This window comes from Algoriphagus terrigena DSM 22685 (genome assembly GCF_000429445.1).
Taxonomy (GTDB): domain Bacteria; phylum Bacteroidota; class Bacteroidia; order Cytophagales; family Cyclobacteriaceae; genus Algoriphagus; species Algoriphagus terrigena.
Genome location: NZ_AUBW01000014.1, coordinates 57,672 through 146,982 on the forward strand (window position 1 = coordinate 57,672; position 89,311 = coordinate 146,982).

An 89,311-nucleotide genomic window follows, 5' to 3' on the forward strand; every position below is an offset into this window, starting at 1 on the left:
AAGCGTTGTCATTGGGCTGGACAGAGATGATCCGCTCCCGCTTGCCGTTGATGTCCACGAGCGACACACCGGGAAGCTGCTCGATCCGTTTTTTCAGGACATTTTCCGCGAGCAGGCTAATCTCAATCGGATCGATTCCCTCTTTTGGGATGACCTGCACCCGGGCAACGGGAACGTCAGACGTATTGATCCGTATCACTTCAGGACGGGGCAAATCCTTCGGCAGCGAATTGGTCAGGCGGTCAATCTTCTCATTGACATCGATGTAGGCCAGCTCCATCCGGGTGCCGTAGTCAAAGGTCAACCGCACGGTTCCGATCTCGGAACCCGCCTTACTTTCCATCTCTTCCAGTCCGCTGAGCGTGATCAGTCCCTCGCGAATTTGCTGCAGGACGTTTTGCTCGATGGATTCAGGAGAAGCATTGGGATAGGTGACCTTGACCACGATCTGCGGCACATCGATGGGCGGTAAAAGTGAAATTGGCAACAGCCGAAAGACAATCACCGAAAACACCATCAAAGCCAAAAAAGACATAGTCACCGCGATCGGCCGCTCAAGCAAAAATCGGATCATGGCTTATTCTTTAACGAGTTGGACAGGTGCCTGATGTGCGAGCTGAAGATTATTGGTGGTGATGACCGTACTGTTTTCGGCAATTCCTTCGAGGATTTCGATTTCTTGTCCATTGTCTTTGCCCACTTCCACGTAGTTCCATTTGGATTCTTTTCCATTTTCGATGGTGAAGACCACCGCTCTGCCGGAGCGATACACGACAGCATCTTTTGGGACGACCAAGCTGTGGCTCTGAGGAGCACGGATGATCGCCCGGGCGTTCATGCCGGGAAGGAGATTTTTGACAGAATTCAGTGTGATGGAAACTTGCACCAAGCCATTTTCATCGACTTGGGGATTTATGGCCGAGACACGACCTTCTATTGCGTTTTGGGAATCAGAGATCGGATATACTTCCGCACGTTGATTGGCAGAAATCAGCGGAATGTCAGACTCCAACACATTTACCCGAAGCAAGAGTCTATCAATGGAGAGGATTTCAGCAAATTCTTCATTTTTTGAAACATAACTGCCTTCTTTGAATTTGACGTTTGCGATCTTACCGGAGACGGGCGCACGGACTTCGCATCGGGAAAGATTGAGCTGGGCTTCCTTGAGTTCTACTTCCGCGAGCGAAAGACCGCTGTTGATCAGGATTCGGCTTTGGACTTTTTGGACTACAGCTGAATCGTTAGATTCCAAGCTAAGATAGAATTGATTCTTAAGCACTTCCGACTCCGCTTGGGCTTTGCTTACAGCAATCTTTGCCTTTTCCAGCGCAAACTCAGCCTCCCGCCTATCCAACGTTGCGATGATTTGTCCTTTTTCAACATATTGCCCTTCGAAGACAAGAACTTTTTCGAGATAACCTTCCCGCTCCACAAGGGCTTTTACTTGGCTTTGTGCTTCGAGTTTCCCGATTGCATTAATCAGGTAATCAAAGCTTTTGCGCTTAGCTGTGGCTGCGCGGACTTCGGTGGCTGCCACTTCATTTCGGAAGGATTCGGAGGGTATTTCCTGAGAAACTTCCTCGGCTTTAGTACAGGATAAGAACAAAAGGGCTAGAACGCCCAGTCGAACGATAGAAAAAACAGTCATTTGTTTATGATTTCATAGAGGAACTAAGATATGAGAAAAAATCAGAGTGCTCAATTTGAAACCTAAAAAATAAATGAGTATGCCGCAAACCACTGAGACCCTAACATTTAAAGTTGCTTCTCTTAACCTCCCTGAATGTTATTGTGAATATCCAAAATGACAACAGCAACCAAAAGTTATAACTGACAGGCTGCGACATTTGCATTAGCAAGAGCTGAACTTGGTGTAAATTAGGTCAAAACACACTGTTTTGACCATGAATATCATCCTTTTCAATAATCGGTATGCAGAAAATAACATCCTGAATAGAATTCATCAAAGATCTAAGAATTCAACAGGGTATGAGTTGCAAGAAGTGCGTTTAGCGAAAACATTACTGGCTTAAAAAAAAGCGCTTAGTCAATGGATATATTACCGCTACCAAAAAAAGGGGTTAGATCAACCGAACGCCGAAGACAACGGAGAACGAATAGCTATGAGCTGATTTACACGTCTACAGTTTAAAGTTAGTTGGCAAAATAGCAGACGGATTTTTTATTGCTGCCATCTGACAAAAAATTTAAGTATCGTTTTCGGCTTTTGGAATAGTACAAAATGAGAAACGCGGATTCCCGGTTTGGAATTTCTCCGCCTATTTTTTGAAGTTGCTGTTACCGCAGACAGCGATCAGCGTGCCCTTTTGTCAGCGCTGCAAACTGGAGTTAATTATCGGTCAGCGTCAAAATCGAGGTAAAGTTTGAGGATGATACGGTGTGGCTTGACGTCCATGCTATGGCTTCCATTTATGGTGTTCAGCGGCCGGATATCTTGAAACACATCAACCGCATCTATAAGTCAAAAGAATTGAAATTAGAATCAACCTTCTCAAAAATGGAACAGGTTGCCGGAGACGATAAAAAACGGAACCAATATAAACTTGACATTATCATATCAGCAGGTTATCGAGTGAAATTATCAAAAGCGACTCTTTTTCATCAATGACAACAAAGTTCCACTAATAGATTAAGAAGTTTTTTCGATTTGCGCTTTGATTAAATCGAGTTCTTTTTTAACGATGCTTATACATTGTGTTGCCTCATCATGTTCACTGTCATATTTTACAAGCTTATTCAATAGGGTTAACTGTTGATTATAGAGTTGACTGTAAGATTGCCACCGAGCTAATTCTGTATCCGGTATATTTAGCATAAGAGGCAGATCGAAACATGGCCCCGCCCTAAGCGAAAACTTCTTTGCATCTACCAAAGGCAATGAAAAAATACGTTCGGAGATTTGCTTTAACCCATTCACTCCGCCCCGCCCCGCCATTTCCCTATGTATAAGTCCCAAAATATTTTTCTGCGCTTCTTTAACGTATTGTTCGCTCATATGCTGCATCTGAAGCGAGTGACTCAACAGGGATAGAGTAAGCTGATATTTAATGTTGTGTATTTCTGCCCACAATACTGCCCGCGGTTCAGTGATTCGATTTTTCGCTCCCTGTTTTAGAGAAGGATTGGCATCTACGTTAACCGCCAGACTTTCTGTACTGCCTAAGTCGAGGGAATCGAATTCTCTGTATATGGAAATGAAGCGTTCAAAATGCGAATCTTTTTGATTGCTTGTCCCCTCGCCTTGTTCCGCTATTTTTTTAAGAATATCTATGGCGAGTGCTCTAGTCGAGGGCTCTTCACAAATGAAATCTGGAGAAAAACTCCAATACGAACTAATGCCACCTTTGTTGGCGAAGTCAAAATGAGATTCAGGGAGTTTATTGCCGTCGCTAAAAATATGGATTATATCTTCATACAGCAGACCGATATTGTTGATCTGGTTGCTATAAAGAGTGATGCCAGCAAATTTTAATATTTCTTTTTGTTCCTCGTCTAAACGATCGGACGGCAGTTCGGCAATGACAAAGCGCGCTATGGATTGCTTATCAAATTTTCTAAGCTCAAACGGAAAAGGATACAGGTCAGATCGGTAAGGGTAATCTTCTCGCTCGAAATTTAATGGGCCTCCGATAAGTTTAAGTATGGTTTGCACCGCAAGGAGGTGCCCCATTTCTTCAACCGCAATCTTCAGCACGGTGCCTTTCCATCTGCTTACCATGTCGTATTCTGCAGACCCGAACCTCGGATTTATGGAATAACCAGAGAAAAGGTATTGGATCATGAGCGAATGTTCTACTTCGGCGGCGGTATGCAAAAGAAAAACAGTCCAGTCCCACCAACTCGTGTTTGCCGGTTTTGGAATATAAAGTCCTTCATCGTCTTTTTTGCGTTGCAAAACTGTTACCTGACCGCCTGGGTTTCGAATCGCAAGATGTTGCCAGGATTTTAGGAAATTGGCTTCCTGCAACTTTAATATGAATCTGCAGCTCGCTTTTGTAACACGGAAAAGTAAACTCCCCTCATCAAGTTTAACTAACGGGAATTCATTTTGTTTGTACTTGCGCGATATTGCATTCGCTGCGCGGATGCCCGAACAAATTCCGCGTTCCATCATCCATACGGGATAATAAAATCCTGTCCAGTCTCCAGCGAAGTAAAGACCGTCTATTCCAGATCTTTCTGTTGGACGGTGTGCGTTCAACCTTGGAGCGTAGCGTGTAAACAATTGTTTGTGGCGATTGATGCGATATTGTAAAACCCTTTCCCGTTTATAGTTGGAATTAATAATGGCTAAGTCGTTAAGGGCCCTTTGCAATATTTCACTATCTGTTTTCTCCAAATCTGAAAACACGCGGTATGCCTGCACCTCTACCACATGACCTTCGCGATCGTATCGGTCTGAGAAGCTGTTGAGGTTGAAATAATTGTCTATAAAATCGAATTCCGGAGTGAGGGCGCTGTCTATGGTGGGTTCATAATTTTTGCCCTCAAACCAAATACGCACAACAATTACCGGCGTAGTGTCGAGTGGTGTGAGGTTGCGGTTAATGGAATGAGTCGCAGGAAGGGTATTGCTCATAATATTTTTCGCGTTAACTACGTCGGTTGCCAAGATGACCTCGTCGAAGGAAATGGTTTTGCTGACCTGCGGCGATTTAATAGTTAAAAAATCTTCATTTTTAACTACCAAAAGTTGCTGAAGGGGCTGGGGAGGAGGTCCGGAATGGACATTGCCGTCAGGGTGATATTTACCGCCATGGCACGGACATTCAAATAGCATTTGACTGTTGTTCCAAAATACAGAGCACCCGTTATGTGAGCAGGTACTGTCAAAGGCAATGTAGTTTTCCCCTTTTCGACCGATTAAAATATTGAATCCACTAAGTTTATGAAATGTTCCCTCCACTATTTCGGGTGTCTGTATGCGTGCGATTAACTGAGCTTCTTCAGACTTAAGTGTGCTAGATTTTACTACACACCCTGTGATACATGCATTTTCGTGCCCGACCTCAAGGCGTTCTACTTCGCAAGAAGTAATGAATACCACGCCATATTGATTGGTGAGTATGTTTCTCATTGGGTTAAAGATCATTTCATTGGGAGTGCCTTTTAGCCATCGGGTACATACTGAAAGTTGATCGCGGATGACATAGAAATGCAGTCCACTTAGTCCGCATCCTGCCGACACGCGCGACGGGACGGTGAAGTCAAAAGAGAGAATGAATGGCGTTAGCATTAGACTTTGAACCGCTGGACTCACCTTGCATTCGTCCATCAATTCCTGAAATGAGAGTTTGTCGTATTTTTCGTAATCCGTCTTCTGGTCGAATCCAAACAGTACGATACCGAAACGAATCATACTAAAGACATCGCCTATTTTTAGAAATGGCGCTGTTACCATTTGCAGGATCATGAACAAAGGACTGGGAAGTTTCCATTTAAGAACATTCAGGTTATACTTTTTTCCTGACGGGGTTACCATCGTTGTTCCTTCTACCTTTTTGAAAAGCTGAGTTTCATCTAGGCCACAATCTTTAATAATGGCGGTGAAGTTTATATAATTATTCCACCAACCGTGAACACCATGTTCTTGTGAAAATCCGTTTTCGTTGTGGCTGGTAACCTTTCCACCAATCATCGAGGATTTTTCAAAAACAGTTACCTTGAAACCAGCTTTAGCCAATGCGTACGCTGCGGCCATACCGGCCGGTCCACTTCCAACTACTGCGACTCGCTTCACGTTGATGATGCGTTTAATGTAACGAGTGAGACATGGTCTATTTTTCGCATACGTGAAAGGAAGTTAAAGATAGGTTTAGTTTGTTGTATTGAAAACGAATCGTGATAGAGTAAAAGATTCATGTCTCATTTTAGGCCACGTCGCAAAATGTAACTTGTCTATTTTCAGGAGCTGTTTACCAATATAAGTGTTTTATTGTTTCTTAGATATTTGGTTCTATCGTTATTTAATGGAATGACTATCATGGAGCAAAAAGATGTTTACGGAGAATCTTTTCATAAAAATACTATAATTTTAGTAAGATTAGATAGTAGAGTCGCTCGATACAGATTTTAAGGATGACTAGTTTTTTATCCAGATTGTCTGTCTACTGATTTTGAAGTGGCTCAAGTGCTCCGTCAGCACTTGGCCCAGATGGAAAAATACCCCCATCAACCGTTGGCAACTTCACACGCTTTCTGCGCTCAAACACTACCGTACCGCATACTTGGGTGGACATGTCGATGCCCGTACGGAATGAGGTATAGTCAGGATCGGCTATAACAGTTGTCGGAACAGGCACTGCCCGAAGCGCCGGAACAAAAACCGGGAAGACTGGATGGCCAAACGAGAGACAGAACCCTACCAGTACCCTACTTCCATTTAGTGTTCACAGTGGCCGATACGCTGAATCAGTTGGCGATGCATCAGCCCAAGGCAGTTTATGACAGCCTATTTGAGGTGGCATGGAAAACAGTGGATTGCTTCGCTTGAGATCGCCGTCAACTTGGAACCAAAACCGGGATGATCGCCATTCTCCACACTTGGGAACAAACCCTGAGCCTTCATCCCCATCTGAACTACACCGTGCCCGGAGGCGGACTGACTAAGCACTAAAAGGAAATATTGTCAAAATCGAGGGAAGTTATCTGTTTCCGGTCAGGCCGATGAGCAAAGATGTGAAAGCTCCTCGACTCAATCCCGCTATGAACTCCACCTGTTTTCCCGAAAGAATCGGGGCAGGCTATGCAACAGTGGTTTCATTGTCAGTGCTTCGCACGAAACGAATACCTAGTTGTTATAATCCGTCTCCTTATTTGTGACTTTGTAACAGCGTATTTAAATCTTTACGAATCCTGATAAGCTCTTTCATTATTTCAGTATTTGTAATCTCTCCCGAGACAACTGCTTCATGCATGCCTTGACTCTCTACCTTTTTGTTTTTTAAATCTGTTCGATTTGCCTGTCCTACTCCACCGACAGCACCTGTCTCAACTTGAACGTATTCGTCAGATGCGGCTTCTGTTCGTTCGAGATCAGTTGAGTAAATCCGTATGATCTCAAGAATCAACGCAGGTTCTTTAGACAGATCGATATTTTGTCCGTACCTCTTTTTGATAGAATCTATCACATGTTGTTCCATTTCGCTCATTGCTATGAATTATGTTGTTGTTAAAAATAGTTATAGTCGCATGGGTAGTTGTCTAAGCCACGTTACCAAAGTAATTTTGCTACCTGCTTCAAGGGTTGACCCACAATGAATTGTCTTGTGGTTTGGGCTTCCGTCTTCAAATAAGTTGTCCCAAATCAGGAGACGCCCTGCTACAGCATTCACATGCCGATCCAATGCTCGAAAATAAGTTGAACCACCGCCTGTGGGGGTGGTCAAATAAATCAAAAATGTAAATTTTCTTTCACCTGCATAATGACTTGTCCAATAACCCGAATCCAAATGATGATCGAGTTTTCCACCAATAGGGTACCTTGTTCCTTGCCAATATTCTAAATGAGATACATTAAATGGGATTATTTGCTGTAAGCGACACTCAATATCTCTAATAAATAAATCTAATTCATCTGTGAACCATTCTTGATTCGCTGTTTCACTCACACGTCTATTACTTTTAAAAGCTTGTTCTTCACCTTTTGTCCCACGGTTTATTAAATGGCTATGTCTCCAATGTGAAAATTCAAGTTCTCTTAAAACAAAATCACATTCTTCTACGGTTAGGAAGTTGTCAAAAATATTAATGAGATTAATTTGAGGAAATACTTTCGTCATAAAAAAATCAGTTTTCTTTTGAAATCAACGTTGTTCATCCATTGCCATTTATTCCGATGAAACACATATATACCACCTTTTAATGGAATTTTCAATTTTAATTCCGGATTAGCGGTTTTTTTTAAGTCAAAATAAATATATATTGAGTCCCTTTTAGTTTCGGTATATTTCTTTTCATTTCTTGATTCTTATCGTACTTGAATTCTATTTTCCAATTCCACATTCCTTTTCCTCATAGTCAAAAGTAAACAGTCTGAGGCTATATATTTTGTTGCTAAGGGAAATAGTGAATGGTCACTAGAATATCAACGCTAGGGCTTTTATTAGGCTCGTCAGCTTTTTTAGTTTTTTATGTGATCAGAACTTCCTTCTAACCATAGGTTTCTCCGGATAAGAAAAAATCGGTTTCAGGATTTCAAAAAACTTATTCTTTGACTTTTCTTCTGGATGTTTTTTTTCATGTATCATCCGTCCCTTAAGACCACGGACGCAGGAGAAAGCTTCAGGTCCGAGTATTTTCTCGAGAATCTTGTTAGTAATCAGATCTTCCAGGAGTGAGCGTATCGGTGGTCGTTTGTCTCTTTGTCGGGGTAGTCTTTCCATCGGAAGCTGACACTGCCTTCATTGCAAGAGCCAATCCGACTGTTGCTGATGGCACCCGGTGAGTATATCGGTCCAAATAGTCGGGGATGGCAAAGTCCATATGGAAGCACCGGAGGGGCAGCAGCCTTGCTTTGAGATTTCCTTCTGCCCATGGCGGCAGTGCTGCAGGCGAGTACGGCCGCAAAGGCCTTTTGCTGGCAGGCCGAAAATGCAGATCGGAAGCGAATTCCCTTCCGCATCTCAAGGTTGGTTACCGGTTTCCATCACGTTGGCAATTCTGCAAGGATCTTTTTATTTTTTCCAAAGAAAAAAAACTACGGACTATCAATTGTTAATAGCGAATCATTATGAAAATATTTTTTAACATGCCAGCCAGAGGTTATAAAAGAGGAGCCTAAAGCTCCCCTTCATCAGCGAAGGAATAGTATCCCTCCCGGCCCAGGATAATGTGGTCCAAGACCGGAAGATCCAACGCCCTTCCAACTTCCACCAACCGTCTGGTGAGTCGTTTGTCGGGGTCGGAAGGCAGAAGATTTCCCGACGGATGATTATGACTGAGCACGATCGAGGAGGCATTGGCTTTCAATGCTGCAGCAAACACCACTTTGGCATCGACAAAGGTCCCGTCGGTCCCTCCAGTACTGATCGTCGAAATCCCCAGCACCCGGTTCCCCCTGCTGAGCAGCATCACCTGAAACTGCTCGATATACTCCAGGGAATCCTGATTCCAGAAGCGAAAAAAAACTTCATACACCTGTCTGGAACAGTCCACTTTGGGCCGTTGGCTGGGTTTAACAGTTGGGCGGTAGGCCAGCGTGATCTCCGCAACGGTATTCAGATCGATTGACTCAATTAAAGCTTCCATAATTTTTTTCGTTTTGTGGAACATGAATTATGGAATCCTCCCAGTCCTGATCCGACCAAGGCCAAGAGGAAAAGGAATAAACCAGCAGGGTTTTGCGGGCGGGCTTTATGCCGGAAGCTCTTGGCCGCACCGAGGATACAGGGCTACCTTGTTCCGGAATTCAGGGACACCCCTCTCCTGATTTCTGCAGATCGAAAAGCCTTTGCCCAAAACCCGACACAAAAAACAATAACACCTTAGGGTTTGTGGGCAGTGGCTTTGACTGACCCGCTTTACAGTCAATCTTCTTTTCCGAAGGAGGAACGGATGAGGGAAAGGGGGTTAGGGGATCTAAAAATCCTGATTAGTTACAATCAACCCAAAGCTGTGTAGGAGCGATTTTTCGTCGCTATTTCAAATCTCATCATTTTTAAAAAAAAAAGAAACCCGGCTAATGGCCGGGTATAGAATCTGATCCATAGTCCTGAAAAGGACAAGCTAAGCATTGATACGCTTTTGCTGTCTTTTAGCCGAGTTTTCTCCCAGCTCCTCGTTGGAATTCAATCTTTTGTCTATCGTTTCAATCTTCAGGGCTTTGCCGTGTTCGTCGAAAACAGATACGGATTTAAACTTTGGATTTGCAGCCAGAAAGTATTTTTCACCTTGTCCCTCCAATCCGAGTTGATGAAGATTTCCCTTTTTAAGACTGTAAAGCAACGTTTCCTTGTTTTCCGGTGCTTGCCTACCGACAATCGCAAATTTATCTAGGCTTTCCTCCAGGTTAAATCCATAATTCTGGTGATACTGGGTGACTGGATGTTGCCCTTTGTCGTCCCTGTTTCCCAAGTCCAATTGCAACCATGCGTTATAACGCTGCCCCTCTTTGTTGAAGAGGCTTTTGAACACCGCCCTACCCTCCAAGAGATTATATGCCTCTTTGGCAGAGATTCCCTGATTTTGATAAAAGCGTTGCGATACTTCACCCCCATCCGTATTGGCCAACTTCGCATCGAAGCCGTTGTAATAATACCTGCCTTCGGACGAACGCTGGAAATGCAGTTTGTATTCTAACTGTTGGCTCCCTACCTCTTTCAACACCTCCAGGCTGAATTCATCTTTTTTTGCCTTGACGGACTTTTCCAAATCTTTGTTTAGGGATTCTCCAAAGCCGGAATACTTCAGTCTTTCCTGCAGTTGTTCAATATTTTCTTTGATAGTCATAGTAGTTTAGTTAAGGGTTGAGATTGCAATTGACCGGGGACGGAGAAACTTCTTTCCGGAAACCGACAGGTCAGGATTTCTGTCTCCGTTCTTTTCAATTAACCGAATATGAAATTCCTTCGATTCAGACAGCGTAAACCGTGGAAGTGCGACTACTTGAATTAGCGCTGACTTCCCCGACACTCCATCCATTTCAGGCAGAGCGAGCGGAATCACGGGCACATTTCTGATCGTCGTCCGCTTCAGCACTTTTTTGTCACGTATAGTGAAGTCCCAACTCCGGGGGACGTAATCCATTTGGCTTGAATTTTCGATTTTAATCGGAAGAAAAAGAACTCCCCCTTTCTCATAGACCTCTCCGATCCCTATTCTGACGCCGCCCCGCTTTTTTCCCCAATTGGCCTTTTGTAGCGTTCTTTCGGACAGTTCATCCAATATCATTTCCATCTCATGCCTGTTAAGACTGACGCCCTCCAACTGAGCCTTTGCCGATTCGTAGTCCCGCTGTAGCCCCATGTCAATCGGCCGTGGGTCTGGATCGGGACTGTAGCTCACCTCAAAGGGATACAGTTGTTCGTCCGCGGTAACCACATACAGGTTGGTCGGGACAAAATCCCGTTTGCCTGCTTTCAGCCTGAGCAGATTGGGTGCCGCCGGGTCTTTCTGCGCCAATATCGAAGCGCTGCCAAGGTCGGCGCTTACCACTTCAAAGGGAAAGACCAATACCGTTGTCTTGTCCCAGCCTATCGAAATAGAATAGGCAGGCATCCTGGGCTCGGGTATAAGCTGGGCATGGGATAGCTGTGACAGCACGATGGCTATCAGAGTTAAAGCAATTCGCATGTTATCTGGTTGTTTTGTAAAGTGTTGAAAAGATTGCTGATACCGGATCAACCGGTTAAAAATCTGACAGATCCTTCAGCAAAAGCGGATGTCCAGCCTTAACGGTCACTCTGACCAGTCTGGATTTTTTGGAGACCAGCCCCTTCACCGTTTCCATGCCCGTCATGGTTGCCTGAGCCTCCCAGGAGTCGGACATTGCCATCGGGTTGAGTGACCGTACCCCGTCTCCGATGCCCTGCTTGGCAGCATCCCGGGCTATCGCCCCAGGGATCTTGATTCCAGGAAGCCCATCCTGTCCGACTGCCGAAAGCCTGACAGGAACGATCAAGTTTCCAAGGCGGATTGTTTCAACATGAATTTCCAGTCGTTCTCCGTTCAGGGTACAGCGCCCGCTTACCGGAGTACCTTCGGAAAATTCCATACCCCGGACATACACTGGCTGCGCGAGCTCCAGTTCAACAGAAGCGCCGGTGACGATTTCCTGATCGACGGTCACCCGGGCCTCGATTGCAGGACGGATACCGGACAGCGAAACCCGCTTGTTGTCTTCGAGGGAATAAAATCCATTTCTCTCCGCAGCCTCCTCCGAAACGCCCCACCCGGAATCCACATCCGGATCAAAGGGATCCAGACGTACTGCCATAGGCTCCACCTCTCTTTTTTCCGGATTACGGGCCAGCCTTTCCTCCACCCGTTCAGGATGCTGGAGGTCAAGCATCTTATCCAGCATCGCATCGATCTTTTCCATTTCAGGGTCCATCTCCCCTGCTGCTGGAACCATTTTGGATTCCAGCCGCCGTAAATCCGGTTCGAATGACTCCGGTCTGCCACCTCCAAGTTCCGGCAACGGCTCCGAAATATCCAATTCCGTCGGCTCCTCGGGCTCTTTTGCCAAAAACTGGATTTCCTCCAGCTTCTTCATCAGGGCAAGCTCTGTTTCCTCCAGACCAAAATCCGTGAACATCCTCTCTTCGGTGGCCATCTTATGCGAATCCGGATTTGGTTGAAACTCCCAGTCCTGCTCCATGAAGTCCGGCTCCCGTTGCAGACGGGCTTTCTCCTCGGCACGCTCATAAGACTGCATCTTGTCCAGTTGTTCACTTTCCGGGCTTACTTCAGGAAGGCGAAGGTTTAGGCCCTGTTCAGACGGAGCCTTTGTCGGGCTAGAAGCCTTTCCTCCTCCGAGCGCCCAGAATGCCAAGCATAAGAACGGAAGGGTTAACAGGGGAAGTACCATCAGGTATTTTCTCTCCTTTTTCTCTTTTTCAGTGAGTTTTTTCATGAGTTTATATTGGTTTTTTAATTGCTATATGGAAATGCCCCACATAACCATCCCCTTTTTGTGAGAAAGGTTTTTAGGGCATTTCGTCCAAGGACTATTGAAGGGTTGTAGGAATAAGGAATCATAGTAAACCGAAGTAGGCTCGGGATCGAATGGACCTAGGAAAAGTGCCGGCCCAAGACCTTCAACCAGAAGGGAAGCGGACCATAGTCCTGCGAGAACCAACAAGGCGACCACGACGAAGCGTTGTGAATTGAGAGGTAGGCGACCAAATCCTTCAGCAATACGTTCCAGCTCTCCTTTCAGTAAAGAAGATCCCGGAAACCGGCTCCCTGTTTTGATCCCGGCTATTCTCATCGTTGTTCTGTTTTCAGGGTTTCATTGGAGACGATCTCCCAGTTTTCGATCAGCAGACCATGGGGATTGCGGTCCGTTCTTTCGATGACTCTGAGATTCCCTTTACTGTACAGTCTCCGGTAGGTAACCGATGATGGGCGGACAATGGTCTGCTTACCCCAATACCAGAATTGAAAAGGAACCAAATCTGTCGAAACCTGGACGCTGTCCATCTGTATACTTTGGCTGATGTTGGCAGCAACCAAGCCCGAATAGTAGCCCTGTTCCCGAAGGTTGTCATACACTGTTTTTGCCGACGCATCGGCCAGGTAGAGGCTTTGGACCATCTGATCCCTGATCTGGTTTTCATCCGGACTCAGGGTAAAAAAGTAATGGTGGAACATCTTCACATGGTCCCGGGCCTCTACCGGTATGTTCTCCCTCCGGTCGGAAGCGAAAGCCTCCAGCGCCTTGCCTTCGGCCAGGATATAGATCTTTTTTTGGGATTCCGTAACTGCACGGATTGCGCTATAGCCCATATAGGAAGCGAAGGCAAGCGAAGTGAGGATGGTCACAAACGCCAGCGATCTCACGTGGCGAAATGCCGTATCGAGGTTTTTAAGGTTTTGGAACATCTGTGTCAGGATTTGATCATACGTGTCATCGCCGTGGCACCTGTACCGGCTGCCTGGGTCGTTTTTGTGAGCAGGCTGTCCCTCCCTCCGGGCTGCACGATAAATCCCGCCACATTCGGGACGGTAGCATACCCGATGATAGCAATCACCATAAAGACCATGTAACCAAGGGAACTTGTGAAGTTACCGTCCAAGACCAGCATATTCAGCTGGATCTTGGCGATTATGGCCCCGAAGATATTGGCCACCGGCAGCCACAGGGAAACGTTGATGTACCGGGCAAACCAGGCGGGGAGCGTGTGCTGAAACCCGTCGAAAACAGACAGGCCAAATACAATTGGCCCCAGGATGGAAAGTACCACCAACTGGAAAGTCCGAATGGTATTGATACAGAGGGCGGCGGAAAAAAACAGGATCTGGAGCAATCCGGAGACCAGCTGGTTAAAGATGGCTTTCAGATTGAATTCAAAAAGCTCGTTCCTCATCCGCTCCAAAATTCCCCTGTCTTCCTCGGTTTCCGGAAATTCTTCCGTTCCCCCCTCCTGACCGTAGTGTAGATAGGGCTCGGCCTCCCGGGTTTTCAGTTGTTCGATATGCAGGGCAACGGCCCGGTTGCTGTCTTCCACCATCTCCGAGGTGGCCCATATGATGGGGGACATCAGGCCGTTGATCAGGGCCAAGACTTGGGGAAAAGCCAGTATCGCCAGGCCGATTGCAAAAGGCCTCAACAGGGGGTACAGATCCACGGGTTCGGATCTTGCGATATGCCCCCATACACGCATACCGATATACCAGATGGCCGCAAAGCCCGCCAGACCCCGCCCCACCGCGATCAGCCGGTCCGCAAGTGGGATCATCTCTCCGTAAATCCTGGACAGGACCAGGTGCAGTTCCTCCACTTCACCGGAGATGGTTTGGGCATTGGCATCGCCTGCCACCCAGAGCACCACAAGCGCTACCAGAAGAATCTTTTTGTTGTTTCCCCTCATGGAATTATGGGTAAAGCGTTGATATCCTCGTCTGTTCTTTGATCCGCTCTTGTCTCCGGGCGATCAGTACATCGATGTCCCGGTTAAGATTCCCGAGAAAACCCAGCAGTCCCTGCATCTCCCCATACAGTCGGTCGATCGCTTCCAGTCTTTCAAAGTCACCCATGCGCAGGCTACCGGCAGAGAGGATGAGTGCAAGTTCTTCCAGGTTCCGAAGTGACAACCGGTAAATCCTCGTATAGCGGGCTCGCTGTTGAGCAATTTCATCCCCGGAGAATTCCCCGGAGAACTGAAGCCGACGTAGACCTGAATGATAGTCACTGACCAAGCGCTCCTGAAGTCGGATGAGTCCAGCCAACCGGTGATACTTTCGGACTTCCGGACTGACCTCCAGCAGTCCATCAAGAAAAGCCTCATGTAAACGAAAGTTGCCTTCCGTGATGTCTTTGACAGCCGAATATCCCTTTTCCAACACGGTATATCCCCGTTGCATGTCCTTTAGGATCTGCCGTAGCTGGTTGAGCTTTTCAAAGTTCAATACCAACTGGGCCGCCTCCTGGGACTGGGCCGGGGACAGAGAGGGATAGAACCACATCACCGACAAGGCGGCGCACAGGAGTAGTTTTATGCTAGTAGTCCCCATACAACTCCTTTATGATCAACTGATCCGTTTTACTTCCTATACGCATTGGGCCCAGGGCACGGAGCCGGTGGTTTACCGCATGCAGCCCTGTATACAGCGTAGCCATTTCATTTTCCAGTTTATCCAGAAGCCGGAGACTTTCCCCCTCAGACAAGTCCAAACCACCAAGATTGAGCAGACTTTCCAGTTCAGCGACCAACAACCCCAAACGCTTTCTGACCAGACCTTGCAATTCCCTGACTGCCTGCTGCTCGGCGGGGCGTAACTGCCCCGCATCCGCCCAAAGCAAATCCATGCCCTTCAATTCTTGTTCTATCCGGTTCCTCCACCGATAGATCCTTTCGACCGGGGCGGCGTGCTTTATCGGCGAACTTGCCCTTTTTCTGGATTCCAGGTATTCGCTATGCAACCCAAACTCACCATTCCTGATCTGGCCTACCATGCCCAAACCGCGTTCCGCTGTTTCATAGCCTTCCACCACCAATGCACGAAAGTATTTCAGGGACTGGATCTCCAAGAGTTTGTATTCGGTCTGAAGCTTCTTCTGCCGCGTCCATTCCTGCCAGGTCTGCGCCTGGCTTTGTGCGTTTCCCCAGATCAAAAAGACGAGGCAAATTTCTATCCTAATCCAACCCATAGTTTCGTTTGAAGTGTGTCAGGGAGTTGGACTCCCTGGAATGAAGCAACAGAAAGTTTCCCCTGTTTTGGGAGCGGAGCGCTGCCAGGTTATCCCGGATGCGCCCTTCGGCCAGATGCAGCATCCTCAACCGGTCTGCATCGTTCATCTGAAACCGGAAAGAAGTCAGTACCGAATTCAGATGGCCGAGATTGCGCAGGGATTCCTCCAACAGGTACAGGTAGGCTTTTGCCATGGCCTGCTTTTCATCCGTTCCCAGCAAGGGCGAACGGCTCAGCACCCCCCAGGCCTCTTGGTATTCCCGGACCAACTGGCTTTGAATCGCTGCAATGCCACTAACCCGCCGGTATCCTGAAATCATGCTTTTCACTTTCCACAATTCCCCAAACAGGTCCTCATACTGTTTCCGCTGTTTTTCGCTCCACCCGGCAATCGCTTCCAACCGCTCCTCACTGAGTTTGATCTCGAGGATCTTTTGCACATGCTGAAGCCGGATGGTTTGATTCTGAAGACGCTGAACCTTCAGATCGATGGCCTGGATTGCCTTTTTAACCCCGGCTTTGATCACCTCCATGATGGCCGCAATCGGTACGGCCTCCACCGTTCCGGACATCGTTCCCAGTCCGATAAACAGGGGAACAAACAGGATCAGAATTTTCTTTTTCATTTGTTTCAAGAGTTAGTGCTTTGTACTTCGGCCAAGAGCCGGATCGCTTTTCTTCTGTCCCCAAATCGTCGGGTATATGCTTCCACCCTGATTTTTTCCTGCTCCTCCGTGGTATAGGTCAAATATTCCTCCCGGCTTACTTCCACCCGGTAGACCTTTCGGTAGATACTGATGTAGACCTCCTTAAAACTTTTCCCCGCGCCGGGTGTCTTATTCATGCTCAGGATGATTGCCTTTTCCCGGTCCGAAAGCCCCAAGAGTTCCTGGATCTCTGAAAATTTGTTCTGGTATTTGCTCTGGTCCATCAGGATCTTGACATCCGCATTGTTGATGATGGCATTCTTGACCACGGGACTGGAGACAATGTCTTCCACCTCCTGCGTCACCACGATGGCTTCCCCATAAAACTTTCTGACCGTCTTGAACAGGTATCTGAGATACTCCGCCATCCCTTCCCTGGCAATTGCTTTCCAGGCTTCCTCGATCAGGATTATCTTCCTGATCCCCTTCAGCTTTCTCATCTTTGAGATAAAAATCTCCATCACCATCAGCGTGACCACCGGAAACAAGATCGGATGGTCCTTGATGTTGTCCAGTTCAAATACGATAAACCGGCGCTGCAGCAAATCCAGCTTTTCCCTGGCATTCAGCAGGTAATCGAACTCTCCTCCCCTGTGATAGGGACGGAGCACGTACATGAAATTCTCCAGGTCAAAATCCTTTTCCTTTACCCCCTCATTGAGCAGTTGCGCCCTGAACTCCGAATCCAAAAACCCATAGAATGAGTCAAAACAGGGGAAAATCCCGGCATGGTCTTCCAGATGGTTGAAATACCCCTTCAGTGCATTGGAAAGCGCCACATATTCGGAGCGTCTGTAGCTTTCATCCTCCTTCTTCCACAGTGCGAGCAACAGGGTCTTGAGGCTTTCGCTTTTCTCCGTGTCAGGCTGTTTGCGGTCTTCTATAAAGAAAGGGTTGAAGCAGAGCGGGTTGCCTTCTTCATAGGTGAAATAATAGCCCTTGACCAACTCGCACAGCCCTCTGTAGGAATGTCCCACGTCAACCAGCACGATATGACTGCCCTGTTCATAATAGGAACGCACCAGATGGTTTGTGAAAAAGGATTTCCCCGAACCCGAGGGGCCCAGGATAAATTTGTTCCGGTTGGTGATCAGCCCCTGCTTCATCGGCTCGTCCGAGATATCCACATGGACCGGATAGCCGGTGATCCGGTCACCCAGCCTGATGCCTATGGGACTGCGGGAAGTCCGGTAGTTGGACTCCAGATTAAACAGGCAGGTTGCCTGTCCGACAAAGGTGTCGAAGGTTTCATTGACCGGAAACGCGGCCTGATTTCCGGGAAGTCCGGCCCAGAACAACTGGGGGGCCCCAACCGTCTCCAGCTTGGGAACCACATTCATCTTTGCCAGAGCACCTGCCGCTAGATTACGGAGTACCGACAACTCCTCCCTCTTGTCAGTCCAGACCATCAGGTTAAAATGGGCTTTGACCGGCTTTCTGCCCGTTGCGATCGATTCATCGAGAAACTCGCCCGTCGCATCCCTTGCCATGGCATTTTCCCTGCTATAGTTCGCCAGGGATTCCAGTCTCAGCCGTTTGGATTCCAAGTCCCTGAGTTTCCTGGCTGGGTCTTCGACAAAGAGATACTGGTTATACAGATGGGAACAGGGAAGCAGGGAACAGACAGGCGTGGCAAACCCAATCGGAAATTCCGTCCCGTCGGTTTCGAAGGCCTGATAATTGGAATAGGGGCTGATTGTTGAAGGCAGGACATCCGCAGTCCCCATGGAAAAGAGCAACATGTGTTTGTCCCCAATCTTCCAGTCCGGCTTAAAGCAGATATCCTGCAGGGTTCCGGTGTCCCCCATAAACAGGTATTCCTCCAGGATGCCTGGGCATTGATCCGAACCCACAATGGCCGAGTCGCACAAGGGCTCCATAACAATGCCCGCGTCCCCAAGGATCTGTCTGAACTGCCCGACAAAATCCTGAAAACCGGCTGTAAAGCCCGGTTCGGGGATTTCCGCAGGGAGCAGTGATTTTCGCAGGAGATTGGAGCAGGCGGAGTCCGCGAGTTTACTTCCCCCGGGTCTTTGGGTGAGAAACAGACGGCAGCGATGATCCAGATGGGGCCGACCGTCAAAGTAACGTTCGCTCGTTCTGGAGTGGAAGGAAAGATCTTTACCTTCAAACTCTCCTCTGTACATCCGGTTGACAAACCAATCCTGTTTGTGCAACACCGTTTGCCCCGGAAGAATGTCCACCGCTTTGTTCCATGCCTGGTGCATCGCCTCCATCCCGGCAGGGCTGAGCGAAAAGATCTCCGGCAATGCGACTTCAAAGGCGGCGGTGACGTCCCCTTGCCGGGAGATAATCAGATTCTGCTCCACCTTATATAAGGGGAATAGTCGGTCGAGTTCCATTAACGTTCCTTTTTAGATTTTAATCAGCCGGGTAAAGACCGTTCTATCCCTTAGGGTAAGACTTGCAGGAATTTGTCGCCGGGCCATCTGCTTCATCAGACCGTGTTCTCCAAACCGGGCGTTCAAGCTGAATACTATCCAGCACAACAGAGTCCCGAGCGACACGGCGATCCCCAGGCAAAGGAGCATTGAAACTCCCAACGCATAGGCAAACCCAAAGACCACCAGGGTCATGCACAGTCCTGCTGCCAGGTAGGCGATATACTGGGACTTCAGCCCCTTGAATTCGATGGGTTTGTTGACCCCTTTGTTGATCTTATACCGGATCATGCAGTACGCTTTTTTTAAATCCCGAAAAAGCTCTGCAGGACGGTGGCCACGACCACCAGAAAGACGCAGGAGCCAAACCAGGCCGCTGCCACCTTTCCCGTGTCGGGCTCGCCGTTGTTCCATTTGTTGAACACCTTTACCGCACCGACCAGTCCTACAATCGCCCCGATGGCGTACATCAGATTGGTTCCCGACTGGAAATAGCTCCGGACCTGTTGTGTTGCCTGGTTGATCCCGGCATTTCCGTCCTGTGCAGCCGCCATCCCGGAAGCAAACAGAAACAGCATGAACAGGTGCCCTTTTAGTTTTTTCTTCATAAATCAGTTAGTTAATGGTATCAATTCAGTCTATGCCCAGCTGCCCACGGATCTGATTTTCATCGATCCGCAGATTTTTTGCCTGTGCTACCGAGCTCAGATGTATCGCCAGAATTCCGAGCAGATCTCCCTGCCCAATCCTGTCACCCGGAATCCGGGTTGCCAGCAGCCCCAGAAATTCTTCCTCATCTGCCGCGTACCAGAAAGACCCGGTATCCACTTCCTGCAGCAGTTGTCGGAAACCTAAAACAGCCACACCATACTGTGCAAATCCGGATGGAGCCCTGCTTTTCTCAAGCACAGGATTTTGATTCCCGGTACGTCCAAAAAAAGTCTTTAGGTCTGCACTGTAGTACCGGATTGCTACCCAGCCATAATAGAGAAAAAGCGTCGTCACCAAGATTTCCAGAAAGTCTGTCCAGGAATAATTGTCCAGCATAGTTTTGTTTTTTGTTGCGACAAACCTGGGCAGGAAACGGGACGATTGTTCACACCGGAACCCGAAGGGGGGACAAAAAAACAGCTAGTCCTCCCCCTTTCCGTTGAAATCCGTGTTGTCCATCCACTTCTCCAGCTTTTCCTTCAGGCGGTCCAAAAAGGTAGTCCGGCTGTTTTTCCTGATCCTGATCTCCTGAAACGTCCGGTAAAACTGCGTCAGGTCAACCTGAAACACACGTTCCAGATGCCCGGCGATATCACGTATGGATGCGTTTCCATGATTGATCGCCCCTGCTGCTTTCAGGGCATAAGCAAGTTCCACTAAAGCGGCTTTGGGTGCTGTCCATTTAACGGGATGTCCGGAATTTTCCCCGCGTTTCTTCAAGCTCCTGATCTCCTTTTCCAGAAATCCCCGGAGCGCGTCAAAGGCCCGGAACCTGGCGAACACCTTTCCCGCCGGTGTCGAATTAGAATCCGCGATAGGCAGGAGCCCGGGCATCGGCAGCCTCTCCCTACTCTCCCCAGACTCACTTTTGGTAAAGAGCTGAATGTCAAAATCCGAGCGATCCAGCAAAAAGTACTCTAACAGGAACCGATACTTTTGGCGGTAAAGACTGGAAGGAATATACTGGGTACGCAAAAACTCCAGGGCATCCTTCTGCCTTTCCGGAAGGGATGAAAGGATGTAGTAAACTTCGCCGTAGTAGATCAACTCGGCCTCAAACCCGGGCCTGACCCGTTTAAAAAAACCAATCTCCTCCTGGACAGATTCGAAGGCATCCGGAGCGCTTATTTGGGAACAGAAACTCCCTGCAAGCAGGTAGGCCTGTTCAGCCACATAAAGCCGGTTGGAAGAAGAGGAAGCCACCGCAGCGATCTCCTCCTTCATCTGCATGAAAAGCCCGTTGTAAAATTCTCTGTCGTTCATCGTCTGACAATTTTATGGGACCGTAATCCCGGTTGAAACTGCGTCCTGCCCCAAAATGACCAACTCGAAGCAGGTAAAAAAGACACCTTCCAAAACTAGGAAGGCTGCATCCTAACCAAAACAAAATGAAGCCCACAGATTCCGAAACGGCTAACAATCTGTTTGAAACGGCACAAAGGCCGTATGAAAAATGCACCAAAGTCCCGCCGTACAAAGAATTGAAAAGATGAAAATTCCAGAACTTTTATAACTTATAATTTATCAGTCCCTTTTTCAAAAGGCTTGGGAATTTTTAAAACCCGACGTCCGGATAAACAGAAGTGGTTTTGGTTAATAAAAGGTCACAGATCCAGTACAGCGATCAGTTTTTTCGCGCCATCCTTTGCGCAGGATCCGCTTTTTTGGTGGCCATGTACGGCAACAGTGCCCATTATTTGGACACGGTCTCGACGCAGTCTTTTCCCGTCAAGTTTCTGGTCGCTTTGTTTATAACGGCCTTCTTTTTGGAATTTGTCCACTGGGTCACCGTCAAACTGGACCGGAGATTTGACTGGAAAGAAAAACCCTTTGGCAGACCGGTCCTCCAGTTCCTTTTTGGCGTCATGCTTCCGGGTCTGACGGACTACCTCTTTCTTTCGTTGTACAGATGGTATTTTGGACTCAGCAATGCCCATCCGGATGTCATCTCCCAGAGTAGCGCTTCCTTCATGATCATGCCGATCTTCCTGTTCAATCTCTACTATCTGGTGTACTATAAGATGTTGAAAAACAGGGAAGACAAAAAAACTCCCAAGGTATCAAAGAAGACCCTTTTAGCAAACCAGGGAAACAGGACGATTCCCATCGCTCTGGACGAGATCAGGTATATCTACCATCAGGACCGGATAAACTATCTGGTTACATCAGGCGCAAAGGAATATGTTCTCAATGAAAGCCTGGATGAGTTGGAAAGCATCCTTTCCAAAAAGGATTTTTTTCGCCTAAACAGGAAAACCATCATCCATTACCTGGCCTGTTCGCACTTTCAGCCGCACGGCCATGGAAAACTATTGATCCAGCTGGAACCGAAATTCAGGGAAGAAACGGTAGTCAGCCAGGTCAGAGCCCCAAAATTCAGGGAATGGATTAACCGATGATCAAAACCGCCTCCACTCCATTGTAAGTTATACCAAAATCGGTGTCGTTTCTACCAAGATTTGCCATCGCAGCGAACTTCTGGCTAGGATTGAACAAACGAACATCCGAAATGCCATGGAGTTTATCTATCGAATCCCGCTGTTCCAGTTTGACCATGAGAACCCTGAAGAGTTGGAGCAAAACCGACCGGAAATCCTGGAGGCAATCTCACTGTCGTCACCGGAGTTTAGTCAGGAACTGGCCAAAAAGCCATTTGCCGAACTGGAGCACAAACTGAAGATCAAGCTACGAAAGTACCTTCTTCGGGGAAGGTTCCGCCCCACTCCCTTCGGCAGGTTTGCAGGAGTGGGAATTGGAAAGTGGGGAGCAAACTTAAAACTCGAAACCCCTTTCCGGATCACAGATTTGCCATCCAGTGAACAATCCAATACCAAGTCTACCCTACCTGGACCTTATGAAGGTCTTTATCGGCTTCTGCCGGGGATTTCCAAAAAACACGGATACTACCACGCCACCGTGTGGGATGGTGAAACCGACAGATGGGTCGACTGCAAGGTTCAAGAAAACAGTCTGTTGGATGAACTCTTGGAAATTCCTCAGCCTTTCGATTTTCAGCAGTTTGCCGGCCTGTTGGACATTCAGGAACCTGGACCCAGCCTTGAAATGGCCAAACACACCTGGAATGACATCCTTGCAACCGGCCTCTTGACACCAGAATGGCTGCCAAGAATTCCCGCCGGAACAGATTCAGTCCTCTCCAATCCATTGGAACTTCCCAAAACGGCGGAATCCATACTCACACAATTCACCGAAACCGCAGGCCATCTTTTCGCTCCCGAAGGAAGCAACTATGTTCAGGCGTTTATCGACTGGTTTGCCGGAAGCTATGATGACCGGTTCGTCGTACTTGAAGATCTCCTGAAAGAACGTGAATTTGTTTCCGGCCACTTTCTTGACCGACCGACAAAATCGATGGACCGGGAAGATGTCCTTGCCGCTCTGCTCTGCGAAAAAGGCGGTGAGAAAGCCATCGACCTGAGCAGATCCTTTCCCAAAGCCCCGCTTCAGGAAAATATCTACGACCTGCAGCTGTTATACCGGCTTGACGCAAACCGAAACCCTGTCATCGAAAACATGGTATGCAACAGGCCATTCGTGTACCTGGGAAGATTCACCCGTGATCCACGGATAGCCGACTATGCCGGTAAAGTAAGAGATGTCATATATCCGAATCAAGACATCCTTTACGCGCATGTCGCCCTCAGGGAAACTGCAGCCATAGACCATATCTGCGATGTCCGCAACCTCTTCGATTATGAGATCACCCCATTTGCTTCCACCTCCGAAAAAAAGCTTGGACTCAGGGATCTTTGGATAGGAATCAGCGGTAAAAGGATAGTTTTGGTTCACAAAAAGTCAGGATTCCAGGTGCTTCCCGTCATCTTACATCCCCTGAACGGAAACCAGGTCACCCATCCAGTCCTGCGCCTGCTATGGGAAACCGCACACCAGAACAACTACCGATTCCTGCCCTACCAAAGCAAGACCCTTCGGGATCTGCCGTATTGTCCCCGGCTGAACTGGGGTCCGGTTTGCCTTCAACCTGGAAAGTGGACGCTAAAAAAAGAATCTTATCCGAACCGGAAAAGCCTGCAGGACCGATTGGACCAACTGAACGCCCCGCAGTTTCTTCTGGCAGGAAATCTGGACCGGGAACTGCTCATCAACCGGTTCAGGCCGGAAGATTTTACCATCCTCTGGCAGGAACTCCAGCGCAACGGAAGCATTTCAGCGACTGAGGCCCTTTGGTATCCCTCCGATCTTTTTCAATCTGAAAAAGGAGTACCGCTCTATCCGCAGTTTGTCTACCATTCTTCCAAACAGCAGGTGATTCCCAAGATCGGGCCCGTATTCAATCCACTCTCCGACCCCCGGAAAGATTGTCTGTGCTTCAGTATTCAGGCCGGTCATTCCGATACGGGGGAAGTGCTGGAAAGACTGCTGCATCAGCTAAATGAGTGGAAATTCCCAAACCAGAAAATACCATGGTACTTCTTGCAGTACGGAAAAAACGGCGCAACAGAAATCCGTCTGCGCCTCCTGGATATTCCGCATTCCCGGGCAAGCCGGTGGCTGCTGCGGTTGGGAGCTTTTTTTATCAGTGAAGGCTTAACCTGGAAGACAACAGACTATTTCCCGGAAACCAGAAAATACGGGATCACCGGATTGGCCTGTTCCCACAAAATGTTCTGGCTTGAGTCCGCATTTCTGGCAGGCAGGAACAGGGATGGAACCCTGAATTTCCACCTTCCGGATTTATGGAAAGAAGACCTGACCGTCTGGTTATGGCTCACGATACTTCGCGAATCCCAGCATGCAGCCGCACTGTTCAGAGAACTCCGGGCCCAGGTTCTCAACATGCCTGTATCCGAAACCAGAGCGCTAAAAAAAACCTACTCCCCTGTCGAAAAACCGGACTTGGAAAACTTCCCGATTGAGGAATATCTCCAAACGATAGCCAACCATGAGTACTTCAGCGCAGGAACAGACCAATCCGGCAACCTCCTGTTCAACCATCTGCATATGATGGTCAACCGCTTCTTTCCGGCAGACACCCGTGAGCGGGAAGGCAGGATCAGGTACAGACTCTACCGAGAGCTCGGCCGGTGGATGCATACTGACAAACAGGCTGTCGGCTACCCCCAACCCCGCCAGAGCGATCCGCACTCATCTGATCAGCTTCTTATCCATTAAAACCTGAATCTCATGCTTGTAGGTCCTGCTCACCGGAACGCTTTGGCCGGATATCAGGATACATTCATCAGGTAGCAGGGTTTGGACTTTTTGGATGTTGACCGCGTAGGACTGGTGGACCCTGATCATAAAGGGAGATTTCAGCTTGGCAAGACTGACCAGGAAGGGGTTGGTCAACACCACTGTCGGCCCTTTTTCCAAATAAACAAGGGAATCCTTTTCCTGTTGCTCCATATACAGGATATCCGATGGCCTGATAAAATGTTTCCGGTGACTCAGCTTTTCACCCACCACCACATAATCCTCGTCGATGACCTGCCTGAGCACAAAGCCCGTGTCCACCTTTTCCCCTGCCTTCAACAGCGCCTCCGTAAGCTCCATGGGGTCGGGCGGCTTCACCAGAAAATCGACGGCTTTTACCCGAAAGCCCTGAACCGCGTACTTCTGGTGTCCGGAGCAGATAATGATGGGAATACCGGTCTTCAGCAGCCTTCTGGAGATCTCCAGCCCCCCGAGTTCAGGCATGACGATGTCTGTAATCAGAATCTGGGCCTTACCCCTGCTGATCCATTCCAATCCCTTGACCGGATCGGTCGTCGCAAAACTTACCTCGAAGTCCGGAAGCATCCGGATGAGGATAGTCAACAGATCCAATATGGACTCTTCATCGTCAATCAGCCCTACCTTGATCTTCGGATTCATACGCTATGGTCAGTAACAGTGAATACTCTATCCCGTCCGAGGCAGTGAATACCTGGAACCTGTCCCCGAAGTGATACCTGAGAATCCGGAATACAGATGCGGCACCAAACCCTGACCTCATCTTCCTTCCCGGAGTTCCGATGGCATTGGTAATGGTTGCAGAAAAATGCCAGCTGCCTTTCCCGGTACCGGGGAATAGAAAAAATCCAAATTTGCATGGAACGCTACTGTCTTCATACCTGCCGTGAAAGAACACGTTCTCGACAAGGGTAAGCAGGCAGAGTTTCGGCATCGGCAATCCAGACGCCGTCGGACCGATCTGATTGCGCACATCCACCGACAGTCTGGAAAAGCGCAGCCTCTGGCATTGCAGATAATACATCACAGCCTGTACCTCTTCATTAAGAAAATTGGGATGGTTGAACTCTTTGAAGCTGTATTTGAGCAATGAGGTAAGGCTTGAAAACTCTGTCAGGAGCTCCGGCGACAGTTTGGCAATCCTTGCCGAGGTATGGCTCAGTGTGTTGAGGATAAAATGCGGACTGAGCTGCAGGGAGACATGCTCCATCTTCAGACGTGCGTGTTCCATCTCCAGATCAAATTTCTTCCGGTTGAGTTGTTGGTTCCTCCACATCATCCAGATGGCACCTGCCAGTGCAAAGAAGTGAAGGAGTCGGGTGGACTCGTTCACCAAAAAGGACTTCAGTTCAGGTATTTCTCCCGTCTGATAGCTGAGTATGGCAAGCTTGCCTCCAAAAAAAGATGACAGCGTTACCAACAGGATAAGTACCGCTGCCAATCTTTTGCGGCCAGTAAAAAACAGGGGAAGGAACACGCCAAAAAAAACGGCGATTACTGCAAATCCGCCCATAAAGTTATAACCCGGAATCAGCCACTTTGAAATTTTCCCATGGAGGATCAGAGTCGCACCGATGTCTACCACCAGATAGCTGATCCACACGGCCAGCAATAACATCAACGGCCTTTCCAAAAACCAGGCAGTGATGCGAGTTCTGCCAAAATCCCCGTCAGTTCTACCCGAGGGGAAGTTCCTGATCGCTTTCTCACTAGTTTTCATCGTACCAAAATTCAAAAATCATGAAAAATCAACACCTCTTAGAAGATTGCCAAAAGGCAATGAAATCCGCCAAAAAGACTGCTTTCCGAAGTCTAAACCACCAAAGCAGGGGGAAAGAAACCATCAGCTTCTTCCATGAGTGCCCGACCACGATTATTACCAGTGTCTGAGATCTGGAGTCGGAAACCTGCCCAAGAAAGACCTGCCTCCGGCGGGTCTTTCTCTTTGCCCATAATCCCACCCAATCAAAATACAGTCAGGAACCAACAGCAAACCTACCTTTAAGGGGTTTCCGTTGTTCCTGCCTTGCAATAGGCGGTACCGGCCACAACATGGAGGACAGTCCAATCCACGGAGTGACTGACGTGATTCGGCCAGCAAAAAACCGGATCACCTCAAAAGCATCGGGAAATCGCAGTATCCCTATCAAATCGGAGACAATACAGGACCAAAGGGACTGCCCACCCAGCTGGCCTGTTTTATAAAAAATATCTCACTCGCAATTAACAATTTAATGATTTCCGGCAGCTTTCCAAAGCCCCCTAAGCTCCTCTTCAATCGCCAGTCCGCCAAGGCCCGAAAAACAGATAAGCTCCAGAATCAAAAAAAAACCAATCCCGAACACCTAAAAAAGTACCCGCTTCAATCCAAAATAACCCTATCAATCTGTCAATTCTGCCAAAATCCCTGCTGATTCTACCACATCGGTACCAGAAAGCAAATCCTGTTGGAATTTAGACACAGCCAATAAGGAAGCCGAAAAGCATCCGAAGCGGACGGATAAAATAGGTAAGACTAAAATTGATAAGACTCAAATAGATAAGACTCAAATAGATAAAACTTAAAAAAACAAAGGGAACACGCACCATGAAAACAATTCTGTCAATACCCACAGCTGCGCTTATCCTGCTTTGGACTTATACCGGGCTGGACAAGATTGTTCGGTTTGAGGATAGCCGAAAGGCCTTCCACAACCAGACATTTCCGGCCGAACTCGCCGAGATCCTGAGCTACGCCGTACCCGCAGCGGAATTGCTGATTGTTGTAGTCATGCTTTTTTCAATGACCCGATGGTGGGGGATGTTGGGAAGCTTGTTACTGCTGACCGTCTTTACCACCTACGTCGGTTTGATTTGGGTAGAGGCATTTCCCAGGATACCCTGCAACTGTGCAGGAATATTGGAAAGCCTTGGCTGGGCGGAACACTTCTGGATGAACCTGTTCTTCATCGGTATATCCGTCTTTGGACTTTACAAAGACAAAGCAAAAAAGCCAAAGACGGGGTCTTCGGCTTTAGGGTGTTAAGCTTTAATCAGGAAGTCTATCACATTACACAATAAATATAACTAATATAATGTAGATACCCAACAGTAGTTAGTAGACAAATACAAATTTTACGGTGACAAAAAAGGGCGGCGGGGTGGGCTCCGCCGCCCAACAGTCCGAACATTGCGAGTGAAGGACTGCAAAAAATATCGATTAGGCTCTCGAAGCAATCCGCTTCGGGAAGCCTCAAAGCATACACTGCCTCTTCCTGAAGCAGGGAGTAGGAAGACCTGCTTAACCTCGGCAGTGTAGGGAGACAAACCGGCTCCCTGACCGGAGTAATCCGGGCGGTTTCGCAGAAAGGGCAGGGATCGCAGATGCAGTCCACTGTCCCAAAGCACCTTAACCATTTGTTTAACAAGAGGGAAAACCCTCACATCCAAAAACGATTATGAACCGAATATCCAAACTTCTCCCCGCACTTGCATTGTTGCTGGGAGCAACCCTGGCCATGGCGATGAATTTCCCAGGCAACCCGACGGAGCGTTATGCAAAAGATCCGTCTGCAGAAATATGGTATGACCTGACCGGGATCACCCCGGGTGGATCAACCTATCATTGTGATGTGATTTCCGGCACCTGCTCAAGAGAAGAACCGATGACTGGTGCTGATCAAGTGGAAAACGGAACCTTCGTCAAGAACGGAAACCTGCCCGTAGTAAACCCTTGATCTTTTTCTTTTAAGGAGGGCATTGCCGCTGGCGATGCCCTCCCTTTTTTACCTAACATTCTGCACCAAGGGGTTCAGGTTCATCTCGGCCGGAGGGATCAAAAACGTGTACCGCGTATCGCCCGGTGGAAGGATTGATTCCTGGTCGTTATAGTTCCTACTCAAGGTCACCTGAAGTTCAGGATAGAAATTGTACCGCTTCAGATCCAGCCATCGGACCGTCCGAAAGACCAACTCCTTTCTCCTTTCTTCTACAATCCGCAGCAAAAGGTTATTTCCTGAAAGTCCGGACAGACCCTCAAATCCCGCCTCCATCCGGTGTTCCAACAAATAGTTTACAGCCTCCAAAGCCTCATCCTCCTCTCCCAGCCTAAAGGCACTTTCCGCCAGGTTCAAGACAACCTCATCCGTGGCAATCCCTCCAAAGAAATAGAAGTCCCCGGTGTAATTCCCCCTGAAGTTCAATCTATCCTCCGTGCCACTCGGCTCAAAAAAGAACTTCAGCCTCAGGTCCGCACTGTCATACAGGCTGACCAGCTCGGGGTTCACAAAGTTGTCGGCACTGAGGGTAACGGTGGTCGTATATTGCTGTTGGTGATGGATCACTTCGGGATTAAAAACCTCAAAAGAATAAGGCAGATCGGTCTCGATAGTTTTATAGTCCATGAGTTCATTTCCGATCTCCAACGCCTTTTTTGAGTGTTCATAAGCCAAGTCATAGCGGTGCATGTTTAGGTACACCCTGGACAGCATGGCATGTGCTGCCCACTTGGATGGTCTGGTCGGGATGTCCGACTTCTCTTCCAATACCTGCGTCCCTGCCTCCAGATCAGCGATGAGCTGCGAAAAGCTCTCGAGCATGGTGGACCGCTTCACCTTTTGGTTGATATCCGAAGTAAGCCGGATAGGGATTCCCAACTGGTCCATCCTGTCCGGATCGTAAGGTTCGGCAAAATGCATCAGCACTTCATAATGGCCCATGGCACGGAAAAACCTGGCTGAAGCAGCCAGTTCCTCCATCCGTTGCCGCTCGGCCCCGTTGGCCGGCTCGTAGTCGGCCAATCCATCCAGGACCACGTTGGCATAAAAAACCTTCCCATACGGGATAATCCAGTTGACATCCTCTTCGTCAGCTATGTACAGTTCTTTCTCCCAGAAATACAGGGCAGTCATAGTGAAAGGCAATCGCTGGAGAAGCCCATTACCGAAGAAAAGGTCATCCGAACTGATCATCCCGTTTACTGGAAAGGAGTTCATACCCCGCTGCTCGGCATCCAGAAGCCCCTGATAGTCGTCCAGGGTCGAAGGGATGACCAGATTCTGTTTGGGTTTGGCATCCAGAAACTCGGTGCAGGACTGCAGCGTCATGCCTGCAAATGCCCATGCGATTATTAAATAGCATTTTTTCATTTTCTTATTGATTAAAGCAAATCCCGGGGTGCTCTTTTGGAGCGAAGACCCCTGTGAAGAATGTTAAAATCTGTCTTCCTTTACCCCGGAGATTTACTGGTTGAACTATTAAAACATCGCCCGAAATCCGACCGAACCTGAGAACAAAGAAGGGCTCATGAGATAATCCGGATCAGCTACTTCCCTGCTTTCCTTCCAGAGTATACCGAGATTGTTCAGATACCCATAGACTTCCAGACTCTGGAAGATTCCACCGCCCTTGCCCGACAATGGAAAACGGTAGGCTACACGGATATCCTGGAGCCGGATGTGGTCGCCCTTCTCCACTGTGGCGCTGCTGGCGAGGTAAAACTGGTCCCGGTAGGCATCCACCTTTCCCGGATCGGAGGGAACTTGGGTAAGCTGCTCATCCCCCGCCTTCTGCCAGCGACGCTCGTAGTCCGCGTGGGAAAAGGCTCCCCGGTTCACCTCGTCAAAGCTGACCGACCGCCGCCGGAAGTAATACCCCAATCGGTAGGAAATATTGGCAGAAAGACTCCAGCCTTTGTAACTGAACGTGTTCCTCAACGCCCCGAACCGGGTCGGTCGGCCACTCCCGTGGAACAGGATGTTCTCCGGGCTGGCCTCATTATAAATGGTCGCATATTCCGTACTCGGCTCCCCGTCCACGTAACCCATAGGGGATCCATCAGTCGGGCTCAGCCCTGCAAACGGAAAACTGAAGATCGCAAACAGGGGCTTGCCCAAGGCCGGAGTGGGCAAACCGGGTGTGTATTGGACCAGCTGAGTGGCTGTCGGATCGTTTTCGATATGGGTCACCTCTTCCTTGACTAGGCTGAGGAAGAAGGAGGTTTCCCATCGGACCGCCCTGTTTATGTTCACCGAACTGAGCGCGATATCCCATCCCCTGGTATGCGTTGCTGCATAGTTCAGCGTTGCATCGGTAAAACCGGAAGAGGGATACAGCGGGATCTGACCCAGCAGGTCCAGTCCCTGCTTGTCATAATACTCCACCGAACCGGAAAGCCGGGATGAAAACAGTTCAAAGTCCATCCCCGCATTGATGATCTTGATCCGTTCCCAACGGAGCTCGGGATTGGGGGGTGTCAGGATACTCAAGAAGGGCAGTTGGGTAAGCGGACTTAAGCCAATCTTCCTGGCAGTGGTCATGGCCGATGCATTGGGATTGGTATTGCCGTTGTATCCATAGCTGAGTCTTGCTTTCAGATAGTCCAGCCAAGCAAGATCCAGAAAGTCCTCTTCCGAAACGATCCATCCCAAACCTGCAGACCAGAGCGGGACGCTCTTTTGGTTGGTGTTTACTCCAAACAGATTAGAGGCATCGGTTCTTGCGCTCAGGTTGAGCAGGTACCGGCTGCGGTAGCTGTAACCTACATTGCCGAACGCAGAGACAAAGCGGCTGGTGGTCCCGCTAAACTCCTCGGTAAAAGGAACGTTCTGCAGCCTTCCGGTCGCCAGGTTTGTGGTCCGGGTGATGTAGTCCACCGGCATGGAGGTTCCGTTCTCGCCGTTGTAGCCATACGTTGTCGTCTCATACCCCTCGCTCTGGTGGTCTTTGATTTCTCCTCCGGCAAAGGCATTCAGGCGGTGCTCTCTCCACTCCCTGCCATAGTTCAGCTGTCCCCGGAGGTTATGGCTGAAGGCGTTGACAAAGGACTGTTCCAATATTCCCCCTACCGGAAGATGGTAGATCGTCTCCCCGTTAGGTCCAAACTCGGTAAAGGTATTGATCCGGTTTCTGGCCACGTAGGATTCCAAAGGGCTGTCATTGACAGTAGTTCGGCTGTTGGTCCAATACTGGTAATTTGCCGATACGCTGAGCCCTTTGGCAATGGTATAATCCAGCTCTGTAAACAGCCTCAGGTCATTGCCCGATGTCTGGGTGGGGCTCAATCCGATCTCGTCCAGTGGAACATAGTCCCAACTGTAGGCCAGTTGGTCAGCCATTTTATCTTTAAACCTCACGCTGTAGTCCCTAAATACCGGCAAAGGATTACCGGATTCATCCGCCAGCCGATCGTAGGGATTGAGGTTGCCAGTGGCGGGTGTGCCCTGTTCAGAAACAGCCTGTACCCAATAGGCTCCCATTCCCACCCTGAGCCTGTCTTTGGCTACTTTCCAGGTTTGCCGCGTGGAGAGTGTAATCCGGGAGTCGTCAGAGGCGACCTGTGAACTTTGGTTCTTGTCCCAGCCTGCGCTGGCCTGATAGCTGTAATTTTTGGATCCGCCTGTAACGTTAACGGCATATTGCTGGAGTACAGCACTGCGGTTCAGGTAGGCATCCCGGTCAGTCCGAAGATCCGAGTTTCTGAGTGTGGTCACTATCCCGTTAAGTTCCTGCTCGGTGATTTTGCCCTGTTCAAAGGCATAGTAAGCTTCGGCAAGCGGATTGACCACCGGGTTACGGGAATTGGTCAGCTGGCTTCGGTAATACCCGTTTTTGTAAAGCTCGGTCTGCTTGTCCACCAACGAATTGATCGTCATGGTCGGATAGTAGAACAGGTCCGGCTTTGGCCTGAAAGTGAGATTGGAGGTTAGGTTGACCCGCACCGGCTGCTCGAAATTCCCCTTCTTGGTGGTAATGACAATCACGCCGTTTCCGGCTCGTGCTCCCCAGATAGAGGCCGCCGCCGCATCCTTTAATACAGTCATGCTCCCCACGTCATTGGGATTGATGCTGGACAGAGGGCCGTCATAGGCTAGGTTGTCGACCACAATCAGCGGTTGGCTGTTCGAGATCAGGGTAGCCGTTCCCCGAATGGTGATGCTCTCCCCATTGGCCAGACTGGGCTGGTCCCGGTTAAAGATCAGCCCCGGGGTGATGTCCTCCAGCCGGTCAATCACATTGGTCGACACCCTCCTGTCCACCAGTTCCTGACCGATGCCCACAAACGAACCCGTGGTACGTTCCAGAGGCAGCTGCTGGAAACCCGTGGAGACAACAGTAACTCCCTCCAGTCCCATTTCCTGTTCCTTGAGCGCAACCGCTACCGAAGACTCTCCCTGCGGTACCGGATAGTCAAGGGTTTGGTATCCTATAAAGCTGAATACCAAAACTGCATCCCCCTCTGGAATCGTCAACTTAAACCGACCTTCCGGATCTGTGACGGTACCCTGGGCTGTCCCCTTGAGTACCACATTCACTCCCGGCAGTGGGGAGCGGTCATGCACGGCAGTCACCTGCCCTTCCAGAGTCCTGGTCTGACTCTGGGAATACGCCGCTTCCCAAAGTAGGAAACAAAGCAACAGCAATAGATTTTTTGTCATAGGTTATTGGCCGGAAAAGGTGTGTGTAAGATTTCTTTGTGGTAGAGCTTGAGGAAACCGGCCCGGAAAGACCCGGAGTCCGTCCCCAGATTGCGTATGTCGAAGTCGACGATTCTTCCCGCTTCATCCAGCAGCATCGTCTTGGGGTAAGCATACAATTCGTAATAGCTGCGCCATCTTTCTTTGTCCTCTTCCCTGAGGTTCAGGTTCAGGATGGAGGGGTCGGAGTACCTGTCAATCCTCGATTTCCATAATTCCGGATCCTGATCTACCGATACAGCGATCAGCTGATACCCGAGATCGGCAGTTTGCTGGTAAAGCGGGAAGAGGTGCTTTTTAAAGTAATCGGCACTGTGGGAACAGGTACTGAAGTAGAAGTACAGGAGTGTGGGTTTGCCCGTCAGATCCTCCCGGTCATAGGTCTTCCCGTCCAGCCCCACCATCGAAACCGGAATAATGGTGTCGCCCGGAATATGGGACCGCTCCAGACTCAGGATTCTCTCCCGCCACGGATAAGTCTTGGTCACCGCCAAGAATTTGTTGATGTAATTCTCCTGATCCGGAAGTGCGGACAGGTAATTGGAAAGGTATGCTGCACGGATTCGGTCAGCGACCTCACCTGAATAGGCTTCGTCGACAGCCGCCAGGAAGGACTTCCCTTCCCAGATCGCATCCAGAATAACAAGCTCCAGACCGAGGTTCATGAAGGCCGCAGAAACAAGCCTGGTCTCCAGCCCAAAATCCTGCCCTTTCACTTCGGAGATCAATTTCCCAACCCGATTCCGATAAGCATTTTTCTCCGCTTCGGGCAGACTTTCCACATAGGGATGGTGAAACTTACGGTAGGATGACAATCCCGAATAGTAGAAACCGCAGACAGTTTCCGCCCGGAGCAGGTCATATTCTTCTAAACTCAACTGATCCGCAAACCGGTCCAATACGGCAATTTGCCTTTCCAACCCCACCGGATTTTCCAATCCAGCTAACAGGTAGTCTAGACTTTCTTTTCCCGGTTCCAATACCAGCAGTTCGGCTCCAAACTGTCCTTCAAACTCCGCCATCTTGGCCAGGCTCTCCGGTCTTTTGAAAAGCTTCGCATTTCGGGAAGTGATCAGCTGTCGGGGAGCGTCAAAGTAGCTACGTCTCTGTTCCCGCTTTACCGCATACTGCGCCTCATAGAAGGCCGCATTCCTCCCGGCAAACAGGACCTCCATCCGCAACAGGTCTAGACTGAGCTTGAGGCTATCGTCTGGATAGACCAGAAAATCCTCCAGCAGCGGCCGATCCCCCAGCAACAGGGAGAAATATCCCGGACGCGCGCCCAATTCCAGAACTGCGGAAAACTTCTGGACCTTGGGATTGAGCACCCCGTCGAAGAACTCTCCCGGTTGCGGTACGATCTCCTGCTCTGATCTCAGGTAAGATGAATTGGGATCCAGATAATAGGGTGTAGTCACCAACAGAAGCGGAGCCAGGGAGTCCGGATTGACCAGTTCCCCATAGATCAGGACCGAACCCTCCCCCACTCGGGCAGAAGGGATGCCTCCCTCCTGCCCTACGGAACCAGTCGTATCAACTAAACTAAATCCCGGGGGTGAATCAGCAACTCTGCCCTGGGCTGATGATGGGCTTCCGGCAAGGCATAGCAGTGCCAGGAAGCATGTGAATAGATTTTTTTTCATGCTGTTAAATGCCCTAGGAGCGCTGGGAACTAGACAAACTCCGCCACGGCGGACAAGCCAATTCCCGTAAGCCTTGCGGGACTTTTTAAGAAGTAAGAAATGATTGAAGTGATGGATCTACCCGATTTCCTTATCGCGAGTCGGGAAATCTTCCATCATGAGGTTCGGCACTCTCTGATTTCAGTGATAGTCCCACCGGTGTGTACAAAGTCCTCGCGGGAGCGATCAGGGAGAAAAAGTGTGTTAAGTTTTAAATCGGGTTCTTAGGCTTTCTTCGAAAAAGGATATCGAAAGAAGTGAATTCAAGCAAATTTGACGTCAAACCGGACAGCATGGAAACAATACTCCGCATGCCAGTGAAAATCCACTGAAATACATAAATTCGAGAATCTCCAATTGATAGAATCCTGAAAAACGTCATGTCCCAAATAAAAGAACAAGCAACCTGTTCAAAAAAAAATTGGATTCCAATAGAGGAAGTTAAACTTCCTTTACCAGAAGTTTGCTATATTTGAAACATCAAAAAACAGAAAAATACGATGAGCATAGGAAGTAATATCAAGGGATTAAGGATTCAGAAAGAACTGTCAACGAAATCTATATCAGAGGAAATAGGGATTTCGGAAGAAAAATATGTCGAAATTGAGAATGGAGGAGATTTTCTTTTCAGCGTCCTTGAAGCAATCGCAAATCGGCTTTCAACTACGGTGACTGACCTAATTCTACTTGATGAAGCTCCTGCTGGAATCAAAAACTACTTTAACAACAATAATGGCAATCAAGGCAGGATTATAAATGTTCAAGGTATTGATCAAGAGGAAATACGAAGAGCCTACAAGGAGCTTTATTTTGAACAGGTCAAAAGGATTCCGAAGCTTGAAAAGCTCTTAATTGAGAATAATATCCCATTTGATTTCTAATCTCTGACATCGTGAAAATAGGTGATAACATTCGGGAAATCAGAGAATTAGAAAAGAATTTCAAACGGAGCTATGTCGCCGATAAGTTGAATATTACCCCACGAGCTTATGCAAATATTGAAAATAACATTGCTGATGTCACTCTTGGTCGATTAGAAGAAATTGCTGATATTTTAGGATGTACCTCCCTATATATTCTGACTTACCAGCAAAAAAAGAAAGAATTCTACAATACAATTCACAATAACAATGGTAATCAAGGTACAATAAAAATTGACCAGTCAGGACAGCAATCCACTCTTAAAATTATCTATAATTTGCAGCAGGACCTGATTGAAAGCGAAAGGAAGCGCATCTCACTGCTGGAGGTTCTTCTTAGAGAGAATAATATTGACTTTTAACTAGATCGGAAAATATGATGAGCGTAGGGGAAAATCTAAAAAAAATAAGAGAAGAAAAGGTCGGACTTAGACAGGAAGATGTTGCCAAGGCGTTAGGTATATCAACAAAAGCTTATAGCAATATTGAAAACAATGTAGCCGACATCACGTTAACCAGACTTAAAGAGTTAGCGGATATTTTTGAGGTGACACCGGAATCTATACTTAGTCATCAAGAAAAGGCCACATACAATAATACCTTCAACAACTACGAAGGAAATCATGGAATCATTAATATGTACCAAGGTTCTTCCTCTGACCAAGTAAAAAACTTGGAAAACCAATTGAAAGCCAGTCAGGAAAAACTGGAAGGGTTGAAGGCATCAGTTAGGGCGAAGAATAATTGAAAATGAATTCCGTTTATTTCAGATGCAGGGAATTGATTTACAGCGATCACGCCATCAATCAAATGTTCAGTCGCAGTATTTCGACCGACGATATCGAAAACGTGATCAAATCTGGGGAAATTATAAGCGATTATCCGAACGATAAGCCTTTCCCAAGTTGTTTAGTATTAGGCAAGATCGACCATAGGCCATTGCATTTGGTCATTGCTATAAACGAACCTGAAAGCAAATGCGTAATCATTACCGCTTATCAACCTGATCCCAACTTGTGGGATAAGGAATTCAAATCAAAAATCAAATAGATATGGAATGCACAATTTGTAAAAACGGAAACACGGAAAAAGGCCATGTGACTGTTAAGCTTGAAAAAGGAGGTACCATCTTATTGATCAAGGAAGTGCCTGCGGATGTTTGCACAAACTGCGGTCATTACTACTTATCTAGTGAAATGACCAAACTCGTGCTGGAAAAAGGAAAAGAAGCCTTTGATAAAGGTGCTGAGCTTGAAGTGGTGAAGTTACAGGTAGCCTAGTGTATATCATGCAATAGCTGTTTTCGTGCGATTTTCAAGAAACACTGATCTAATATTTCCGAAAAATAATATAGAAATTAAAGAAGTCTTGTATTATGCGTAACATCTCTTTAAAAAATGGGATTTCATACATCAGATTAGACTTAACTCAAGAGTATTTATGAACAACTATACAAGACTACTTCTCTATCTAAAACAATTTGAAGGGGATGGTATAGAACATCCTGTTGAACAATTGCTCTCCGATAAACCAGAGGAAGAGATCAGAAGCATCCTACAGGAGCTCTCGGAGGAAGGCCTGATTAAATATTCAGGAAAGGAGACAAGATACATGTCTTTTATTGTTGAGACGAATCCTCTTACAAGCAAGACAAAGTGGACCGAAAGCCCATTCAACGAGCATATTCGAAATTCAGAACCGAAACCGTTTAAAGCCAAAATCACCTTTAAGGGTTCCAAATACCTAAAAGAAGAACTTCAGATGCAAGAACAAGGTAAGTATAACATCTCTGTCCATGGACAGGGTGCAACCAACAATTTTGTGATCGAATCGCAAAATGTGAGCATAGGTAATTCGACAAAATTTTCAACTAAGGCAGACAGTATCATCGAAGCGATTAACCTCGACAGCAGCGTAGACGACACGACAAAACAAAAGATCATCAATGATATAGTCCTAGCGAAATCACAAGTCGAAAACCACGGTAGGATAAACCCTGGCTTAGCGAAGCAGATACTAGAATATGGTTCAAGTATCAGTTCGATTGGACAGCTTGTAATGGGGTTATTTGCTATTTGATTTCTCACTTCGCTGTAAGTTGCAACCAAGGGCATAACAACGACATACATGTGTACCAACAAGCTAATTCATTCTCCTCTGATTCAGATGCGTTTTAGAGTTCAAAGTATCGGAATACATTTCCCATTAATTGGCAGTATTTATTTCAATCATTTCAATATTAACTTATGTCATCGGGAAGATCTGGCAGCATGATTTTTATCTCAGGTTCTATGTTAAACCGATCCAACAACTTGTCAATAAAAGTCAACAAATGCGGGTCTGAAATCATAGTCGGCGTGTACACACAGGAGATGGTAGATCCATTTTGACCGCAATCTGTCAATCGTCCAAACCATAGTAGGACAATGAGGTTATAGAAGCTATTTTCCTCTAACTCCCTTAGGGTGCTCCTAATGTCATTCGGCAATGAATATCGGGCATCTAAAATCCCGTCGCCTTGTGAACGCAATATCCAGGTTCCTTCCAAAAAAAGAACCGCGAGACCACCAGTTGTCCATGTCTGATTCCTGTACTTTTTTACTTTTCTTGTCTCCAAAGACGTTAAGAGTTTTGGATAAATGGAAGATGCTGTTTTGATTCTCGGACAATAGCATTCGATTGAAATAGTCTGGGAATTAATTTTAACTTCAAAATCAGGAGGATCGGGGCTTGGACACTTAAATTCGATTCCCTTTTGAATGAGCAGACTAGCAATTTTGGTTTCAAACCACAGACCTGTCAAATATTCAAATTGCTTCGCTGGCCCAGAAGACAACTTATCTCTAAATGATCTGAAAATTGAAAGGTCATTAACTCGAAGGAATTCCATATTTTCGATGAAGTCAAGTATGTGAGCCAATGTTTTCACACTTAGTTCATTTCCAGACTTGTAGTCCCTTATAGACTTCGAGATCATTTTCTCCAGAGGAAATTGTCTACCCTTATTACTCTGGCCATACTCCATAATGTTATGCAGACTATTTTTAGTCCAATCCACCCATTTTTCGAATTTTTCGGCCTCTACACCTGAGGGTTTTGGAGAAAGCATATGTTAAAAGATATGTTCAAATTAAACCAAATATTGATACTGTGATTAAAACCGATCTTATCCGTTCCTCCAAACACTGGTTATTGGCAAATCCATGTTATGGGTTTACGTCCTTCGATTTCATGTGGAAAAAATTCTCGCCGAATTTTAATCCTTCCAACTTGAAATTAATGACTGTCCTTCTGGGGCTTTTTGAAGAAAAAGACGTCTCCATCCAGCTGGTTTTTGATCTGCATTCCTCAAAGTCATTCCAAAACTTTTTAAAGTCTGAGTTCCTGATAAATGTCCTTCGGTCATTATCAGAAAAGGGCACGACAAAGCACAACGAAATATCCGTAAACCGAAACTCTCCAACAACATGAGGGAAAGCATGCTCATTTATCCTTCTTCTATATGTAACCAACATTGGGTCATTGACATAAAAATCGTGACTTTGAGCTATCATAATATTGGGCAGAAGACCTGCGGAAAAATTTCCGTTAACCCAATCGATAGTTCTTTGCACACTTGCTAGTTCTGGATTGTCGAGAACATTAATGATCATCTTCACCAAACTTCTATAGACATCTTGGGGAATAAAAGAACTATTGGTTTTAAGCTTTAAATTTAGGCTCTGGGTATTTTCATCAATATTGCCAGGGTATTTAATTTCAAATCCTTTTTCGGGATGGAAAACGAAATCTTTCCCGACCAATTTTTTCTTTCCTCCCTTGCCCTTTATTTCATTTAACGCCCTAAAAACGGAAAAGTATTCTAGCAGGGATTGTTCAATACCTCTTCCAAATTTGCTATTGCAATTATCACACTCATCAATGGAAACGAGCTTCTTATTCCCAAGTGACTCTGGGATCACATGTGCTTTGTTTCGAAAAGACACAAGACCGCCGGTTGCGTCAAATTGGCCATTTTGTCCCCCGCAAAACCTGCAGACGCGGTCCATTTTATGAGATCCTTCGTATCCCACAAGCCTTCTTTGATGCCCATAGAAGCTGAGATCATATTTCTTGAGCAAAGCCAATGCGTCTTTTGAATGAGCAACTTTGTTAACGGGAATCCCATTCTTGTCATGAATTTCTCTCAGACTATCAAAATACTGCATGAGCCTTTCTGTTGAGTCTATTGTACCGAAAACAACAAAGAAAAAGTGATTTTTGGGCAGAGACTTTAGAAATCTTTGAAAGAAATTAATCTCTTTTGGAATGCGATCGGCGTTGGCGTTAACAAATTCAATAAAGTTTTCAAATAGTTCGCGTGAATTGATTTGTACGGGATCTATTCGGATAGACCGACTCTCATGTAAATACTCATATTTAAAAATTGTCAGAAATTCCCCTAATAAATCAAAATCACCGTTCCATTTCAGCACGTAACTTTCCTTGAGAGATATAAAACTGAATATATGTGATCTTATAGTCATTATCGCTAAGAGTTAAATGCGATGGAACATAGTGCCTGCCGGAATGAATGGTTGTTACTTCTTTCTAATTGATCTCGGGAGAATAGGTTATACCTCCAGCGTTTAAGTCAAAAAACAGGGATTCCTTTGACAAATTCGGAGAGTTACAATAAATGATTGCCTTTCTGACATAGTCTGATAATATAAGGTAATCTTCCAATATTTGGCCTTTGTAGTGTCCTCCATGGACTATTGCATTTCTTTGGCCGTAAAGCTTTTTGATCTTCCGGTAACTATCCTGGAACTGATCCTTGTTTGCAGAAATCACAAGAGACAGATGCCTCGCAATGGTATGGGCTATCTGATCCTTTCCAAGATTGAAGAGACTTTCCAAGCATGTCATCATTGTGATAAAGCGCAAGCGTACGTCTGGTAGATCATAGGCAACGCAGAAGTTCTTGACGGCCAACTCAACAAAGGGATTAATGTCATATTTAGCTGTCAATCTATCGGACAACATCTGCGCCTCTTCATCACTCAAGGTGTAGCTACCACTTGCTCCTATCGATATCTCTACCTTTCTCAATCCAATTTGCCTGCTCTCGGAAGTAATGGAGAAAAACTGGGAAACGCGTATTTCACCGATTTTGAAAAGGCGTAGCTGCAACAGAAGATCCTGGGTAAAGTTAAAAAACACGTTAAACTCGCGCGTTTCAACCAAAAAATCCGTTTGATCGCCCAATAATTCAAAATCAGCTATCCGTCGTAGCAAAATAATTCCGGGAAACTCAAGGTGCATAAACCGAAATCCAAACGAAATTGAATGGATTAAAGCGTGATGGAGTTCGTGAGAAATACCGTGCTGTTCCCGTCCTATCATCACAGGTAACGGTCTATTCATGACTTTGGGAACATTTACTATCTCAGAAAAATCACGCTCAAGTATCGAGGCATCTATCCATAGAAACCGATAACCAAGTCGTTCCAGTGCTGGATTGAGCTTGAGAATAGACCGGTCCGCATTCAGGATATGAGCGAACGATTCAAATCTATGCTTACCAATGTTTATCATTCAGAAATGTAATATTAATAGTTATACCATGTTGAAGCTGGCACAGAAGTAACCTCGGCCGATCATTCCATTCACCACATACCAACCTGATTCGCAAAACTTCCTGGAAAAACGAAGACAAAACGCAGAATCAATGAATCCAAAACGCCAAAATTTAAACGGTGCCTGATTTGATCCTGCACTTTAGAATTTGAAACGATAGTGACTATTTCACTCAAACTAACCAATGTGTCCCCGCTCTAAACTGACCCACCCCTACTATCCGTGGATCTGTTGGCTAAAATAGTGATGGGTTACTATTTATCTATCATGCCTGAGGGCCTATCTCTTCAGTTCTGTCTTTTGGAAGCAGTTTAAGTGGCATTTTTAACATAGACTTTTCCTCCGCAGGTTTGATGATCTCCTGATTTGCTAACCGTAGAATACTTAATACCATGTCTGATCGCTTTATAAGATATCGACCTAAGTGTCTTTTCGTCCCGTTTAGTGAGTAAACCAACTTCTCTTTTCAAAAAAGCATTAACCATGGATTGGGAATTATCATCACCAAACAATTGCCAGTGAGCGTGGTCATCTTTTACGGGGTCTACTGTATCAATCGTATAATCTATACTGGCACTTGCCTCGTTTGGTTTTATTCTACAACTCTTCATTTGATAAGTCAAGTCAAAATGTGACTTAGGCCCTATTAGAATCAAATCAATTGATCTAAATCGAAAAAGAACTTCTTCATTTGAGACTTCTAATAAACCAGATTTGAGTCCTGCGCATATACATTTTGCAAGTTCATCCAATGAGTATGGAATGAGACTATTTTCTTGTACCAATGATTCTATATGCTCAATTGTAGATTTATGTTGAAACCTCATTGTACCTGAGATTGCCCCAATTAATTTTCCATTTTTGAGAGAAAAAGTCTTGTCAAATTCATCTGATTGTACGCTTGATTTACTTTTTTGAATTTCTCCTTCATAAACAGCACCACTAGAAATTCTTCCGTCACTAGCCACTACCGCAGATGATTTTGTCACAATTCCAACTATGATTGTCATGTTTAATAAATTATGTCTAATTCGTCTATTCGCTCCATTTCTGCCGACAAATCAAATTTATGTATACCAATGTTTATCATTCAGAAACGTAATAACAGTTAAGCCAGGTTGAAGCCGGTGCAGTAGTCCACTGGGTCAGTCACGCTACTTACAAGTTCGCCAACCTTGATAATTTAAAAATACATTAATTCAATTCATAAATTTGGAATTTCTAAACCATATTTTTCAAGTATAAATTGATTCGGAGTAGCAGTTAACAAAAACTCTCTTCTCTCTTCATCTGTAAAGTTATATATTCCAAAATTCTTTAAATAATTTTTACTCATAGAGATATAACCGGATGAATAGTCCTTTGTCGTCGCACGTATGTAATAATAAAAAAGATCAGTTTCCATTAGTTTCTTAAGCAAAATCAATTCTTCCAAATCATTACTTGTCACGGCTATACCATTATAAAACAGCAAGTCCGTGTCCTGAGAAATAACAAATCTTGGACGCTCACAGATATGCGGGAAGAATAATTTAAGTTGATTAATATCCAGAGATTGGCGTCTTCCATAGGCATACCAAGCCTCATACTCCCCTCGTCCCTTATCGCGATTGGCTAAAATGGCGCGATGAACAAATAAATATCTATATGTAAGCGGAAATTCTCTCCTCAGTACTTCTTCTGTAATTATGATGACCCTTCCATCTTGAACAAAATAAGGAAAAATTATTTTCTCAATTTTATCAGCTAAGTCGTCTGAATTCTTTAATTTATTTGCATTGACAATATTTCGACATATCCTCCGTTCTATTGGAAATATTTCATTCTCTTTCCCAAGGAAATAATAGTTTTCATCTTCTCTAACAGGCACAAATTTATAAATGCTATTTTTCAAGGTAGCAATCCCATTCTTCGTCGTATAAAGCTCCTTAAATTGACGACCAGTTTGTTCTACCACCGACACAAAATTATCAATAACCCGAGAGTTAGTTAAATTCCATCCATCAAAATGGTTTAAATCTTGATAATCATATATTGTAAAATCACGATTCTCTAGATTCAAAAGCTCTCTACTCCAGCATCGCCTATATCGGATTAAACCATTACTATTACCATTGGATAAGAAACAAATACATGTATACGTATTTCTATCTTTAAAAACCTGTTCACCGCCAAAATTGATAAGTTCCAGGTTGATACTTTGGTCGTTAAAGTACTGTCTTAGCGCACGGCCGTTGATACTTTTTATAAATGTGTTTACAGTGATATAACCTAAAATCCCCGTTTCGTTCAACATTTCAAATCCAATCTGAAAGAATGGAATATATAAATCAGGATGGCCAGTACGAGCTACTACAAAATTTTGTGACAAGTTCAGGGTCTCTGCGTCCATGTTCCGAGATGCCACATAAGGAGGATTACCGACAACGAGATCGAAGCCACCATTTTGATTTACTAGAGATACATGTTCCCGCCAATCAAAATTTAAAGAATTTTCGACGTATAGGTTAAAAATGTAAAAACTCTGATCCTCCCCGCTACCAATGGCCAATAATGACAACAACAGTTTTGCCCTTTCAATACTATATCCAGTTATGTCTACTCCGAAAATATTATCCCTGAAAATATCAAAAAAACTCCTATTTGTGATCGACTTTACTTTTTTGGCAGCAGTTAAGAGAAATCCTCCGCATCCACAGGAAATATCGGCTATCAATATTTGATCTAACAAGACGTTGGAACGCTCAAGAGCCTGATTGACAATATACTCACGTATTGATTTAGGAGTATAAATTGCGCCATTCATAACTTTGTCTGAAGGAGAAATTACAAATTCAAACAATTCAATTAGCCCTTCAAAATCTAGTTCACCATCACTCAGCTGACCGATAAATTCCTCTAATATCTTTGATTCATCGCTACCATCTAAAATTTTATGACGTTGTATCTCTTCATTTAAAACTTCGTCAATTCCATTTACCCTTAAGTACGCACTGATGATAATACTGTTGACTTTAAAGGTGTCATCCGAATACTTACGTAATAAATTAAAAATTCCAGAAACCATTAAATTCCAGTTAATAGTTGCGGCCAAATTGCAGCGGGATTCCAGAAAATGTCTTGTTGAGCAAAGGGCTTCCAGTGTGAGGCCTTAGTATGCGCATATGGTTTCCATATGTAAGATTGATAATCGCGAACGAGATTTACGTACTCCCCATCTTGGCGCAATTTTCGCCACGACGTCGAGAAGAAATTAGATAGGACAAAATCTACACCTAAAATAATATCCATCGGGTAATGAACCACCCGGGGTGCATCTAAAATCAAAGAATTGCCGAAATCTCTAAACTTCTTTTCCAATTTCCTCCCTCCAAATTGAAGATGATAAATCGGGTGACAATCTTCCGGGGTATTATCTCCATCTTTGAAGATGTGTCGATCAAGGTGATATGACGTAATCAGTTCAGAGCTTTTTCCGGTATTTCCATTAACATAATTTCCACTAATTACAATATTAAACTCAAGGTATCTATATGGATCGCAAACCACTTTGAACTCTTGATAGTCGGCAATGAGACGCACACTTAAAGACAAACAAAGATTTGTTGCGTTTTCGGGGTGTGTATGCCTTGGAAGTTGCTCAAAATAGAAATTTATATCCCCGGTATCGTAACCCCAAAAATCATAGTTAATTGGATCACTAAGTTCGATCTTGGGAACATAATCAAAATTTTTTATTTGATTAGCCGCTTCAAAAATTTTAGATGTGTCACAAATCCCAGCTTTATTGAGAACACGCCCAAATTGCTCCAGCTCGCTTGCTCTGCTAAGACGAAAAGCCCTTGCTCTATTATTAATTGCCATTACTGTAAAGAATTAAGAATATTCCTATAGCGTTCCCGTTCCCCAGGATGAATACGCAGTCCGGCATCTCTTTTTACTCTTTCCAATGCAGCCTCTATTGACATGTACTTTGTGTCCTGCCAGGGCAAGGGTTCCGGTCCGTCAATTCTCAAGCCCTCCCTCGGATCGAGAGGCTGATTATACCCTTGACAAATCGCCCAATAGCGATAGCTCGTCGCTTTAGGCAATGGATCTGCAACGACCAATCTACCATCGAATTTCTTATTTAGCATTTCCACTCTATCGCGAGCATCTAATGTAGCAAGTGGTTGTGGTTCAACATTTACCTCCCACCACTTATTTAACTTATGCATCCACCAGCGATTCCATCCAGATGAAAATACTCCAGTATATTTGCATTCTTGAAGGTGTTCTTTAGCAAAATCCGACCATGTTTCTGACTGTTTAATATCTATACCAAGTCTTGCTGCTAAATAAGATTCATCAATCAGTGGGCCAGGCTTGCGGATCAGTTCATCAAGGATATGTTTCGAATAACTATAGGAAACTGTTCCCTCGCCGGTAATTAGTTGTTCAGAAAATATACGCTTATCAAGTCCTTCCAGGTTCTCAAGATCGAGCATTTTTGCAATATTCGGCTTCCACCTCGCAATGGTGAAATATGCTTCCGCAATTGCATGGATTTTGACCTGCAATTTCTTATCGGTAATTCTTTCTTTGGTGAAAAGGATATCAAATAATTGCTTACTTAACGTATCCCCACTGAAAGCCGCATTCATTTTTTGCTGGGTAGTAAACAAAATTAGAGGCATTTCATGTGACCACTCTCCTTCACTTACTTTTGTACGCAACTGCTGCGCTAATGTAGTAGCAGAATAATAGGCCTTTCGATCGCCAGAAAGGTTTTCATCTAATTTGAGATCCAAAATCAACCCCTGATACTTACCTCCATCTTCAAACAACTCTGCTAGTTGTTTTTCAAATGACGTTGGTCGTACAGCTGTAACATGAATTAATCCTGTCGTATTGAACCCGTCAACAATGCTGTCTTTAGGGTCATCATCTATGTATAATAAATTATAAGTCATATTGAGAGATTTCCTCTTCAGAGGCGATTGGTACCTCTATACGAAATGTTGTTTTATATCCTTCATCGGGAGATGACAGAAATATCTCCCCTCCATAACTAAGCACGATATCGCTAATAATCTTCAAGCCAAGGCCCGTGCCGGCGATTTCCTCATGAATGGTTCCTGAATGGCCAGCTTGACTAGAAGTAGTAAAAAAAGCTTTAAATACTTTTTCTTCATTTTCTGGTGGAATCCCATCGCCGTTGTCACTGAACTCCAGATACACGACTTCATCTGTTTTACCCGCCTTTATTCTAATATTTCCCAGGATTTTTGCCCGCTTAATCGCTTTTTTGCTGTTACTGTAAAGGTTATAGAGTATCGATGCCCATTCTGACGGGTGCATTTTACAAGTGAACAAACCATAATCACTAAAAATTGGAGAAACTGTTAATGAACTTCGTTCAGTATCTGGAACTATTACTGTTAAAAACCGATTAATCACATCACGCAACTCAATTACAGTCAGCTCCCGTTGTACATTCTGCGAAATAGTTTCGTCGAAATAAGAGGCATATGTATTAAAAGAGTTGAAGGAAGTTTTCAATCTTAATGCCCTTTTTTGTAGTTCGGATCCTTCATCTGTATTATCAATTAAATACTCCGAGTCAACATCGAACGCTGGAAGATACTGCTTTATTTCATGAGTAAATTCACCAATTGTTAAGCCCAAGCCAGCAAGTACCCGAAGCATGCCAATTTCTTCCAAACTTTCCGCAGCAGCGCGTAACTTCTCCGCAAACTCCCGGAATCTTTTTGAACGATCTTCTGATGACTCATTCCTTTTCTCGTTTTTATCTTCGCTTCCCCGATCTGGTTCTTCATTAGTTCTGATTCCATTCGAGAGTTTATCATCTTTCTCTTTGTCAATCTCATCTGCTAAACCCTCAAGTTCCCCAGCAAGATCACTTACCTCTTCCGCGGCAGTCCTTTCTTCTTTTAGGTAATTTTTCTGTCCGGTTGTTTGTTTCTTTTTTCGGAAATCCGCAATCCGTAGTACCGAACCCAAAATCGACCGATAAACAAAATCTACCAACTCGTCGTAAGCGGCATCCTTAAACAAGCCTTCACGACTAGACAATTCATGAAAAGTTATATTACTTGGATCAGTTATTTCTACGAAGCCAAAAAAATTGTTATTACCATGGGATGGGAGAATAACACGTCTTCTTAGGGACTCATCCAAGCCCAACCAATCATTCTGAGGTTCGCCATAGGGAAGTACTCTGAACCCATTTCGATATAAGCGAAAACCACCGGCTTCATTGGCTTTTTGTTGAATGTAACCAGTTACCATTTTAGGAATCATCCCGATATTATATATAAAATAGTAAGCTTTAAATCTTACATTTCTAATGTGTTTGAAAGATTGGCCTTCTATTCTCACACTACTACTAATATCAGAGTGATCGTAAAGTCCTAATTTAGGACTAGAAATATCCCATGATCCATTTCCTACACCGTCAACCTCTCCTGAAATTTCTGCCAAAGCATGTTCAAAAATCATTGTATCACTATCTGCCACTTCTTCCAGGCCTCCATTGATTGATTGCCAGCATCTAATCTCAAAACCAGGATCAGAAAACTCAATCAGATCAGATTTCAGATCGTTTTGTGAGGAATCAGATTTAGAAAGTGGAAATGGCTGGATCACATCAATCGAATATTTATACACCCGCCGAATTGCAGCCCCCGTCCATGTTTCTCGAAGGTTACTAATAGTCAAGGTTGTACCTTTTTGACGTTCCTTTGGGACTTCAGTAATGGCGTTAGAGATGACAATGAGGTTCTGATCCTTGTCGAAATGAGACCAGTCAATCTCAATCTTCAATGCAAATAGACTTTCATCAGTCTGGGTTACAATTGTCAGCTTGCTTCCGAGACGTTGTGTGGCGAATCGCCCTATACCCTTCTTTCCCGCCCTTGCTCTTTTGTAAGTTGGAGAAATGGGATTGTGGAACTTATCTGATGAGGAAATTTTCATAAAGCCGTTCACCAACTGATCTTTAGTCATTCCGTGTCCATCATCTTCTAATGTAAGGGTGCCACCTGATAAATTAGCATCGTGAAAGATTATCTCAACATATGTAGAATCAGCATCATAGGCGTTCTTAACCAACTCTGAAACTGCGGTTTCATGTCGAGCAACAAGTTCCCGCCCAAGGCGGTCAATTACACCGGCATCGACAGAAAATCTAACATGCTCGTTGTCAAATGATGCTAGTTGAGTAGATAATTCAAGAATCCGACTATAGTTCCCGGGTTCAATGTCCAACGTAAGTGATAATTGCTTTCGAATTTCCTCTTCCTTCATGTTAACATTCTCTAAACCAAGGCATAACTTATTTTGATATCAATCAGGCTCTTTTTTGTTATTAAAGATATAAATAAAATCTACTATCATCCGGGTAAAAAACAGCGGTAAAACCGCATTCTCGGCAAAGTACAAAAGAAAAACGGCGGAACCTTCGATTTGGAAGTTTACTCCTTTTGGTCCAAGATGTAGTTACAACACCGCCTCGAGCTGAGCGCAATCGCCAAGTTTTTCCAGTTAGCCATGAAGTGTCGGATCAGATGCCGAATACATCCAAAACTCAACACTAAGGTCTCTTACGAATTTCTGATCAGACGTTTGTTTAGATGATCTTTAGATCCTCAATGTCAAGGGCCGGAGAGGAAAAACCGACACCGATCCCCTCGGAGGGACAGGGATTTCCAAGGCTAAAACCGCTTCAATCTTGATCTGGGCAACATCAAAAACGAAGGCAGCATTAGTTGTTAGTAAATCCAGCTCAGCCCGAAGGTGTCGGCTGCGTGGGAAACGGCAACGGAAGTTTGCAAAGGAGAGTTAGCTCGACATTTTGTGCCCTTTTACCTTACATATTTAAAGCTAGTCAATTACACTCTCTTTGGAAATCAAATCGAATTATTGCAAAATCTGTCAAATTATGAGCCGATTGTTAACACAAATTCAAGAAAATATGACTGACTCAAAAAAACTGATCAAAGGCATTTCCTGTCAAACGATCTTCCCGAAATCCGGATCCAGCTCCACGCTCTTTTTCCTGGTCTTTTGTTTTGCAGCGACTTCATACTTTCCCAATAATTCCAGGATATCTTTTCTGAACTGCGGATCGTCAATGGGAAAACCGGACATATTGAAATTGTCATTGAGGATCTGGACAAGATTCTTTGGAAAGACCTGTTTTCCGTAAAATGCCGCATCGGCGACGTGGACAATCTGGTTGTCAATATCCTGGAAGATGATCCCTTTATCGGATTTGTCCAGCATGGACAAAGATTCTTTGACTAGCTTTCTGAAATTCATGTTATTAACTTTTGGAACGCCATGACTTTTCACAGGATAAATAGAAAAGTCAATAACCGTTAGAGTATTAGTATTGCAAGAAAGGATCTCGGTTAAAAGCTCAGCAGGCTGTCGGATGACCGCTTCTTCGAAAAGAACAAAAAGTTTACCACTCTAGCGCTATCTCAAAGTCTACAGGTTAAAAAAATCATCAAGTTCCTGTAAATATATGGGCCCGATGGGCGCTGACCGATAGTGAATCGCTTAAGCAGCTTGATTTTATTGCCAAGTAGGAGCCCCTTTTTAAATGAGCCTAGATTATGACCAAAAAAGGGGTCTCCCCCTTTCTTTTAAAAAGGACATTTCATAAGAATATAGTCTACGGCCTTCTGGGCATTCCCCGCCGCTTCAATGATAAGGTGGCTGTCGTTTCGGAGCTGTTCCAGCCAATAGCGAATGTATCCGGCCGAATTCTCCAAAAGTTGATCGTTCAGGATGCCCGTCAAATTATTCAGGTACCCCGCTCCCATTTCCGCTACCAGCTCCTCCCGGCTGTAGTTCTCTGAACCGAATCGCTGTGGAGTTGTAATTCCTACCCTTCCAAGCCTGTCCTCATGGCCGCTCGCGTGGACCAACTCATGGAAGAAAACCCCGAAGTATTCTTCACTGGTTCGGAATAATCGCTTTTCCGGCATCGTAATCTGATCCAAGTCGGTTCTGTAAAACGCCTCCGTCCCTCGGTGGATCAGTTTTGGCGGATTGAGCATATCTGCATAAATACTCTCGCAGCGGCCCAGTACCGGCAACTCATTCGTCTTGGTGGCATCAGGAAGCTCCCATTTGATGCCGTCGATCTGTTCGATGGGAAACACCCGGAACTCTTTGAGAAACCCCGACCGGCGAAGCTTATCCAGAGGATAATGACCTACCTGGCTATCAGGTACTGTCTTTCCGGTTTCTTTGTCCCGATAGGTGAAGTTCCAGTAGCAGATCGGGATAGACTTGGCTCCCTTTCGGATCTGGCCTCCCAGTTCCTGCGCCTGCTTATAGGTCAGGTAGAAGGGATACTCGTATCTCAGGGATAGCAGCACCCAGAGATTGATTCCCTTATAGGGTTTTTTGGTGAGGTAGTTGGCCGGTAGTCCCATGTCATGCCAGGGCTGCCTCCAGGGAATAACCCCTTCTTCGAGTTTTTCAATAATCAGCTCGGTAAATCTCCCATAGATGTCCGCAACAGATTCTTTGGTTTGTGCGCGGGAAGCTCTTTTTCCCTTAGACGCTTTTTTGACTTGAGTCTTCATAGTTTTTGTGTTTTGGTTTGACAAATACTTATGAAGCTGTCCCAGCACGGAGCCGGCACTAAGGGCAAGAGGAAACGGAATAAACGGGCATGGGAGCGCGCGGGAGCTTTATGCCGTAGTCTCTTGTCCCATGTGTAGGAGCCGGGCTAAATTGGCTGAAGAAGGAATTGAAAAAATAGTTTATCAACACTGGTTTAATTTCCCAGATAGGCATGGTGGGTTATTTTCACTGCCAAAAGACACTGATCGCTCTGCGATAGCTAACTCCACCTATCTGTGGCTTACTACTCGTGCGGAAAAAAATCCCAAACTATGGAGTCGAGCGCCCTTACTGCACTGAAAACGACCCAATCCAACGCACTTGCTAAAGAAAAACCCGGTCTATAAAATCAGAACGGCAGCCAGGTCCCAAAATCATCGGCCGTTCGACTCACACCAATAATGGTGTTCCTCACATTCGGCCTCAAAAAGGCCTCCTAGAGATCATTCAATTATCAAGTAAAAACATCAATTAATACTTCGTAAGTTGCCCAACAAACTAAAAATCAATATATTGATAAACAAAGAAAGTCACACTAAAATCAAACAGGCATGTCCCCTTTTCCCGAAACCCCAGAAGAGATGGCTAGGTTCTTAAGGCTCTTCCCCTACTTTTTGACATTTATAGTTATATACTATTTCTTTTTATTACTACTCTGGATCTTCTACCCGGATTACTACTATGAGTTTTCATCACCGGCTTTTCTTATCATGATGCCTCTAATAATAGTGCCTACGGTAATTATGTATAGAAAAACCCGTAGAATATCAGGCGGGGATAAAGGGGGGCTTTGATTTCCCATTCTAACAGTTGTTGGCTGCCGTTTTAATCTGAACTTGCACCATTTTTATACTCACAATTTGCGCAAGTCACAGGCTACTCAATCTTTTTAAATCAACCAGGGATAGCCTAGAGTTGCCTGAATTTTGGGTCTGAAAAGTGGAATTCTGGAAAGCTAAGACAGAGGTTGGCTTCTTCGAAAGTCCACTGTTCCAATCCCAAAAAATATACGTCCATAGGGGTCAGTCTGATCCGGCTAGAGAGGGTCAGTTTGAGCGGTCCTTGTATGGAATGGTCAATAATGATGGCTATCTCACGAAATTCTAACAGCTCAACATCGATAAATCAGTCTTAGAATCGGCTTTTCTATTAATAAAATAAAACATAGTTTTGTTGGGTAGATTCAATGGAAATGAAAAGACACCTTATTTTTATGACGATGTGCTTCGGCATTTGGTCATGCGCTGAGTCGGATGAACCGACTGAATTAACACCCCAAATTGTACTGGGGCACTCACCTGTAGTTTCCAGACAGGTTGTCAAGCTGGAAGCGGTGCTTCCTAATCCTATAGACGACGCTACCTATACCTGGTATGGATCTTATTCAGGCCTCAACCCTGTGATCTGGAATTCCGAGACCAATGTAACTTATTTAGCTCCAGTCGATATCGTCGGAGAATACAAGTTAAAAGTAGAGATACGGTCAGGAAAAAGGATCGGTACCAGCGAAAGATTAATACAAATAGAATCTGAGGATTTTGAGCTTGGAGCTTGGGGAAACCCCAAAGAGGCTATTACCCAAACCCAGATGTTCTTTTCTAAGCAACCCTATGACAAGGAGATTGATATGCCAGAGCCGTATGAAGGAGCTGGAGACGATCGATTAGTGTACGACGAAGGCTTGGGTCGATTTGTTGCCTATTACTTTCAGAATGACAGATTAAAAGGAGGAGCACGTTTTCGATCAGGACCTTCCAAAGGTGATGGCGATTCGTACAGTTGGTATCAATACTATTATTTTGACAATCAACATCAATTAGACGAAAAATTGGGAGTCAAAGGGATAGAGACCATTAGCTGGACTGTGGACGAGGATCTCCAAAAAGAATATCTTTCTCCAGTTAACCGGCAAGGCGTAAGTATCGCTGTAGATCGAGGTCATGCGACCGTTTTGACAGTTTGGGACTCGCCAAGTGTCTACGCCGAACTAACGCTGCAAAAAGCTTCTCAAGGGATCACTTCGATTGGATACTCAGTTATGTCAAAAAAATGAAAGTCAAACCAGTTTAGGTTTGACACCTCTGGAAAAGGCTTGGATATTTTCTTTTTGATCTTGGTGCGGCTCTTGTCAATGACATCCGAATATATTTCGGTCAAAATAAGACGACGTAATCTCTGAAGCCAATTGACGTACTAAAATGTCCTGAAAAATTCAGACTCAATTTCAGGATTAACTTTGAGACATGGAGATCAATTCCGAACAGTTTCAGGCCTTGGGAAAGGAATTGGAAGTTTTGCTCGCGCGGGTCGAGCGGCGACTCTACCGCTTGATGAATGGATATTCCCCGACTCGTCTAAAAGATGTGAATAAAGGCAGACGGATCAAATCTGCACTGGAGCGAGCTATTGGTTATTATAACCTTCGTGATGCCAGATTGTGGGATGAAATTTATGAAATCAATCGGGAAGGCATTAAACTCAAATCATTCTCGCTACCAATAGAATTCTCTCCGTTAAAGTTACTTACCAAAGGCTTGAACATCACGATTGGAGCTAAGAGGCGACAGTGGCTTCCTGGAGACATTTACTGACGGTTTTTTTTCAATTTTGAATCTGCGCCCGTGCCATTTTGATACTGACAATTTGTGCACGGTACAGGTCACCCAACCTTTTTACATCGACAAGTAATAGCCAACCCGGAAATGGGCTTTCCTAGTATCTCATCTCAGGCAAGATCAATTCGAATTGTACGCATCGTAGACATTCCAGATGTAAATGATGGCAGGGACGATCACTGTCCACCAAAAGAAAAAAGTCAAAACTCCCCCAATAAGCCAGATAAGAATCCCCTTTAGAATATCACCCTTAATCAATTGGCCCAGCCCCGGAATAAAAAGGGACACCAAGGCCGGAATTCCGTGTTTTTGTCTTTCCATACCGTCAAATTTTTTGGGTTAACCGCGCAAATCGTTTTACAAACTAATGATTTTCGGGAAAGATCGATACCTGAAAGCCCGACAATTTTCCTTTTCCAAGTACATTCAATCAGAGCAGAAGCCTCAGTTCTACGTCCAGAACAATCTTCTATTCCCCTGATAACTTCAGAAAAAGCATTATTTCAACTATCCCCTGAGAATCAAATGTCCCAGTTCCGGTGTATCAAACACCCGCTCCATTTCAGTGCGCACGATTTCCTCTACGTCCCGTTTGATCTTGCGGTAGTTATCGTCCACTTCTCCCGTTGAAAGATCCCTGACCTTGGGAATCGGCGTGAATTGGCTCTCCTCGCGCTGAAGGGCCAGGTGGTCGTTTACTATCTCCGAATGGAATGCCTTTTGGTCGATCTTCTGATCCGGAGTGTCCGCCACCATTCCGACAAATTCACCGGAAGACAGAGAAGAGATCGTAGAGGCGGGAACCGCCAAATCCAGTTGGTTGGATATACTCCAAGATGTCTCGCTGCTGTTGACGGACATACTCTCCCTTCGCTGGATAATCTTGCCGAACCTTTCTGAGAGCTGTTTGGCGGTATCCCCCAATACCTGCCCGCTGATGAAATTTCCCACTGTATTCATGATCACCTCCGCCTGCTCTCTCCCGTAGTCTTTTTTGAGTTGGCTGTAGTCTTGAACCCCAAGGCAGGTCGCCACTTTGTTTGACCGGGCGGTTGCAATCAGGCTGTCAATCCCGTTGAAATAAATGGTCGGAAACTCGTCAAACACCAAGCTGGATTTGAGTTTATCTTTCTGATTGACCTGTTTCACAATCCTGGATATATAAAGCGACAACACCGCTCCATAAACCTGCTGTTTTTGGGGGTTGTTTCCCATGCAGATGATTTTGGGTTTCTCCGGATTGTTCAAATCCAGGGTGAATTCACTTTCCGAGAGCACATAGTAAAGCTGAGGAGAAGCCAGCCGGGCCATTGTGATCTTGGCACTTGCCACCTGGCCCTCCAGCTGGTCAAACGCCTTTTTTACCAGCGCTGAAACAAAAGGGTTGATCAGCACATCGATTTCAGGTTCTGTCCGAAGCACAGTAAACAGTTTCTCATACTCGGTCTGCATCAGCTCGATCACGTGGGGAAGGGTACAATACTTCCCATTCTTGTGTTTTCGCAAAAACCAGATGATCGCAGTCAGAAAGTTGATGGGGCTTTCCACAAAGAAATCCCCCTGCTTTCTGATCCATTCCCGGTTGAGCCCGAGCATGATCGTACGTGCCGACTCCGATGCATCGGTAATGTCAGTCATGCTGTCCGGCTCCAGGGGGTTACACCGGTGGGAATAGGAAAGCCGGTCAAAGTTAACCGTGTAGAAATCAGGTTTCACCGGATAGGCAGAAACGCTCTTCAACAGCGTATTGTAGGCTATCCGTGACAGATCATCATACTTGAAATCATAAACAAACATGGAAAAGCCCTTACGTATGTGCTGGGTGATCACATGACGGATGACAAAGTAGCTTTTCCCCGAGCCGGGAGTCCCCGCTACCAAAAGGGCCCGAAACGGATTAACAATGTTGATCCAGGACTTTCGAACCGTTCCCTTCAGCCGATATCGCGCTGGGAGGTTGACAGAATACTCATTCTCCAACAAACGCTCCTCTTGGGGGAAAGTCTCATTGAGATGGTTGAAAACATTCTTGCTAAGTCTGTCTTTAAACAGCCGTCCCAGCAGTCCTCCCCCAGTCAGCACGGCGAGATAGCCAATCGAGGTAATCACCATATAAAAAAGGATCGCCGTGTCTCCTGTCAGCTCAAAATCGAAAACCCAGTGTGACAGCCCATAGCTTACCAACCCAAAAACAATCCAAGGCAGGATCAGAAAAAGCCTGAGTTTTTCGTTTTTCTTTCCTTTTGCCCCCAATAGAGAGATGAAAAGTAAGCACAAGACCCAGGCTTTGGACACAAAAAAGCCGTCAAACAGCCCGGTTTTGCCAATAGCCACCATCACCTTGTCCGAAAGTTCGTGACTCAACCCCAAGTCCCTGAACCAAGCGTACCCATAGTAGTAAAAATGCAGGCAAAGCAAGCCCAGACTCATCTTTCTGGTCAGGTCAATGATCTTCCTGAGTCCCTCCAAATTCTCACCTGTTTGCATAGGCCCCGGCTATAGTGATTTTTTTCTGCGCTTCTTTTTTTTCTGTTGCTGCAGTTCGTAGGGTATCGGATCATAGGGATCGGAATAACCCGGCAAGATTTCTGAAGCGGACTTTGCCTGCAAATCCTTTTCGTCACTAGTGAGATCCCTGAAAGCAGAACCCTTATACTCGGGCGAAAATCTTCGCAATAACGCATTCGCCGAAACTTCCTTCCCCAGATCCGAACCATTGAATACGCACCGGTTCACCAAGTCCACATAGGTAACCCCATACAGCCTGCCCTCTGCATTGGTTCTGAACACCGGCACGACTCCCCTTTTTCTCAGTCCCTTTTGTAACTCATCGTTTGAACTGCTTTTTATCATTTCAGCAAGGATGGTCTCCCGAAGACCCGATCTTGAAAGCTTTCTGAATTCCTTATTGCTTTCAAACTTTTTCTCCAGCTTTGACAAGGTAGGACCAGTCGGAATTGAGCTGGCCTTGATGGGAACGCCAATTCGGTTTCCGTCGGGATCGAGGACCGAATAGACCAGGCCTTTTCGCTCAAACATCAGGCTGCCGGGGTCGCCACGAAATGCCCCCACATTGAACAGTCCCAAAACCGCGTTGAACTCCGGCAGAGAGGTAAAATGATAAGTCCGGACCACTTCCCTTACAATATTGGAAACTGCCGCCTTGGTCTCTTTCCCTCCATACAGAACTTTGGCGAGAGCCGACAAGTCCAGGTGCTGTTTCCCCTGCCCCTCGGCTTTGACCAGCCTGTAGGCTTTCTCCAATTCCTTTCTGGTTTTCTCAGACTGGACTCTGCCCAGATTATGGGTTTCGATCCGTTTTCCAAAGCGGTCAATATTCGTCGAGACGATATGAAGATGGGGGTGGGCGGTATCAAAATGTCTATACAGCAGGAAAGGCTGATCTCCAAATCCTATTCCCCTCATGTAATCCCAGGCAATGGCTCTTAATTTGTCATCATTCAGTTTTTCCTTGGGAGAAAAACTGAGAGAGATATGAATCGTATTGGTCTTGGTTCTCTTGTTCAATGCTATCCGGTCCTGAAACACCCGGATTTTGTCGGCAAGGGAACGCTGCCTACCGGCAGTCCCTTCAAAGCCCAAAAGCCGTGCTTCGCCTTTTTCCACTTTCCGCTCATTGTACCGAATGGCTCCCCCAACATTCTTCCCCGTATTGATCCGCACTATCATACCCTAGGCGATCCAGCCTTTTCGATTTTGGAACCCAAATCACGGAGAAGTCTGGTCACCGATTCTAAATGGGGCAGCAACTCCCTGATGAAGAAAGCCCGCTCGGCAGGCTCAGCCTGCACATGGAAGAAATGGGTGATCTGATTGATGTTTACCCCTATCCGGTTCATCTCCGTTCGGATCAGACCCAATTCTATCCAAAGCTGTTCTTTGGATTCATCCCGGGTGTTGACCGTTAACTTCTTCCTGAAAAGAATCTCACGCACCAGCTCACTCAGATTCTGGCAGTCGGATGCCTTCCGGAGCAAGTCCTCCAGCCGTTCTATTTCGGGAGGAGTAAACCGCACTGTTTTTCTTACAGGGTAAGCGACCGTTCTTTTCTTCATATCCCAGTAAAAAGAAAAACCGACTTCGGAGGATTTTCATCCAAACGCAACTCTGGCGGCGTTTGAAAGATGGATTGGCGTCAGACAATCCTACATCTTGCTCATTGCCTCGACGCAATGCATTACTACCCGAATTGCAATAAATGATCGGGAAGAAGAGATGCTAATTACAGATCGGAAAAGATCAGTTTTCCAAATTCCAGACCCATTCGTCTGCTACCATTATCCAGTCCCTTATCGGACTTCCGGTCTCACTTCGCCAGTCCATACCCTGGTAGTAGAAATAGAAAATTTCAGCTTCCGCCTCAGGGACGTGAAGGAAATTGAAATAGGCCTTTACCTGATCAAGTGAGGGTGGCACATTTCTGGAAAAACTGAGATTCTGAGCTTCTTGATTCATGACAGTGTTTGTCTTTGATGAAGCCCAAATGTGTGTCAGTGAGGGAACTAATAGTCACACCGGAAACCGAAGGGTGAGGGATTTCGAGTGGAGTCAAATTCCAAGTCGAATATCAACTTCGAAGCGATATGCTTTTTACCTTTTACCCTCAAACTCGATAGTCTTTTCCTTTGTGACTCTCTTGTTTCTGTCGGAAAATAAATAGAATTCAAGACAAAAATCCGCTGGGCGACCCGTCCCAAGAGTCTTGTGGACCCCTTCCCGAGAGAATAAACCGCCATTCGGAAATCTTCTTAATCTTTACATTCCCAAAAAATCCACATCAAATATATGAATACGGACTTCTGCCTGTAGCCAAATATTTAATGACAGTTCGTGACAATAATCTGGTATTCAGCTAAAAGCAGGGTTAATTGGTCAAAACAACGACTCTGACCATGAATATTTTGAAGTTTAAGGAGCGTTTTCCTGATAGAGAATCCGTATCATCTTTTTTAAAGCCTAATGAGGTCCAGGAAGGTGTGGTTTGCAAAAAGTGCAGGAGTGCGACCGAAAAGGGATTTACAGCGCTTGAACTGCAGAGGCCGACGGGTTCTACCCGTTACCAGACGGCCTTCGATTTATGTCAGAAGATCCGTGTTATCATGGGCAAACCAGAAGATTTCGTGGAGTTCATACTATTCAATTATCCTCCATGAAACAGGGCAAGTACAACCTCAAATAGGCTCATACCGCGATCAGTAACCTAAAAAGCGATTAAAGTATAGATAAGATGATCTCAAAAAGAAAGGTTCAAAACTATTTTGACCGACTTGTTATTGATTCCGTCCAACCCTACTGGCAAAGTTGCGGATAATCATCTAGAACTACATAAAATGGCAGAAACACTTAGACAGGACAGAAAAACTGACAAAAATAACGACACAATGTCACGTTAACACATGAGCTTTTCAACTAAATCGTTTAATCACTTCATTTATGGTTTATGGCACAATTATGAACGTTGTTAGTCTGATTTGTTCTTTTAAACAAGAAGCCCATAAGGAGTAGTGATCCTTACAGGCTTATAGTAAGTCATTAGTTTCAGGAAGCGGCTAATCACCGCTGGCTTACCAATATGACTGTGTTCTTTTATATAAGGCGCAAAAGTATAAAAAGTTTGGTTTTTTCTTAAAAGGAATCAAAAGTTTAAGGCTTTACATATCATATCTTGAAAAACCTGAAGCCGGAGTAGCACTTCCTGACCCGAAATAGAATGGAAGCAAGTTGATTTTGCAAAAAAAAACTAAATTATGCAAGAACAATTACTTTCGGATGCGATGCACCGACCGGGAGCGGTTAAACCACCAAACTCCCCAACCCTTATTGCGAAAGCCTGCAACAAGTATGTCCATTATGCGAACCCCTCAGTGAGAAATGGAGGTGGCAAAAATGGCTAACCAATCTATTAAAGTGTATCCTGTCGGCAATGGAGACACCTCCTTGATCAGCCTTTCGGGAAACCAGCACATGATGATCGATTGCAAAATCGATAACGATGCGCCGACCAACAAAGACAAGTTTGATGTTAAGAAAGATTTAGTGGCTAACCTTCCTAAGGACAGCGAGGGCAGGCACCATTTGGATGTGTTTATCCTGACCCATCCCGACAATGACCACTGTGCTGGGTTTAAAGATACCTTTTTCTGCGATGATCCTGCAAACTACGACAAGGATGCCAAAGAACGCAATGCCATCATAATTGATGAATTATGGTTCAGCAATACTCTTTTCGACCGTTTTACCGATCCATTGTCCGACGCAGCGAAAAACTTTAAAAAGGAAGCTAAGCGCAGGAAAGATCTGTTTAAGAATAGTCCTGAAAAAGCAAAGCTTCCTGGCAACAGGATTATCCTTATCGACTTTAAAGACGAATGTAAAGACGATGGATTTGAGAGTATTATCGTTGAACCCGGAACATCAACCAATATATTCAACAAGGTTGAAAAAACTGACTTTTCGCTGTTCATCCATGGTCCATTCAAAACGCCGACTGACGATAGCCAGCCCCGCAATGAAACGAGTGTGATTATGCAGCTTAGGTTCGGATCGGCAAACGATGAAATGGCTGCCCTTGCTTTTTTTGCCGGAGATGCCGATTACAACCGGTTTCAACGTCTATTGGACGAACGTGACGACGAGAGCATCCAATGGGACCTGCTGTTGGCCCCTCACCACTGTTCTTGGACCTACTTCAACATGACCCCATACGAGGATTTTCCAGAACCACAGGATTCGGCAATAGAATTTCTTCAACGCCAAAGGGGCGCAGGAATGATAGTAGCCTCTTCAAAAGAAATTATCGACGACGATGATAATCCTCCGCATTACGCTGCCAAACAAGAATATATTGGGCAAATCGACGAGGATGATTTCTATAGCACTGGAGATGATCCGTTGACGCCTTTGGTTTTTGAAGCCGGAAACAATGGCTTCAGTAAAAAGGATTATATCGCTAAGGCGAACCTTGTAAGTGCTGTTAGTGGGGTAACTGAAAAAGCAAAAACCTATGGGTAGTTTTTCGGATGGCCTCAAACTACTTAACCCTCAGGATGAAGCCAAGCTGCCAGTCAATATTTTAGGCAGCTTGGCTTTGCTTAAAAAAAAATATCCGGCTTCAAGAGTGAGAGCTTTTGAGGGGCCGGATGAATTTTTCATAGCTATGGACCTTGAAATCAGAAGGCCAAATCGTGCGGTAATGTACCATAAAAAAGAGCCAGTACTTATCAAACTCGATGTAAAGGACTACCCATTTGTTGCCCCGGCTCCCTATACGGACAGGCTCGACTTTCCTGCAGAGAATACACCGCATATCAACCCGACTATAAAGGGCCGACCGTATTCGCTATGTCTATTCAGGGGGGATTCTTCGGACTGGTTTTCACAGCATACTATCCTGGATTTTGTTGAAAGGCTCAGAGCCTGGATGCAGGATGCTGCCGAGGACAACCTTATCAAACCCGATGACGACTTCGAGTTGACTAGAGTCGATGAAGATCAGCATGTAATATTTTTTCCTGAAAGAGATGTAGTAGATATCATCAACGCAGAGTGGAAAGAAAATAGCGGTAGCAAGGGAATGGTAGTCGCAAATTTTGTTATAAACACAGAAGATGCACCAAAGGATGCCGGCCAAAAAGAAATAGCTTGGCTCGTCAGGCTTTTTCAACAGGAAATCGGCGATCTAACTCAGGCGAGTGTAGTAACCGAGCCCAAACAAGTGCCGGGCCTAATTCTATTTGCAAATGCTGATACAATAGACAGTCGGTACGTGACCCGGTTGCCGCATGATTTGGAATCTCTGATCGTTTGGGCTGATGAACGTGGCATCGACCTGCAGAATATGCTTGCCAAGTTCGCGGCTTCACATCTTGAAATGGGGAGAATGTTCCCGATAGTCTTTGCAATTAAACGCCCAAGAAAGGTAATCAACCATCTGACCGACTTGGAGTTTATTTCATTTACAATTATACCTGTCTTTGAAGAACATACCAAGGCTCTTCTTTTGTCGTCCTCGGTAGCCAGTGCAGCGCTCTATAGAAAAAATAGTATTCCGCTTGCCCAATATCTTTCGGGATATCCATCAGGAGAAAGTTACAGCGAAGTGCATTATATTGGCCTTGGTGCGGTTGGTTCAAAGATTGCGATGCATTTTTCCAGAGCCGGCCTGATTCCCAAAACATTGATTGACCCGGATTATTCGCTGCCACACAACAACATACGTAACGCGCTGATCAACTATCCCGGGGTCAAAAAGATAGACAAGCTTGACTCAGATATTAAACAACTTTATTTGAATAATATCGACAACGCATTTGACATCAAAAAAAAACCGAAAGAGCTATTAAATGCACTGGCAGAAGACCCGGAATTATTTTCAGATAAAAAACAGCTGATAATTGATAGTACTGCATCATATGGAGTAGAGAACTTTTTAAATCGTAGACTTAAAGTAGACGGTTCCAGATATGCCAGGATCGAACTGGCTGACAAAGGCAATATAGGCTTTCTTCGGGTAGAAGGGTTGCAACGAAACCCACGCATCGACGATCTCATGATGGAGGTCTATCGCTTGGCTATCACAGACAAAAACTTGTCGGCTTGGTTAAAAGAAAATCATTTGGCCAGGGCAAGCCATTCTTTGATTGATGAGATATATTTGGGTTTAAACTGCAGCACGGATACGTTGATTATGCCGGACGATAAAGTTTCCCTCCATACTGCTGCGGCCAGCATAGGGCTAAGAAACTTTAATCAGTCTCCACAGGACAGTGGACTTCTTCAAATTACGAAGGTCTCAGATGGCCCCCTGGTTTCGCTAGGCACAGAGGCTCTGGCTGTCCAACCAGTTTTTATCGTTAAGGCCGATAATCAGCCAGAATGGCAACTTCGGTTTCGCCACTCACTCTATGAATATTTGATCAATGAACTGCACGAAAACCGGCCCAATGAAACAGGAGGCATTTTCATCGGCAGAGTAGATAAAGCCAATAAGATCATATATATCGCCGATATTTTGAACGCACCATCAGACAGCACAAAATCACCCTACATGTTCACTAGGGGCATTGAAGGGCTTAGCGAAAAAGTAAAGCAAATCCGTGATAAAACTGGCGATATGTTGGAATACGTTGGAGAATGGCATACGCACCCTACAGGAAGCGCCAGCCTTAGCGGAACAGACAAGCATGCGATTTCAGAGATACGTAAAATATTGGATCCCATACATTACCCAACCTGCATCACAGTGATCAACGGAAAAAAAATTCACCCGTACGTCTTTACCAAATATGAGTAGCGAAGAAGACCTAAAATCTAAGAATGCTTTTGCAATGGGGGTATTTTTTAGCTTCAATATAGCTTTGCTAATATCTTTTTTCTTTGCAGAAAACATCGATGTTATCCTATCAGATTTTAAATCCATTCTTACCATAAGAACTTTAGGATTGCTCATTGCCCCGTTGATACTATTTATTGTGAATGGCCTGCTCACCCCGGAGATAAAAGCCTCACTAGTCTTTTGGAAAGCAAAAAATGCACTTCCCGGTTGCAGATCTTTCAGCGTCTTAGCAAAAAAAGACAATAGGATCGATATCAAACGTCTGTCTGAGCTATATGGCCCGCTTCCGGTTCGTTCTCAAAAGCAAAACAAATTATGGTACAAAATTTACAAGCTAAACCGAGATGACAAGGCTATACAGTCAAGTCATCGTAGATTTTTGCTTGGCAGGGACTTAACTGCAATGGCCTTCTTGTTCCTTGTATTCAGTGGCCTGCCCTTCCTAGTGCTCGGCGATCACTTCATTAGTTTATTGTACATTGGATGCCTGGTTTTTATATATATGCTGTTGGTTTTAGCAACGAGAAATTACGGCAATCGATTTGTCACGAACGTACTTGCAGTGGAATCGGTAAAATAGTATTTACTTCAGGACATCAATTTCCTCAAAAAATTGAGATTTCGAGCTTCCTTATTCATTACATCGAACTTTTTTGATGAAGCTCAAATTCGTAGCAGAGTACTTTGGAAAAGTCACACTCAAACCCAAAAGCGGCCGAGGATTCCAGCAGAATAAATTGTCTGGATTAAGGTCTTGAAACCTTCGTGAAAAATCTCTAAACTTAAACATTACCATGCCCTCTTTAGACCAGTCAAATGAATTGCAAACTTCTATTTGCGTGAAAAATGGTAGTGGATGTTTAAAGAGCTTTCAGGGGTGCTTGCAGCCATATTTTTTCAAGAAAAGGAAAAATTGAAAGCCAATTAAAAAATAATGGATCTGACAAATACCCCTCTCAAACACCGATGCAAACATTTTACCATCATAATGACTTGATTTACAGACACATAAAACAATTACCTCTTGCAAGAAGTATATCTATTATAAATAGTGTAGTGTGACATGGTATCGATAGAAATGATTCTTCAGAAAAAAGGCCCTCTGATGTCAAGCAAATTACTTGACTTAATGGAGGCTGAACATGGAATGAGCAGACAAGCAGCTAGGCAAAAACTAAGTCGTTCCAGTTCACCTATTCATAAGTTAAAAGGATATTTTCAAAAGAATCAGACATTTGTTTACCTACAAGAAACCTATAAAACAGAAGCTTGGTACTACGCCTTGGTGGACGCATTTTCAAATTGTGCACGACGTTACTATTCTGTAATTAAAGCTTTAGAATATCACCACGGCTATTTGGGAACGAAGGATCTACCCACATTCACCTTTTCACCTATATCGAATTTAACAGGGCACAAGAGAATTGACGTAGTTCTGCAAGATTTGATTGATCTAGAGGTACTAGAACTGGATGATGGCGGCCTGTACACCTATTCAAATAAATTAGCAGAAAATGGCCGTAATCTAAATCGTCACAAAGGAGTGGAATTGGCCCGTAAAGTCATTCTTCAACAATTTGATGACTGGGCAAAGAAAATCAACTTGACCTCTTTTAATACCGGAAAGTATAATTCTGAATTTGGTAAGTTTCAGTGGGGATATACGTCGCCGTCATACGTCCATCCGCTAAGAAGATTTAAAAGGAAGGGAAAAGTCGAACCGGGCTTCATTTTGGCTGATGCGCTAATCGGAAACATTACAAAGTTGGATGAGGTTTCATTTTTTATCGAGAAAACAGAAGTACTAAAGAAACAAAAGGGTATTTTTCCATTTATGCCCTTTTTACTGGTGGAAATTGTAGATAAAGACGCCCTTGATGCCTTGAAGCAGAAAGGAGTAATGGTCGGATTTATAGATAAACTATTTGGGACCGAATATATCGAGCTTATAAAATCGCTGATTCAAGTAGTTGAAAATGCTGGGGCGATTTTGAAAAAGAACCCAGATCGATTTCTTGACTTGATGAAGAAATTATCTAAACTGGTTGATGGAAAAGTTGGAAACTTAAGAGGAGATTTATTTGAGCTTGCAGTCGGGTATTTTCATGGACAATTTTGTAACAACCTTGATATCGGCAAGAAGATTTTCTATGATGGCGAAAAAAGAGAAATCGACGTATTTGCGTCATACACAGGCGAATTAAGAATTGCAGAATGCAAAGGGTACAAGAATGCGTTAAACAGGTCATACGTACATGAATGGTTAACAACAAAAATTCCTGTAATTCGGAGATGGGCACTTGACCAAGAACCATATCGTAAAAAAGATATAATTTTCGAACTATGGTGTACTGGAGGTTTCGATGAATCTGCCATCGAGTTGCTTGAAAATCATCAAAAGTCCAGCTCTAAGATTAAAATTGAATTTTTCGATTTAGATAAAATCATGGAGAAAGCTAAAAAGCTTGAATCTTCTAAATTTCAGGAGGTATTGGAAGAATACTATATTAAAGCTGATATATAGTGGCCTTCCACTCCATTTCGACGGAAAAAGGTATTATCTATTCTCAAGCATTTTAAGCATCCAATCGGTCTTGGTTTTTCAGTTTGAAGTTCCCATTGATATTCGCGATTTCGCGAGACCATTTTGCAGACGGAAGCAGACAATTCACCGGGCTGACCTGTGTTTATCCATTATCTTTTGGATTTACTTATGATTTAGATTCCATATCCATTCTTTGGCCCATGCCTTCCAGTTTCTAATTGGCCTGCCGTTTACAGTTCTCCAGTTATTAAGCCGGTGTATTTCTATAAAATCTAAAGTCTGTTTTTCAGAGACACCCAATTGGTCAAAAAATATCCTCACCATTTCCTCTGGAGGTGGCATTTCCGCACCATATCCGGTATTATTTTCAGAGGATCTTGCCACCCCTTTCAAACTGCAGACTCCTTGATCTTCCCTGTTTCTGCTCCAACATGTGCTCAATATCTCTTCTGTCATAATACAGGACTCCCCCGATTTTGGTATATGGCAAGGTCCCGTTGACCCGGAGGTTCTGTAGGGTTCCTGATGATATCCCAAGCATCTTTTTCACCTCACTGGTTTTATGCCATCGCTTGTCTGATTCCTTTGCTCCAGATTGCAGAAGCTTTGCAATTTCCGCTACCAATTCGATCCTGAATTCTTCAAGATCCTCCCTGGTGATGATTTCAACAGCCATTTACTATCAGGGTTTGATTTGAAGCTAAAAAAAGCAAAATGACTTCAAGAATACCCACACTCAAATCCGAAGTCGGATCAGATGGCCTTCAAAACAGATGGGATGGATTTGGGAGACAATTTATCACGCAAGGAGGCCATATCCTGGCTCAGCTTTTTCTGGATCACCCTCCCATAAACCTGGGTTGTGGAAAGCCTGGAGTGTCCCAACATCTTGCTCACAGATTCAATGGGGACACCATTGAGCAGGGTCACTGTGGTTGCGAAGGTATGCCTGGCAACATGGAAAGTCAGGTTTTTTGAAATCCCACATAGATCTGCTATCTCCTTTAGGTAGGTATTTAACCTTTGATTGGTAGGAACCGGGAGCAAGGTCCCCTTTGTCTTTGATTTTTCGTGATCCCGGTACTTTTCGATCAGGTTAAGGGCGGGGTACAATAGCGGGATGTGAAAAGGTTCACTTGTTTTCTTCCGTTTGCCGGAAAGCCAGGGTTCTCCATCGACACCCTTGTAGACACTTGAGGGAGTCAGTTCAGAAAGGTCCGTATAGGCGAGACCGGTATAGCAGGCAAACACAAAAAGATCCTGCACCCAGGAAAGCCTAGCATTGGTAAAAACTTTGTCAGTGATCCGCTCCAACTCAAACTCTGTCAGATAGTCAATTTCCACCTTTTCAAATTTAAGCCGGTAACGGTCAAACGGGGACTTGACAATCCATTCCATATCTCTGGCTAATCCCATCAGTTTCTGGAAACGCTCCATGTGCTTCATCACACCGTTCTGCGTCATCGGCCGCTGGTGGTCAGTCGGGCGGTGTCTTCTGAGATATATTTCGAAACTCTGGACAAACGTAAAGTCGATGTCCCTTACACAATAATCCCCCCTCTTGTATTTCTTTTTGACGAATTTCCCCAAATACTTCCCGGTGGTAAAATAGTTTTTGAGGGTACCCTCCCTGAGCTTCTCGGTGAATTCGGTATTGTGGTATTCCAGCAGCTGTGACAGCATCATGTCCTGCCGGTCCTCACCAAGAAACCTGTTCTTCAGCATCTCGGCAGTTATATGTTTTTTGGCCAGCTGCAAATCCTGAAAGTCCGCAGTTATAGTCGCCCTGACCTTTTCCAGGTACTCATTCAACTCACGGATTTCATTCTTGTTGCCTTTGGCCAGTCCACGCGCATGGTTCCATTGGCCAGGATCTACTCGCTGTTTCATTGAGATCTCAACCCGCTGGGAATCAACGGATATCCGAGCATAGACAGGAGCTTCACCTCCCGAGATTTTGGACGTTTTGATGATGAAATGGACTCCAAAAGAATTCGAGCTTCTCATGTTTTGATGGATTTAGGTTCAAATCGTGGAGAAAAGGTCACCGGAATCTCCATTTTTCCGGCCCAAAACAGGCCAAAACGAATCAAAAGAAATTAAGGTTAATAATTTGAAAATCAATTGATTAACCTCTTTTCTGGGACCTAAATATAAAAATTAAAAAAGGTCACCTTTTAGGTCTCATTTATTATGGCTTTTTATGCTTAAATCCGGTATGGATAAAAAAACAAAAGCCTGAAAATCATCTGATTTTCAGGCTTTTGGCAAATTTTGGATTGTGAACCTGTCGGGGTGACAGGATTTGAACCTGCGACCACACGCCCCCCAGACGTGTACGCTACCGGACTGCGCCACACCCCGATTTGCGTTTCGAAATTACAATTTTCAAGGATTTTTAAAAGTCTTTGCATTCTTTTTCCGAAGGTCTACTCCAAGCGCGTTGATTTCCAGTAGCATCTCTTTCGAGTCCTTCACTTGAATCCTAATCGCTGCTGGATGGGGTGGCCTTGAATATCGGCTGGCTGGGCAATTGACAGCAAGTTGTGCAGCACACTGCTGCGGATTTCATCAAAAGCGCTTTGCGCAAGGCTTCCCGGCCATTATTAAATGGGCCCAAATAATCCCGATCAATAGCATCGGGAATAGATTCGCATTCCTTTTCATGAATTTCAAATTGGCCGTCTTGATTTGCCGTGCTGGAGAGATAAAAGAACTTCATTTCAATTTGGAAGATTGCTATTCCCAAAAATAGGCCCCCAAAAAATCCTAAAAAATACCCTATATAGGGTATTTTTTAGTTGAATTTGGACACAAACGGCCAAGAACTTCTAAATCGCCGTACGGTTTTCGTCAGCAAAAAATTCCAATCAGGTTAAAAACCGCAAGACCAACTCTTCCCATTCCTCTTCCAAACTGACACTGGGCCGCCTCTCTCCTGCCTTGGAATACCAATAATCCGAATTCCATTGGTCGCCCTCCTTTCGGTGGAGATAGGCGTGGATTCTCGCCGCTGATTTCCCGACCAACTGGTCCACCTGGTCGTGAGCAGACTTCCAGTCTCCATGTCCGTCATACCAAAGAGACAAAAGAACGGGAGAATCCTGCCATGCCGAGGAGTCGGTCGATAAAAAGTTGTGAAGTGAACTGTTCATAATTGCTGGGCGCTTTGTCCTACAGGACAGCTTATTTTCAATATTACTAAGACAGTCTCTAAATCGCTGAATTCTAACCACTTCGCCTGATTAAAGCGTTCAGGCACTGATCTCATCAGTGTCAGAGATCTTTTGATACCAATTCCCAAAAATAAAAAAGTATGCGTATCCAGGCCCTGATTGAAGTTTTTTTCACCGGATCAAGGCCCGGGGACATGAGCAAATACGCTGCAGAGACCTTAAATATCAGAATTTTACCGTAGATCTGAATGGCCTTTTATCACTCTTGGTGCATTGGGGATAAATTCTATATTTGCCCAATTAACTTACAGTAAACCTAAATAGAATCCGAATAAATTATGGAACAAGCGTTGATTTACCTAGTCCCAGCATTGGGAGTGGTAGGCCTGCTGGTCATGGCGGTCAAATCCGCCTGGGTCACCAAACAAGACACAGGCGACAAAAACATGATGGAACTCTCCGGCTACATTGCAGACGGAGCAATGGCATTTTTGAAGGCCGAATGGAAAGTCCTCTCTTATTTCGCAGTCATCGCCGGCATCTTGCTGGCTTGGTCTGGAACGATGGTCGAGACCTCCAGCCCGGTGATTGCAATTTCATTTTTGATCGGCGCGTTCCTGTCTGCTTTGGCGGGCTACATCGGGATGAAGATCGCCACCAAAGCTAACGTAAGAACCACTCAAGCTGCCCGAACCAGCCTAAAGCAAGCATTGAAAGTGTCCTTCACCGGAGGCTCTGTGATGGGACTCGGAGTGGCCGGCTTGGCTGTATTGGGTCTTGGTTCCTTGTTCATCATCTTCTACCAACTCTATGTCGTCAGCGTAGGCGCAGGTGTCAACGGTCTGGAGATGGAGAAAGCGCTGGAAGTACTCGCAGGATTCTCCTTGGGCGCTGAGTCTATTGCACTTTTTGCACGCGTGGGCGGCGGTATCTATACCAAAGCTGCTGACGTCGGAGCCGATCTAGTAGGAAAAGTAGAAGCGGGAATCCCGGAAGACGACGTCAGAAACCCTGCAACCATCGCCGACAACGTGGGTGATAATGTGGGTGACGTGGCCGGTATGGGCGCCGATTTGTTTGGTTCTTATGTAGCAACGATCCTTGCGACCATGGTCTTGGGTCGTGAGATTGTATCGGTTGATGCTTTCGGAGGAATCGCTCCGATCCTGCTGCCGATGGTTTTGGCAGGTTTGGGGATCATCTTCTCGATCATGGGCATGTTCTTCGTCACCATCAAAGATGAGAAAGGAGATGTTCAAAGAGCCCTGAACATGGGTAACTGGTCGTCGATTGTCTTCACCGCTATCGCTTCATTCTTTGTAGTGAAGTTCATGTTGCCTGAGACGCTATCGATCAGGGGAGTTAATTTCACCAATATGGATGTGTTCTATGCGATTATCCTGGGTTTGGTCGTGGGCACTTTGATGTCCATGATCACGGAATACTATACCGCGATGGGCAAGCGTCCAGTGATGTCCATCATCAAGCAATCGGCCACCGGACATGCCACCAACATCATCGGCGGACTTGCAGTAGGTATGGAGTCTACCGTGTTGCCTATTCTGGTTTTGGCCGGCGGTATCTATGGAGCGTATGAATTTGCCGGTCTCTACGGCGTAGCGATTGCCGCTGCCGGAATGATGGCCACCACAGCAATGCAGCTGGCGATTGACGCCTTCGGGCCGATCGCCGACAATGCGGGTGGGATTGCGGAGATGAGCCAGCTCCCTGAGGAAGTCCGTGGTAGAACGGACATCCTGGATGCGGTGGGAAATACCACTGCAGCAACCGGAAAAGGGTTCGCGATTGCTTCTGCAGCATTGACTTCTTTGGCTTTATTTGCGGCTTTTGTAGGGATTGCAGGCATTGATGCCATTGACATTTACAAGGCCGACGTATTGGCTGGCCTGTTTGTAGGAGGGATGATTCCTTTTATCTTCTCCTCTCTCTGTATCGCGGCGGTCGGTCGCGCAGCCATGGACATGGTGAATGAGGTAAGACGGCAGTTCAGAGAGATTCCCGGAATCATGGAATACAAAGCCAAACCGGAGTACGAGAAGTGCGTGGAGATCTCCACCAAAGCCTCCATCCGTGAGATGATCGCTCCGGGAGCTATTGCCCTGATCACACCGATCATCATTGGCTTTGCTTTTGGCCCTGAGGTGTTGGGCGGCCTGCTGGCTGGCGTGACGGTATCGGGTGTGCTGATGGGAATGTTCCAGTCCAATGCCGGTGGTGCATGGGACAACGCGAAGAAATCTTTCGAGAAAGGTGTCGAAATCGACGGTGAAATCTATTACAAAAAGTCGGAGCCCCACAAGGCTTCCGTGACTGGTGATACTGTGGGTGATCCTTTCAAAGACACCTCTGGTCCATCGATGAATATCCTGATCAAGTTGATGTCTATCGTAGCACTGGTGATCGCTCCGCACATTTCCGAAAAAGCTCACGATACCGTGGCCGACGGGTCGCAGGTAGTGACGAAGGAAGTCAAAAAAGAGATCAAGGTAATCGATGGTAAGAGAACCGAGATCGAGACGATAAAGATCACCAAGTAGTAATAACTCTTCAACATCACGTAGAAGCCGCCTCCTAAAAAAGGGCGGCTTTTTTCGTAAACTAAATCCAGGGCTTTTAGCCTTTCTTCTTTGTGAAAAATCTGAACAGAAACTTGTTGAGAATTAAGAAATTGACGTACCTGAACTGTATTAACCGTAGATTTTTTTGAATATTCTTGATTGTTGGGTTAAATTAAAGGCTGTCAACCAGTGATCAGGAGGATTAACCCCTCAACTTGCTCTTCTTTTTTGCTTAAAGGGAATCAAGACTTTGCATCTAGCGCTTTATCCTATTTGATTTTTGTCCGCATAGACCGGACTTAGTAAACAGTGCCAAATTCAATTTATTATCTATCCATCAAACACCTACTATTATGAAGAAAAGCTACATTTTCATGCTTTTTCTGATGATTTGTTCCTTGGCGTTCCCGGCAATGGCCCAGCAGCAAATCAGCGGAAAGGTAACTTCGGCAGAAGACGGACTTGCGCTTCCCGGAGTCAGCATACTGATCCAAGGGACCAGTACCGGTACCGTCACGGACGTGGACGGCAATTACTCGATTGACGTTCCCGGTCCGGAGGCCGTCCTCGTTTTCTCTTTTATAGGGTATCAAAACGAAAGCCTTCCGGTCGGAAACAATTCCACGCTGAATGTGTCCATGGCAGTCGAGACTTCCCAATTGGATGAAGTGATCGTGACCGCCTTTGGTATTTCTCAGGAAAAAAAGTCGCTGGGATATGCTGCTCAAAACATCAATGCGGATGAGATCATCAAAACAAAACAGCCCAACGTAGTCAACGCACTCCAAGGGCAGGTAGCCGGCGTACAGGTCACCAATTCAGGCGGCGCTCCAGGACAGTCAGCGAGAATTATCATCCGCGGGATCAACTCGCTGGATCCTTCCGCAGACAATCAGCCACTATTTGTGGTGGATGGAGTACCAGTGGACAACTCGACCGTCGAATCCTCTGGCACTCCCCGTGGCATGTCCAACCGGATGGCTGACATCAATCCCAATGACGTAGAGTCGATGTCGGTGCTGAAAGGCGCTGCCGCAACTGCTCTCTACGGAGTCCGCGCCGCCAACGGAGCCGTGATTATCACCACCAAAAAAGGAAAGGCGGGTCAGATAAGGGTGAATTTCAATTCTTCGTTGGGATTTGACAAACTTGAGAAGAACCCCGGTCTACAGGATCAATATGGTCAAGGTTTCTCCGGAGTGCGTGATGATAACAGCTTCTGGCCTGCTTGGGGCGCCAATATTGCCGAAGAAAATGATCCGAGCTATGTGTATCAGAACAACTGGCGGCGGGCTTTTGATACTGGAATCCAATTTGAAAATAACTTAAGCGTCTCGGGAGGAAATGAAAGTACGACGTTTTACGCCTCCGTTGGGAGACTGGATCAAGATGGGATTATCCCCTTTTCCACTTGGGATCGGACAAGCGCCAAGCTCTCAGGCACCATTACCGCCAGTGAGAAATTCAATTTTTCCGCATCTATGAACTATTCGAACTCCGGAGGATACCGAGTACCTTATGACCGTTTTATGGAGAGGATGATGTATTGGTCAGAGACCGCAGATGTGAGAGACTATATCAATCCGGATGGCACCATGAAATCCGTCGGCACCAACACCAACCCTATCTACGATGCCAGATTCGCAACCTACGAAGATGATGTAAACCGATTCATCGGAAATTTTAAGTTTAATTACAGTCCCGCCGATTGGGTCACTTTCTCCTATCTTATTGGTCTGGACTCGTATTCAGACTCTCGTGAGGGGATCACTCCCGGTCCCATGAACATCGACGGAGAAGTGCCGCTCAGCAGCACTGGCGACATTGAAGAAACGAAAATCAACAGTCGTGACTTAACCTCTAACTTTTACATAACCCTTAAAAAGCAATGGAGCGAAAACTGGAACACGCAGCTCCGACTGGGAAATGACGTATTTGAAAGAAAACAGGACCTGATTTCTCTTTCAGGTTCCAATTTTGTGATTCCCGGATTCTACAATATCAATAATACAACTCAGGTTTTTGGCTCGATGAGCAAAAGCATCCGCAGACTGGTGGGACTTTACGGAGATTTGATGGTAGATTATAAAAACTTTCTCTTCTTCAACGCAACGGCGAGAAATGACATTTCCTCTACATTGCCCGAAGAAAACAATTCGTTTTTTTATCCATCGATAAATTTAGGATACGTCTTTAGTGAGAATTTTAACCTGCCATCTTGGATAAGTTTCGGAAAGATTCGGGCATCCGTTGCACAGGTAGGTAAGGATACAGATCCACATAAACTTGGAGCTACGTTTGTTTCTCCGGACGGATATCCCCTAAACGGTCAAGTCGGGTTTTCAAGAAATTCCAGCTTTGGAGATCCAAATCTAAAGCCCGAAACAACTAATTCTTTGGAGTTTGGAACACAATTAGCTTTTTTCAATAACAGGCTAAACCTGGATGTCACGTATTACAAGAACAACTCCAAGGACCAGATTATTCCGGTACCGATTTCTGATGCCACGGGATTTTCTTCTTATATCACCAATGCGGGTGAGATAGAGAATAAGGGCTGGGAGATTGTACTGGGAGGTATACCAATGGAAAAGGGAGACTTTCGCTGGGATGTGTCCGCCAACTTGACCACCAACAAAAATGAGATTAAAGGGATCCGCGAAGGAATTGACCAGATTGTGATTGGATCGCAGTTCGGCTACGCCGGAAGTACAGTCACGATGATCCTTAAGGAAGGGCAAGCCTACGGCAACATCTATGGAAGCAGTTACACTCGGCCTGGAGCCAACGCCGAATCGGAAGTTCTGGATAGCAGCCTCCCTATGCTGATCGGAGCCAATGGCTTCCCGGTTCGAAATGGCTCGCAGTTGGTCTTGGGAAATTCAGTACCAAAGTTTTTTGGCGGAGTAAGAAATGACTTCAGCTATAAAGGATTGGAATTTTCCTTCCTGATCGATTTCCGCACTGGATTGGAGCAATATAATCAGGTCGCCAACTTTATCTCGGCTTTTGGAAAAGGCACCGCCTCGCTGGCTAGAAACGACACCCGGGTGTTTGACGGAGTGTTGGCAGACGGATCTCAAAATACGAAGGAAGTCTGGCTTGGCCAGGGAGTTGGACCTGACGGTGTGGACTATGGCGCCGGATATTGGAGAAACAATCACCGGACTGTATCAGAAAACTTTGTCGAAGACGCTTCTTTTGTCAAGCTTCGCAATATTACCCTAGCTTACAGTCTCCAACCCTCTGTACTGGAACGCACTCCTTTCAGCACCGCAAAACTATCCCTTGCAGCTAATAATATCATCCTGTCCACTCCTTGGGATGGTTTTGACCCAGAATCTTTTTCAGCGGGAGCAGGGGGAAATGCGATCGGCTTCTCCGGACTTAGTTTCCCGGGAGTGCAGAGTTATTTTGTAACCTTGAATCTGGGCTTTTAACCTTCTAAAACCGAGAAATTATGAAATTCAAACATAAACTTACCGTACTGATCGGCGCATCAATAATTTTGCTGTCCTCGGCTTGTGAATCGTTTTTGGACGTCAACGAAAACCCCAACAACCCGGAGGACGCTCCCGTGTCCGGATTGCTTACCAACAGTACGCTGGAAACCGCCCGCAATTTCTATCGGGCAGGAAGTGCCACCAGCAACTATGTGCAATACCTGGCCTCACCAAATCCGGCGAGCTCTTCAGACACCATGGATCCGGTCGACTTCAGCAGTACCTGGTTCAATCTGTACAATGTCATGACTGACTTGACTGTGATCATCGACAAGTCTACGGAGTCAGGTGCCAACCACTACTTGGGCGTTGCCCAGATCCTGATGGCGCTCAATCTGGGAATGACCGTGGACTTCTTTGGTGACATTCCCTATTCTGAAGGATTTGATTTTGAAACCGTCACTCCTGCCTATGACGACGACCAAGAGCTCTACGGACAGGTCTTGGGTCTGCTGGACCAAGGCATCGCTAATCTCAAGTTGGAAACCACCCGAACCATCGGTGAGGATGACTTTATCTTCCAAGGCGACATCGCGAAATGGGAAAAGTTTGCCTACACACTCAAGGCCAGATACCTAATTCACACCCAATCCTATTCGGAAGCTTTGACCGCACTCGACAATGGATTTGAGTCAAATGGGGACGATGCAAAGGTTTTCTTCTTTGAGCAGGCCTTTAATCCCTGGGCGCAGGTAGCGATAGATAACTCAAACCTACTGTTAGGTGGATGGATCTCAGAGCAATTTATTCAGGCTCTGGATGGAACTTCCTACCCGGTCGAAGACCCAAGACTTCCGCTGATGGTGGGTACTACGAGTGCGGGAGAATTCGTCGGAACCGTCAACGGAGCTGGAAGAGGCAATGCTCCGGAGAGTGGGGCCAGATCTACCTTGATTCCCGGCCAATATTACACCAGTACCACATCTCCCATCTTGATTGCCACCTATGCTGAGCTAAAGTTTATCGAGGCAGAAGCAGCTCTTCCAACTGATAAAAACCGAGCCTACGCCGCCTACCTCGCCGGGATCAAAGCCCACATGGATATGTTCACTTACGAAGAAGAGGAGGATCAGGCGGACTACGAGCTGGCAAAAGCAGCCTATCTCGCTGCGCCTTCTGTGGCGGTAGGTGCGGACGCCCTGACCTTGGATCTGATCATGAAGGAAAAATACGTTGCTCTGTTCCTTCACCCGGAAACCTGGAATGACGCCCGCCGCTTTGACTACGGATACAAGGACATGTCGCTTCCGGCCAACCTCAATCCAAACCTGAATGGGGAATATATCAGAAGATTGGCCTATCCTGACAGTGAAGTCAGCCGAAACGGTGCCAATGTACCCCAGGTCACACTACTGGACAGAATCTGGTGGGATCAATAAAGAATCAACCCCTTATCAAGTCTCCTGCGTTTTGCGGGAGACTTTTTTTTACCTTACTCTATGAAATCGAGCATGTCTCCAGCTCAACACAGGGGGATGATTATTTGCCTTGCGAGATTCCATGTGGCCAATAAAAAATCAAAACTTAACACATGAAAAAAATTTTACTTGCGGTGCTCGTCGCACTCAGTTCCTGCACCGTCCAAAAAATCAACAAGTCGCTCAGCAAATCCGATGTTTTTGACAAAGGTCATTTGGGCTTTATGCTCCTCGATCCCGAAAAAGACAAAGCCTTGGTCGAGATCAACTCCGACAAGTACTTCATCCCAGCGTCCAACACCAAGATTTTCACCTTTTACACGGCCTACTCCATCTTGGGAGACAGTCTGGTCAATGGACTGAATTACCTCGAAAAGGGCGATTCCTTGATTTTTTGGGGCACAGGCGACCCGAGCCTGTTGCATCCGGATTTGAAGAATGACCGGGCAATTGAGTTTCTGAAAGCCTCGGATAAGAAGTTGTTCCTTCTGGATAATTTTGATCAAGTGAACGCCTTCGGCCCCGGCTGGTCGTGGAACTGGTATCCCTATTACTATGCGGCCGAGCGCTCTGCATTGCCCGTCTACGGAGACATTGTCCGCTTCGAAAAGGAAAAAGGAGAAGCTGATTTCAGCGTCTATCCTGAGCGGTTCACGGCGGCAATAGAAAAAGCTGAAACCGAGGGTTCGGGAGCATTTTCATTTACCAGAAAACATATGGAAAATCATTTCCCCTACTCTTATAAACCTGAAGCCAAAGAGGAGGAGTTTGGGCGGGACATCCCCTTTATTACATCGCGGGACCTCACCAAGACGATGCTGGAAGAGGCGACTGGCAAACCGATTACCTTGATTTCCAACAAAAGCTATTTGGAGGAAGAGCCGTCCAAATTGCTTACCGCGTCGGCTGACAGCATCTATGCACAGATGATGAAGATCAGCGACAACTTCCTTGCCGAGCAGCTGATGGTACTAGTTTCAGATCAGCTGACAAACAAGCTGGATATCGCCGAAGCAATCGCCTATGCCAAAGAAAATCTGCTCAGTGATCTTCCTGACGAACCACAGTGGGTCGATGGTTCGGGACTTTCCGCGCAAAATATGTTTACACCCAGGTCGATCATTGCCTTGCTCGGCAAGATCCGGGAGGAAGTCCCGCTGGAAAAGATCAAGGCCTATTTTCCCGCAGGAGGAGAATCCGGCACGATCAAAGCCTGGTACAAGGCCGACGAAGGCCAGCCTCCTTACATCTATGCGAAGACCGGTTCGCTCAGCATGGCCAATTCGCTCAGCGGCTACCTCCTGACAAAAAGCGGCAAAATCCTGCATTTCTCCTGCATGATGAATAATTACCAAATCCCATCCAATGATCTGAAAACCGAACTTCAGAAGGTGCTTTATTTTATCCACGACCGATACTAAACCCATGAAACGAATCCCCATTTTTCTCCTCTACTTTCTCTTACTTTCCCAACCTCTTTTCTCCCAATCCTTCACCATGGAGCAGGTCGGAAAATTCAGCTTTCCTTCGGAGTTGACGGCTTCGCCTGTCGGGGAAAAGATCGCGTGGGCGATGAATGAACAAGGCAAACGCAATGTCTACTTTGCTGAAGGAACGGATTTCCAACCCGTAAAAATGACTCAGTTCAACGAGGACGACGGGCAGGAAATCAGCAACCTGAAATTCACGGCAGATGGCAACTGGCTGGTCTTTGTCCGCGGCGGCGACCATGGTGGCGGAAATGCTTCCTCCACCGTCAACGCTTTGAATATGCCGAATTTGCCAAAGGTTGAAATCTGGAAAATCAACCTGGATAGCAAAACAGCGGAACCGGTTGTGGAAGGCGATGACTTCGTCGTGGGACCACAAAATCAATTGCTCTACCTCAAAAATGGGCAAGTATGGAAAGCTGACCTGAGTGGAGAAGAAAAACCAGCTCAGCTCTTTCAAATCAAAGGAAATGTCAATTCCCTGGAGTTTTCGCCTGACGGAAAAAAATTGGCTTTCACAATAAGCCGTGGAGGACACCAATTACTGGGGATCTATGCAAATCAGGAGACTCCAATTCACTGGATTGCCCCGTCTTTTCACCGTTATTCCCAACCCAAATGGTCTCCCGACGGCAGCCAGATCGCTTTTATCAAGACTTTGGGAGGTAGCGGAGCGGCACTCTCGCTGCTGGAACCGAGGTACGTTCCTTGGGAAATCTGGCTGGCAGATGTCGAAAGCGGTAAAGGCGCGCTGCTTTGGAAAGCACCTGAGACGCTCCGCGGCTCCTATCGCTATGGTTTTTTTGCTTTCCCCAATGAAAAGGAACTGGTATTCGAATCCTACCACGAGGGCTGGCAGCATCTTTTCGCTCTAGATCTTGCTAGCAAAAACCTCCAGTCCCTCACCTCTGGGGAATACATGGTCGAGCAGATCAAGTTGAGTCCTGATGGAAAGAAAGTAATCTTTTCAGGAAACACGGGGACGGCAAAAGAAGATCTGGACCGAAGACATATCGGTTCCATTGATCTGGGTACCAAAAAGCTGACTTGGGAAACTTCAGGCTCCGGTATCGAAGCCTATCCTGTCGCGATCGGTACAACTGAAAAACTGGCCTATTTCTCGGCCACACCTCAGCGCTCCCATCTAGTCACTGTGAAAACCGAAAAGGGAACTTCGCTTCTACAGGAATTGAGTATTCCCTCAGACTTTCCTCAAAGCACACTGGTCACTCCCAAGCAGGTGAGTTTCAAAGCTCCTGATGGGACGACGGTGTATGGGCAGCTTTTTGAAAAAGAAGGCGGCGCAGCCAAAAAACCCAGCGTGGTCTTCATCCACGGCGGACCGCAACGACAGATGCTCCTCGGCTGGAGCTACATGGATTACTATTCCAATACATACGCTTACAATCAGTACTTGGCGGAGCTTGGTTTTGTAGTTCTTTCGGTCAATTACCGCTTGGGAATCGGTTACGGCTACGAATTTCACCGACCTGCCTATGGCTACTATCAGGGAGCAGTGGAGTACCAGGACATCAAGGCAGGGGGAGAATTTCTGGCCGCTCTATCCCAAGTTGATCCGGACAAAATCGGGGTATATGGCGGCAGCTATGGAGGTTATCTGACCGCCTTGGCTTTGGCTCGGGACTCTGAACTTTTCAAAGTCGGCGTGGACATCCACGGGGTTCATGATTTGGATGGAAGATACGAGTTGCCGGAAGGCTACGAAGTGGCGCCGGATTATGAAAAAGCCAAAGAAATAGCGTGGAAATCCTCACCGATGCCGGATTTGGCCACTTGGAAGAGCCCGGTGCTTTTCATCCATTCTGACGATGACCGCAATGTGGAAGTGAGTCAGACGACCGACCTGATCCGACGCTTTGAGGAACTTGGAATGCCCTACGAATCGGTGCTGATCCCGGGGGACACGCACCATTGGATGAAATGGGAGAATATGATCGAAGTCGGGCAGCTGACGGCGGACTTTCTGAAGAAACATTTGATGAATTAATTTCCGTCAACAGTCCACGGTCCACAGCCTGGTATGGTTGACTGTCGTCTGTGGACCGTTGACAAAACCAAAAAAATGCTTAACCTCACTTCCATCCATCACATCGCCATCATTTGCTCGGATTATGAGCGGTCCAAGCATTTCTACACGGAGATCTTGGGATTGAAAATCATCCGCGAGGTCTATCGGGAAGCACGGCAATCCTACAAGCTCGACCTGGAACTCAATGGACAGTATGTGATCGAACTCTTTTCTTTCCCCGATCCTCCTGATCGCGTGTCTCGTCCGGAAGCCTGCGGTTTGCGGCATTTGGCTTTTGGAGTCCAAGACATTGGGAAAGCAGCGGAAGATTTGAGTAAATTCGGAATTCAGGCAGAGCCGATTCGGGTGGATGAGCACACGGGAAAGCAATTCACCTTCTTTTCCGACCCGGACGATTTGCCGATCGAACTCTATCAGGAATAGCCATGGCCGAAACCAAAACCAAACCCACTGAGGTCTCCGTCGACGATTTTATCAACGCGGTAGAAAGCCCAAAAAAACGCGAAGATGCGTTTGCTCTCAAGCAGATGATGGAGGAAATCACCGGCGAGAAAGCCGCAATGTGGGGACCCACTATCATCGGATTTGGATCCTATCACTACAAGTATGCGACAGGGCACGAGGGTGACGCTCCGATCGTCGGCTTTTCTCCACGAAAAGCCGCACATTCCCTTTACCTGGTCGGCTGCATGGGTGAGGAAGCTGAACCGCTTTTGGCGAAACTCGGCAAGTTCAAAAAAAGCGTCTCATGCATCTATGCCAACAAGCTTTCCGACCTGAACGAGGACATCCTCCGCGAATTCATCGCCAAAGCCTACCAGTTTACCAAACAAAAGTATCCAAGTTTATGATCTATCATATTCTAAACGGGGACGCTTTGCTATCCCAATTTCCCAAGGAAATCACCGGAGAGCGCATTGTTTTTAGGGAATGTCTGGTCGATGGGCCCGTCATGCCCAAGGAGGGACAAGAACTCTGGCAACTTCGGGAGAGCTTTATCCAGCAAAGTTATCCTGGCGACTTCACTCATGACTACTACACGCACTCGTATCTGGAGATTCTAAAGATCAAATCCATCCCGGCTGACAGCCAGATTTACTGCTGGTTCGAGGAGGATTTGTTCTGCCAGGTCAATCTCTGGTTTCTGTTCAATTATCTGAAAACACACCCAGCCGAAGTAAATCTGGTGCTCCCCTACCCGGACTCCCCCTACCACTTTTCGGTTTTGGGAGAAAAACAACTGATCGAGACGTACGAGAAGAAATCCAAGAAACTAAGCCAGCGAGAGCGCGCTGTGTTGGGAGATCTTTGGATACATTTCCAAAACAACGACGTCTTTGAAGCTCTCAAAATCGCCGATCTCTTTATCGAAAGGTTCCCTTTCTTAAAGCCTGCCGTCGAGGCCTGGAGAGACATGATGCCGATGGGAGATTTTCCGGGTAAACCCAAAGCGACTATTCTGGAGATTCAGCGGGACATTCAGCCCTCGAGTTTTGGTCAGCTTTTCGGAGAGTTCCAAAAGCGCGCTCCAGAGTATGGACTCGGCGATTCGCAGGTCTTGCGGATGTGCAGAGAGTTGGGGCTCTTTACGGAAGATAAAAAGACTTCCTTTTGAGAAGTCTTTTTACCACCTATTCCGTCAAAGTTTGCTCACACCTCCCGCAAGATGTCCTCGGATTGATTGATAATCCTTCGGTATTTGCCCAGCACATATCTGGAGAAAAAGAACAGAAACGCCAGAGCCAGTGGGATATAAATCATCCAAAACTCCGCCTCGAGAAACCTGCCCATCTTGTCCTGAATATCTCCCAAGACGGGAACGAGCGTGAGTACGATCACTCCAGACAGCCAAACCGCCGCCTGTTGCACCCGCCAGAAGTTTCGCTTTGCCCGCTGAAATTCCCCGACCATTTCTGTCATGGCCAAATGGTTGATTTGTAAGGCATTCATCCGACGGATTGCCATCAGACTTGCCAAAGGCAAGATGACAAAAAACAGGACGTTGGCTACCGCAAAAATCTGATTGAACCAAAGGTCAATCTTGCCAAAATTAAACACCAGATAAGCAGCATAAGCCAAGCTGATCAAGGTCCCAAACAGCTCGGGGAGGCGGATTCCATCGAGCTTTCTCTTGAATCTGGTCTTGGTCATTTCCAGGAGGATATCTTTTTGAATTCGTTCTTGCCTTTCGACTTTGACGCTGAGATCTTGCCAGCGTGACTTCATTTCTTCCAGTTCCATTGTTGTAGTAGTTTAGTTGGTGTTGATTCCTTTTTTCAGCTTTTCGCGGATTCTTGACATCTTGGTTCCGACGTTGCTGACACTGATGCCGATGATCTCCGCAATTTCCTCGTAGGGCTTTCCTTCCAGAAAAAGGAAGACAATCCCACGATCCAGCAGGTTGAGTTTTCTGATTTCCGAATAGAGGAGCTCCATCTTTTCCTCTTCGCCAGAGTCCATTTCCTCAGCAAAATCCAGTTTCGAATCCGAAATTGACACTCCGTTAGGATGCTTCTTACGCTTGTTCAGATGCGTGATGGCCGTGTTCATACCGACTCGATAGAGCCAGGTGCTGGGTTTTGCCGCCTTTTTGAAATAGTCAAAAGACTTCCAAGTCTGATAGATGATCTCCTGACAAAGATCCTTCTGCTCTTCCCGATCGCGGGTGTAGATACTCGCGATTTTGTAGATCAACCCCTGGTTTGTCTGGATCAGCTGCACAAACTCTTCCTCTTTGGTCATTGATTTGATTTTGAACAATTAGTCTTCTGCGTGGGATAAAAATCACAACGTCTTCAAATTATTTTTCAAAAACTACCCAGAAATAGCCAATTTCAACGTTCTGTCACCATCAAATTCAAGAATGCGCTGGTCTATCGATTTCCCGATCTCCGAATCCCGGTTTCCTATCTCCCACCAAAGCACGATCCTGAGTATGGGTTCCTGCTTTGCCCAGACGATCGGGCAAAAGATGCGCGACACTAAGTTTGACATCCTGGTCAATCCTTTTGGGACGATCTTTCATCCGCTGAATCTTGCCGATCTGCTGGCGCAAAGTCTGGATCTCCTCCCGATGGATGAAAGCGGAATTCTGGAGCGGGATGACTGCTTTTTCCATTACCACAGCCACTCGGATATCAGCGGAAAGACCGGCGCCGAGCTGAGGGAAAATTTCCGAAAGCAGCAGCGCTCCGCACATGAATACCTGAAATCAGGCTCGCACCTCATCCTGACTCTGGGCACCTCCTGGATCTATGAACTGGGCGAATTTGGCAGAGTAGCCAACTGTCACAAACAACCGCAAAAGTCCTTCGAAAAGCGACTCAGCCCAATCGAAGAGATGGAGGAAGGGCTTTCAAAAGTGTTGAAGGAAATCCAAATCCAAAATCCTCAACTCAAAATCATCCTGACCGTGAGCCCGGTTCGTCACATCAAAGACGGAATCCCAGAGAATCATCTGAGCAAAAGTATGCTTCGGGTTCTTTGTGCAAATCTCGAACGACGAATGGATGTCGTCAGCTATTTCCCTGCATACGAGATCATGATGGATGAATTGCGCGATTATCGCTTTTACAAGTCGGACTTAATTCATCCCACTGAGGAGGCAGAAAACTATGTCTGGGAAAAGTGGCAGCGATCCATTTTCGCCAAGGCAACTCAGGAAAAAGTAACCGAAATCGAAAAAATTCGAATGGATTTGGCACATCGTCCTTTCAATCCGGAATCCCCTTCTCATCGAAAATTTCTCCAAAACCTTCTGGCAAAGCTGGAACGATTAGACGGCGAATTCGATTTTTCCAAAGAGATCGAGCAGGTAAAGATTCAAATTAAGTAAATCCCCCTACCCCCTTTGGAAAAGGGGGAGTTGGCCAAAAGCAAGTTCAACGCTCAACCAATTTTGCAATTTTAAAATCTTCCAATTTTTCAATCCATGAACCGCCTCTCCAAAAGCCAAAGCCCCTACCTCCTCCAGCACGCACACAATCCTGTGGATTGGTTTCCCTGGGGACCGGAAGCTCTGGCCAAAGCTGAAACTGAAAACAAGCCCATCTTGGTGTCGATTGGCTACTCGGCTTGTCACTGGTGCCATGTGATGGAGCGGGAAAGCTTCGAAGATCAGGCCACGGCCGAGCTGATGAATGCGCATTTTGTCTGCATCAAGATCGACCGGGAAGAGCGGCCAGATATCGACAACATCTACATGGATGCCGTTCAGGCGATGGGCTTGCAGGGCGGTTGGCCGTTGAATGTCTTCCTGATGCCCAACCAAAAGCCATTTTACGGTGGCACCTACTTCCCAAACCAGCAATGGAAACAATTGCTGACTAACATCGGCGAGGCGTTTGCGAATCATGAAGATCAGCTCGCTGAGAGCGCCGAAGGATTTGGCCGGAGCTTGAGCAGAGGCGAGGCCGAAAAGTACGGGATCGTCTCCGGCGAGGCCGAGCTGGACCCGGATGATCTGGCTGAACTCGTCACTAAGTTGACCTCCCAGTTTGACTCCGAATGGGGCGGAATGAACCGGGCTCCGAAGTTTCCGATGCCTGCGATCTGGGATTTTGTACTGGATTACGCCTTGCTTTCAAAGAATGAGGATTTGAAGGAGAAGGTCTTTTTTACCCTGAAAAAGATCGGAATGGGCGGGATCTATGATCACCTCCGCGGGGGATTTGCACGTTATTCGGTCGACGGAGAGTGGTTTGCTCCACACTTCGAAAAGATGCTCTATGACAACGGCCAGTTGCTGGAGCTCTACGCAAAAGCCTACCAAGTCAGCAAGGATCCGTTTTTCATGGAGAAAATCACAGAAACCGTTAACTGGCTCGAAGCAGAAATGGTTCAGGAAGAAGGTGGTTTTCATGCAGCGCAGGATGCAGACAGCGAGGGAATTGAGGGAAAATTCTACATCTGGACGTACTCCGAATTACAAGAGATTGTCCCGAACGAACTACCCTGGCTAAGCAAACTCTATAATCTGAAATCGGGCGGAAACTGGGAGGAAGGCGAGAATATCCTGTTTCAGACCGAATCCTATGAAGACGTGGCAAATGAGTTTGGAATGACCGAGACCGAGCTTCAGATCAAATTGAGCGAGGTGAAGGAGATGCTTTTAAAGGTTCGGAATCGGCGGATTTCTCCCGGAAAGGACGACAAGATCCTGGCTGGATGGAACGGACTGATGTCAGCGGGATTGCTTCAGGCCTATCACGCTACCGGAGAAAATCGGATGCTGGATCTGGCACTTCAAAACCTGAAATTCATTCAGGAAAAGATGATAGTAGAGAAGGTCTTGCATCGCTCTTACAAAAACGGCCAAGCCTATACACCCGCCTTTTTGGAGGATTACGCCGCGGTGATCCGAGCCGCTTTGATGGCTTTTGAAGCCTCTGGAAATGTTTCTTGGTTGGATTTAGCAAAGGAATTGGCTGACTTTTGTCTGGATCAATTCCATGACGAGAGCGACGGTTTTTTCTTTTTCAACAACCCAAAAGCCGAAAAACTCATTGCTAACAAAAAGGAGCTTTTTGACAATGTCATCCCCGCCTCCAACTCTGTGATGGCCCGAAATCTCCATCGGCTGTCCCTTTTGACCTATGAAGAAAAATACGGCCAAGTCGCGCGAAAGATGCTCGGCGGCATGAAAGACTTGGTCTTGCGCGAGCCGGGATTCCTCTGCAATTGGGCCCATTTTCTGTTGGAATCCGTAGTACCGACCGCCGAAATTGCGATCGTCGGAGAAGGCGCTCAAGCCAAGGCCTTGGACCTTTTACAAGCTTATGTTCCCAATTCGATCCTGGCTTGGTCAGAAACTTTGACAAAAATTGCCCCGATACTTCAGGGAAAAACACCCGATCCGGATGGAAATGCCTTAATTTATGTCTGCTTCGACCGCGCCTGCCGCCGACCGGTGAGTGCGCTGGAGGAAGCGTTTGCACAACTACCTTACCTAGACTGATTTAGTGGAAAGTCTTTTTGGAGACCAGGATTTTTTGGATAAAGGCGGAAACAATTTCGCAGATATCATCCTGCCCGTCCCGATTCCCAAGATGTTTACCTATAAAATTCCACCGCTTCTGAAGCCCCAGATTCAGATTGGCGCGCGGGTAATCGTCCAGTTTGGCAAGAAGAAAGTCCTCACAGGCATCATCGGGAAGGTGCACAACAAGCCGCCGCAGGCGTATGAAGCCAAGCCCATTCTGGATATTTTGGACATTCAACCGAGCGTCAATCCGCTCCAAATCCGCTTTTGGGTGTGGATGGCGGAGTACTATTGCTGCCACATCGGCGAGGTGATGCATGCGGCTCTACCTTCGGGATTGCGGCTATCGAGCGAAAGCAAGATCCAGCTCAACCCTAATTTTGACCGGGAAACGAGTAAATACCCGCTCGATATCCGGGAGGAAAAGATCCTGGAGGCGCTGGAAAACACGGAGGAGATCAGCTACGAAGACTGCGAAAAAATCCTCGGGGTAAAGACAATTCACCCAATCCTCAAAAGTCTGGTAGCGAAGGAGGCCATCCTGATTTTTGAGAAAGTTCAGGAGAAATACACGCCGAAGGTCGAGACGAGAATCAGGCTAACGAAAGAGATTTCGGAAAGCAAATCTGCTTTGGAAGCGCTCTTTGAAGCCGTCTCCGGCAAACCCAAACAAGAATCCATCCTGCTAAAATACCTTCGGGATGTGCCGGTTTTTCAAAAGCCAAAACTGAACGAAAAAGGAGTGGACAAAGCCACGCTTTTGGAGGAAGGCGACTCCGAAAGTTCGCTCAAGACGCTGATCAAAAATGGAGTTTTCGAATCCTTTAAGGTCGTCGTGAACAGGCTGGCAGAGGAGGAACCGGAACGAGCGGCTTCCGAACTTTCACCCACGCAACAAACAGCGCTGGAGGACATCAAGACTCACTTTGAGACCAAACAAACCGTCTTACTTCATGGTGTGACAGGCAGCGGCAAGACCGAAATCTACATTAAACTCATCCAAGAAGTACTGGAGAGCGAGTCACAGGTCTTGATGCTGCTGCCCGAGATCGCCCTGACGACGCAGATCGTCAGCCGGCTCAAACAGGTGTTTGGTTCGCAGATGGGCGTCTACCATTCCAAGTATTCCGACAACGAGCGGGTCGAAGTTTGGAATGGCGTTTTGAGCGGACGGTTTTCATTTGTCGTTGGCGTGAGATCGTCCATCTTCCTGCCTTTTGACAGCCTCGGATTGATCATCGTGGATGAAGAGCACGAGCCGAGCTACAAGCAATTTGACCCCGCGCCGCGGTTTCATGCCCGGGATGCGGCTACGATGCTGGCGTACTTTCACCAAGCGCGCACGCTTTTGGGGTCGGCGACGCCTTCTTTTGAGACCTACTACAATGCCACACAGGGCAAATTTGGCTACACCGAAATCAATCACCGCTTTGGTAATGCCAGCATGCCGGAATATCATCTCGCGGATCTTTCGGCCGATCGTAAGAAAAACCTGCTCAAGCTGGATTCCACTCGCCTGATGCGCGAAAAGATCCAAGCCGCTCTGGATAAGCAAGAGCAGGTGCTGATCTTCCAAAACCGCCGCGGCTACTCCCCTTACATTCAGTGCGAGGATTGTGGCTGGACGGGCCAGTGTGTGCAGTGCGACGTCAGCCTTACCTATCACCAGTTCGCGGAAGAAATGCGCTGTCACTATTGCGGATATAAGGAAAAAGTACCCCAATCCTGTCCCGCTTGCGGAAGCACCCAACTGACCACGATGGGCATGGGTACGGAGCGGATCGAGGAGTCCTTGAGTTTGCTTTTTCCCGAAGCCCGAATGGGAAGGATGGATCTCGACACAACCCGCAATAAATATGGATACCAGCGACTGCTGGATGAGTTTGGAGCCGGGCAGATCGACATCTTAGTCGGGACTCAGATGATCACCAAGGGGCTGGACTTTGGAAAGGTGACCGTTGTCGGGATTTGGGACGGTGATCGGATTTTGAATTTTCCGGATTTTCGGGCCGGAGAAAGAGCCTATCAGCAGATCACCCAAGTGGCAGGTCGGGCAGGCCGAAGAGAAATCCAGGGTCAGGTGGTCATCCAAACGAGGAATACTGAAAACGAGCTTTTCGAAAAGGTGATCAAAGGCGATTATTTTGAATTTTTCCGCCAGGAAATGTTTGACCGGAAGAAGTTCTACTATCCTCCCTACGTGAAGTTGGTAAAGATCGTGACCAGACACGCGGTGTTCGATGTCGCCGAAAAAGCCGCACATGCTTTACACCGGGAGATGGCAACCATCCAGGCAAAAAAGATCGTTCTTGGTCCGGAAAAAGGAATTATTGCCCGCATCAAGAATCAATACCAGTTTGAAAGTATGATCAAGCTGGACCGGTCTGGAAACACACAGATGACGTTCAAGGAAAGCTTGGGGAAAATCCTGGAAGAACTTCAGTCCCGGCCTGAGTTTCGATCCGTGAGGTGGGTGGTGGATGTGGATCCTTCTTAAGAAGACACCGCTCCTCGGAATTTCCAATTCCGAGGACGTTTCGTAGGATTTAAAATCCCAAAATAAAGAATCACAAATCCCAGATTAGAACTTCTGGAAGATTCTGACTTCAAGAGAATCAACCGAAAGTCAGCCTTTTAATTCACTTGAAATTCATTTTATACGTATAATTGAATATTCATGCGTATCCTATGAAAAAGAAGCTGAACATTACCATCGAAGAAAAGATGCTTGAGAAGATTAAACAATATGCCGAATCTCAGGACAGGAGCGTCTCTGATTTGGTTCAGGACCATTTCCAGTCTCTCCTCCAGTCTCCAACTACCCTCCCCAACGGGTTGACGCTGGTGGAATACATGAAGTCTTTGCCCAAATCAAAAGTGGAATTTCCTGCGGACTACGACTGGAAAGAGGAATACTATAAAGCGAAAGCCAAAAAATGGGGCCATGAGGATCTTCTTTGATATTCAATGTGATCTTGGATTTTGGCTACTAAAAAAGAAAAAGGCCCTTATTTATTTCGGTTCTACCCTTAAGTTAGTGAGGATATAAGTTTAGGCCTCCATGGAAGAATAAAATAGCGCTTCTAAAGTTGGCGAATGTTCGATAGCCTTTTCCCACTGTTTTGAGTTCCTGTATTTTACCGTTTAGGCGTTCGGCCATTGCATTGTTTAGGTTGGTGAGTAATGCATTGACCACTCCGGAAACATGCCTGTTAAACATCTCTACGACCTTGTCTATTTCTTTGATTTTTCTTTGAGTCGCATCGGTACTCCATCGGTTAAACAACAGTCTGGCGAAAAGCTTTCCTACACTGAACAACTCCTTGAAGTTTTCCCGCACCTGCCAGGCTTTGCTCACCTCATAGTTGGCA

77 protein-coding genes, 1 tRNA gene and 2 pseudogenes (1 of these 80 running past the window's edge) are annotated in these 89,311 nt (G+C 46.1%); 32 read left to right on the top strand and 48 right to left on the bottom strand.

Going from position 1 to position 89,311, the window contains the following annotated elements:
- The 3 genes from G459_RS27520 to G459_RS0113815 all read right to left on the bottom strand — a co-directional run.
- On the bottom strand, nucleotides 1-574 hold the 5' portion of the coding sequence (locus G459_RS27520; RefSeq protein WP_035455972.1) for an efflux RND transporter permease subunit. 2,471 nt of this gene lie to the left of the window's left edge; only the first 574 of its 3,045 coding nucleotides appear in the window; the start codon lies at nucleotides 572-574; its stop codon lies beyond the left edge, outside the window.
- Nucleotides 575-577: 3 nt separating this feature from the next.
- A complete protein-coding gene (locus G459_RS0113805; protein ID WP_026968175.1) occupies nucleotides 578-1,651 on the bottom strand; it encodes an efflux RND transporter periplasmic adaptor subunit in 1,074 nt (357 codons plus the stop codon).
- A gap of 1,002 nt (nucleotides 1,652-2,653) precedes the next feature.
- On the bottom strand, nucleotides 2,654-5,764 hold the full coding sequence (locus G459_RS0113815; protein WP_157373340.1) for an FAD-dependent oxidoreductase: 3,111 nt from the start codon (nucleotides 5,762-5,764) through the stop codon (nucleotides 2,654-2,656).
- Nucleotides 5,765-6,127: 363 nt separating this feature from the next.
- Between G459_RS0113815 and G459_RS30630 the strand changes: the two are divergent.
- Nucleotides 6,128-6,756: pseudogene (locus G459_RS30630) on the top strand (IS91 family transposase); the annotation flags it as partial.
- 80 nt (nucleotides 6,757-6,836) lie between these two features.
- On the opposite strand, the gene G459_RS0113820 reads toward G459_RS30630, so the two are convergent.
- From G459_RS0113820 to G459_RS29000, 17 genes are all read right to left on the bottom strand, one after another.
- Nucleotides 6,837-7,175: a hypothetical protein gene (locus G459_RS0113820; protein ID WP_026968178.1), complete on the bottom strand. Its 339-nt coding sequence runs from the start codon at nucleotides 7,173-7,175 to the stop codon at nucleotides 6,837-6,839.
- Nucleotides 7,176-7,205: 30 nt separating this feature from the next.
- A complete protein-coding gene (locus G459_RS28995; RefSeq protein ID WP_051315224.1) occupies nucleotides 7,206-7,805 on the bottom strand; it encodes a 2OG-Fe(II) oxygenase in 600 nt (199 codons plus the stop codon).
- A gap of 539 nt (nucleotides 7,806-8,344) precedes the next feature.
- Nucleotides 8,345-8,647, bottom strand: coding sequence for a transposase (locus G459_RS29885; protein ID WP_157373342.1), 303 nt, complete (start codon nucleotides 8,645-8,647; stop codon nucleotides 8,345-8,347).
- 155 nt (nucleotides 8,648-8,802) lie between these two features.
- Complete coding sequence (locus G459_RS0113845; protein ID WP_026968180.1) at nucleotides 8,803-9,273, bottom strand: JAB domain-containing protein; 471 nt, start codon at nucleotides 9,271-9,273, stop codon at nucleotides 8,803-8,805.
- A gap of 477 nt (nucleotides 9,274-9,750) precedes the next feature.
- Nucleotides 9,751-10,473, bottom strand: a complete 723-nt coding sequence (locus tag G459_RS27530) for a hypothetical protein (protein ID WP_051315225.1) — start codon at nucleotides 10,471-10,473, stop codon at nucleotides 9,751-9,753.
- Between the two features lie 6 nt (nucleotides 10,474-10,479).
- Entirely contained in the window at nucleotides 10,480-11,316 is an 837-nt protein-coding gene (locus G459_RS0113860) for a DUF4138 domain-containing protein (protein WP_026968181.1), read from the bottom strand.
- A 55-nt stretch (nucleotides 11,317-11,371) separates the two neighbouring features.
- The gene (gene traM / locus G459_RS0113865; protein ID WP_026968182.1) at nucleotides 11,372-12,598 is read right to left on the bottom strand and encodes a conjugative transposon protein TraM; all 1,227 of its coding nucleotides are present in this window, start codon (nucleotides 12,596-12,598) and stop codon (nucleotides 11,372-11,374) included.
- A 353-nt stretch (nucleotides 12,599-12,951) separates the two neighbouring features.
- Nucleotides 12,952-13,569: a conjugative transposon protein TraK gene (gene traK / locus G459_RS0113870; protein ID WP_026968183.1), complete on the bottom strand. Its 618-nt coding sequence runs from the start codon at nucleotides 13,567-13,569 to the stop codon at nucleotides 12,952-12,954.
- 5 nt (nucleotides 13,570-13,574) lie between these two features.
- Nucleotides 13,575-14,558 carry a conjugative transposon protein TraJ gene (gene traJ, locus G459_RS27535; RefSeq protein WP_051315226.1) on the bottom strand — a complete coding sequence of 328 codons (984 nt, stop codon included), beginning with the start codon at nucleotides 14,556-14,558 and terminating at the stop codon, nucleotides 13,575-13,577.
- A 4-nt stretch (nucleotides 14,559-14,562) separates the two neighbouring features.
- Nucleotides 14,563-15,201: a hypothetical protein gene (locus G459_RS0113880; protein WP_035455978.1), complete on the bottom strand. Its 639-nt coding sequence runs from the start codon at nucleotides 15,199-15,201 to the stop codon at nucleotides 14,563-14,565.
- Nucleotides 15,188-15,838: a hypothetical protein gene (locus G459_RS0113885; RefSeq protein ID WP_157373343.1), complete on the bottom strand. Its 651-nt coding sequence runs from the start codon at nucleotides 15,836-15,838 to the stop codon at nucleotides 15,188-15,190. Before G459_RS0113885 ends, G459_RS0113880 begins: the two co-directional genes overlap by 14 nt.
- Nucleotides 15,825-16,505, bottom strand: a complete 681-nt coding sequence (locus tag G459_RS0113890; protein ID WP_026968186.1) for a hypothetical protein — start codon at nucleotides 16,503-16,505, stop codon at nucleotides 15,825-15,827. The genes G459_RS0113885 and G459_RS0113890 overlap by 14 nt, the downstream gene beginning before the upstream one ends.
- A 5-nt stretch (nucleotides 16,506-16,510) precedes the next feature.
- Nucleotides 16,511-18,949 carry a TraG family conjugative transposon ATPase gene (locus G459_RS0113895; RefSeq protein WP_026968187.1) on the bottom strand — a complete coding sequence of 813 codons (2,439 nt, stop codon included), beginning with the start codon at nucleotides 18,947-18,949 and terminating at the stop codon, nucleotides 16,511-16,513.
- 12 nt (nucleotides 18,950-18,961) lie between these two features.
- Nucleotides 18,962-19,279, bottom strand: a complete 318-nt coding sequence (locus G459_RS0113900; protein WP_026968188.1) for a DUF4133 domain-containing protein — start codon at nucleotides 19,277-19,279, stop codon at nucleotides 18,962-18,964.
- Nucleotides 19,280-19,293: 14 nt separating this feature from the next.
- Nucleotides 19,294-19,596: a DUF4134 domain-containing protein gene (locus tag G459_RS0113905; RefSeq protein WP_026968189.1), complete on the bottom strand. Its 303-nt coding sequence runs from the start codon at nucleotides 19,594-19,596 to the stop codon at nucleotides 19,294-19,296.
- Between the two features lie 25 nt (nucleotides 19,597-19,621).
- On the bottom strand, nucleotides 19,622-20,035 hold the full coding sequence (locus tag G459_RS0113910; RefSeq protein WP_026968190.1) for a hypothetical protein: 414 nt from the start codon (nucleotides 20,033-20,035) through the stop codon (nucleotides 19,622-19,624).
- Between the two features lie 84 nt (nucleotides 20,036-20,119).
- On the bottom strand, nucleotides 20,120-20,962 hold the full coding sequence (locus tag G459_RS29000; protein WP_051315227.1) for an RteC domain-containing protein: 843 nt from the start codon (nucleotides 20,960-20,962) through the stop codon (nucleotides 20,120-20,122).
- A gap of 326 nt (nucleotides 20,963-21,288) precedes the next feature.
- Between G459_RS29000 and G459_RS0113920 the strand changes: the two genes are divergently transcribed.
- Nucleotides 21,289-22,098 (top strand): LytR/AlgR family response regulator transcription factor, encoded by an 810-nt coding sequence (locus tag G459_RS0113920; RefSeq protein WP_157373344.1) that lies wholly within the window; start codon nucleotides 21,289-21,291, stop codon nucleotides 22,096-22,098.
- Nucleotides 22,099-22,213: 115 nt separating this feature from the next.
- Nucleotides 22,214-24,853: a lantibiotic dehydratase gene (locus G459_RS0113925; RefSeq protein ID WP_026968192.1), complete on the top strand. Its 2,640-nt coding sequence runs from the start codon at nucleotides 22,214-22,216 to the stop codon at nucleotides 24,851-24,853.
- On the opposite strand, the gene G459_RS0113930 is transcribed toward G459_RS0113925, so the two are convergent.
- Nucleotides 24,827-25,555, bottom strand: coding sequence for a LytR/AlgR family response regulator transcription factor (locus tag G459_RS0113930; protein ID WP_026968193.1), 729 nt, complete (start codon nucleotides 25,553-25,555; stop codon nucleotides 24,827-24,829). The two genes, G459_RS0113925 and G459_RS0113930, sit on opposite strands and share 27 nt — an antisense overlap.
- The gene (locus G459_RS0113935; protein WP_026968194.1) at nucleotides 25,524-26,633 is read right to left on the bottom strand and encodes a sensor histidine kinase; all 1,110 of its coding nucleotides are present in this window, start codon (nucleotides 26,631-26,633) and stop codon (nucleotides 25,524-25,526) included. The genes G459_RS0113930 and G459_RS0113935 overlap by 32 nt, the downstream gene beginning before the upstream one ends.
- A gap of 867 nt (nucleotides 26,634-27,500) precedes the next feature.
- Here G459_RS0113935 and G459_RS27545 point away from each other — a divergent pair.
- Nucleotides 27,501-27,938, top strand: a complete 438-nt coding sequence (locus G459_RS27545; RefSeq protein ID WP_051315228.1) for a MauE/DoxX family redox-associated membrane protein — start codon at nucleotides 27,501-27,503, stop codon at nucleotides 27,936-27,938.
- A 412-nt stretch (nucleotides 27,939-28,350) separates the two neighbouring features.
- Nucleotides 28,351-28,629, top strand: a complete 279-nt coding sequence (locus G459_RS0113955; RefSeq protein ID WP_026968195.1) for a hypothetical protein — start codon at nucleotides 28,351-28,353, stop codon at nucleotides 28,627-28,629.
- Nucleotides 28,630-28,677: 48 nt separating this feature from the next.
- Here the strand turns inward: G459_RS0113955 and G459_RS0113960 are convergent, their stop codons facing one another.
- The 3 genes from G459_RS0113960 to G459_RS0113970 form a co-directional block, all read right to left on the bottom strand.
- Nucleotides 28,678-30,039, bottom strand: coding sequence for a RagB/SusD family nutrient uptake outer membrane protein (locus G459_RS0113960; protein ID WP_084454509.1), 1,362 nt, complete (start codon nucleotides 30,037-30,039; stop codon nucleotides 28,678-28,680).
- Between the two features lie 108 nt (nucleotides 30,040-30,147).
- Nucleotides 30,148-33,327 (bottom strand): SusC/RagA family TonB-linked outer membrane protein, encoded by a 3,180-nt coding sequence (locus tag G459_RS27550; protein WP_051315229.1) that lies wholly within the window; start codon nucleotides 33,325-33,327, stop codon nucleotides 30,148-30,150.
- Nucleotides 33,324-35,009: a TlpA family protein disulfide reductase gene (locus tag G459_RS0113970; RefSeq protein ID WP_026968197.1), complete on the bottom strand. Its 1,686-nt coding sequence runs from the start codon at nucleotides 35,007-35,009 to the stop codon at nucleotides 33,324-33,326. The genes G459_RS27550 and G459_RS0113970 overlap by 4 nt, the downstream gene beginning before the upstream one ends.
- 539 nt (nucleotides 35,010-35,548) lie before the next feature.
- Here G459_RS0113970 and G459_RS29005 point away from each other — a divergent pair.
- The 6 genes from G459_RS29005 to G459_RS0114000 all read left to right on the top strand — a co-directional run bounded on the left by G459_RS29005 (nucleotide 35,549) and on the right by G459_RS0114000 (nucleotide 38,047).
- On the top strand, nucleotides 35,549-35,929 hold the full coding sequence (locus G459_RS29005) for a helix-turn-helix transcriptional regulator (RefSeq protein ID WP_051315230.1): 381 nt from the start codon (nucleotides 35,549-35,551) through the stop codon (nucleotides 35,927-35,929).
- An 11-nt stretch (nucleotides 35,930-35,940) separates the two neighbouring features.
- Nucleotides 35,941-36,330, top strand: coding sequence for a helix-turn-helix domain-containing protein (locus G459_RS0113980; RefSeq protein ID WP_026968198.1), 390 nt, complete (start codon nucleotides 35,941-35,943; stop codon nucleotides 36,328-36,330).
- Between the two features lie 14 nt (nucleotides 36,331-36,344).
- Complete coding sequence (locus G459_RS29010) at nucleotides 36,345-36,716, top strand: helix-turn-helix domain-containing protein (RefSeq protein ID WP_051315231.1); 372 nt, start codon at nucleotides 36,345-36,347, stop codon at nucleotides 36,714-36,716.
- 2 nt (nucleotides 36,717-36,718) lie between these two features.
- Nucleotides 36,719-37,018: a DUF4258 domain-containing protein gene (locus G459_RS30635; RefSeq protein WP_026968199.1), complete on the top strand. Its 300-nt coding sequence runs from the start codon at nucleotides 36,719-36,721 to the stop codon at nucleotides 37,016-37,018.
- Nucleotides 37,019-37,020: 2 nt separating this feature from the next.
- Nucleotides 37,021-37,248 carry a type II toxin-antitoxin system MqsA family antitoxin gene (locus tag G459_RS0113995; RefSeq protein ID WP_026968200.1) on the top strand — a complete coding sequence of 76 codons (228 nt, stop codon included), beginning with the start codon at nucleotides 37,021-37,023 and terminating at the stop codon, nucleotides 37,246-37,248.
- 160 nt (nucleotides 37,249-37,408) lie between these two features.
- Entirely contained in the window at nucleotides 37,409-38,047 is a 639-nt protein-coding gene (locus G459_RS0114000) for a hypothetical protein (RefSeq protein ID WP_026968201.1), read from the top strand.
- A gap of 160 nt (nucleotides 38,048-38,207) precedes the next feature.
- Here G459_RS0114000 and G459_RS0114005 read toward each other — a convergent pair whose 3' ends face one another.
- The 10 genes from G459_RS0114005 to G459_RS0114050 form a co-directional block, all read right to left on the bottom strand.
- Nucleotides 38,208-39,077, bottom strand: a complete 870-nt coding sequence (locus tag G459_RS0114005) for a hypothetical protein (protein WP_026968202.1) — start codon at nucleotides 39,075-39,077, stop codon at nucleotides 38,208-38,210.
- A gap of 97 nt (nucleotides 39,078-39,174) precedes the next feature.
- Nucleotides 39,175-40,494, bottom strand: a complete 1,320-nt coding sequence (locus G459_RS0114010) for an HNH endonuclease (protein WP_026968203.1) — start codon at nucleotides 40,492-40,494, stop codon at nucleotides 39,175-39,177.
- Between the two features lie 64 nt (nucleotides 40,495-40,558).
- On the bottom strand, nucleotides 40,559-41,545 hold the full coding sequence (locus tag G459_RS0114015; protein WP_026968204.1) for a HEPN domain-containing protein: 987 nt from the start codon (nucleotides 41,543-41,545) through the stop codon (nucleotides 40,559-40,561).
- A 353-nt stretch (nucleotides 41,546-41,898) separates the two neighbouring features.
- Nucleotides 41,899-42,597 carry a hypothetical protein gene (locus G459_RS0114020; protein ID WP_026968205.1) on the bottom strand — a complete coding sequence of 233 codons (699 nt, stop codon included), beginning with the start codon at nucleotides 42,595-42,597 and terminating at the stop codon, nucleotides 41,899-41,901.
- A 194-nt stretch (nucleotides 42,598-42,791) separates the two neighbouring features.
- Complete coding sequence (locus G459_RS0114025; RefSeq protein ID WP_157373345.1) at nucleotides 42,792-44,681, bottom strand: HsdM family class I SAM-dependent methyltransferase; 1,890 nt, start codon at nucleotides 44,679-44,681, stop codon at nucleotides 42,792-42,794.
- The gene (locus G459_RS29015; protein WP_051315232.1) at nucleotides 44,654-45,451 is read right to left on the bottom strand and encodes a hypothetical protein; all 798 of its coding nucleotides are present in this window, start codon (nucleotides 45,449-45,451) and stop codon (nucleotides 44,654-44,656) included. Before G459_RS29015 ends, G459_RS0114025 begins: the two co-directional genes overlap by 28 nt.
- Complete coding sequence (locus tag G459_RS0114035) at nucleotides 45,451-46,539, bottom strand: hypothetical protein (protein WP_026968207.1); 1,089 nt, start codon at nucleotides 46,537-46,539, stop codon at nucleotides 45,451-45,453. Before G459_RS0114035 ends, G459_RS29015 begins: the two co-directional genes overlap by 1 nt.
- Complete coding sequence (locus G459_RS0114040; protein ID WP_026968208.1) at nucleotides 46,529-48,895, bottom strand: ATP-binding protein; 2,367 nt, start codon at nucleotides 48,893-48,895, stop codon at nucleotides 46,529-46,531. The genes G459_RS0114035 and G459_RS0114040 overlap by 11 nt, the downstream gene beginning before the upstream one ends.
- 705 nt (nucleotides 48,896-49,600) lie before the next feature.
- A complete protein-coding gene (locus tag G459_RS27570) occupies nucleotides 49,601-49,909 on the bottom strand; it encodes a hypothetical protein (RefSeq protein ID WP_157373346.1) in 309 nt (102 codons plus the stop codon).
- A 329-nt stretch (nucleotides 49,910-50,238) separates the two neighbouring features.
- Entirely contained in the window at nucleotides 50,239-51,189 is a 951-nt protein-coding gene (locus tag G459_RS0114050; RefSeq protein WP_084454513.1) for an ArdC family protein, read from the bottom strand.
- 591 nt (nucleotides 51,190-51,780) lie between these two features.
- Between G459_RS0114050 and G459_RS0114055 the strand changes: the two genes are divergently transcribed.
- The 3 genes from G459_RS0114055 to G459_RS0114070 all read left to right on the top strand — a co-directional run bounded on the left by G459_RS0114055 (nucleotide 51,781) and on the right by G459_RS0114070 (nucleotide 53,820).
- The gene (locus G459_RS0114055; protein WP_157373347.1) at nucleotides 51,781-52,023 is read left to right on the top strand and encodes a hypothetical protein; all 243 of its coding nucleotides are present in this window, start codon (nucleotides 51,781-51,783) and stop codon (nucleotides 52,021-52,023) included.
- 398 nt (nucleotides 52,024-52,421) lie between these two features.
- A complete protein-coding gene (locus tag G459_RS0114065) occupies nucleotides 52,422-53,282 on the top strand; it encodes a hypothetical protein (protein ID WP_157373348.1) in 861 nt (286 codons plus the stop codon).
- Between the two features lie 190 nt (nucleotides 53,283-53,472).
- Nucleotides 53,473-53,820, top strand: a complete 348-nt coding sequence (locus tag G459_RS0114070) for a hypothetical protein (RefSeq protein ID WP_026968213.1) — start codon at nucleotides 53,473-53,475, stop codon at nucleotides 53,818-53,820.
- 144 nt (nucleotides 53,821-53,964) lie between these two features.
- Here the strand turns inward: G459_RS0114070 and G459_RS0114075 are convergent, their stop codons facing one another.
- The 5 genes from G459_RS0114075 to G459_RS27580 form a co-directional block, all read right to left on the bottom strand.
- A complete protein-coding gene (locus G459_RS0114075; RefSeq protein WP_026968214.1) occupies nucleotides 53,965-54,165 on the bottom strand; it encodes a hypothetical protein in 201 nt (66 codons plus the stop codon).
- Between the two features lie 186 nt (nucleotides 54,166-54,351).
- Nucleotides 54,352-56,331, bottom strand: coding sequence for a conjugal transfer protein MobC (mobC, locus tag G459_RS0114085; RefSeq protein WP_026968215.1), 1,980 nt, complete (start codon nucleotides 56,329-56,331; stop codon nucleotides 54,352-54,354).
- 9 nt (nucleotides 56,332-56,340) lie between these two features.
- Entirely contained in the window at nucleotides 56,341-57,534 is a 1,194-nt protein-coding gene (locus G459_RS0114090) for a relaxase/mobilization nuclease domain-containing protein (RefSeq protein WP_026968216.1), read from the bottom strand.
- Nucleotides 57,531-57,920 carry a plasmid mobilization protein gene (locus tag G459_RS29020; protein ID WP_051315233.1) on the bottom strand — a complete coding sequence of 130 codons (390 nt, stop codon included), beginning with the start codon at nucleotides 57,918-57,920 and terminating at the stop codon, nucleotides 57,531-57,533. The genes G459_RS0114090 and G459_RS29020 overlap by 4 nt, the downstream gene beginning before the upstream one ends.
- 184 nt (nucleotides 57,921-58,104) lie before the next feature.
- Nucleotides 58,105-58,320: a hypothetical protein gene (locus tag G459_RS27580; RefSeq protein ID WP_051315234.1), complete on the bottom strand. Its 216-nt coding sequence runs from the start codon at nucleotides 58,318-58,320 to the stop codon at nucleotides 58,105-58,107.
- Nucleotides 58,321-58,757: 437 nt separating this feature from the next.
- On the opposite strand from G459_RS27580, the pseudogene G459_RS30170 reads away from it, so the two are divergent.
- The 6 genes and pseudogenes from G459_RS30170 to G459_RS0114125 all read left to right on the top strand — a co-directional run bounded on the left by G459_RS30170 (nucleotide 58,758) and on the right by G459_RS0114125 (nucleotide 65,723).
- A pseudogene (locus G459_RS30170) lies at nucleotides 58,758-59,176 on the top strand (hypothetical protein).
- A gap of 436 nt (nucleotides 59,177-59,612) precedes the next feature.
- Nucleotides 59,613-59,759 (top strand): hypothetical protein, encoded by a 147-nt coding sequence (locus G459_RS29890; protein WP_157373349.1) that lies wholly within the window; start codon nucleotides 59,613-59,615, stop codon nucleotides 59,757-59,759.
- Nucleotides 59,737-60,876 carry an anti-phage 6A-MBL system MBL-fold protein gene (locus G459_RS0114110; RefSeq protein WP_026968218.1) on the top strand — a complete coding sequence of 380 codons (1,140 nt, stop codon included), beginning with the start codon at nucleotides 59,737-59,739 and terminating at the stop codon, nucleotides 60,874-60,876. The genes G459_RS29890 and G459_RS0114110 overlap by 23 nt, the downstream gene beginning before the upstream one ends.
- On the top strand, nucleotides 60,869-63,157 hold the full coding sequence (locus G459_RS0114115; protein ID WP_026968219.1) for an anti-phage 6A-MBL system cap2_3 protein: 2,289 nt from the start codon (nucleotides 60,869-60,871) through the stop codon (nucleotides 63,155-63,157). The genes G459_RS0114110 and G459_RS0114115 overlap by 8 nt, the downstream gene beginning before the upstream one ends.
- Nucleotides 63,150-63,779 carry a hypothetical protein gene (locus G459_RS0114120; RefSeq protein ID WP_026968220.1) on the top strand — a complete coding sequence of 210 codons (630 nt, stop codon included), beginning with the start codon at nucleotides 63,150-63,152 and terminating at the stop codon, nucleotides 63,777-63,779. Before G459_RS0114115 ends, G459_RS0114120 begins: the two co-directional genes overlap by 8 nt.
- A 525-nt stretch (nucleotides 63,780-64,304) precedes the next feature.
- The gene (locus G459_RS0114125) at nucleotides 64,305-65,723 is read left to right on the top strand and encodes a hypothetical protein (RefSeq protein WP_157373350.1); all 1,419 of its coding nucleotides are present in this window, start codon (nucleotides 64,305-64,307) and stop codon (nucleotides 65,721-65,723) included.
- Between the two features lie 388 nt (nucleotides 65,724-66,111).
- On the opposite strand, the gene G459_RS0114130 is transcribed toward G459_RS0114125, so the two are convergent.
- From G459_RS0114130 to G459_RS0114155, 5 genes are all read right to left on the bottom strand, one after another.
- A complete protein-coding gene (locus tag G459_RS0114130; RefSeq protein ID WP_026968222.1) occupies nucleotides 66,112-66,420 on the bottom strand; it encodes a helix-turn-helix domain-containing protein in 309 nt (102 codons plus the stop codon).
- Between the two features lie 77 nt (nucleotides 66,421-66,497).
- Complete coding sequence (locus tag G459_RS0114135) at nucleotides 66,498-67,751, bottom strand: site-specific integrase (protein WP_026968223.1); 1,254 nt, start codon at nucleotides 67,749-67,751, stop codon at nucleotides 66,498-66,500.
- Nucleotides 67,752-68,034: 283 nt separating this feature from the next.
- Nucleotides 68,035-68,108, bottom strand: a tRNA-Pro gene (locus G459_RS0114145).
- Between the two features lie 121 nt (nucleotides 68,109-68,229).
- A complete protein-coding gene (locus G459_RS0114150; RefSeq protein WP_026968224.1) occupies nucleotides 68,230-68,466 on the bottom strand; it encodes a hypothetical protein in 237 nt (78 codons plus the stop codon).
- A gap of 148 nt (nucleotides 68,467-68,614) precedes the next feature.
- Nucleotides 68,615-68,899 carry a hypothetical protein gene (locus G459_RS0114155; protein WP_026968225.1) on the bottom strand — a complete coding sequence of 95 codons (285 nt, stop codon included), beginning with the start codon at nucleotides 68,897-68,899 and terminating at the stop codon, nucleotides 68,615-68,617.
- 359 nt (nucleotides 68,900-69,258) lie between these two features.
- Here G459_RS0114155 and G459_RS0114160 point away from each other — a divergent pair, with 359 nt between their 5' ends.
- The 8 genes from G459_RS0114160 (at nucleotide 69,259) to G459_RS27585 (ending at nucleotide 81,575) form a co-directional block, all read left to right on the top strand.
- Nucleotides 69,259-71,478: a sodium-translocating pyrophosphatase gene (locus G459_RS0114160; protein ID WP_026968226.1), complete on the top strand. Its 2,220-nt coding sequence runs from the start codon at nucleotides 69,259-69,261 to the stop codon at nucleotides 71,476-71,478.
- 374 nt (nucleotides 71,479-71,852) lie between these two features.
- Nucleotides 71,853-74,939, top strand: a complete 3,087-nt coding sequence (locus G459_RS0114165; RefSeq protein ID WP_026968227.1) for a SusC/RagA family TonB-linked outer membrane protein — start codon at nucleotides 71,853-71,855, stop codon at nucleotides 74,937-74,939.
- Nucleotides 74,940-74,959: 20 nt separating this feature from the next.
- Nucleotides 74,960-76,381: a SusD/RagB family nutrient-binding outer membrane lipoprotein gene (locus G459_RS0114170; RefSeq protein WP_026968228.1), complete on the top strand. Its 1,422-nt coding sequence runs from the start codon at nucleotides 74,960-74,962 to the stop codon at nucleotides 76,379-76,381.
- Between the two features lie 152 nt (nucleotides 76,382-76,533).
- Nucleotides 76,534-77,841 (top strand): D-alanyl-D-alanine carboxypeptidase, encoded by a 1,308-nt coding sequence (locus G459_RS0114175; RefSeq protein ID WP_026968229.1) that lies wholly within the window; start codon nucleotides 76,534-76,536, stop codon nucleotides 77,839-77,841.
- A 4-nt stretch (nucleotides 77,842-77,845) separates the two neighbouring features.
- Nucleotides 77,846-79,918 (top strand): S9 family peptidase, encoded by a 2,073-nt coding sequence (locus G459_RS0114180; protein ID WP_026968230.1) that lies wholly within the window; start codon nucleotides 77,846-77,848, stop codon nucleotides 79,916-79,918.
- A 75-nt stretch (nucleotides 79,919-79,993) separates the two neighbouring features.
- Nucleotides 79,994-80,383: an SMU1112c/YaeR family gloxylase I-like metalloprotein gene (gloA2, locus tag G459_RS0114185; RefSeq protein WP_026968231.1), complete on the top strand. Its 390-nt coding sequence runs from the start codon at nucleotides 79,994-79,996 to the stop codon at nucleotides 80,381-80,383.
- 2 nt (nucleotides 80,384-80,385) lie between these two features.
- Nucleotides 80,386-80,811, top strand: coding sequence for a DUF1801 domain-containing protein (locus G459_RS0114190; RefSeq protein ID WP_026968232.1), 426 nt, complete (start codon nucleotides 80,386-80,388; stop codon nucleotides 80,809-80,811).
- Complete coding sequence (locus G459_RS27585; RefSeq protein WP_051315235.1) at nucleotides 80,808-81,575, top strand: DUF1835 domain-containing protein; 768 nt, start codon at nucleotides 80,808-80,810, stop codon at nucleotides 81,573-81,575. Before G459_RS0114190 ends, G459_RS27585 begins: the two co-directional genes overlap by 4 nt.
- Before the next feature lie 35 nt (nucleotides 81,576-81,610).
- Here G459_RS27585 and G459_RS0114200 read toward each other — a convergent pair whose 3' ends face one another.
- Nucleotides 81,611-82,201 carry a hypothetical protein gene (locus G459_RS0114200; protein WP_026968233.1) on the bottom strand — a complete coding sequence of 197 codons (591 nt, stop codon included), beginning with the start codon at nucleotides 82,199-82,201 and terminating at the stop codon, nucleotides 81,611-81,613.
- Nucleotides 82,202-82,213: 12 nt separating this feature from the next.
- Complete coding sequence (locus tag G459_RS0114205; protein WP_026968234.1) at nucleotides 82,214-82,702, bottom strand: RNA polymerase sigma factor; 489 nt, start codon at nucleotides 82,700-82,702, stop codon at nucleotides 82,214-82,216.
- A gap of 121 nt (nucleotides 82,703-82,823) precedes the next feature.
- Between G459_RS0114205 and G459_RS0114210 the strand changes: the two genes are divergently transcribed.
- From G459_RS0114210 to G459_RS0114225, 4 genes are all read left to right on the top strand, one after another.
- Entirely contained in the window at nucleotides 82,824-83,795 is a 972-nt protein-coding gene (locus G459_RS0114210; protein ID WP_051315236.1) for a GSCFA domain-containing protein, read from the top strand.
- Nucleotides 83,796-83,891: 96 nt separating this feature from the next.
- Nucleotides 83,892-85,916: a thioredoxin domain-containing protein gene (locus G459_RS0114215; RefSeq protein ID WP_035455986.1), complete on the top strand. Its 2,025-nt coding sequence runs from the start codon at nucleotides 83,892-83,894 to the stop codon at nucleotides 85,914-85,916.
- Between the two features lie 4 nt (nucleotides 85,917-85,920).
- A complete protein-coding gene (priA, locus tag G459_RS0114220; RefSeq protein WP_026968237.1) occupies nucleotides 85,921-88,437 on the top strand; it encodes a replication restart helicase PriA in 2,517 nt (838 codons plus the stop codon).
- A 191-nt stretch (nucleotides 88,438-88,628) separates the two neighbouring features.
- Complete coding sequence (locus tag G459_RS0114225) at nucleotides 88,629-88,901, top strand: DUF6364 family protein (RefSeq protein ID WP_026968238.1); 273 nt, start codon at nucleotides 88,629-88,631, stop codon at nucleotides 88,899-88,901.
- 73 nt (nucleotides 88,902-88,974) lie between these two features.
- On the opposite strand, the gene G459_RS0114230 is transcribed toward G459_RS0114225, so the two are convergent.
- Nucleotides 88,975-89,311: transposase (locus tag G459_RS0114230; RefSeq protein WP_026968239.1), on the bottom strand; the 337-nt coding region annotated here is incomplete at its 5' end.

Bases quoted from the DNA above. Each gene is read 5' to 3' on its own strand.
- G459_RS0114125 (WP_157373350.1), top strand. From the start codon at position 64,305: ATGTCAAGCAAATTACTTGACTTAATGGAGGCTGAACATGGAATGAGC.
- G459_RS0114210 (WP_051315236.1), top strand. From the start codon at position 82,824: ATGCGCTGGTCTATCGATTTCCCGATCTCCGAATCCCGGTTTCCTATC.
- G459_RS0114135 (WP_026968223.1), bottom strand. From the start codon at position 67,751: ATGAGAAGCTCGAATTCTTTTGGAGTCCATTTCATCATCAAAACGTCC.
- G459_RS27585 (WP_051315235.1), top strand. From the start codon at position 80,808: ATGATCTATCATATTCTAAACGGGGACGCTTTGCTATCCCAATTTCCC.
- G459_RS0114200 (WP_026968233.1), bottom strand. From the start codon at position 82,201: ATGGAACTGGAAGAAATGAAGTCACGCTGGCAAGATCTCAGCGTCAAA.
- G459_RS0114055 (WP_157373347.1), top strand. From the start codon at position 51,781: ATGTCCCCTTTTCCCGAAACCCCAGAAGAGATGGCTAGGTTCTTAAGG.
- traM (WP_026968182.1), bottom strand. From the start codon at position 12,598: ATGAAAAAACTCACTGAAAAAGAGAAAAAGGAGAGAAAATACCTGATG.
- G459_RS0113995 (WP_026968200.1), top strand. From the start codon at position 37,021: ATGGAATGCACAATTTGTAAAAACGGAAACACGGAAAAAGGCCATGTG.
- G459_RS0114180 (WP_026968230.1), top strand. From the start codon at position 77,846: ATGAAACGAATCCCCATTTTTCTCCTCTACTTTCTCTTACTTTCCCAA.
- G459_RS0114075 (WP_026968214.1), bottom strand. From the start codon at position 54,165: ATGGAAAGACAAAAACACGGAATTCCGGCCTTGGTGTCCCTTTTTATT.
- G459_RS29005 (WP_051315230.1), top strand. From the start codon at position 35,549: ATGAGCATAGGAAGTAATATCAAGGGATTAAGGATTCAGAAAGAACTG.
- G459_RS0113960 (WP_084454509.1), bottom strand. From the start codon at position 30,039: ATGAAAAAATGCTATTTAATAATCGCATGGGCATTTGCAGGCATGACG.
- G459_RS0114175 (WP_026968229.1), top strand. From the start codon at position 76,534: ATGAAAAAAATTTTACTTGCGGTGCTCGTCGCACTCAGTTCCTGCACC.
- G459_RS0114160 (WP_026968226.1), top strand. From the start codon at position 69,259: ATGGAACAAGCGTTGATTTACCTAGTCCCAGCATTGGGAGTGGTAGGC.
- G459_RS0114225 (WP_026968238.1), top strand. From the start codon at position 88,629: ATGAAAAAGAAGCTGAACATTACCATCGAAGAAAAGATGCTTGAGAAG.
- G459_RS0114155 (WP_026968225.1), bottom strand. From the start codon at position 68,899: ATGAACAGTTCACTTCACAACTTTTTATCGACCGACTCCTCGGCATGG.
- G459_RS27580 (WP_051315234.1), bottom strand. From the start codon at position 58,320: ATGAATCAAGAAGCTCAGAATCTCAGTTTTTCCAGAAATGTGCCACCC.
- G459_RS0114115 (WP_026968219.1), top strand. From the start codon at position 60,869: ATGGGTAGTTTTTCGGATGGCCTCAAACTACTTAACCCTCAGGATGAA.
- G459_RS0113860 (WP_026968181.1), bottom strand. From the start codon at position 11,316: ATGCGAATTGCTTTAACTCTGATAGCCATCGTGCTGTCACAGCTATCC.
- G459_RS30635 (WP_026968199.1), top strand. From the start codon at position 36,719: ATGAATTCCGTTTATTTCAGATGCAGGGAATTGATTTACAGCGATCAC.
- G459_RS29000 (WP_051315227.1), bottom strand. From the start codon at position 20,962: ATGAACGACAGAGAATTTTACAACGGGCTTTTCATGCAGATGAAGGAG.
- G459_RS0114010 (WP_026968203.1), bottom strand. From the start codon at position 40,494: ATGACTATAAGATCACATATATTCAGTTTTATATCTCTCAAGGAAAGT.
- G459_RS0114005 (WP_026968202.1), bottom strand. From the start codon at position 39,077: ATGCTTTCTCCAAAACCCTCAGGTGTAGAGGCCGAAAAATTCGAAAAA.
- G459_RS29885 (WP_157373342.1), bottom strand. From the start codon at position 8,647: ATGCGGAAGGGAATTCGCTTCCGATCTGCATTTTCGGCCTGCCAGCAA.
- mobC (WP_026968215.1), bottom strand. From the start codon at position 56,331: ATGCAAACAGGTGAGAATTTGGAGGGACTCAGGAAGATCATTGACCTG.
- G459_RS0114190 (WP_026968232.1), top strand. From the start codon at position 80,386: ATGGCCGAAACCAAAACCAAACCCACTGAGGTCTCCGTCGACGATTTT.
- G459_RS0114150 (WP_026968224.1), bottom strand. From the start codon at position 68,466: ATGAAGTTCTTTTATCTCTCCAGCACGGCAAATCAAGACGGCCAATTT.
- G459_RS0114065 (WP_157373348.1), top strand. From the start codon at position 52,422: ATGAAAAGACACCTTATTTTTATGACGATGTGCTTCGGCATTTGGTCA.
- G459_RS0114015 (WP_026968204.1), bottom strand. From the start codon at position 41,545: ATGATAAACATTGGTAAGCATAGATTTGAATCGTTCGCTCATATCCTG.
- G459_RS29015 (WP_051315232.1), bottom strand. From the start codon at position 45,451: ATGGCAATTAATAATAGAGCAAGGGCTTTTCGTCTTAGCAGAGCAAGC.
- G459_RS0113880 (WP_035455978.1), bottom strand. From the start codon at position 15,201: ATGGGGACTACTAGCATAAAACTACTCCTGTGCGCCGCCTTGTCGGTG.
- G459_RS28995 (WP_051315224.1), bottom strand. From the start codon at position 7,805: ATGACGAAAGTATTTCCTCAAATTAATCTCATTAATATTTTTGACAAC.
- G459_RS27550 (WP_051315229.1), bottom strand. From the start codon at position 33,327: ATGACAAAAAATCTATTGCTGTTGCTTTGTTTCCTACTTTGGGAAGCG.
- G459_RS29010 (WP_051315231.1), top strand. From the start codon at position 36,345: ATGATGAGCGTAGGGGAAAATCTAAAAAAAATAAGAGAAGAAAAGGTC.
- G459_RS29020 (WP_051315233.1), bottom strand. From the start codon at position 57,920: ATGAAGAAAAGAACGGTCGCTTACCCTGTAAGAAAAACAGTGCGGTTT.
- G459_RS27570 (WP_157373346.1), bottom strand. From the start codon at position 49,909: ATGAATTTCAGAAAGCTAGTCAAAGAATCTTTGTCCATGCTGGACAAA.
- G459_RS0114215 (WP_035455986.1), top strand. From the start codon at position 83,892: ATGAACCGCCTCTCCAAAAGCCAAAGCCCCTACCTCCTCCAGCACGCA.
- gloA2 (WP_026968231.1), top strand. From the start codon at position 79,994: ATGCTTAACCTCACTTCCATCCATCACATCGCCATCATTTGCTCGGAT.
- G459_RS0113910 (WP_026968190.1), bottom strand. From the start codon at position 20,035: ATGCTGGACAATTATTCCTGGACAGACTTTCTGGAAATCTTGGTGACG.
- G459_RS27545 (WP_051315228.1), top strand. From the start codon at position 27,501: ATGAAAACAATTCTGTCAATACCCACAGCTGCGCTTATCCTGCTTTGG.
- G459_RS0114040 (WP_026968208.1), bottom strand. From the start codon at position 48,895: ATGAAGGAAGAGGAAATTCGAAAGCAATTATCACTTACGTTGGACATT.
- traK (WP_026968183.1), bottom strand. From the start codon at position 13,569: ATGTTCCAAAACCTTAAAAACCTCGATACGGCATTTCGCCACGTGAGA.
- G459_RS0113890 (WP_026968186.1), bottom strand. From the start codon at position 16,505: ATGAAAAAGAAAATTCTGATCCTGTTTGTTCCCCTGTTTATCGGACTG.
- G459_RS0114000 (WP_026968201.1), top strand. From the start codon at position 37,409: ATGAACAACTATACAAGACTACTTCTCTATCTAAAACAATTTGAAGGG.
- G459_RS0113885 (WP_157373343.1), bottom strand. From the start codon at position 15,838: ATGGGTTGGATTAGGATAGAAATTTGCCTCGTCTTTTTGATCTGGGGA.
- G459_RS0114130 (WP_026968222.1), bottom strand. From the start codon at position 66,420: ATGGCTGTTGAAATCATCACCAGGGAGGATCTTGAAGAATTCAGGATC.
- G459_RS0114205 (WP_026968234.1), bottom strand. From the start codon at position 82,702: ATGACCAAAGAGGAAGAGTTTGTGCAGCTGATCCAGACAAACCAGGGG.
- G459_RS0113935 (WP_026968194.1), bottom strand. From the start codon at position 26,633: ATGAAAACTAGTGAGAAAGCGATCAGGAACTTCCCCTCGGGTAGAACT.
- G459_RS0113895 (WP_026968187.1), bottom strand. From the start codon at position 18,949: ATGGAACTCGACCGACTATTCCCCTTATATAAGGTGGAGCAGAATCTG.
- G459_RS0113970 (WP_026968197.1), bottom strand. From the start codon at position 35,009: ATGAAAAAAAATCTATTCACATGCTTCCTGGCACTGCTATGCCTTGCC.
- G459_RS0113845 (WP_026968180.1), bottom strand. From the start codon at position 9,273: ATGGAAGCTTTAATTGAGTCAATCGATCTGAATACCGTTGCGGAGATC.
- G459_RS0114090 (WP_026968216.1), bottom strand. From the start codon at position 57,534: ATGATAGTGCGGATCAATACGGGGAAGAATGTTGGGGGAGCCATTCGG.
- G459_RS0113930 (WP_026968193.1), bottom strand. From the start codon at position 25,555: ATGAATCCGAAGATCAAGGTAGGGCTGATTGACGATGAAGAGTCCATA.
- G459_RS0113900 (WP_026968188.1), bottom strand. From the start codon at position 19,279: ATGATCCGGTATAAGATCAACAAAGGGGTCAACAAACCCATCGAATTC.
- G459_RS0113805 (WP_026968175.1), bottom strand. From the start codon at position 1,651: ATGACTGTTTTTTCTATCGTTCGACTGGGCGTTCTAGCCCTTTTGTTC.
- G459_RS0114050 (WP_084454513.1), bottom strand. From the start codon at position 51,189: ATGAAGACTCAAGTCAAAAAAGCGTCTAAGGGAAAAAGAGCTTCCCGC.
- G459_RS0113925 (WP_026968192.1), top strand. From the start codon at position 22,214: ATGGAGTTTATCTATCGAATCCCGCTGTTCCAGTTTGACCATGAGAAC.
- G459_RS0114110 (WP_026968218.1), top strand. From the start codon at position 59,737: ATGGAGGTGGCAAAAATGGCTAACCAATCTATTAAAGTGTATCCTGTC.
- G459_RS0113955 (WP_026968195.1), top strand. From the start codon at position 28,351: ATGAACCGAATATCCAAACTTCTCCCCGCACTTGCATTGTTGCTGGGA.
- G459_RS0114035 (WP_026968207.1), bottom strand. From the start codon at position 46,539: ATGACTTATAATTTATTATACATAGATGATGACCCTAAAGACAGCATT.
- G459_RS0114020 (WP_026968205.1), bottom strand. From the start codon at position 42,597: ATGACAATCATAGTTGGAATTGTGACAAAATCATCTGCGGTAGTGGCT.
- G459_RS29890 (WP_157373349.1), top strand. From the start codon at position 59,613: ATGCAAGAACAATTACTTTCGGATGCGATGCACCGACCGGGAGCGGTT.
- G459_RS0113820 (WP_026968178.1), bottom strand. From the start codon at position 7,175: ATGAGCGAAATGGAACAACATGTGATAGATTCTATCAAAAAGAGGTAC.
- G459_RS0113905 (WP_026968189.1), bottom strand. From the start codon at position 19,596: ATGAAGAAAAAACTAAAAGGGCACCTGTTCATGCTGTTTCTGTTTGCT.
- G459_RS27530 (WP_051315225.1), bottom strand. From the start codon at position 10,473: ATGACTATCAAAGAAAATATTGAACAACTGCAGGAAAGACTGAAGTAT.
- G459_RS0114170 (WP_026968228.1), top strand. From the start codon at position 74,960: ATGAAATTCAAACATAAACTTACCGTACTGATCGGCGCATCAATAATT.
- G459_RS0114070 (WP_026968213.1), top strand. From the start codon at position 53,473: ATGGAGATCAATTCCGAACAGTTTCAGGCCTTGGGAAAGGAATTGGAA.
- G459_RS0114165 (WP_026968227.1), top strand. From the start codon at position 71,853: ATGAAGAAAAGCTACATTTTCATGCTTTTTCTGATGATTTGTTCCTTG.
- traJ (WP_051315226.1), bottom strand. From the start codon at position 14,558: ATGAGGGGAAACAACAAAAAGATTCTTCTGGTAGCGCTTGTGGTGCTC.
- G459_RS0114120 (WP_026968220.1), top strand. From the start codon at position 63,150: ATGAGTAGCGAAGAAGACCTAAAATCTAAGAATGCTTTTGCAATGGGG.